The organism is Massilia niastensis DSM 21313, assembly GCF_000382345.1.
In the GTDB taxonomy this organism is placed as follows: domain Bacteria; phylum Pseudomonadota; class Gammaproteobacteria; order Burkholderiales; family Burkholderiaceae_D; genus Telluria; species Telluria niastensis.
The window spans coordinates 1-115,343 of sequence record NZ_KB908090.1 but is presented as its reverse complement, the minus strand read 5'-3'; the positions used below and the strand labels follow the sequence as shown (position 1 = coordinate 115,343).

95 protein-coding genes (1 of these 95 running past the window's edge) are annotated in these 115,343 nt (G+C 66.4%); 61 read left to right on the top strand and 34 right to left on the bottom strand.

Going from position 1 to position 115,343, the window contains the following annotated elements:
- From H162_RS30625 to H162_RS0111120, 3 genes are all read right to left on the bottom strand, one after another.
- Positions 1-134 carry the 5' end (the start) of a GNAT family N-acetyltransferase gene (locus H162_RS30625; RefSeq protein ID WP_020653546.1) on the bottom strand. It extends 316 nt beyond the left edge of the window, so the window shows 134 of its 450 coding nt (coding positions 1-134); its start codon is at positions 132-134; the stop codon falls past the left edge of the window.
- A 38-nt stretch (positions 135-172) separates the two neighbouring features.
- Entirely contained in the window at positions 173-1,537 is a 1,365-nt protein-coding gene (locus H162_RS0111125) for a serine hydrolase domain-containing protein (protein ID WP_229452021.1), read from the bottom strand.
- A gap of 114 nt (positions 1,538-1,651) precedes the next feature.
- Positions 1,652-2,395 carry an SDR family oxidoreductase gene (locus H162_RS0111120; protein ID WP_020653544.1) on the bottom strand — a complete coding sequence of 248 codons (744 nt, stop codon included), beginning with the start codon at positions 2,393-2,395 and terminating at the stop codon, positions 1,652-1,654.
- A 98-nt stretch (positions 2,396-2,493) separates the two neighbouring features.
- On the opposite strand from H162_RS0111120, the gene H162_RS0111115 reads away from it, so the two are divergent.
- The 16 genes from H162_RS0111115 to H162_RS0111040 all read left to right on the top strand — a co-directional run bounded on the left by H162_RS0111115 (position 2,494) and on the right by H162_RS0111040 (position 22,335).
- Entirely contained in the window at positions 2,494-3,444 is a 951-nt protein-coding gene (locus H162_RS0111115) for an AraC family transcriptional regulator (protein WP_020653543.1), read from the top strand.
- Between the two features lie 131 nt (positions 3,445-3,575).
- Positions 3,576-4,802 carry a glycosyltransferase gene (locus H162_RS0111110; protein WP_020653542.1) on the top strand — a complete coding sequence of 409 codons (1,227 nt, stop codon included), beginning with the start codon at positions 3,576-3,578 and terminating at the stop codon, positions 4,800-4,802.
- 6 nt (positions 4,803-4,808) lie between these two features.
- Positions 4,809-6,092, top strand: a complete 1,284-nt coding sequence (locus tag H162_RS0111105) for a phenylacetate--CoA ligase family protein (protein WP_020653541.1) — start codon at positions 4,809-4,811, stop codon at positions 6,090-6,092.
- A 112-nt stretch (positions 6,093-6,204) separates the two neighbouring features.
- Positions 6,205-7,278, top strand: coding sequence for a glycosyltransferase family 4 protein (locus H162_RS0111100; protein WP_156885561.1), 1,074 nt, complete (start codon positions 6,205-6,207; stop codon positions 7,276-7,278).
- Positions 7,275-9,245, top strand: a complete 1,971-nt coding sequence (locus H162_RS0111095; RefSeq protein WP_026354517.1) for a heparinase II/III family protein — start codon at positions 7,275-7,277, stop codon at positions 9,243-9,245. The genes H162_RS0111100 and H162_RS0111095 overlap by 4 nt, the downstream gene beginning before the upstream one ends.
- 14 nt (positions 9,246-9,259) lie before the next feature.
- On the top strand, positions 9,260-10,366 hold the full coding sequence (gene wecB, locus H162_RS0111090) for a non-hydrolyzing UDP-N-acetylglucosamine 2-epimerase (protein ID WP_020653538.1): 1,107 nt from the start codon (positions 9,260-9,262) through the stop codon (positions 10,364-10,366).
- Entirely contained in the window at positions 10,363-11,109 is a 747-nt protein-coding gene (locus H162_RS0111085) for a WecB/TagA/CpsF family glycosyltransferase (RefSeq protein ID WP_026354516.1), read from the top strand. The genes wecB and H162_RS0111085 overlap by 4 nt, the downstream gene beginning before the upstream one ends.
- A 330-nt stretch (positions 11,110-11,439) precedes the next feature.
- Positions 11,440-12,438, top strand: a complete 999-nt coding sequence (gene galE, locus H162_RS0111080; RefSeq protein WP_026354515.1) for a UDP-glucose 4-epimerase GalE — start codon at positions 11,440-11,442, stop codon at positions 12,436-12,438.
- 16 nt (positions 12,439-12,454) lie between these two features.
- Entirely contained in the window at positions 12,455-13,627 is a 1,173-nt protein-coding gene (locus H162_RS0111075; RefSeq protein WP_026354514.1) for a nucleotidyltransferase family protein, read from the top strand.
- Positions 13,624-15,042, top strand: coding sequence for a mannose-1-phosphate guanylyltransferase/mannose-6-phosphate isomerase (locus H162_RS0111070; protein WP_020653534.1), 1,419 nt, complete (start codon positions 13,624-13,626; stop codon positions 15,040-15,042). Before H162_RS0111075 ends, H162_RS0111070 begins: the two co-directional genes overlap by 4 nt.
- Positions 15,043-15,171: 129 nt before the next feature.
- Positions 15,172-15,879: a PEP_CTERM-anchored TLD domain-containing protein gene (locus H162_RS0111065; RefSeq protein ID WP_020653533.1), complete on the top strand. Its 708-nt coding sequence runs from the start codon at positions 15,172-15,174 to the stop codon at positions 15,877-15,879.
- Positions 15,880-15,952: 73 nt separating this feature from the next.
- On the top strand, positions 15,953-16,984 hold the full coding sequence (locus tag H162_RS0111060; protein WP_020653532.1) for a TIGR03790 family protein: 1,032 nt from the start codon (positions 15,953-15,955) through the stop codon (positions 16,982-16,984).
- Positions 16,985-17,131: 147 nt separating this feature from the next.
- Positions 17,132-20,107: an ExeM/NucH family extracellular endonuclease gene (locus H162_RS0111055; RefSeq protein ID WP_026354513.1), complete on the top strand. Its 2,976-nt coding sequence runs from the start codon at positions 17,132-17,134 to the stop codon at positions 20,105-20,107.
- Between the two features lie 10 nt (positions 20,108-20,117).
- Positions 20,118-20,708, top strand: coding sequence for an NF038129 family PEP-CTERM protein (locus H162_RS0111050; RefSeq protein ID WP_020653530.1), 591 nt, complete (start codon positions 20,118-20,120; stop codon positions 20,706-20,708).
- A gap of 167 nt (positions 20,709-20,875) precedes the next feature.
- Positions 20,876-21,613, top strand: a complete 738-nt coding sequence (locus H162_RS0111045; protein WP_020653529.1) for a winged helix-turn-helix domain-containing protein — start codon at positions 20,876-20,878, stop codon at positions 21,611-21,613.
- A complete protein-coding gene (locus tag H162_RS0111040; RefSeq protein ID WP_020653528.1) occupies positions 21,607-22,335 on the top strand; it encodes a LuxR C-terminal-related transcriptional regulator in 729 nt (242 codons plus the stop codon). Before H162_RS0111045 ends, H162_RS0111040 begins: the two co-directional genes overlap by 7 nt.
- Before the next feature lie 24 nt (positions 22,336-22,359).
- Here the strand turns inward: H162_RS0111040 and H162_RS30620 are convergent, their stop codons facing one another.
- Positions 22,360-22,701: a hypothetical protein gene (locus tag H162_RS30620; RefSeq protein ID WP_020653527.1), complete on the bottom strand. Its 342-nt coding sequence runs from the start codon at positions 22,699-22,701 to the stop codon at positions 22,360-22,362.
- Positions 22,702-23,014: 313 nt separating this feature from the next.
- On the opposite strand from H162_RS30620, the gene H162_RS0111030 reads away from it, so the two are divergent.
- Complete coding sequence (locus H162_RS0111030) at positions 23,015-23,434, top strand: hypothetical protein (RefSeq protein WP_156885560.1); 420 nt, start codon at positions 23,015-23,017, stop codon at positions 23,432-23,434.
- 96 nt (positions 23,435-23,530) lie between these two features.
- Here H162_RS0111030 and H162_RS0111025 read toward each other — a convergent pair whose 3' ends face one another.
- From H162_RS0111025 to H162_RS34715, 3 genes are all read right to left on the bottom strand, one after another.
- Positions 23,531-24,043 (bottom strand): hypothetical protein, encoded by a 513-nt coding sequence (locus H162_RS0111025; protein ID WP_020653525.1) that lies wholly within the window; start codon positions 24,041-24,043, stop codon positions 23,531-23,533.
- Between the two features lie 146 nt (positions 24,044-24,189).
- The gene (locus tag H162_RS35650; protein WP_040787113.1) at positions 24,190-27,333 is read right to left on the bottom strand and encodes a S8 family serine peptidase; all 3,144 of its coding nucleotides are present in this window, start codon (positions 27,331-27,333) and stop codon (positions 24,190-24,192) included.
- Between the two features lie 29 nt (positions 27,334-27,362).
- Positions 27,363-28,085, bottom strand: coding sequence for an NF038120 family PEP-CTERM protein (locus H162_RS34715; protein WP_020653523.1), 723 nt, complete (start codon positions 28,083-28,085; stop codon positions 27,363-27,365).
- A gap of 424 nt (positions 28,086-28,509) precedes the next feature.
- Between H162_RS34715 and gspG the strand changes: the two genes are divergently transcribed.
- Genes gspG through H162_RS0110960 form a run of 11 tightly spaced genes read left to right on the top strand, consistent with a single transcriptional unit; the run spans position 28,510 to position 38,046 of the window.
- On the top strand, positions 28,510-28,959 hold the full coding sequence (gene gspG / locus H162_RS0111010; protein ID WP_020653522.1) for a type II secretion system major pseudopilin GspG: 450 nt from the start codon (positions 28,510-28,512) through the stop codon (positions 28,957-28,959).
- A 40-nt stretch (positions 28,960-28,999) separates the two neighbouring features.
- Positions 29,000-30,187, top strand: a complete 1,188-nt coding sequence (locus H162_RS0111005) for a type II secretion system F family protein (RefSeq protein ID WP_020653521.1) — start codon at positions 29,000-29,002, stop codon at positions 30,185-30,187.
- A complete protein-coding gene (locus tag H162_RS0111000; protein ID WP_020653520.1) occupies positions 30,184-31,905 on the top strand; it encodes a GspE/PulE family protein in 1,722 nt (573 codons plus the stop codon). The genes H162_RS0111005 and H162_RS0111000 overlap by 4 nt, the downstream gene beginning before the upstream one ends.
- The gene (locus tag H162_RS0110995; protein WP_020653519.1) at positions 31,898-32,707 is read left to right on the top strand and encodes a hypothetical protein; all 810 of its coding nucleotides are present in this window, start codon (positions 31,898-31,900) and stop codon (positions 32,705-32,707) included. Before H162_RS0111000 ends, H162_RS0110995 begins: the two co-directional genes overlap by 8 nt.
- The gene (locus H162_RS0110990) at positions 32,704-33,249 is read left to right on the top strand and encodes a PilN domain-containing protein (protein ID WP_020653518.1); all 546 of its coding nucleotides are present in this window, start codon (positions 32,704-32,706) and stop codon (positions 33,247-33,249) included. Before H162_RS0110995 ends, H162_RS0110990 begins: the two co-directional genes overlap by 4 nt.
- The gene (locus tag H162_RS0110985; protein ID WP_040787096.1) at positions 33,246-33,824 is read left to right on the top strand and encodes a hypothetical protein; all 579 of its coding nucleotides are present in this window, start codon (positions 33,246-33,248) and stop codon (positions 33,822-33,824) included. Before H162_RS0110990 ends, H162_RS0110985 begins: the two co-directional genes overlap by 4 nt.
- The gene (locus H162_RS0110980) at positions 33,821-34,363 is read left to right on the top strand and encodes a hypothetical protein (protein ID WP_020653516.1); all 543 of its coding nucleotides are present in this window, start codon (positions 33,821-33,823) and stop codon (positions 34,361-34,363) included. Before H162_RS0110985 ends, H162_RS0110980 begins: the two co-directional genes overlap by 4 nt.
- The gene (locus H162_RS0110975) at positions 34,363-36,444 is read left to right on the top strand and encodes a secretin GspD/PilQ domain-containing protein (protein ID WP_020653515.1); all 2,082 of its coding nucleotides are present in this window, start codon (positions 34,363-34,365) and stop codon (positions 36,442-36,444) included. Before H162_RS0110980 ends, H162_RS0110975 begins: the two co-directional genes overlap by 1 nt.
- A complete protein-coding gene (locus H162_RS0110970) occupies positions 36,441-36,929 on the top strand; it encodes a type II secretion system protein (protein WP_020653514.1) in 489 nt (162 codons plus the stop codon). Before H162_RS0110975 ends, H162_RS0110970 begins: the two co-directional genes overlap by 4 nt.
- A 5-nt stretch (positions 36,930-36,934) precedes the next feature.
- Positions 36,935-37,339: a type II secretion system protein gene (locus H162_RS0110965; RefSeq protein ID WP_156885559.1), complete on the top strand. Its 405-nt coding sequence runs from the start codon at positions 36,935-36,937 to the stop codon at positions 37,337-37,339.
- On the top strand, positions 37,333-38,046 hold the full coding sequence (locus H162_RS0110960) for a type II secretion system protein (protein ID WP_020653512.1): 714 nt from the start codon (positions 37,333-37,335) through the stop codon (positions 38,044-38,046). The genes H162_RS0110965 and H162_RS0110960 overlap by 7 nt, the downstream gene beginning before the upstream one ends.
- Positions 38,047-38,069: 23 nt before the next feature.
- Here H162_RS0110960 and murJ read toward each other — a convergent pair whose 3' ends face one another.
- A complete protein-coding gene (gene murJ / locus H162_RS0110955) occupies positions 38,070-39,620 on the bottom strand; it encodes a murein biosynthesis integral membrane protein MurJ (RefSeq protein WP_020653511.1) in 1,551 nt (516 codons plus the stop codon).
- A 213-nt stretch (positions 39,621-39,833) separates the two neighbouring features.
- Here murJ and rpsT point away from each other — a divergent pair, with 213 nt between their 5' ends.
- The gene (rpsT, locus tag H162_RS0110950) at positions 39,834-40,100 is read left to right on the top strand and encodes a 30S ribosomal protein S20 (protein WP_020653510.1); all 267 of its coding nucleotides are present in this window, start codon (positions 39,834-39,836) and stop codon (positions 40,098-40,100) included.
- A gap of 449 nt (positions 40,101-40,549) precedes the next feature.
- Positions 40,550-42,784 carry an NADP-dependent isocitrate dehydrogenase gene (locus H162_RS0110945; protein WP_020653509.1) on the top strand — a complete coding sequence of 745 codons (2,235 nt, stop codon included), beginning with the start codon at positions 40,550-40,552 and terminating at the stop codon, positions 42,782-42,784.
- 110 nt (positions 42,785-42,894) lie between these two features.
- On the opposite strand, the gene H162_RS0110940 is transcribed toward H162_RS0110945, so the two are convergent.
- Entirely contained in the window at positions 42,895-43,461 is a 567-nt protein-coding gene (locus H162_RS0110940; protein ID WP_020653508.1) for a pseudouridine synthase, read from the bottom strand.
- A 216-nt stretch (positions 43,462-43,677) separates the two neighbouring features.
- Here H162_RS0110940 and icd point away from each other — a divergent pair, with 216 nt between their 5' ends.
- A complete protein-coding gene (gene icd / locus H162_RS0110935) occupies positions 43,678-44,931 on the top strand; it encodes an NADP-dependent isocitrate dehydrogenase (protein ID WP_020653507.1) in 1,254 nt (417 codons plus the stop codon).
- Between the two features lie 212 nt (positions 44,932-45,143).
- Here icd and cspE read toward each other — a convergent pair whose 3' ends face one another.
- On the bottom strand, positions 45,144-45,347 hold the full coding sequence (cspE, locus tag H162_RS0110930) for a transcription antiterminator/RNA stability regulator CspE (protein ID WP_020653506.1): 204 nt from the start codon (positions 45,345-45,347) through the stop codon (positions 45,144-45,146).
- 319 nt (positions 45,348-45,666) lie between these two features.
- On the opposite strand from cspE, the gene clpS reads away from it, so the two are divergent.
- From clpS to H162_RS0110915, 3 genes are all read left to right on the top strand, one after another.
- Positions 45,667-45,969 carry an ATP-dependent Clp protease adapter ClpS gene (gene clpS, locus H162_RS0110925; RefSeq protein WP_020653505.1) on the top strand — a complete coding sequence of 101 codons (303 nt, stop codon included), beginning with the start codon at positions 45,667-45,669 and terminating at the stop codon, positions 45,967-45,969.
- A complete protein-coding gene (gene clpA, locus H162_RS0110920; protein ID WP_026354509.1) occupies positions 45,966-48,266 on the top strand; it encodes an ATP-dependent Clp protease ATP-binding subunit ClpA in 2,301 nt (766 codons plus the stop codon). Before clpS ends, clpA begins: the two co-directional genes overlap by 4 nt.
- A gap of 195 nt (positions 48,267-48,461) precedes the next feature.
- On the top strand, positions 48,462-50,033 hold the full coding sequence (locus H162_RS0110915; protein ID WP_020653503.1) for a methyl-accepting chemotaxis protein: 1,572 nt from the start codon (positions 48,462-48,464) through the stop codon (positions 50,031-50,033).
- 35 nt (positions 50,034-50,068) lie between these two features.
- Here the strand turns inward: H162_RS0110915 and H162_RS0110910 are convergent, their stop codons facing one another.
- The 3 genes from H162_RS0110910 to prpR form a co-directional block, all read right to left on the bottom strand.
- Positions 50,069-51,241: a trans-sulfuration enzyme family protein gene (locus H162_RS0110910; protein ID WP_020653502.1), complete on the bottom strand. Its 1,173-nt coding sequence runs from the start codon at positions 51,239-51,241 to the stop codon at positions 50,069-50,071.
- Positions 51,238-52,617: a pyridoxal-phosphate dependent enzyme gene (locus H162_RS0110905; RefSeq protein WP_020653501.1), complete on the bottom strand. Its 1,380-nt coding sequence runs from the start codon at positions 52,615-52,617 to the stop codon at positions 51,238-51,240. Before H162_RS0110905 ends, H162_RS0110910 begins: the two co-directional genes overlap by 4 nt.
- 204 nt (positions 52,618-52,821) lie before the next feature.
- A complete protein-coding gene (gene prpR, locus H162_RS0110900) occupies positions 52,822-54,429 on the bottom strand; it encodes a propionate catabolism operon regulatory protein PrpR (protein WP_026354508.1) in 1,608 nt (535 codons plus the stop codon).
- Positions 54,430-54,586: 157 nt separating this feature from the next.
- Between prpR and H162_RS0110895 the strand changes: the two genes are divergently transcribed.
- From H162_RS0110895 to H162_RS0110860, 8 genes are all read left to right on the top strand, one after another.
- A complete protein-coding gene (locus H162_RS0110895) occupies positions 54,587-54,907 on the top strand; it encodes a DUF485 domain-containing protein (RefSeq protein WP_084676993.1) in 321 nt (106 codons plus the stop codon).
- Positions 54,904-56,565, top strand: a complete 1,662-nt coding sequence (locus H162_RS0110890; protein WP_020653498.1) for a cation acetate symporter — start codon at positions 54,904-54,906, stop codon at positions 56,563-56,565. Before H162_RS0110895 ends, H162_RS0110890 begins: the two co-directional genes overlap by 4 nt.
- Before the next feature lie 247 nt (positions 56,566-56,812).
- A complete protein-coding gene (locus tag H162_RS0110885) occupies positions 56,813-57,265 on the top strand; it encodes an Ohr family peroxiredoxin (RefSeq protein WP_020653497.1) in 453 nt (150 codons plus the stop codon).
- Between the two features lie 283 nt (positions 57,266-57,548).
- Complete coding sequence (gene prpB / locus H162_RS0110880; RefSeq protein WP_020653496.1) at positions 57,549-58,439, top strand: methylisocitrate lyase; 891 nt, start codon at positions 57,549-57,551, stop codon at positions 58,437-58,439.
- 16 nt (positions 58,440-58,455) lie between these two features.
- Positions 58,456-59,622, top strand: coding sequence for a bifunctional 2-methylcitrate synthase/citrate synthase (prpC, locus tag H162_RS0110875; RefSeq protein ID WP_020653495.1), 1,167 nt, complete (start codon positions 58,456-58,458; stop codon positions 59,620-59,622).
- A 9-nt stretch (positions 59,623-59,631) separates the two neighbouring features.
- Positions 59,632-62,238 (top strand): Fe/S-dependent 2-methylisocitrate dehydratase AcnD, encoded by a 2,607-nt coding sequence (gene acnD / locus H162_RS0110870; RefSeq protein ID WP_020653494.1) that lies wholly within the window; start codon positions 59,632-59,634, stop codon positions 62,236-62,238.
- Positions 62,239-62,343: 105 nt separating this feature from the next.
- A complete protein-coding gene (gene prpF, locus H162_RS0110865; protein WP_026354506.1) occupies positions 62,344-63,534 on the top strand; it encodes a 2-methylaconitate cis-trans isomerase PrpF in 1,191 nt (396 codons plus the stop codon).
- A 133-nt stretch (positions 63,535-63,667) separates the two neighbouring features.
- Entirely contained in the window at positions 63,668-66,277 is a 2,610-nt protein-coding gene (locus H162_RS0110860) for an EAL domain-containing protein (RefSeq protein WP_020653492.1), read from the top strand.
- A 7-nt stretch (positions 66,278-66,284) separates the two neighbouring features.
- Here the strand turns inward: H162_RS0110860 and xth are convergent, their stop codons facing one another.
- The 4 genes from xth to H162_RS0110840 form a co-directional block, all read right to left on the bottom strand.
- Entirely contained in the window at positions 66,285-67,052 is a 768-nt protein-coding gene (gene xth / locus H162_RS0110855; RefSeq protein ID WP_020653491.1) for an exodeoxyribonuclease III, read from the bottom strand.
- Between the two features lie 104 nt (positions 67,053-67,156).
- Positions 67,157-70,966 (bottom strand): carbamoyl-phosphate synthase large subunit, encoded by a 3,810-nt coding sequence (gene carB, locus H162_RS0110850; protein WP_020653490.1) that lies wholly within the window; start codon positions 70,964-70,966, stop codon positions 67,157-67,159.
- Positions 70,959-72,119, bottom strand: a complete 1,161-nt coding sequence (gene carA, locus H162_RS0110845; protein ID WP_020653489.1) for a glutamine-hydrolyzing carbamoyl-phosphate synthase small subunit — start codon at positions 72,117-72,119, stop codon at positions 70,959-70,961. Before carA ends, carB begins: the two co-directional genes overlap by 8 nt.
- A gap of 132 nt (positions 72,120-72,251) precedes the next feature.
- Positions 72,252-73,958 carry a methyl-accepting chemotaxis protein gene (locus tag H162_RS0110840; protein ID WP_020653488.1) on the bottom strand — a complete coding sequence of 569 codons (1,707 nt, stop codon included), beginning with the start codon at positions 73,956-73,958 and terminating at the stop codon, positions 72,252-72,254.
- Positions 73,959-74,843: 885 nt separating this feature from the next.
- On the opposite strand from H162_RS0110840, the gene H162_RS0110835 reads away from it, so the two are divergent.
- The 3 genes from H162_RS0110835 (at position 74,844) to H162_RS0110825 (ending at position 75,910) form a co-directional block, all read left to right on the top strand.
- On the top strand, positions 74,844-75,200 hold the full coding sequence (locus H162_RS0110835) for a phiTE_015 family protein (RefSeq protein ID WP_020653487.1): 357 nt from the start codon (positions 74,844-74,846) through the stop codon (positions 75,198-75,200).
- Positions 75,200-75,388, top strand: a complete 189-nt coding sequence (locus H162_RS0110830; RefSeq protein WP_020653486.1) for a DUF1653 domain-containing protein — start codon at positions 75,200-75,202, stop codon at positions 75,386-75,388. The genes H162_RS0110835 and H162_RS0110830 overlap by 1 nt, the downstream gene beginning before the upstream one ends.
- 72 nt (positions 75,389-75,460) lie before the next feature.
- On the top strand, positions 75,461-75,910 hold the full coding sequence (locus H162_RS0110825; RefSeq protein ID WP_020653485.1) for a hypothetical protein: 450 nt from the start codon (positions 75,461-75,463) through the stop codon (positions 75,908-75,910).
- 113 nt (positions 75,911-76,023) lie between these two features.
- Here H162_RS0110825 and H162_RS0110820 read toward each other — a convergent pair whose 3' ends face one another.
- Positions 76,024-77,517, bottom strand: a complete 1,494-nt coding sequence (locus H162_RS0110820) for a leucyl aminopeptidase (protein WP_026354504.1) — start codon at positions 77,515-77,517, stop codon at positions 76,024-76,026.
- A gap of 59 nt (positions 77,518-77,576) precedes the next feature.
- On the opposite strand from H162_RS0110820, the gene lptF reads away from it, so the two are divergent.
- From lptF to H162_RS32635, 4 genes are all read left to right on the top strand, one after another.
- Positions 77,577-78,752 (top strand): LPS export ABC transporter permease LptF, encoded by a 1,176-nt coding sequence (gene lptF, locus H162_RS0110815; protein ID WP_026354503.1) that lies wholly within the window; start codon positions 77,577-77,579, stop codon positions 78,750-78,752.
- Positions 78,749-79,933 carry an LPS export ABC transporter permease LptG gene (gene lptG / locus H162_RS0110810; protein WP_020653482.1) on the top strand — a complete coding sequence of 395 codons (1,185 nt, stop codon included), beginning with the start codon at positions 78,749-78,751 and terminating at the stop codon, positions 79,931-79,933. Before lptF ends, lptG begins: the two co-directional genes overlap by 4 nt.
- Positions 79,933-80,301 carry a sirohydrochlorin chelatase gene (locus H162_RS0110805; RefSeq protein WP_020653481.1) on the top strand — a complete coding sequence of 123 codons (369 nt, stop codon included), beginning with the start codon at positions 79,933-79,935 and terminating at the stop codon, positions 80,299-80,301. Before lptG ends, H162_RS0110805 begins: the two co-directional genes overlap by 1 nt.
- A gap of 209 nt (positions 80,302-80,510) precedes the next feature.
- The gene (locus H162_RS32635; RefSeq protein ID WP_020653480.1) at positions 80,511-82,886 is read left to right on the top strand and encodes a DUF4214 domain-containing protein; all 2,376 of its coding nucleotides are present in this window, start codon (positions 80,511-80,513) and stop codon (positions 82,884-82,886) included.
- A 17-nt stretch (positions 82,887-82,903) separates the two neighbouring features.
- Here the strand turns inward: H162_RS32635 and cobA are convergent, their stop codons facing one another.
- The 6 genes from cobA to H162_RS0110770 are packed head-to-tail and all read right to left on the bottom strand — an operon-like array spanning position 82,904 to position 88,893.
- Positions 82,904-83,638 carry a uroporphyrinogen-III C-methyltransferase gene (gene cobA, locus H162_RS0110795; RefSeq protein ID WP_020653479.1) on the bottom strand — a complete coding sequence of 245 codons (735 nt, stop codon included), beginning with the start codon at positions 83,636-83,638 and terminating at the stop codon, positions 82,904-82,906.
- Between the two features lie 17 nt (positions 83,639-83,655).
- Positions 83,656-84,966: a sulfate adenylyltransferase subunit 1 gene (locus H162_RS0110790; RefSeq protein WP_020653478.1), complete on the bottom strand. Its 1,311-nt coding sequence runs from the start codon at positions 84,964-84,966 to the stop codon at positions 83,656-83,658.
- The gene (gene cysD / locus H162_RS0110785) at positions 84,966-85,901 is read right to left on the bottom strand and encodes a sulfate adenylyltransferase subunit CysD (protein ID WP_026354502.1); all 936 of its coding nucleotides are present in this window, start codon (positions 85,899-85,901) and stop codon (positions 84,966-84,968) included. Before cysD ends, H162_RS0110790 begins: the two co-directional genes overlap by 1 nt.
- Before the next feature lie 27 nt (positions 85,902-85,928).
- Entirely contained in the window at positions 85,929-86,645 is a 717-nt protein-coding gene (locus tag H162_RS0110780; RefSeq protein WP_020653476.1) for a phosphoadenylyl-sulfate reductase, read from the bottom strand.
- A 9-nt stretch (positions 86,646-86,654) separates the two neighbouring features.
- The gene (locus H162_RS0110775; protein WP_020653475.1) at positions 86,655-87,212 is read right to left on the bottom strand and encodes a DUF934 domain-containing protein; all 558 of its coding nucleotides are present in this window, start codon (positions 87,210-87,212) and stop codon (positions 86,655-86,657) included.
- Entirely contained in the window at positions 87,205-88,893 is a 1,689-nt protein-coding gene (locus H162_RS0110770; protein WP_020653474.1) for a nitrite/sulfite reductase, read from the bottom strand. The genes H162_RS0110775 and H162_RS0110770 overlap by 8 nt, the downstream gene beginning before the upstream one ends.
- Positions 88,894-89,064: 171 nt before the next feature.
- On the opposite strand from H162_RS0110770, the gene H162_RS0110765 reads away from it, so the two are divergent.
- The 3 genes from H162_RS0110765 to H162_RS0110755 all read left to right on the top strand — a co-directional run bounded on the left by H162_RS0110765 (position 89,065) and on the right by H162_RS0110755 (position 92,056).
- Positions 89,065-90,003: a CysB family HTH-type transcriptional regulator gene (locus H162_RS0110765; protein ID WP_026354501.1), complete on the top strand. Its 939-nt coding sequence runs from the start codon at positions 89,065-89,067 to the stop codon at positions 90,001-90,003.
- A gap of 7 nt (positions 90,004-90,010) precedes the next feature.
- Entirely contained in the window at positions 90,011-90,667 is a 657-nt protein-coding gene (locus H162_RS0110760) for a class I SAM-dependent methyltransferase (protein WP_020653472.1), read from the top strand.
- Positions 90,668-90,838: 171 nt separating this feature from the next.
- Positions 90,839-92,056, top strand: a complete 1,218-nt coding sequence (locus tag H162_RS0110755) for a GGDEF domain-containing protein (RefSeq protein ID WP_020653471.1) — start codon at positions 90,839-90,841, stop codon at positions 92,054-92,056.
- Positions 92,057-92,059: 3 nt separating this feature from the next.
- On the opposite strand, the gene H162_RS30610 is transcribed toward H162_RS0110755, so the two are convergent.
- Together H162_RS30610 and H162_RS33970 are read right to left on the bottom strand one after the other, a co-directional pair.
- Positions 92,060-93,418, bottom strand: a complete 1,359-nt coding sequence (locus tag H162_RS30610) for a S41 family peptidase (RefSeq protein WP_020653470.1) — start codon at positions 93,416-93,418, stop codon at positions 92,060-92,062.
- 40 nt (positions 93,419-93,458) lie between these two features.
- Positions 93,459-94,028, bottom strand: a complete 570-nt coding sequence (locus H162_RS33970; RefSeq protein WP_156885558.1) for a hypothetical protein — start codon at positions 94,026-94,028, stop codon at positions 93,459-93,461.
- A 125-nt stretch (positions 94,029-94,153) separates the two neighbouring features.
- On the opposite strand from H162_RS33970, the gene H162_RS0110740 reads away from it, so the two are divergent.
- Both H162_RS0110740 and H162_RS0110735 read left to right on the top strand, forming a co-directional pair.
- A complete protein-coding gene (locus H162_RS0110740) occupies positions 94,154-94,375 on the top strand; it encodes a DUF7661 family protein (protein WP_020653468.1) in 222 nt (73 codons plus the stop codon).
- A 454-nt stretch (positions 94,376-94,829) separates the two neighbouring features.
- On the top strand, positions 94,830-95,036 hold the full coding sequence (locus H162_RS0110735) for a hypothetical protein (RefSeq protein WP_156885557.1): 207 nt from the start codon (positions 94,830-94,832) through the stop codon (positions 95,034-95,036).
- Between the two features lie 119 nt (positions 95,037-95,155).
- On the opposite strand, the gene H162_RS33175 is transcribed toward H162_RS0110735, so the two are convergent.
- Positions 95,156-96,304, bottom strand: a complete 1,149-nt coding sequence (locus H162_RS33175; protein WP_084676991.1) for a class I SAM-dependent methyltransferase — start codon at positions 96,302-96,304, stop codon at positions 95,156-95,158.
- Positions 96,305-96,447: 143 nt separating this feature from the next.
- Between H162_RS33175 and H162_RS0110725 the strand changes: the two genes are divergently transcribed.
- From H162_RS0110725 to H162_RS0110700, 6 genes are all read left to right on the top strand, one after another.
- Positions 96,448-98,772, top strand: a complete 2,325-nt coding sequence (locus tag H162_RS0110725) for a TonB-dependent receptor (RefSeq protein WP_229452018.1) — start codon at positions 96,448-96,450, stop codon at positions 98,770-98,772.
- Positions 98,773-99,089: 317 nt separating this feature from the next.
- On the top strand, positions 99,090-99,779 hold the full coding sequence (locus H162_RS0110720; RefSeq protein WP_020653463.1) for a response regulator transcription factor: 690 nt from the start codon (positions 99,090-99,092) through the stop codon (positions 99,777-99,779).
- Entirely contained in the window at positions 99,766-101,007 is a 1,242-nt protein-coding gene (locus tag H162_RS0110715; RefSeq protein WP_020653462.1) for an ATP-binding protein, read from the top strand. Before H162_RS0110720 ends, H162_RS0110715 begins: the two co-directional genes overlap by 14 nt.
- 90 nt (positions 101,008-101,097) lie before the next feature.
- Positions 101,098-102,738, top strand: coding sequence for a phosphoethanolamine transferase (locus H162_RS0110710; RefSeq protein WP_156885556.1), 1,641 nt, complete (start codon positions 101,098-101,100; stop codon positions 102,736-102,738).
- Positions 102,739-102,808: 70 nt separating this feature from the next.
- Positions 102,809-103,549, top strand: coding sequence for a phosphatase PAP2 family protein (locus H162_RS30600; protein WP_084676990.1), 741 nt, complete (start codon positions 102,809-102,811; stop codon positions 103,547-103,549).
- A gap of 51 nt (positions 103,550-103,600) precedes the next feature.
- Positions 103,601-103,999 carry a diacylglycerol kinase gene (locus H162_RS0110700; protein ID WP_020653460.1) on the top strand — a complete coding sequence of 133 codons (399 nt, stop codon included), beginning with the start codon at positions 103,601-103,603 and terminating at the stop codon, positions 103,997-103,999.
- Between the two features lie 36 nt (positions 104,000-104,035).
- Here H162_RS0110700 and H162_RS0110695 read toward each other — a convergent pair whose 3' ends face one another.
- From H162_RS0110695 to H162_RS0110675, 5 genes are all read right to left on the bottom strand, one after another.
- Positions 104,036-105,931 carry an LTA synthase family protein gene (locus H162_RS0110695; RefSeq protein ID WP_020653459.1) on the bottom strand — a complete coding sequence of 632 codons (1,896 nt, stop codon included), beginning with the start codon at positions 105,929-105,931 and terminating at the stop codon, positions 104,036-104,038.
- A 470-nt stretch (positions 105,932-106,401) separates the two neighbouring features.
- Positions 106,402-107,415, bottom strand: coding sequence for a porin (locus H162_RS0110690; RefSeq protein ID WP_020653458.1), 1,014 nt, complete (start codon positions 107,413-107,415; stop codon positions 106,402-106,404).
- A gap of 120 nt (positions 107,416-107,535) precedes the next feature.
- Positions 107,536-108,729 carry a PAS domain-containing sensor histidine kinase gene (locus H162_RS0110685; protein ID WP_020653457.1) on the bottom strand — a complete coding sequence of 398 codons (1,194 nt, stop codon included), beginning with the start codon at positions 108,727-108,729 and terminating at the stop codon, positions 107,536-107,538.
- Positions 108,730-108,857: 128 nt separating this feature from the next.
- Positions 108,858-109,619 carry a LytR/AlgR family response regulator transcription factor gene (locus tag H162_RS0110680; protein WP_026354497.1) on the bottom strand — a complete coding sequence of 254 codons (762 nt, stop codon included), beginning with the start codon at positions 109,617-109,619 and terminating at the stop codon, positions 108,858-108,860.
- A 125-nt stretch (positions 109,620-109,744) separates the two neighbouring features.
- Positions 109,745-111,034: a sensor histidine kinase gene (locus H162_RS0110675; protein WP_020653455.1), complete on the bottom strand. Its 1,290-nt coding sequence runs from the start codon at positions 111,032-111,034 to the stop codon at positions 109,745-109,747.
- 329 nt (positions 111,035-111,363) lie between these two features.
- Between H162_RS0110675 and H162_RS0110670 the strand changes: the two genes are divergently transcribed.
- Positions 111,364-112,302, top strand: coding sequence for a DHH family phosphoesterase (locus H162_RS0110670; RefSeq protein ID WP_020653454.1), 939 nt, complete (start codon positions 111,364-111,366; stop codon positions 112,300-112,302).
- 16 nt (positions 112,303-112,318) lie between these two features.
- Here the strand turns inward: H162_RS0110670 and H162_RS0110665 are convergent, their stop codons facing one another.
- Together H162_RS0110665 and H162_RS30595 are read right to left on the bottom strand one after the other, a co-directional pair.
- Positions 112,319-114,682 carry a putative bifunctional diguanylate cyclase/phosphodiesterase gene (locus H162_RS0110665; protein ID WP_229452014.1) on the bottom strand — a complete coding sequence of 788 codons (2,364 nt, stop codon included), beginning with the start codon at positions 114,680-114,682 and terminating at the stop codon, positions 112,319-112,321.
- A gap of 415 nt (positions 114,683-115,097) precedes the next feature.
- Positions 115,098-115,343, bottom strand: a 246-nt coding sequence (locus H162_RS30595) for a transposase (RefSeq protein WP_020653452.1), incomplete at its 5' end; no start/stop codon positions are given.

Sequence of the window (115,343 nt, the reverse complement as noted above, 5' to 3'; positions counted from 1 at the left end):
ACCGACACCACCAGGTAGCGCGGGGTGTCGCCGTCCGCCCGCGAGGCGTTGTAGTCGGTCAGGCCGGCGACGATGAAGTCCATGTCCTCGGGATTCACGTCGGATTCGACTGCGATGGCAAACTCGTCTTTCATGCGCGCTATCCTCAGGCAAGGCAATGAACCGGGCTGGTTCAGCGGGGGGATGTCCCTTCCACGATCGCGCCCCGGTACAGCGCGTCGGTGATGCGTTCCTGGAACCGGGCTTCGGACGAGAACCGGCCCGGCTGCAGGTCCGGATTGGCGCCGACCCCGCTGCTCACATAGATCATGCCATTCCTGGTGCGGGGATCGAAGGCGAACAGGGCGTTCAAGCCCCACGACCAGCCGAGATGGCCGACGCCCGTGAAGCCGCCGCCCTCGACCAGCCGGTCGCCGCTGGCGCGGCCGTTCCTGGTCGTGCTGGCGTCGAGGAAGTGCTGGTTGCCGAGTCCCCAGGCATGGTACAGGCCATGAAAGCTGTCGCTGTCGCCATTGCCGTTCTTCCGGTCCAGGGTCCACTGCCGGCTGAACATCGTGGCGATGGTTTCCGGCTCGAGGATCTGCCGGTTGCCGTGGCGGCCCTCGTTCATCAGCATCAGCATGATGCTGGCCAGCTCGCCCGTGGAAATGCGCAGGCTGCCCTGCGGCCCGAAGAGCGTGCCGTTGGTGCCGATGACGTAGTCGTCCAGGCCGTTTGGCGCGGCCGGCGCCTGGACGCCGAAATCGTCCGACTGCGCCACCCACGGGCCCTGCGGGTCCCAGGCTTCGTCGCCATCCTTTTCCCGCTTGCGGTACAGGGTGGCGACATCCTTGATGCTGGCCGGTGCGAAGTCAAGCAGGTAGAAGCCCGCCTTCAGTCCCATCGGATCGAAGACCAGGCGCCGCATCAGGCGGTCGAAGCGCTCGCCGCCGGCGCGCTCCATGATGGTGGCGATGATCCCCGAGTTGAAGTTCGCGTAGTCGAAGTAAGCCCCTGGCGGCGCCGTCTTCGACCACGCCTTGCCCTGGCCGTAGAAACGCCCGCCGGGCAGCAGCACCTCTTTCAGGTTGACCTGCGGCTCCCACTTGAAGCCGCCTTCGTCGCGCAGCGAGGAGGTATGGCTCAGCAGCATGCGCAGGCTGATCGGCTGCGCGGGGAAGTGCGGATTGCGCAGGCGGTAGCCGAGATAGTCGCTGACATCGGCATCGAGCGCCAGCCGTCCCTGTTCGACCAGCTTCATGGCGCCCAGGGTGGTGACCAGCTTGGAGATCGAGGCGACGCGGAACAGGGTGTCGGCGTCGAGCGGCTGGGCCGGCGCGTTGGCCGTCGCCAGCCGCTTGCTGCCCAGATGCCGGCTGTAGACGATCTCGCCGTGGCGCAGCGCGACCACCGACAGGCCGGGCAGCGGCATGGCGGGATCGTTGACGATGGCTTCCAGTTGCCGCGTGAGGGCCGCCGCCTGCTGTTCGGGCAAGGGGGCGGCACTCGGGTGGGTCGACAGCATGGACAGGGCGAGCAGGGCGGACAATGGTTTCATGGGATGTACGGATGAATTTGCACGATTATCCATCCTGGAAACGCGCTGCCGCAATTCCTGGCGGGTTTTTTCGCCTGTCCATGCGCGCCAGGCCGGCGCGGGGAGCTGCCCGCGTCATGCCGCCTGCGCCAGCGCCAGCGCGTCGGCGCCCGCCGGGAAGCGCAGCCGGGTCGTGGGCTCGGTCGCGGCCCGCCAGACGGCTTCGGCCACGTCGCGCTCGCGCGTCACCGCGGCCGGTTCGGCGAAGGCGGCCAGGACCGACTGCGCGTAGGCTGCATAGGCCTCGGGAATGCGTCCCTCCATGCGCGTTCCGCTATTGCTGGCGAAGCGCGTGGTCGGTCCATAACCCGGTTCGACCAGCTTGACGCGGATGCCGAAGGACGCGAGCTCGAAGGCGAGCGAGGCGCTGAATCCTTCGATCGCCGTCTTGCTGGCCGTGTACACGGCGACCAGCGGCATCGGCGCCAGGGTCGCGCTCGACGTGACGTTCACGATCACGCCCGCCTTGCGGGTGCGGAACTGGGGCAGGACCGCCTGCGTCATCGCCATGACGCCGAAGGTATTCGTGTCGAATACCTCGCGCACCAGGGCCATCGGCGTGGCCTCGAAGGCGCCCAGCAGCCCGATGCCGGCATTGTTGACGAGCACGTCGACCGGACCGCAGGCCTCGAGCAGGGCCGCGATGCTTTCCGGCCTGGTCACGTCGAGCGCCAGCACGCGCAGGCGCTCAGAACGGGGAAGGAGATCGTGGCGCGGCGTGCGCATGGTGGCGATCACTTGCCAGCCCCGGGCAAGAAAGTGGCGGGCGGTTTCCAGGCCATAGCCGGACGAGCAGCCGGTAATCAGTACGGTGTTCATTGCTTGCTTCCTCGTGGTGTCGATACCCGTCACGATAGCGCCAGACGGCAGGACGATCTATAATCAAGAATCCGGATTTCGTTTGCAATCGTCCAGCCATGATCGATCCCCTTTCGGAAGTCATCACGCTGCTGCGGCCGCGCACCGTGCTGTCGAAGGGCATCGGCGGGGCCGGCCGCTGGGGCGTGCGCTACGCCGCCTTCGGCCATCCGGGCTTTTGCACCATCCTCGAGGGCAGCTGCCGGCTGGAGGTCGAGGGCGAGGCGCCCCTGGTCCTCGGGACGGGCGACTTCGTCCTCCTGCCGACCACGCCCGGCTTCACCCTGAGCAGCCTCGAGCCGGGGATCCCCATCGACATCGATCCGGCATCGGCGCCCGAACCGGCGGACGAGGTCCGCCATGGCGGCCAGGAGGGGCCTCCCGAGGTGCGCCTGCTGGGCGGGTACTTCGTGTTCGGTTCTCCCGACGCCTCCCTGCTGGTGTCCTTGCTGCCGCAACTGGTCTGCGTGCGCAATGCGGCGCGGCTGGCGCTGCTCGTGGGGCTGGTGGACGAGGAAGCGCGCGCGCGCAAGGCGGGCCGCGAGCTCATGCTCGCGCGGCTGGTGGAGGTGCTGCTGATCGAAGCGCTGCGCACGACCTCCGGCGCCGGCGCGCCGCCGGGGCTGCTGCGCGGACTGGCCGACGCGCGCCTGGCGCTCGCGCTGCGCGCGATGCACGGCGACCCCGCGCGGGCCTGGACCATCACCCAGCTGGCGAAGGAGGCTGCGCTGTCGCGCTCGGCGTTTTTCGAGCGCTTCACCCGCGCCGTCGGCCTGGCGCCGATGGAATACCTGCTGGCCTGGCGGATGGCGATCGCGAAGGGCCTGCTGCGCCGCCAGGACAGCGCGCTCGGCGACATCGCCGAACGGGTCGGCTACAACTCGGCGAGCGCCTTCAGCACCGCGTTCAGCCGGCATGTGGGCCTGCCCCCCGGCCGCTACGCGCGCGCAGGAAGCGGCGACGAGGGCCACCGGGCCGTATTCGGAAACATCGAAGTGCCGGGCAAATAAGCCTGGGGATAGTGCTCCCCAGCTTTTTACGGCCGAGTGTGCTGCACCGCACACATGGCGCCAATTGCCGAATTGTGCGCGCCGGGCGCTGGGCTAGAATCGGCTGGCTTGACCCTTCGATACGAGGTTCCATGCACCGCAAGCCCTTATCCATCGCCTTCATCATCCGCGATCCCTTGCCGCCGATCCGCGCCGACGTACTCACCCTGTTTGGCGTGGAAATGCCGCGCTATGGCGTCGCCACCTCGCTGGTCGGCCAGTCCGGCAGCGACGCCCAGGCCCCCTGGCAGGCCGGCGGCATGTACCCCGTCGGCAGCCTGAAGAGCCGCTTCGCCAGCATCGCCTCGCCGCTGTGGGACCTGCTGGGGCTGGTGCGCGCCTGGCGCCGCGCGCGTCCCGACTGCATCCAGGTGCGCGACAAGATCGCTTCCGGCCTGGTCGGCAGGATGGCCGCCGCCGTCCTGGATGTGCCCTTCGTTTACTGGATGTCCTTCCCGATCGTCGAAGGCTTCGAGGTGCGGCGCGACGAGATCGGGCGGCGCGGCAAGGGGCTGAAGTGGCTGGCGCACGCCCTCCGCGCCGCCGCCTCGCGCTTCGTCATCTACCGCCTGGTGCTGCCCGGCGCGCGCCACATCTTCGTCCAGAGCGACGCCATGGCCGCCTGGCTCGCGGCCCAGGGTGTCGACCGCCAGCGCATGACCGCGGTGCCGATGGGCGTGGACGCCGAGCTGTTCGACCGCTCTCACATCGAGCCGGCCCGGGATGCGCGCCTCGACGGGCGCCGGGTGATCATCTACCTGGGCCGCATCGCGCAGTCGCGCAAATCCGGTTTCCTGCTCGATGTCGTCGAAGAGTTGCGTTCAAGCATGCCCGAGGTGCTGCTGGTGATCGCCGGCGACGCCCCGTCCAGGGATGAAATGGCCTGGATGCGCGCCGAGATCGCGCGCCGCGGCCTCGAGCGCCACGTGCTGCTGACCGGCTGGCTGCCCCAGCGCAGCGCGCTCGGCTATGCGGTGCGGGCCGAGGTCGGGCTGTCGCCGATTCCGCGCGGCACCTTGTTCGACGTGGCCTCGCCGACCAAACTGGTCGAATACCTGGCGCTTGGCATCCCCAGCGTGGCCAACGACATTCCCGACCAGCGCCTGGTCATCGACGAGAGCAGGGCAGGGCTGTGCGCCCCGATGGAGGCCGCGCCCTTCGCCGCCGCCGTGCGCCGCCTGCTGGATGAGCGCGGCCTGGCTGAAGAGTTCGCGCAACGTGGCCCAGCGTACGTAAAAAGCCACCGCACCTATGCTATTCTGGGTCGAATTGTTGCAGAAACATACACAAACATCCTGCATGACAAGTACAAGAAGTGATCGCCGATGTGGACCTACTCCCTGAAACTCTCGCTGCGCTCGCTGGCCCGTGAGCTGGCGCGCAACCTGTGGGGGCGGGTGCTGGTCTATCCGGTCCTTGCGCGCAACGAGCGCTCATCGGCCAGCCTGAATGCCTATATCGCCCGCCGCGCCCGCGCCTTGCGCGTCCCGGCGCCGCCGGACGGCACCCGGCTCTCGCATGTCGGTCCGGGCGCGCGGCTGCTGGCCAAGCAGGAGCTCAGGCAGCATCCGGAACGCTTCGTGCGCCCGCGCAAGCTGGGCTCGCTGATCCGGAATACCATCAAGACCAGCGGCACCTCGGGTTCGCCGCTGACCCTGGTGCAGACGCTCGGCGCCGTGATCCGCGAGGAGGGTTTCGTGTACCGCCAGCTGCGCTGGATCGGCTACCGCCACGGCCAGCGCCGCGCCTGGATCCGCGGCGACATCGTCTGCGACGAGCAGCCGCGCGATGGCCGCTACTGGTGCCGCGACTGGATCGGCAACATGCTCATGATGTCGTCCTACCACCTGTCGAGCGCCACCATCGGCGCCTATGTCGAGGCGCTGGAACGCTTCGACCCGGTCGTGATCCATGCCTATCCGTCCTCGATCGCCGCCATCGCCAACTGGCTCAACGCCGCCGGCCGCAGCTACCAGGGGCGGGCGCTGCGCGGGGTGATGACCTCCTCGGAAACCCTGGAACCCGATGTGCGCGCCGCCGTCAGCCGGGCCTTCGGGGTCACCGTGTTCGACTGGTACGGCCAGGCCGAGCGGGTCTCGGCGATCGGCACCTGCGAGCACGGCAACTACCACCTGCTGACCGATTACGCGGCCGTCGAACTGCTGGCCCGGGAAGAGGGCGCCTGCGAACTCGTGGGCACCAGCCTGAACAACCCGGCGATGCCGCTGTCGCGCTACCGCACCGGCGACACCGTGATTCCCGGCGCGCCCGAGCCTTGCCCCTGCGGCCGGGTGTTCCCGACGGTCAAGGCGATCGTCGGACGCCAGGAAAAGATCATCACCCTGCCCGACGGCCGCATCATCGCGCGCCTCGACCGCATCTTCCAGGGCCATGACCGCAACCTGGTCGAGGGGCAGGTGCTGTATCACCGGAATGGGCGCTTCACGCTCAGGGTGGTGACGACGGACGGCTTCGGGCCGGCCGACGAGGCCGCGCTGGCCGAGAAGTTCCTGTTGCGCGTTCCCGGCGTGCCGGTGGCGGTGCAGCGCGTGGCGGCCATACCACGCGGACCCAACGGAAAGTTCGAATTCATTGCACTAGATGCATAAAACATGCGCACAATCAGGGAATGCATGATGTATGATCGAAATATTGTCCCTTTTATAAGAGCGTTACTGCTATGAAAAGGAATCGGAGACACTTGACCAGTGGAGGCCGTGGATGAAGTCCACGGCGCCACGGGTACTCATGGTCGGCACTTCGCTCGGCGGCAAGGGCGGGGTCTCGGCGGTGGTATCCGTGCTGCGCGACGACGGCCTGTTCGAGCGCGAGGCGGTGCGCTATGTCGCCACCCATGTGGACGGCAGCCGTTTCGCCAAGGCGGGCGGCGCACTGCGCGGCTTCTGGCAGGCCGCCCGGGCCTGCTTCCCGAACCATCCCGCCATCGTCCACGTGCATGCGGCCTCGCATGCGAGTTTCCTGCGCAAGTCCTTCGTCCTGCTGCTGGCCCGCCTGGCCGGCTCGCACACCATCTTCCACCTGCACGGCGGCGGCTTCCGCCGGTTCGCCACGCAGGAAGCCGGCCCGCTGCTGCGGCGCTGGATCCGCCACACCCTGGAATCGAGCTCGGTCGTGATCGCGCTCTCGAGCGGCTGGGCCGAGTTCGTGCGCGAGTTCGCGCCGCGCGCCAGGGTCGAAGTGCTGCCGAACTCGGTGCCGCTGCCGCCCCCGCCCGCAGGCGAGGGTGAGCCGGGCCGCATCCTGTTCCTCGGCCGGCTCGAGGCCGCCAAGGGCATCGCCGAACTGCTCGAAGCGGGGGCGCTGCTGGCGCCGCGCTTTCCGGAGCTGCGCCTGGTGTTCGGCGGCGACGGCGACCTGGATGGCGTGCGCCGCCGCGCGGCCGAGCTCGGCATCCTGGAGCGTATCGAGCTGCTCGGCTGGGTCGATGCGCGCACCCGCGACGCCCAGCTGGCCCGCGCCTGGGTCTTCTGCCTGCCTTCGCATGCCGAAGGCGTGCCGATGGCGATGCTGGAAGCGATGGCGGCCGGCCTCCCGGTCGTGGTCAGCGCCGTCGGCGGCATTCCCGAAACGATCAGCGATAACGCCGACGGCCTGCTCGTGCCGCCGCGCGACCCGGCCGCCCTGGCGGCCGCCCTGACACGCGTGCTGGGCGATGCCGCCCTGCGCGCCCGGCTGGCGCATGCTGCGCGCGCCAGCATCGAACGACACTACTCGGCAGAAGTAGTATGCGGCCGCCTGGCCGCGCTGTATAACCAACTAGCGGGGGAGAGATGAACGGAACGGTACGCATGGTCTGGCTGGTCAACCGGCTGCGCTGCATGTCGGTGGCGGAGCTGGGTTACCGGGTACGGCAGGCGGCAGCCACCAAGCTGGGAAGGCGCATGACAGGACGGCAGGCGCCGCCCCCGCTACCGCGCGCCCTGACCCTGGCGGTGAAGGGGCTGCCCCGCCTGGACCCGCCCGAAGCCGAGGCCCTGCTGCTGGACGCGGAACGCATCTGCGCCGGCCATGTCGTGCTGTTCGCCGAACGCCGCTTCGATGTCGGCGTGCCCACCGTCTGGAACCGCGACCCCGAGACCGGCGTCACCGGCCCCTCCGTCTACGCCGGCGACCTGTCGATCACCAACCGCGACATGGTCGGCGACATCAAGCATGTATGGGAACTCAACCGCCACCTGCACCTGGTGCGCCTGGCCCAGGCCTGGGCCCTGACGCGCGAGGTGCGCTGGCTGCACGCGCTCGCGCAGCAGCTGCGCAGCTGGCTCGACCAGTGCCCGCCGCTGACCGGTCCCAACTGGACCAGCTCGCTCGAACTGGGGATCCGCCTGATCAACTGGAGCCTGGTCTGGCAGCTGGTCGGCGGTGAGTCGGGCAGCCTGTTCGCGGGCGAATCGGGGCAGAGGCTGCGCGCCGACTGGCTCGACAGCATCCACGCCCATTGCCGCACCATCGCGCGCCACCTGTCGCGCCATTCCTCCGCCAACAACCACCTGATCGGCGAACTGGCCGGGCTGTACGTGGGCGCCAGCACCTGGCCGTGCTGGAAGGAGTCGAGCGAGTGGCAGCAGCAGGCGCGTAGCGAGCTCGAGCACGAGGCCGTGGCCCAGTATTCGCGCGACGGCGTGAACCGCGAGCAAGCCTTTGCCTACCACATGTTCTCGGCCGAATTCCTGTTCGTCGCCGGCCTGCTGGGCCAGGCCAGCCGCCAGCCGTTCTCGCGCGGCTACTGGGCATCGATGCAGCGCGCGCTGCGCTTCCTGCGCTCGGTGCGCGACGCCGGCGGCCACGTGCCGATGGTCGGCGACGCCGACGACGGCTGCGTGTTCCGCCTCGACGCATCCGGCCTGGACCGCGCCGCCCAGCTGCTGGCGCTGGGCGACACCGTGTTCGGCGGCCAGGCCGCCCAGCATCCGGGCGTGAGCTGGCTGCTGCACGCGCTGCCGGGCGGACGGCCCGACTGCGATCCGCACGAAGCCGACACCGGCTGGGCCTTCCCGGACGGCGGCTACCTGCTGTTCGGCAACCACTTCGGCGAGTCGCGCGAGATCAAGGGCATGCTCGACTGCGGCCCGCTCGGCTACCTCGGCATCGCCGCCCACGGCCATGCCGACGCGCTCGCGCTGAGCCTGTCGGTGGCGGGCGAGGAATGCCTGGTCGATCCCGGTACCTTTTCCTATTGGCAGGAGCAGAAGTGGCGCGACTATTTCCGCGGCACCTCGGCCCACAACACGGTGCGCATCGACGACCTCGACCAGTCGGTCTCGGGCGGGCGCTTCATGTGGCTGCGCAAGGCGCGCGCCAGCATCGAGCGCATGCCCAGCTCGCCCCACGAATTCGATTTCCGCGGCTCGCACGACGGCTACCAGCGCCTGGCCGACCCGGTGCGCCACGTGCGCAGCGTGCGCTTCGACGGCGCCACCAATACCCTGGTGGTGCGCGACGAAGTGGCGGCGCGCAAGCCGCACAAGGTCGAACTGTTCTGGCATTTCGCGCCCGAGCTCGACGTGCGCCTGTCCAGCCAGGGGCTGTCGGTGCGCGGCAAGCGCTTCGTGCTGCAGATGCAGGCGTCCGGCGCCAACCTGCACCTGGAACTGGTGCGCGGGGCCGAGAATCCGCCGCTGGGCTGGTATTCGCGCACCTACGAATCGAAGCAGCCGTGCGAAGTTCTGCGCATCACGACCGTATCGTCCGCCGTCCCGGTCGAATGCAGGTTTACAATAACGTTTTTTAATGACAAATAATTAAGGGAAGTGCCATGCTGATTTACCTCGTTGCCGGTGCCCGTCCGAATTTCATGAAGATCGCGCCGATCGTCCGCGCCCTCCAGGCGCAGCAGGCGCTGTCCTTCAAGATCATCCACACGGGCCAGCACTACGACCGCGAGATGAACGACGTCTTCTTCGAAGAGCTCGGCATCCCGCAGCCGGACGTGTTCATGGCGGCCGGCGGCGGCAGCCATGCGCAGCAGACCGCCAAGATCATGGTCGCCTTCGAGGAGCTGTGCACGGCCGAGCGTCCGGCTGCGGTGCTGGTGGTGGGCGACGTCAACTCGACCCTGGCCTGCTCGATCGTGGCCAAGAAGCTCAATATCCCGGTGGCCCACGTCGAGGCCGGCCTGCGCAGCGGCGACATGGCCATGCCGGAAGAAATCAACCGCCTCGTCACCGACAGCATCTCGGACTGGTTCTTCGTCACCGAGCCGTCGGCGGTCGGGCACCTGCGCCGCGAAGGCAAGCCTGACTCCGCCGTGCACTATGTCGGCCACGTGATGGTCGACAACGTGCTGTACCAGGCCGACAAGCTGGGCCGCGCCGACAGCGCCGGCTTCGAGACCAGCGGCTACAAGCAGGAGCGCCAGGCCAGGGGCCAGCGCTACGGCGTGGTGACCCTGCACCGCCCGAGCAATGTCGACGATCCGGAAACCTTCACCCGTATCGCCGGCGCCCTCAAGGAGATCGCGGGCGAGCTGCCGCTGATCTTCCCGGTGCACCCGCGCACCCGCGCCAACATCGAGAAATTCGGCATCGACCTGGGCCCGAACGTGACCCTGGCCGGTCCCCAGGCCTACATGGCCTTCCTCAACCTGTGGAAGGACGCGGCCGTGGTGCTGACCGACAGCGGCGGCCTGCAGGAAGAAACCACCGCGCTGGGCGTGCCCTGCGTGACGATCCGCGAGAACACCGAACGCCCGGTGACGGTCGACGAGGGCTCGAATGTCCTGGCCGGCACCGATCCCGCCGCCATCGTGCGCGAAGCCCGCAAGGTGCTGCGCGGCGAAGGCAAGCAGGGCCGTCGTCCCCACCTGTGGGACGGGAAGGCGGCCGAGCGCATTGTCGCCATCTTGTCAAGGGAACTTGCATGAATGAACGTATCACGTTGATGGGCTGCCAGATCGACAACTTGTCGATGGAAGAGACCCTGGGAAAAATCGACGGCTTCATCCAGTCTGGACGACCCCACCAGCACGTGGTGGTGAATGTCGACAAGCTGGTGAAAGCCAGTCGCGATCCCGAGCTGCGCCGCATCATCAACGAATGCGCGCTCGTCAACGTGGACGGCATGCCGGTGGTGTGGGCCTCGCGCCTGCTCGGCCGGCCGCTGAAGGAAAGGGTGGCCGGCGTCGACCTGTTCGAGGCGCTGATGCGCCGCGCCGGCGAGAAGGGCTGGCGCGTGTTCCTGCTCGGCGCACGCGAGGAAGTGGTCGGCAAGGTGGCCGAGACCTACCAGCGCAAGTACCCGCGCCTGGCGCTGGCCGGCTACCGCAACGGCTACTGGAATGGCGAACACGAGGAAGCCGAGGTGGCGCGCCAGATCCGCGACAGCCGGGCCGACCTGCTGTTCGTGGCGATTTCCTCGCCCAAGAAAGAACAATTTCTCGGCAAGTACCAGGCCGAGATGAAGATCCCCTTCGCGATGGGGGTGGGCGGCACCTTCGACGTTGCCATCGGCAAGGTCAAGCGCGCCCCGGTCTGGATGCAGAAATCCGGACTCGAATGGTTTTACCGGTTCCTCCAGGAACCGCGTCGCATGTTCCGCCGCTATTTTATCGACGACATGGCATTCATCTGGCTGCTCATCAAGGAAGCCGCCAGGGGCAACAGATAAGACAGGGATGAGAGCGGCCGCAGAAGCCGCCTGACGAGAACAGCATGAACCGGACCGGTGCGGCATCGCCGCCTGCTCCGGCATGGGCCAGTTGTGGGGTGGGCGGCTTGACCGCCCACGCGGTGATGGTTGCAAGCGAGATCATCGAACCCGGTATCGGCGCCGATGGCGATCGACGCGTGGACAGCAGAGCCGCCTCGGCGGCCCCGTCCACCCTGCGCATTCCCACGTCGTGGCGAGAGGCCCGACGTACAACGCCAACGTGGCGACGCCAGCGCGTCCCACGCCGGCGGATCTATCCATTTTTCGAAAATACAGAGAGCGAAAGACATGAAAATTCTGGTTACTGGCGGAATGGGCTATATCGGTTCGCATACCGTCGTCGAACTGCAGAACGCCGGCTACGACGTGGTCGTGGTCGATAACCTGTCCAACGCCCACGCGTCGGTACGGGATCGGGTGCAGAAGATCACCGGCAAACCCTTCGAGCTGGTCGAAGCCGACATCCGCGACCGCGCCGCGATGGAAGCCGCGTTCGCGGCCCACAAGGTCGACGCGGTGATCCACTTCGCCGGCCTGAAGGCGGTCGGCGAATCGGTGGCGCAGCCGCTGCGCTACTACGACAACAACGTCAACGGCAGCGTCATCCTGTTCGAGACGATGGCCAAGTTCGGCGTGACATCGCTGGTGTTCTCGTCCTCGGCCACCGTGTACGGCGACCCGGCCTCGGTGCCGATCCGCGAAGACTTCCCCTTGTCGGCCACCAACCCCTACGGCCGCAGCAAGCTGATGATCGAGGACATCCTGCGCGACCTGTCGAAGGCGGAAGCCGGCTGGCGCATCGCGCTGCTGCGCTACTTCAACCCGGTCGGCGCCCATGCCAGCGGCCTGATCGGCGAAGAGCCGAGCGGCATCCCGAACAACCTCGTTCCCTACATCGCCCAGGTCGCCAACGGCCAGCGCGAGAAGCTGTCGGTCTTCGGCGGCGACTACGACACCCCGGATGGCACCGGGCTGCGCGACTACATCCACGTGGTCGACCTGGCGATCGGCCACGTCAAGACCCTGGACCGCCTGGCCAGGGGGCCGGGCCTCGTCACCTACAACCTCGGTACTGGCCACGGCAACAGCGTGCTGGAAATGGTGCGCGCCTTCGAGGCGGCCAGCGGCCGCAAGATCCCGTACCAGATCGTCGACCGCCGCCCGGGCGACGTGGCCAAGTGCTACGCCGACCCGGCCAAAGCCAGGGACGAGCTGGGCTGGGTCGCCGAGCGCGATGTCGCCCAGATGTGCGCCGACGTGTGGCGCTACCAAACCACAGCCAGATAAGCTAAAGGACGCTCGCATGAAAGCCATGATTCTCGCCGCAGGCAAGGGCACCCGGGTACGCCCGCTGACCTACGACCTGCCGAAACCGATGATTCCCCTGCTGGGCAAGCCGGTGATGGCTTACCTGGTGGAACACCTCAAGAAACACGGCGTGACCGAAATCATGGTCAACGTCAGTTGGCTGCATGACAAGATCGAAGAATATTTCGGCGAGGGCGAGCAGTTCGGCGTCCAGATCGGCTACTCCTTCGAGGGCTATACCAAGGACGACGGCGAAGTCGTTCCCGAGCCGATCGGTTCGGCCGGCGGCATGAAGAAGATCCAGGAATTCGGCGGCTTCTTCGACGACACCACGATCGTGCTGTGCGGCGACGCGCTGATCGACCTCGACCTCAAGGCGGCGCTGATGGAGCACCGCCGCAAGGGGGCGATGTGCACGGTCATCACCAAGGAAGTGCCGTGGGATAAAGTTTCCTCATATGGCGTGGTGGTGACCGACGCCCAGGGCCGGATCATCGAATTCCAGGAAAAGCCGGAGCAGGACGTGGCGAAATCGAACTTCATTTCGACCGGCATCTATATCTTCGAGCCGGAAGTGATCGACCTGATCCCGTCGGGCAAGCCGTTCGACATCGGTTCCGAACTGTTCCCGCTGCTGGCCGAGCGCGGCCTGCCGTTCTACGCCCAGGGCCGCCCGTTCAACTGGCTCGACATCGGTACAATGAGCGACTACTGGGAAGTGCTGCAGACCGTGCTGACCGGCGAGGTCAACCACATGGACGTGCCCGGCATCCAGATCCAGCCCGGCGTCTGGGTCGGCCTGAACACCAGCATCGACTGGGAAGGCACGATCATCGAAGGACCGGTCTACATCGGTTCCGGCGTGAAAGTCGAAGCCGGCGCCCGCATTGTCGGTCCGACCTGGATCGGCCACGGCAGCCATATCTGCGAAGGTGTGGAAATCGTACGCAGCGTGCTGTTCGAGTACACGCGGGTGTTGCACGATGTAACATTGCATGAAATGATAGTTTTTAAAGAGTACAGTGTCGACCGCAAGGGCGAAATGAAGCATGCCTCGGAGTACACGTCCGAAGAGTGGCTCAACGCACGCGACCGGCGCCGTTCCCGGCGCAAGGAAATCGCCAGTCAAAATAACTACGAGTTCGAGAAAGAGAAAGCAAGCGCATGAAAATCTATCCAGTCATCCTCTCCGGCGGCGCCGGCACCCGTCTCTGGCCGCTGTCGCGCGCGGTGCTGCCGAAGCAGTTGCTGCCGCTGGTGGCCGACAAGACCATGCTGCAGGAAACTGCGCTGCGCGTGGCCGGCTGGCCGGGGTTGATGGCGCCGCTGGTGGTGTGCGGCAACGATCACCGCTTCATGGTGGCCGAGCAGCTGCGCGAAGTCGGCATCACGCCGCTCGGCATCCTGCTCGAGCCGGTCGGCCGCAACACCGCGCCGGCGGTGGCGGCCGCCGCCCAGTACCTGAAGGCGATCGACCCGGAAGCGCTGATGCTGGTGCTGCCGGCCGACCACGTGATCGAGAACGGCGCGGCCTTCCGCGAAGCGGTCGAACGCGCCACCACCCTGGTTTCCCAGGGCGCGCTGGCGACCTTCGGCATCGTGCCGAAGACCCCGGAGACCGGCTACGGCTACATCCGCCGCGGCGAGCAGGTGGCCAACTGCGGCGATTGCTACAAGGTGGCGCGCTTCGTCGAGAAACCCGACCTGGCGACCGCCGAGGGCTTCCTGGCCGAGGGCGGCTACTACTGGAACAGCGGCATGTTCATGTTCCAGGCCGAGCGTTTCCTGGCCGAGCTGGAACAGCATGCGCCGGCGATCGCCGCTTCCGCCCAGGAAGCGATGAAGGCGGCCTACCGCGACCTCGATTTTTGCCGCCTGGACGAGGCCGCGTTCTCGGCCTGCCCGTCGGATTCGATCGACTATGCGGTGATGGAACACACCCGTGACGCGGCCGTGGTGCCGGCCGACATCGGCTGGAACGACGTCGGTTCCTGGTCGGCGCTGTGGGAAGTCCAGCCCAAGGATGGCGAAGGCAATGCCCGGCGCGGCGACGTCTACCTGGACGGCGTCAGGAATTCGCTGGTGCGCGCCGAAAGCCGCATCGTGGCCGTGGTCGGCGTCGAGGACCTGGTCGTGGTCGAGACCCAGGACGCGGTGCTGGTCACCCACAAGAACCAGGTGCAGCGCGTCAAGCAGGTGGTCGAACACCTGAAGTCGAAGGCGCGCACCGAACACCTGCACCACACCCGGGTCTACCGTCCGTGGGGCCACTACGAAGGCATCGATGCGGGCGACCGCTTCCAGGTCAAGCGCATCACGGTCAAGCCGGGCGAGAAACTCTCGCTGCAGATGCACCACCACCGCGCCGAGCACTGGGTCGTGGTCTCGGGCACCGCGCGCGTGACCTGCGGCGACAAGGTCAGCCTGCTGTCGGAAAACGAGTCGACCTACATTCCGATCGGCATGAACCACCGCCTGGAAAACCCGGGCAAGCTGCCGCTGCACATCATCGAAGTGCAGTCGGGCAGCTACCTCGGCGAGGACGACATCGTCCGCTTCGAGGATATCTACAAGCGCTCCTGAAAACGGCGCGGGGAAGGGGTGCGCAGCCCAGCGGCGGCTGCGCGGCCGTTCGCCCGGCTGCTTCAAGCGTGCGTGGCGCGCGGCGGGCAAGGCATACAATGATCGTCCCCTGAACCGAGCGAGGGATGCATGATGAAGACGATCATTGCGGCGGGCGCCATGGCGGCCGCCCTGGCAGGCTGGGCGCCGCCGGCACAGGCGCAGGGCACGCCCCTGCTGGACTTGACCCTGTACGGCCAGCTCGAACGCTGGCTCGGGGCTGGACCGCTATTTCTGGAAAACGTCTACACGCGGCAGGCGGGCGACGATTCGCTCGACTTCCACGCCGCGGCCGATCACCAGGGCAGCACCTTCACCTTGATGCGCGTCAGCGACAATGAAGGCGGAAGCTGGCTGGTCGGCGGTTACAACCCACGCAGCTGGACCTCGATCGGCGACTGGAACGTCAGCGAGCGCGACTGGCAGCGCACGGCCTTCATCTTCAACTACACCGATCCGGCGGTCTACCACCAGGTGCCGACCAGCTATATCCTGCCGAGCCAGGGCGCGCGCCAGACCTATAACGCGTCCGACCACGGCCCCGTCTTCGGCGCCGGCCCGGACCTGTACGTGAACGACCGGATGGATACGGCGATATCCTGGCAACTTACCTACGGCAACCCCGAGAATGTGGGCTTCAGCATCATCGACGGCAGTCAACAAGGCCAGTTCATGCACCTCGACGCGCTCGAGATCTACTCGATCGCGCTGATTCCCGAGCCGGGCGCGGCCGGGATGCTGGCGGCGGGCCTGGGCGTGCTGGGCTGGGTGGGCTGGCGCCGGCGCCGCCAGGCGTAACGGGGCGCTCGACCCGGCTGTGGCATGATGGACGGGAGCCTTGCGCTCCCGTTTTCATGAACCAGACCGATCCATGACCCTGAACCTCCGTGCCCGCATCCTGTCGTTCCTGGCGTTCCTCTGCATCGCCGGCGTTTTCCACTCCTCCGATGCCGCGGCCGCGCTGCGTCCCGAGCAACTGGCGATCGTCATCAACGACGAGGATCCGAACAGCGTGGCGGTGGGCGAGTACTACCGCAAGCGGCGCAATATCCCGGCCGCCAACGTGGTGCATGTGCGCATACCCGGCAAGCCCCAGCGCCTCAACCTGGCGCGCTTCCGCGAACTCAAGGAAGAGATCGACGGCCAGCTCGGTCCCGGGGTGCAGGCGGTGCTGATGGTCTGGACCGCGCCCTATGCGGTCGACTGCAATGCGATCACGGCCGCCTACAGCCTCGGCTTCGACGCCGGCCAGTGCGCCAGGACCTGCGCCGCCGGCCGGCCGAGCCCTTATTTCAATGCCAAATCGACGGCGCCGTTCGACGAGCACGGCATGCGCCTGTCGATGCTGCTGCCGACCGAGTCGGTGGAACAGGCCAAGGCCCTGGTCGACCGCGGCGCCGCCGCCGGTTTCCGCACCGTGCCGGCCACCGCCTATTACCTCAGCACCTCGGAAACGGCGCGCAACACGCGCACCGCCTTCTTCCCGCCGGCGGGCCGCATCAAGGCGCGCCGCCTGACCACCAGGGTGATGAAGGCCGACGTGCTGGAAGGCGCCAGGGATGTCATGATCTACCAGACCGGCATGGCCCAGGTCGCCAAGCTGGACACGCTCGCCTTCGTGCCGGGAGCGCTGGCCGACCACCTGACCTCGATGGGCGGCGACCTGCTCGGCACTTCCCAGATGAGCAGCCTGCGCTGGCTGGAAGCGGGCGCCACCGCCAGCTACGGCACGGTCAGCGAGCCCTGCAACCACTGGCAGAAATTCCCGAATCCGGCCGTCCTGCTGCGCCATTACCTCGGCGGCGACACCGCCATCGAAGCCTACTGGAAGAGCGTGGCCTGGCCCGCCCAGGGCTTGTTCATCGGCGAGCCGCTGGCCGCGCCTTATCGCAGCCGACGCTGATCCAGCTCAAACTTTCCTGCGTTTTTCGCGCACGATTGATCCGAACGGATCAATCGGTGGTCATCATGTTGTCAATTTGCGCATTTACTATGCATTTTGCTAACGATTCTGGCAAAACTTTCTACGCGCGATAACAACAGGAACCCCATGACCTCTCTCGCATCCACGCCATTCCCGCGTCGCAGCTTATTGGCCACCTCCCTGGCCACCCTGTTGGCCGGCCTTGCCGCGTCCGCCTGTGCGGCGCCCGGTCCCGTCGTCATCAGCCAGGTCTACGGCGCCGGTGGCAACGCCGGAGCGGCCTGGAACCGCGACTTCATCGAACTGTTCAACCGCAGCGGCGCGCCGGTCAGCCTGGGCGGGAAGAGCGTGCAGTACCAGTCCGCGACCGGCACCAGCTGGAACAGCACCGCGCTGCCGGCGGTGACCCTGCAGCCGGGCCAGTATTTCCTGGTGACGGGCGCCGGCGGCGCCAATGGCAGCGAGGTCGGCGCGGCGGACCAGACCGGCACCCTGAACCTGTCGGCCACGACCGGCAAAGTCGCGCTGGCCGGCATCGCGACCTCGATGACGACGGCGGAAGGCGAGGCGGTGATCGACATGGTCGGTTTCGGCACCGCGAACCGCTTCGAGACCGCGGTGGCGCCGGCGCCTTCGAACACCAACGCCATCCATCGCGCCGGCCTGGGCTGCGTCGACACCGACAACAATGCGCTCGACTTCAGCGCCGGCCCGGTGGCCGGTCCGCGCCGCGCCGCGTCCCCGCCGAACAGCTGCGGCGGCCCGGTGGTGCTGCCGATCGTCGCTTCCTGCCCGGCCGGCATCCAGACCGAGCAGGGCAGTGCGGGCCGGGCCGACATGTCGGCTATCGACGGTGACAGCATCGTCGACAAGGCCACGATCGTCGCCGGCGGCGTGCCGGGCATCGGACTGTCGAACTTCATCGGCGCCGCTGCGGTGGGCGGCAGGGCCGAGGCCAGCCTGGAGGTCGGCGCCGGACTGGCGGCCGGCAAGTATCCGGTCAGGATCGAGTTCGGCAACAACGATGGCCAGGTCGCGAGCTGCACGGTGAACGTGAGCGTGGCCGGCGCGCTGACGATTCCCCGGATCCAGGGGCCGAACCCGGCCAGCGCCTATCACGGCGCGGTCATGGCGACCGAAGGCGTGATCACCGCCAAGGTGGGCAGCGGCTTCTTCATCCAGGACCCGGACGGCGACGGCGATGTGACGACCTCGGACGCGATCTTCGTGTTCGGCGCTGCGACGGACGCCGTGGTGGGGGACCGGGTGCGGGTGGTCGGCACCGTGGACGAGTACCGCCCGAGCGGCGCGACCCGCACTTATACCGAACTGAAGGACGTCACCTCGGTGAGCAAAATCAGCGGCGGCCACCGCATCGCGCCGACCAACATCGGCCTGCCGGACGACCTGGCCCGCTACGAAGGCATGCTGGTGCGCTTCACCACGCCGCTGACCGTGAACCAGAACAAGTACCTGGGCGAACGCGGCGAACTGACCCTGGCCTACGGCCGCCGCGAGAACCCGACCAACCGCTACCCGGCCGGCTCGCCGGAAGCGGCCGCGCTCGCGCAGCAGAACGCCGCCAACGAAGTGGTGCTGGACGACGGCATCTTCACCACGCCGCCGACCATTCCCTTCCTGGCGGCGGACGGCACCGTGCGCGCCGGCGACACCGTCAGCGACCTGACCGGCGTGCTCGACTTCGGCGCGATCGGCGGCGGCGGCGCGGCCTTCAAGCTGCAGCCGACCGAGACCCCGGTGTTCTCGCGCACCAACGAGCGCAGCGCGCCGCCGCCGCTTGCCGCGGGCAACGTCAAGGTCGCCAGCGCCAACGTGCTGAACTTCTTCACCACCTTCACCGACGGCCGCGACGCCTGGGGCCGCAGCGGCCAGGGCTGCACCATCGGCAACCGCACCAGCGCCGCCGAATGCCGCGGCGCCGACAACACCGAGGAATTCATCCGCCAGCGCGACAAGATCGTGGCCTCGCTCAAGGCGCTGGACGCGGACGTGGTCGGCCTGATGGAAATCCAGAACAACGACGACATCGCCGCCGGCTACCTGGTCGAGCAGCTCAACAAGGCGATCGGCGCCCCGGCCTATGCGGTCGTGCCGAAGCCGGCCGCCACCGGTACCGACGCGATCCGCGTGGCCATGATCTACAAGCCGGCGGCCGTGAAACTGGTGGGCGGCGCGCTGTCCGACGGCGACGCGGTCAACAACCGTCCGCCGATGGCCCAGACCTTCAAGGCGAACAACGGCGCCAGGTTCTCGGTGATCGTCAACCACCTGAAGTCGAAAGCCAGCTGCGGCGGCGCCGGCGCCGGCGACACCGATCCGGGCAACGGCCAGGGCTGCTGGGACCTGGCCCGCACCAACCAGGCGAAGCGCCTGGCGACGTACTTCGTGCCGCAGGTGACGGCGGCGGCGGGCGACCCCGACGTGCTGGTGATCGGCGACCTGAATGCCTACGCCTTCGAGAACCCGATCAATTACCTGACCGGCGCCGGCTTCGTCAACCAGATCGAGCGCTACGTGCGCCCGCACGGCATGCCGTACTCCTACGTCTTCGACGGCCAGTCCGGCTACCTCGACCACGCGCTGGCCAGCAGCTCGCTGCATCCGCAGGTGGCGGGCGCGGCCGAATGGCACAACAACGCCGACGAGCCGGAAACCATCGACTACAACCTGGGCGACACCCCGACGGATCCGTTCGTGACCAATGCCTACCGCGCCTCCGACCATGACCCGGTCGTGATCAGCCTGAACCTGACGCCGACCTTCCTCGATGCCACCGGCTCGGTCAAGCTGACCGTGGGCGGCTTCAGCATCAACCGCCTCACCGGCAAATACACGGGCAGCGTCACCATCGCCAACACCAGCGGCAAGCCGCTCAGCGGCCCGCTGCACCTCGTCCTGCAGGGCCTGCCGGGCGGCGTCAGCCTGGACAACCGCAGCGGCGAGCAGGGCGGGGCGCCTTACCTCACCCTGCCGCAGGCCGCGATCGCGGCCGGCGCCTCGGTGACCGTCTCCACCACGTTCAGCAATCCGTCGAAAACCAGCATCGTCTACACGCCGAAGCTGATGTCCGGCACGTTCTAAGGAAACCGCCATGTTCAACATCCAAGCACTCTTCCTGCGCGCCCTGCTGGCGCTCGCCATCGCCAGCGGCGCTCCGGCCGCGCTGGCCGGTCCGATCTACCGCGTGTCGGTCGACACCTCAGCCTTCGCCGGCAGCACCGGCTTCCTCGACCTGGGCCTGAACGGGCGCGGCGACGTGGCCGGCTTCGCCCATGTCGACAACTTCACGGGCGACTTCCTGGCCGGCAGCCTCACCCTGGGCGGCGCCAGCGGCGATATCGTGAATGGCGTGAAGCTGCGCAATACCGAGGAATGGAACTTCTTCGACCAGCAGGTGAACTTCGGCGGCCTGTTCAGCTTCGACGTGCGCATCGAGGTTCCCGAAGGCGAGCATGGCCTGCTGTTCAGCGTGGCGCTGTTCAACGACGCCATGGACGCCTACCTGGGCGCCGCCGACAACCTGTTCACGATCGATGTGGCGCCGGGCCTGCCGGCCGTGGTCGAGGTCGTGGCCAGGGACCTGGTGAACCATACCGAGATTCCGGAACCGTCGGACTGGCTGCTGCTTGCCACCGGACTGCTGCTGATCGGCTCGACCCGCCGTTTCCAGCTGCGCCGCTGAGACGCCTCCACGGGTACTGATCCATGCCGAAAACACCTGCCTAAGGGCAGGTGTTTTCATTTGTATCATTTATTCACGAATTGTCTTAATTCTGAACAGAAATTGTATTGTTCAGCTGGCATGGCTTGCGGCATAGTCGGACCATTGTCATACAGACATAGTGTCCCATGTCAGCCCAAGTATTCGTGGTCGATCCCGATCTCTTCACCCAGCAGTTGCTGACGCAAAACCTGAGCAGTGCCGGCCACCGCGTGCGCTGCTGTGCGGACGCGGAATCGGCGCTGGTGCTGCTCGACGAGCAGTTGCCGGACATGCTGGTGCTGGAATGGGACCTCGACGGCCAGAGCGGGGAAACCCTGGTGCGGCGCCTGCGCGCCGCCGCCCGGACGCGCGAGCTGCCGCTCATCATGCTGAGCGCGCGCGCCGCCGAGCCGGACAAGGTGCTGGCGCTCGAATCCGGCGCCGACGACTATCTCACCAAGCCCTTCAGCCCGCGCGAACTGCTGGCGCGCATGGGGGCGGTGCTGCGCCGCCGCAGCGCGCAGGCGTCCAGCGACACGATCCAGCTGGCCGGCCTGCGGCTCGACCCGGGCACCCAGCGCGTCATGGCCGGGACGCGCCAGATCGCGCTCGGTCCCGTCGAATTCCGCCTGCTGAATTTCCTGATGCACCATCCGGAGCGCGTCCATACGCGCTCGCAGCTGCTGGACATGGTGTGGGGCCGCCACGCCGTACTCGACGAGCGCACCGTCGACACCCACGTGGGGCGGCTGCGCAACGCGCTCCAGGCCAGCGGCCACCAGCGCCATATCGAGACCGTGCGCGGCACCGGCTACCGCTTCGTCGCCTGGAACGCCCACGCGCGCCTCGGCTGGCCGTCGGCGGCCCCGGCGCCGGCATGGTGATTCTCAGCAAGCTGGAGCAGGAATACCTGCTGCGCACCATCGAATCCGGGGTGGAGCTGGCCGACCTGCGCCAGCTGTTCCTGTGGGCGCAGGGACCGCTGCAGGCCTTGCTGCCGCATGAAGTGCTGCTGTGCATGCAGCTCGACGGCTCCGGCCAGGTCCAGCGCAGCGAATGCCTGCACCGGGCGGTGCTGGACGGAACCTCGCTGGGCATGCTGCGCCAGGCCCTGGGGCCCTTGCTGGCCCAGGCCTGGCGCGCCGGCCGCGCCGAGCCCGCCACGCTCGAGGTCCAGGAAGGGGGAGGGCCGCTGGCATCCTGCCGCAGCCTGCTGCGCAGCAGCGGCTTCGAGAATGTGCTGGTGCATGGCAGCGCGGCGCGCGAGGGGGCCGCGACCGTGTTCGCGCTGTTCGGCCTGCCGTTCCGGCCGGGCGCGCGCCATGCGTATTTCCTGCAACTGCTGATGCCCTACCTGCACCTGGCGCTGCTGCGCATGCCCGCGGGCGGCCGCCTCGGCGGCGTCAGGCCGGCGCGTGCGCTCAGCGGCAGGGAAGTGGCGGTCCTGGAGCGGGTGCGCGAAGGATGCACCAACGAGGAAGTGGCGGAACTGCTGGGTATCAGCGCGCTGACGGTGAAGAACCACCTGCAGCGCGTGTATCGGGTGCTGGGCGTGGCCAACCGGGCCCACGCGGTGGCGCGCTGCCTGGAGCTGCGCCTGTTGTGACGGGACGCGCGGCGTCCCGGGAGATCAGGTATTCGCCAGGTCGCCTTCGCTGGCGCGGCGTTGCGCATCGATGCGGTAGGCTTCGGCATTGCCGTCGATGATGCGCAGGCTGCTGCAGCCTTCCGGCTCGCAATCCGCCACCGGCATGTTGGCGCTGGCGACGCTGGCGACAGGGGCGCTCGCGGCAGGGGCGGCGGCCGCGCTGGAGGCGCTGGCGGTGGGGCCGGCATCCCGGTTCGACGCGCTGCTGGACACTACCGTGGCCAGGCTGGCCGGCGCCTGGACATCTTGTTGGCCTGCGCCGCAAGCGGTCAGCAGGGCGGCAAGTGCGAGGGCGGAAACGGTGCGGAGGCTGGAGTAGGTCATGATGATTTAAAGCAAGCTCGTCGATAACGGGTCCTATTGTAGTGAGTAAATTTTTCCAGTGCACAATTTTTTTCGTTATCAGGGCGAAAATATTGTAACAATGAAATAAAAATAAACGAAGTTGCTGAGAATTAAGAACAATTAGATCGCCTGTCACCAGGGAAATAAAAGATTCTCTATGGAAAATTTAAGACACCCTGACGCGGCCGTAGCGCCGGCGCGACATTGGCGCAACAGGTGCTTGACGAAGCATGGACAGTCCGGCAAGTGTGATTCGCTTGACCACACCGGCGCGGGGCGCGAAGATGGCGGCATGCGAAAACTCCTGCTCATCCTTCTCATCGGCTGCGCCGCCTGCACGACCCAGGCGCAGGATCCCAAGCGCAAGGCCGAGGCCAGGCCGCCGGCAGCCGCACCAGCCGCGAGCGCGCCGGGCGACACGCTGGCCCAGATCCGCGCCCTGGCCAAGGACGCCAGCTGCAACGACAACGGCCAATGCCGCAGCCTGCCGCTGGGCGCGCTGGCCTGCGGCGGCCCGAGCGACTACCTGGCCTATTCGACCCTGCGTGCCAATGAAAAGCAGATGAACGAACTCGGCGAGCGCTACAAGGCCGATCGCCAGGCCGCGATCGCCAGGAGCGGCGAGATGTCGATCTGCCGCTACATGCCCGATCCGGGCGCGGTGTGCGTGGCCGGCACCTGCCAGCTGGGCGCCGCGGAGTCGGCCCGCTAAGGAAAACCCGGCTTGGCGCAAGCGCGAGTCGTGGCGCCATGACTCCTCAGTGGCGCCAGGCACTTCCGTACTGTTCCCGGGTTTTTCTTGCAGCGGCTAGCGCTCATACGACCATTCCAGAAACTCGTTCACGGCTTCCGGTGACGACATCTCGAGCAAGACTTCCGCAAGCTGAGGCTGCCCTTTGGCCGCAGCCGTCGCGGCCAGCGCGCATGCCGCAAACGCCGTGTCCCAGGGTCGGCCGGAAGCCTGCGCCAGCAAGCCGGGAAGGCGTGACATCGCATCGACGTAGGATTGCCGGAGGTCGGCAGGGATCTCGACCTGGTTCTTGTGCCGGCAGATGTCGACCCACGCCGGAAAATGGAAGTACACCTCGCCCGCGGTCTCCGGTGACCGGGACAAGGCATCGATCACATGCGGAACCGCCGCGAAGGACGCCGGGTAGACGTCGCCCTGGTGGGCCAGCGCACTCCAGAGGCTGAACCATGGCTCGGCATCGCCTTCGCCGTCCGGCAGGTCCTGCAACTGCGCCAGGAGTCCCGGAATATCGGTGGCCTTTCCATACGCATGCTGCAGTTCATGCCATCGTGGGCTGCTCAACTCGATCATCTACGCATCCTGGCTGGTCAAAACTTCATACTGGCATGAAGCGCCTGCTCAGGCAACAATGAGCTCCACGCCGCTCCAGCCCAAATAAAAACTGCGCGCAGAAGCGCGCAGTCGTCCACCTCAGCGGGGCTCGCGCCCCGCCCCGATTACTTGCCGGTATCCTTCGGCGCCGACTTGGCCACCGGTTCGCCCAGCGGAACCGGGTTGTTGGTCTCGACCTGGATAACGGTGGTCGAGGCGACAGCCTTGTTCGGATCCAGCAGCTGGAAGCCGCCGAGGTAGCGCTTGCCGCTTGCCAGGCCCGACCAGCTGGTGTTGATCGTCGCCGTGCTGCCTGCGTACACGTTGGCCGGCGCCAGCACCTTGAAGTTGCCGCCCTTGTCAGCCGAGGACACGACTGCCGACGACAGCGTGAAGTCGACGCTGCTGCCATTCGACGCCTTGTAGCCGACCGTGCACACCTTGTAGGTGCCGGCTGCCGGCGAGCTGAGCGAGATCAGCTCGTTCGACGTGCCGTTGCCGGAGTAGGCAACCAGGTTGCCGGCCGGGTTCAGCAGGGCCAGGTCGAGGTCGTCCTTGCCGTTGCCCGTGGTGTCGCGGTCGAACAGTTCGAACTGCGCCACCACGGTGCCGGCCGGCACCGTGACCGGCACGATGTGCACGCCGGTCGCGGCGGCGCGGCAGGCGGCCTGCACCAGTGCGGTGCTGTCGACCGAGCCGGACGGCGCCTGGACCACGCTGTAGGCGTTGCGCGAGATCTCCTTCAGGCCGCCGATCACCGACACCAGCTTGCCGCTGAAGCCGGTCGAAATGCTGATCGGCTTGCTGCTCGACGCGCGGTCGCTCTGCAGGAAGGTCGGGGCGATGATCGGCTTGCCCGAACGCGCCACCACCGGGCTGCGCACGACGTGGGTGCCATCCTTCCAGGTCAGCGAACCGTACTGCCAGGTGTTTTCCGGCGCGCCATTGCGGGTCAGGGTGACCGTGAACGGCTTGGTCTGGCCCGGTGCGAGCGCCAGGGTGGCCGGGGTGACGACGGCGGTGTAGCCCGGGACCGAGATGGTCGCGTTGTAGGTCGAGGCCACGCTGCTGACGTTGGTGACCGAGCGGTTGACCGTCACCGAGCCGAGCACGTTGCCGACGGCGATGGACGGCAGGTTCAGGTTGTAGCCGGCCATGGTGCCGCCGGCGCATTGGGCGGCGACGCCGGCGCCGCACATGTACTTGCGGTAGTCGGCTTCGGTGGCGTTGTAGACCAGGCCCGGATCGGCCGCGCCGTTCGGGTTGACGTGGCCCGCGCCCTGGCCGAACGGCAGGATGCCGCGGGTGTCGCCCGAGGCGATCGCATCCGGGAAGGTGTCGGTGCCGCTGGTCATCATGGCCGACTTGATCATCGCCGGGGTCCAGGTCGGGTGCAACTGGCGCAGCAGCGCGGCGATGCCGGCCACGTGCGGCGCCGCCATCGAGGTGCCCTGGTAGGCGGCCCAGGCGGCCGGCGGGGTCAGGGTGCCGTTGATGACGTCGGCGCGCTGGGCCGCGGTCAGTTCCGGGGTCACGCCGGCGATCACGTCCACGCCCGGCGCAGCCAGGTCCGGCTTGAGCACGTTGGCGTCGTAGCGGTTCGGGCCGCGCGACGAGAAGCTGGCCACCACCGGCGCCTTGGCGGCCGAGATGCCGTTGACGAACTTGGTCATCGCGGCGTTGGCGCCCGCGGTCGCGGCGTAGGCCTTGATCAGGGCGCCGTCGGCGGCGTTCACGTGCACGGTCGGGACCGAGTGCACCTCGGCCACCAGGCCGACGCCGGTATCGATCTGGACCATGCCGACGCCGCCGGCTTCCTTCACCGCCAGGCTCTTGTCGACGCGCGCGGTCACGCCGCGGGTGCAGACCACGATCTTGCCGGCCACCTTGGCCGGATCCAGCACCGCCACGCCGCCGTTGTCGTTGGCGCGGTAGCACAGCGAGACCTTGGCCGGGTCGGCGCCCGGCAGGCCGGCGTCCTCGGCGCGGATCATCGGGGCGTTCGGCAGCGGCGCGGCGTTCATCGAGGCGCCGGTGTACTTCTGGCCGTTGCCCAGGATGACGTCGGCCTGCAGTTCGCGGTTGTGGGTCGAGGCCGCGACGGTCGCCTGCCACGGGCTGATGTGGGCCACGGTGTTGCCCGGGCCTTCGTTGCCGGCCGAAGCCGAGACGAACACGCCGGCGTTCGAGGCGTTGAAGAAGGCCTGTTCGACCGGGTCGGTGATCGAGGCGCCGCCGCTGATCGAGAAGTTGATCACGTGGACGCCGTCGGCCACGGCCTTCTCGATCGCCGCCACGCTGTCGCCGACGAAGCAGGAATTCTTGGCGCCGTTCGGTTCGGCCGGCTCGTCGTAGGTCCAGCACACCTTGTAGGACGCGAGGCGCGCGCGCGGCGCCATGCCCGACATCGGGCCAAGGGCGATGCCGCCGATGGTCACGTCGGCGCCGGCATTGCCGCCGGCGGTGGTCGAGGTGTGGGTGCCGTGGCCGCCTTCGCCCACCGCGCCGCCGATGGAGTCGCGCGGCGAGGACTGGAATTCGGTCCAGTGGTGGGTGCGGCCCGACTGGCGGAAAGTGGTGTCGAAGTAGCGCGCGCCGACCAGCTTGTTGTTGCAGTTGGCGGTGGTGAAGCCTTCGCCGCTCTCGCAGGCGCCTTTCCAGCGCGACGGCGGGGCGTTGTAGGCGAGGGTGGCGCTGTTGTCGAAGGTCGGCTTGCCGTTGCTGTCGACGCGGTCGGCGTAGGACAGGTGCTCAGGCCAGACGCCGCCGTCGACGATGCCGATGATGATGTCTTCGCCGGCGTTGGTCTTGCCCTGCAGCTTGCTCCACAGGCCGCCTTCCTTGTCGAGGCCCAGGAAGCCCGGGGTGAAGGTGGTGGTCAGCTGGCGCGGCGTGTCCAGCGTGACGGCCGAGACGTCGCTGCGCGCCATCAGCTGGCGCACTTCGGCGTCGGTCAGCATGGCGGCGAAGCCGTTCAGCACCACGCTGTAGTTGTGCAGCACCGGGGCGTCGGCCACGGTGGCGCGCACCAGCGCCTGCTTCTGGTCCAGGTAGCCGTTGTACAGCTGGACGTTGGCCGAGTCGATGTCGAGGCGGTGGCCCGGCGCCGGCTGGGTCGCCGGCATGCCGCTGATGTCGCCGGTGTAGGAGGCGATCGGCTTGTCGGCCAGTTGGACGATATACGGACGGCGAACGTCGTCGGCCTGCACCGAGGCGGCCATGCCGGCCAGGACGAACAGTACCGCTGCGGAAAGTGGACGGAGTTTCATGTTGTTGTTTTCCTTGTTCGGGTCACTGTTCAAGCGGCTTTGCGGCGGCGGGCGGTGGCGATCAGGCCCATCAGGCCGAGACCGAGGATCGGGAGGCTGCCCGGTTCAGGCACCGCGGTGATGTCCAGGTTGTCGATGCCGAACTGGCCCTGGTTGGTCTGGAACGCGAAGCAATTGCCGCTCGTATTGCAAGTGAAGCCGAACACCAGGGCCTCGACGAATTCCGCATTCGCGAAGGCGCCGCTGGTGTTGAAGTGGCCGAACTGGAAGCCGGCCGCGGTCGGGCCGTTCAGCTGGTAGGTCTGGATCACCGAGGCGCCGCTGGCGAGGATGCCCTGGATGCGCAGCAGGCCGGCGACGGCCGGGTAGCCGCCGAGCGACGGATTGGCGCCGATGAAGCTGGCGTCGAAGCCCTTGATCTTGAATTTCTGGTCGTTGGTGCGCGAGACGATGTCGATGTAGCTGTCGTTCAGTGCCGCGTAGTAGTTGCCGGGATTGTTGACCGGGCAGGCCATGCCCACGCAATAGCTGGGATCCGCGCCGTTGACGAATTCACCCACATAGCTCCCGATGCCGCCGTCCGCCGTGTTGGCGAAGAAGCCGAGGCTGAAGCCGCCTTCGTTCCAGGCTTCGCCGCCGCCTACCGGGCCGTTATAGCCTTCGAAGCCGATCTTGGCGGCCTGGGCCGGGGCCGCGATGGCCGCCGCGCCGAGCAGGGCGCAGCACAGTTTCTTGAAAGAGCCGTTGGACATCACGGACGGTAAGACGTTTTGCGTTTTCCGAGTCATGTTTCTGCCTTTATTGGTTGGGTCTTATTCGCGCCTGGTAAGGCGGGGCGAGCTTCGCTCTGGCACCTGAACGATTTCAGGTTGTCAATTAATATATCAACGGCAACAACAAATTTGTAATAAATTTTAACAACGGAAATTTTCTTTTTGAAATGGTTGCCAAAATGAAGTTTGGTTTCTCCTATGAAAATGCCGTTTGATATGTCATATGCACTTACGCAACATGACAGAAATTACAACAATGTTACTTGTCATAAACGCCAGAAAAGCGTTAATGTTGGGCTGAATCAGCTGTTGATTTCATTACAAAGAAAAGTTGTCGAGACATTCAGCGTCGTGGTAGCCTCATCGCCGGAGCTTTCCAGACGTGCAATTTAGGAGTTGGTCGATGTATCTGATGCAAAAACAGGGCCCCGCTGTGCGAGCACGCGCACCTCATTCCGGGTTCACGCTGCTCGAGCTGCTGGTGGTGATCGTGATCATCGGCCTGCTGGCGGCCTACGTCGGACCGAAGTATTTCTCCCAGCTGGGCAAGTCCGAAGTCACCGTGGCGAAGGCCCAGATCGAAGCCTTCGACAAGTCGCTCGACACCTACCGCCTGGACGTCGGCAAGTACCCGAGCGCCGAGGAAGGCCTGGGCGCCCTGATGACCGCGCCGCCGAGCGCCGGCGCCAAGTGGAACGGTCCCTACCTGAAGAAGGGCGTGCCGCAGGATCCCTGGGGCAACGTCTACCAGTACCGTTCGCCCGGCAGCAAGGGCGAGTACGAGATCGTCTCGCTGGGCAAGGACGGCCAGCCGGGCGGCAGCGGCGACAATGCCGACATCTCCTCGCAATAAGCCCGCGTTCGCAGCCTCCTGACCCAGCCGGGCACGCCTCATGCAGTTCGCCGTCCGCACCCTTGCGCCCGACATGTCGATTTCCAGCGTGGTCGTCGACGCTGCCGACGCGCTCGACGCGCGCCGCCAGGTCGAGGCGCGCGGCCTGTTCGTCAGCGCCGTCGAGCCGGCCCGCGGCGCGCGCCTGGCGCGCCGGCGCGCCGGCAAGCTCTCGCTGGTGCTGTTCAGCCAGGAACTGCTGGCCCTCCTGAACGCCGGCCTGGGCATCGTCGAAGGCCTGGAAGCGCTGCTCGAAAAGGAAAGCAATCCGGCCGCGCGCGCCGTGCTCGAACGCCTGCTGGGCGGCCTGCGCGAAGGCAAGCGCTTCTCCGCCGTGCTGGCGGCCCAGCCCGACCTGTTCCCGCCGCTGTACGTCGGCATCGTGCGCGCCGCCGAAGGCACCAGCGACCTGCCGCGCGCGCTGGCGCGCTACATCGATTACCAGCAGCGCATCGACACCGTGCGCGCCAAGATCGTCAGCGCCTCGATCTATCCCGTGATCCTCCTGATGGTGGGCGGCGGCGTGAGCGCCTTCCTGATCGGCTACGTGGTGCCCAAGTTCGCCGAGGTCTACCACGGCGCCGGCCGCAACCTGCCGTGGATGTCGCAGCTGCTGCTCGACTGGGGCCAGTTCGCCGCCGGCCATGGCAGCGCGATCGGCATCGGCGCGCTGCTGCTGGCGGCCGCCGCCTGGATCGGGGTGCGCCGGCTGCTGGCGAATGGCGGCATGGCGCGCCTGCTGGGCCGCCTGCCCGGCATCGGCGAGCGCGCCCGCATCTATGAACTGTCGCGCCTGTACCTGACGCTGGGCATGCTGACCGAGGGCGGGATCACCATCGTCAACGCGATCGAGACCGTGCAGCCGATGGTGTCCGGCAGCGTCGGCAGGAACCTGGGCGCGGCGCGCGCCGCGATCGAATCGGGCCAGCCGCTGTCGAACGCCTTCGAGGCCAACGGCCTGACCACGCCGATCTCGCTGCGCATGCTGCGCGTGGGCGAGCGCACCGGCGAGATGGGCCCCATGCTGACCCAGTCGGCCGCGTTCTACGACGGCGAGATCGGGCGCTGGATCGACCGCTTCACCCGCACCTTCGAACCGCTCCTGATGGCGGCCATCGGCCTGGTGGTGGGCGCCATCGTGGTGCTGCTGTATATGCCGATCTTTGACCTTGCCGGAGACATGTCGTGAATATCCCAGTCGATAGCGCGAAGATCGCCCGCGTCGGCGCCGGCGAGCCGCTCGACGCCGCGCTGCTGGCCCGCGCCCGCGCCCAGTCGCTGCAGTCGCGCCGCGGCCTGGTGGCCGAGCTGGAGACACTGACCGGCCTGGAGCCGCGCCAGCTGGTGCGCGAACTGGCCGCGCCGTTCGCGCTGCCGGTGATGGAGACCGCCGCCATGCTGGCGCTGGCCCCGGCCTTCGACCTGCTGCCGCTGGCCCAGGCGCTGTCGCGCCACTGCGTGCTGCTGCGCGCCCCGAACGGGCGCCTGACCGGGGTGCTGGCCGATCCCTTCGACCTCGACCTGCAGACCTGGCTGGGCGCGCAGGCGCGCGCCACCGCCGGCCATCCGCTCGACCTGTGCCTGGCGCTGCAGTCCGACATCCAGGCCTACCTGTCCAAGCAGGAAGAGTCGGCGCGCGCCGTCGATTCGCTGGTGGGCGGCGCCGCCGACGCGCGCCACGGCAAGACCGCCGCCGTGCTGTCCTTCGCCTCGGTGTCCGAGACCGGCAGCCCGGCAGTCAAGCTGGTCAACTCGACCCTGTACGACGCGCTGAAGGCGGGCGCCTCCGACATCCACCTCGAGAGCACGGCCGGCGGCCTGGCGGTCAAGTACCGCGTCGACGGGGTGCTCGACCATGCCGCCACGGTGGGCGGCATCGAGCTGGCCGAGCACATCATCTCGCGCCTGAAGGTGCTGGCCGAACTCGACATCGCCGAGCGCCGCATTCCCCAGGACGGCAGCTTCCGGGTCGAGGCGGGCGGGCGCGACATCGACCTGCGGGTCTCGATCATGCCCAGCATCCACGGCGAGGACGCGGTCATCCGTATCCTCGACAAGCGCGCCATGATCGAGGCCTACGGCTCGCTCACCCTGGAAGCGCTGGGCTTCGACGCGCCCTCGCTGGCCACCCTGCGCAGCCTGGCCCAGGAAGCCTACGGCATGCTGCTGGTGACCGGTCCGACCGGCTCGGGCAAGACCACGACGCTGTACGCGGCGCTGACCGAGATCCACAACGGGCGCGAGAAGATCATCACCATCGAGGACCCGGTCGAGTACCAGCTGCCGGGCATCCTGCAGATCCCGGTCAACGAAAAGAAGGGGCTGACCTTCGCCAAGGGCCTGCGCTCGATCCTGCGCCACGACCCGGACAAGATCATGGTCGGCGAGATCCGCGACCGCGAGACCGCCGAGATCGCGGTGCAGTCGGCGCTGACCGGCCACCTGGTCCTGACCACGGTACACGCGAATAACGTGTTCGACGTGTTCGGGCGCTTCACCCACATGGGCATCGACCCGTATGCCTTCGTGTCGGCGCTGAACGGCATCTGGGCCCAGCGCCTGATCCGCATGAACTGCCCGCACTGCGGCGAGCGCTACCAGCCGGGCGAGGCCGAACTGGCCTCGGTCCACCTGGCCCGCGACGAGGTCGCCGACTACGTCTTCATGCGCGGCAAGGGCTGCGGCGACTGCCGCGGCACCGGCTACCGCGGGCGCCGCTCGATCGCCGAGATCCTGACCCTGAACGACGAGATCCGCGAGCTGATCGTCGACAAGCAGCCGATCCGCCGCATCAAGGCCGCCGCCCACGCCAACGGCACCCGCAGCCTGCGCCTGGCCGCGCTCGACCTGGTCAAGCGCGGCGCCACCACCATCGACGAAATCAAACGGGTGACCCTGCATGCGTAAGCGCCCTGGACAAGCCCTGCGGATCGGCCTGGCGGCCAACGGACTGGCCCTGGTCAAGACCAGCCGCCTGTTCGGCGGCGTCCCGCTGGCGCTCGGCGAGCAGCCCCTCGACCCGCTCCAGCCCGAAGGCATGGCGAATGGCCTGCGCGGCCTGTTCGCGCAACTGTCCCCGGGCGGCTGGCCGGTGACCGTGGTCCTGGCCGACGACCTGGTGCGCCTGTGGCAGGTGCCGCCGCCGCCCGGCGCCACCCGTCCGGGCGACCTCGAGGCCGCCGCCGCGCTGCGCTTCCAGCACCTGTTCGGCGCCTCGGCCGCCGACTGGCGCATCAGCGCCGACTGGGATGCGGCCCATCCCTTCCTGGCCGCCGCCGCGCCCGTACCGCTGCTCGCGCTGCTGGAGGAGGCCGCGCGCGAACACCGCTTCCACCTGGTCGAGGTCGTGCCGCACTTCGTCGCCGCCCTGAACGAATGGCGCCGCGAGCGCCGTCCCGGCGCCTGGTTCGGCCTGGTGCACGCGGGCGTGCTGTCGCTCGCGGCCTATGAGGGACCTGGCCTGGCGGCGGTGCGCACCGCCGTGATTCCCGACGGCGCCGACCGCGACTGGCTCGAGGCGCACGTGGCGCGCGAGGCGCTGCGGGTCGGGGTAGGGCGGCCGGAGCGCCTGCAATTGTGCGGCGCGGCGCCAGCCCACTGGGGCAGCAGCGCCGGCCGCCTGAAGTTCGCCTGCTCGCTGCTCGAAGCCGGGGCGGATGACGGCTGGTCGCCGCTGGCGCGCTTGGCCCGCACCGGGGGCGCGGCATGAGGCGCACCCGCATCGATTTCGCGCCGCGCAGCCTGCGCCGCACCCTGTTCATGACCCCGCCGCGGCTCCTGGGCCTGTGGCTCGCCGCTGCCGGTGTCTGCGTGCCGGCGGTGTTCCAGGGCATGCACTACCTCGAGCAGCAGCGCGAGGTCGAGGCCCTGCGCGCCGCGCTGGCCGCGCGCGTGGCCGCGCCCGCGCCGACACGGGTCGCCGTGCGCCGCCCGCCGGTGCCGGAGGCGCAGGCGAACGCCGTCAACGACATCGTCATGCAGCTCAACCTGCCGTGGCGCGACCTGGCCGAAGCGGTGCGCGACGCCACCCCGGCCTCGGTGGCGCTGCTGGCGCTGGAGCCGGACGCGAAGCGCCGCACCCTGCGCATCAGCGCCGAGGCGCGCACCAGCGACGACATGTTCGCCTACGTCGCCCGGATGCAGGCCCAGGACTGGTTCAGCAGCGTGGTCCTGACCCGTCACGAAGTGGTGGAGCAGGATCCGAACCGGCCGCTGCGCTTCCAGGTCAGCGCCCAGTGGGGTGGCCAATGAAGCCGTCTTCCTTCCTGTTGCGGGCGCGGCTGGCGCTGGGCCGCGTGAACCCGCTGGCGGCCGGCGCGCTGGTCCTGGTCGCCGCCGGCGCCTTCACCCAGGCCTGGCTGCTGCCGGCGCGCGAGCGGCTGGCCCTGGAGTACGAAGAGGCGCGCCGCGCGGCGCGCGCGCCGCTGCCCGCCGCGCCGCCGGCGCCGCCGCCGCCGGACAGCGACCAGAACCTGGCCGACTTCTACGCCGCGCTGGGCGAGCGCGCCAGGGTCGAGCGCCAGCTGAAGGACGTGTTCGCGCTGGCCGCGAAGAATGGCCTGGCCCTGCAGCAGGGCGAGTACCGCAGCAGCTACGACCGCAATGCGAAGGTGTTTGCCTACCAGGCGAATTTGCCGGTCAAGGGCGGCTTTGCAGCGATCTGGCAGTTCGCGCTCGACATCCTGCGCGCGCTGCCGCATGCCTCGCTGGACGACGTCAGCTTCCGGCGCGACACCATCGGCGACGCCAACGTCGAGGCGCGCCTGCGCCTGACCCTGTACCTGTCGCCCCGCAGCGATGCCGCGCCGGCCGGAGGACAGCCATGAAGCCGCGCCACATCGCCATGGGCGCGGCCCTGCTGGCCGCCGCCGGGCTGCTCGTGTTCGGCGACAGCGCGCCCGAGGCCGGGGTGGCCGAAGCGGTGGAGCGCGCCGCCCCGGCGCCGGGCGCGCCGGCGACACCCGCGCCGCGCGCCGCCGGCAAGGACGCGGGCAAGGACGGCCCTGCGGTCCAGCGCCTGGTGCCGCGCGAGACCCTGATCGGCTCGGGCGAGGACCGTTTCGGCGCCGGCGACAACCCGCTGTTCGGGCGCCAGGACTGGACCCCGCCGCCACCGCCGCCGGCGCCTCCGCCGCCGCCGCCGCCGCCTTCCGCGCCGCCGCTGCCGTTCACCTATATCGGCAAGTCGCTGCAGGACGGCAACTGGGAGGTGTACCTGGCGCGCGGCGACCGCGCCTACCTGGTGCGCGACCAGGCGGTGATCGACGGAAGCTACCGGGTGGACGCGATCAAGCCGCCGGTCCTGACCCTGACCTACCTGCCGCTGAACCAGGTTCAGCAGCTTAATATTGGAGTATTCGAGTGATGGTTCGTTCCGGGATTCACGGGGTCGCCGCCGGCATGCTGGCGCTGCTGCTCACGGGCTGCGCGGCGCAGCGCGCCTACCAGGAAGGCAATGCGCTGGTCGCCCAGGACCAGGTCGCGGCCGGCCTGGCCAAGTACCAGGAAGCGGTGGCGGCCGATCCCGGCAATCCGCTCTACAAGACGGCCTGGCTGCGCGCGCGCGACACCGCGGTGGCGCGCCTGGTGGAGCAGGCCGACCGCGCGCTGGCCGACGGCCAGCCCGAGCTGGCGAACCAGGACTACCGCCGTGCGCTGGCGGTCGATCCGGGCAACGACCGCGCGCGCGCCGGCCTGCGCCAGGTCGAGGCCGACCGCCGCCACACGGCGGCGATCGACGCGGCCCGCGCCGCGCTCGACAAGAACGACTTCGACGCCGCGCGCCAGAAGCTGGGCGCGCTGCTGACCGAGCGCCCGTCCCACGAGCCGGCGCGCAAGCTGCTGCTGGAAGTGAACGAGAAGGCGGCCGAGACCCCGGGCGCCGAAGCGGCCCTGAACGCGGCCTTCCGCAAGCCGATCAGCCTCGAATTCCGCGAAGCCCCGCTCAAGCAGGTGTTCGAGATCATCTCGCGCCACTCGGGCCTGAACTTCATCTTCGACAAGGACGTCAAGGCCGACCAGCGCACCTCGATCTTCCTGAAGAACAGCACGGTCGAGGCGGCGGTGTACTACCTCCTGATGACCAACCAGCTCGAGCGCCAGGTCATGGACGGCAACACCATCCTGATCTACCCGAACGTGGCGGCCAAGCTGAAGGAATACCAGGAGATGACGGTCAAGACCTTCTACCTGGCCAACGCCGAGGCGAAGAGCATCGCCAACACCTTCAAGACCATCCTCAAGTCGCGCGACGTGGTGGTGGACGAGAAGCTGAACCTGGTGATCCTGCGCGACAACCCGGAAGCGGTCCGCATCGCGACCCAGCTGGTGGCGCTGCAGGACCTGCCGGAGCCGGAAGTGATGCTCGACGTCGAGGTGCTGGAGATCAAGCGCAGCCGGATCATGGACCTGGGCATCAGCTGGCCGGCCGCGGTGTCGTTCACGCCGCTGGCCTTCGCCGACGGCGTGCCGCTGACCATCGACGACCTGCGCGGCCTGAACCGCGGCCGGATCGGCGTCAGCGACCTGAGCGCCAAGCTCAACGTCAACAAGACCGACGGCGACTCGAACACCCTGGCCCATCCGCGCATCCGCGTGCGCAACAAGGAAAAGGCCAAGGTCGTCATCGGCGACAAGGTCCCCAACATCACCACCACGATCTCGCAGGGCATCGGCGGCTTTGCCTCCGAGTCGGTCAACTACGTGGACGTCGGCCTGACCCTGAACGTCGAGCCGACCATCTACCTGAACAACGAGGTCGCGATCCGCATCTCGCTCGAGGTGAGCAACCTGGTCGATTCGCAGACCACGCGCTCGGGCACGGTCGCCTACCGCATCGGCACCCGCTCGGCCACCACCCTGCTGCAGCTGAAGGATGGCGAGAACCAGGTGCTGGCTGGCCTGATCAGCAACGAGGACCGCACCAGCGGCAGCAAGGTGCCGGGCGTGGGCGACCTGCCGATCGTCGGCCGCCTGTTCGGCAGCACCCGCGATTCCAGCGACCGCACCGAGATCGTGCTGTCGATCACGCCGCGCCTGGTGCGCAACATCCAGCGCCCGGCGGCCACCGCTTCCGAGTTCGGGGCCGGCACCGAAGCCAGCTTCCGCCGCCGCCCGGACAGCGTGGCCCGGGCCCCGGTCCAGCTGCCGTCGCCGAACGCGGCGCCGGCAGCGCGCCCTGTGCCCGTGGGCGCCGTGCCGGCGAACGCGCCCGCCATCCAGTCCCCCGCGCCGCAGCCGGGCGCCACCACGGTGCCGGGTGCGCCCGCCGCGCCGCTCTCGGTGCCGCCCTCGCAGCTGCCGATGACGCCGCAGGGCGGCTCTCCGCAATCCGGCCCGCCGCCGGCGGCAGGCAGCCCGGCGGCCGGCGCTCCGGTGCAGATCACGCCGGTGGAGTCGCCGCCGCCGACGCAGCCGCAGCCGCAATCCCAGCCGACCCAGCAATGAAGATCCGGCCTGGCGCCGCTGCCCGCGGGTTCACCCTGATCGAGCTGCTGGTCACGCTCGCGATCCTGGCGCTGCTCGGCACCCTGGTGGTGCCGGTGGCCCAGGTGACGACCCAGCGCCGCGACGAGCAGGAGCTGCGCCGCGCGCTGCGCGAGATCCGCCAGGGGCTCGACGCCTACAAGAAGGCCAGCGACGAGGGCCGCGTGGCCAGGGCGGCCGGCGCCACCGGCTACCCGGCGCGCCTGGAACTGCTGGTCGAGGGCGTGCCCGACCTGCGCAGCCCGAAGCAGGCGAAGATCTATTTTCTGCGGCGCCTGCCGCGCGACCCCTTCAACCACGACCCCGAGGCGGCGCCCGCGGCCAGCTGGGGCAAGCGCAGCTACGCCAGCGAACCCGAGGAACCGAGGGAAGGCGACGACGTGTACGACGTCTATTCGACCTCCGAGAAAGAGGGGTTGAACGGCGTGCCCTACAACAAATGGTGAGCTTCATGGACAGGCTGGCATGGCATGCGCACAGGCGCGACCGCAAGCGGGGATTCACGCTGATCGAGCTGCTGGTCGTGCTGGGCATCGTCGCGCTGCTGCTGACGCTGGCGGTGCCGCGCTTCTTCCCCAGCATCGACCGCACCAAAGAGACGATCCTGGCCGACAACCTGCGCAACACGCGCACCGTGATCGACCAGTTCCGTTCCGACACCGGGCGCTATCCGGAAACGCTGGAGCAGCTGGTCGAGAAAAAATACCTGCGCGAGCTGCCGCTCGACCCGCTCACGGAAAGCCGCGAGACCTGGACCGTGGTGCCGCCCGAGGACGGCGACCAGGGCGGCGTGGCCGACCTGCGCAGCGGCGCGCCCGGCAACGACCGCAGCGGGCGCCCCTACGCCGAATGGTAGGCGCGCGCGCCAGGCAGGCCGGGTTCACCTACCTGGGCCTGATCATCCTCGTGGCGATCATCGGGATGGTCGGCGCGGCCACGCTCAAGATCGGCTCGCTCCTGCAGCGCGTCGCGGCCGAGGAAGAGCTGCTGGAGACCGGCGCCGCCTTCAGCGCCGCGCTGGAGAGCTATGCCGCGGCGACGCCGCGCGGCCAGCCGCCGCAGCCGCCGACGCTCGATGTACTGCTGAAGGACCCGCGTTTTCCCGGCGTGCGCCGGCACCTGCGCAAGATCTTCGTTGATCCGATGACCGGCAAGGCCGAGTGGGGCGTGGTCTACCTGGGCGGCGGCGACAAGGGCGTGGTGGCGGTGTACAGCCTGTCGGAGGCGAAACCGCTGAAGATCGCGAATTTCGACAGCCGCTTCCGCAACTTCGAGAACAAGGAAAAGATATCGGAGTGGCGCTTCACGGCCAACAGCCAGGAACTGGTCAACACGCCGCGGCCGCCGAAACCAGCGGCGCCTGCGCCGGACGGCGCCCAGCCGCCTGCCGCGCCGCCGGTCGACACGCCGCCTGCCGGCGCGCCTGTGGAACCGGAGCCGCCCGCCCAGGAGCCGGAACCGCAGGAAGCGCCGGCATCGGAACCGGCGCCCCAGGAGCCGCCGGCCCGGGAAGCGGCGGAAGAAACGCCCGAGCCGCCGCCGAACGTCCAGTTCGGACGCTAGTACTCTTTCCCGGCGCCGCAGCCTCAGGCCGCGCGGCGCTTGAAGTCGCGCGGGCGGAAACCGAGCACGGCCAGCACGCCGAAATAGGCGAAGGCCGATACCACGATGATGGCCAGCAGGGCGCCCAGGCGCAGCAGCGGGGTGGCCTGCATCGCCACCCAGTCGAATCGGGCCTGCGCGAACCACGACACCGCGCCCAGCGCCGCCACGCCGACCAGCAGCTTGCAGAAGAAGGCCAGCCAGCCCGGCTGCGGCGTGAAGATGCCGCGCCGGCGCAGCCCGGCATACAGGAACACGGCGTTGATGCAGGCGCCCAGGCCGATCGACAGCGCCAGCCCCGCCACGCCCAGCAGCGGCACGAAGACCAGGTTCATCAGCTGGGTGGCCACCAGCACCCCGACGGCGATGCGCACCGGGGTGCGCACGTCCTGGCGCGCATAGAAGGCCGGCGCCAGGATCTTGACCATGATGATGCCGAGCAGGCCGGCGCTGTAGGCCATCAGCGGCATGGCCGAGCCGGCGATGTCCCTGGCGTCGAACTTCCCGTAATGGAAGAGGGCGGCGATCATCGGCTCGGCCAGGGTGGCCATGCCGACCGCGGCCGGCAGGGCCAGCAGGAAGGTCAGGCGCATGCCCCAGTTCAGCAGGGCGGTGTACTCGTCGGCATTGCCTTCGTTGTTGGCCTTCGACAGGCTGGGCAGCAGGATGGTGCCCAGCGCGACGCCCAGCATGGCGGTCGGGAATTCCATCAGGCGGTCGGCATACTGCAGGGCCGAGACGGCGCCGGCCGCCAGGCCGGCGGCGATGCTGGTGTTGATCAGGAGGCTGATCTGGGCCGCCGAGACGGCGAACACGGCCGGGCCCATCTTCTTCAGCATGCGGCGCACGCCGCTGTCGCGCAATCCCGAGATGGGATTCAGCGAAATGCGCGGCAGCATGCCGATGCGGACCAGGGACGGGACCTGGATCGCGACCTGGAGCAGGCCGCCGACGCAGACCGCGACCGCCATCGCATAGATCGGCTGCTCGAAGAACTCGACCAGCACCAGCGAGGCGAAGATGAAGGACAGGTTCAGCAGCACCGGCGTGAAGGCCGGGATCTTGAACTGGCGCCAGGTGTTGAGCACGCCGCCGGCCAGGGCCACGAAGGACATGCAGGCGATGTAGGGGAACATCATGCGGGTCATGACGACCGAGGCGTCGAAGGCGCCCTGGTCGCGCTCGAGGCCGCCCGCGATCATGGTGATCAGGAAGGGCGCGCCGACGATGCCGACCAGGCTGGTGAGCACGGTGGCCCAGACCAGCGAGGTGGCGACATGGTCGACCAGGCTCTTGGTGGCGGCGTCGCCGTGCTGGGTCTTGTATTCGGACAGGATGGGCACGAAGGCCTGCGAGAAGGCGCCCTCGGCGAACAGGCGGCGCAGCAGGTTGGGCAGGCGGAACGCGACGATGAAGGCATCGGTATAGGCCGAGGCGCCGAAGGCGCGCGCGAACAGGCTTTCGCGCAGCAGGCCGGTGACGCGGGACAGCATGGTCATGCTGGAGATGGCGGCGAGGGTCTTGAGCAGGTTCATGGCCCGGGATTATACTTGGGCAACAACCCGCGCACGGGCGAAAACGGCGGCATTATTGAATTATGAATTGCCCTTGGAGGAATCCTTCGCTATAATCGTGGGCTGTACTGAATTCTGTTGGCAGACAAGAATCGTTGGGCAGGCACCTGAAAGGGCCGGTTTGACACACGCTAATGTTTGCAAACGCAACTTGACCCCGATTTAGGAAATCCCATGGCAAATACCGCACAAGCGCGCAAGCGCGCTCGTCAAGCAGTGAAGCAAAACGCGCACAACTCGGCACAGCGTTCGACCCTGCGCACCGCAATCAAGGCAGTTCGCAAGGCCATCCTGGCTGGCGACAAGGCCGCAGCGGCCACCATCTTCCAGCAGTCCGTGTCGACCATCGACAGCATCGCTGACAAGAAGATCATCCACAAGAACAAGGCAGCGCGCCACAAGAGCCGCCTGGCTGCAGCCATCAAGGCACTGTCGGCCTAACAGCCGCGTGCGCGCGGCCGAGGCCGCGCTGGCAAGTTCTGTGCAGTAGAAAGACCCGCCCGACTTCGGTCCTGGCGGGTTTTTTTGCTTGGCCCATGCCTTTCTCCGGGCCCGGCGCGCCGCACCCTTCGCGTGGCCGCGCCGGCCTGCGCCGTCGTTTCACGAAGTGGTTGTGCCATCCATCATGCGGGAAAACTGGTGTCCCGCCCAAAGCTGAGGCATAATATGTCGCCTGTCTTATGTCTTATAGAAGACTTGGGGCGCAGCAAGGCGTCAAGCCGTCCGGGCCGAACGGCGCGGGAACAGGCTGGGACCTTGGCGATCTGTCCATCACGCCCTGGAGCGGGGTAGAATGATCGGTGTGCTGCGTCGCGCGTGTGCGCGGACGGGCAATTATTGAGCAAGTTTCACCACTCGCGACCTGTTCGCGAAAACCGAGGAAAAAGTGCATGAGCAGTGATCCGACCATCATCTACACCCTGACCGACGAGGCGCCCCTGCTGGCGACCCACGCCTTCCTGCCTGTCGTCAGCACCTTCACCAAGCCGGCTGGTATCCGGGTCGAAGCGAGCGACATCTCGGTCGCCGCGCGTATCCTGGCCAATTTCCCGGAAAACCTCACGCCGGAACAGCGCGTGCCGGACGCACTGGCCGAGCTGGGCAAGAAGACGCTCGAGCCGGACGCGAACATCATCAAGCTGCCGAACATCAGCGCCTCGGTGGCCCAGCTGGAAGCCGCCATCAAGGAACTGCAGGAAAAGGGCTACAACATCCCCGACTACCCGGCGGACGCGAAGACCGACGAAGAAAAATCCATCAAGGCACGCTACAACAAGTGCATCGGCTCGGCCGTCAACCCGGTCCTGCGCGAAGGTAACTCCGACCGCCGCGCCCCGCGCGCCGTGAAAGAGTACGCCCGCAAGAACCCGCACGCGATGCAGCCATGGTCGGCGGCCTCGCGCACCCACGTGTCGCACATGACCGGCGGCGACTTCTACCACGGCGAAAAGTCGATGACCCTCGACCGCGCCCGCGAAGTCAAGATGGAGCTGGTCACCAAGGGCGGCCAGACCATCGTGCTGAAGCCGAAGGTCGCGCTGCAGGCTGGCGAGATCATCGATTCGATGTTCATGAGCCGCAAGGCCCTGCTGGCCTTCTACGAAGCCCAGATCGAAGACGCGCACAAGACCGGCATGCTGTTCTCGCTGCACGTCAAGGCGACCATGATGAAGGTCTCGCACCCGATCGTGTTCGGCCACTGCGTGCGCATGTTCTACAAGGAAGCCTTCGAGAAGCACGGCGCCCTGTTCGACAGCCTGAAGATCAACGTCAACAACGGCATGGCCGATCTGTACAACAAGATCGCCGACCTGCCGGCCTCGCAGCGCGAAGAAATCATCCGTGACCTGCACGCCTGCCAGGAGCACCGTCCGGAACTGGCCATGGTCGACTCGGCCAAGGGCATCACCAACTTCCACTCGCCGAACGACGTGATCGTCGACGCCTCCATGCCGGCCATGATCCGCGCCGGCGGCAAGATGTACGGCGCCGACGGCCGCCTGAAGGAAGTCAAGGCCGTGATCCCGGAGAGCACCTTCGCGCGCATCTACCAGGAGATCATCAACTTCTGCAAATGGCATGGCGCCTTCGATCCGCGCACCATGGGCACCGTGCCGAACGTGGGCCTGATGGCCCAGCAGGCCGAGGAATACGGTTCGCACGACAAGACCTTCGAGGTCCCGGAAGACGGCGTGGCGAACATCACCGACCTGGCGACCGGCGAAGTGCTGATGTCGCAGAACGTCGAGCAGGGCGATATCTGGCGCATGTGCCAGGTCAAGGACGCGCCGATCCGTGACTGGGTCAAGCTGGCCGTCACCCGCGCCCGCAACTCGGGCATGCCGGCCGTGTTCTGGCTCGACCCGTACCGTCCGCACGAAAACGAGCTGATCAAGAAGGTCAAGACCTACCTGAAAGAGCACGACACGAGCGGCCTGGACATCCAGATCATGTCGCAGGTGCGTGCGATGCGCTACACGCTGGAGCGCGTGAAGCGCGGCCTGGACACCATCTCGGTCACCGGCAACATCCTGCGCGACTACCTGACCGACCTGTTCCCGATCATGGAACTGGGCACCAGCGCCAAGATGCTGTCGATCGTTCCGCTGATGGCCGGCGGCGGCATGTACGAAACCGGCGCCGGCGGTTCGGCGCCGAAGCACGTGCAGCAGCTGGTGGAAGAAAACCACCTGCGCTGGGACTCGCTGGGTGAATTCCTGGCGCTGGCCGTGAGCCTGGAAGACCTGGGTATCAAGACCGGCAACAACAAGGCCAAGGTCCTGGCCAGGACCCTCGACGCCGCGACCGGCAAGCTGCTGGACAACCGCAAGTCGCCGTCGCCGAAGACCGGCGAGCTCGACAACCGCGGCAGCCAGTTCTACCTGTCGCTGTACTGGGCCCAGGAACTGGCCGCGCAGACCGAGGACGCCGAGCTGGCTGCCCAGTTCGCGCCGCTGGCCAGGACCCTGGCCGAGAACGAGCAGAAGATCGTTGCCGAGCTGCTGGAAGTGCAGGGCAAGCCGGTCGACATCGGCGGCTACTACAAGGCCGACGACGCGAAGGTGAAGGCCGTGATGCGTCCTAGCGCGACCTTCAACAGCGCACTGGAAGCAGTGGGCGCCTAAGCAGGCGGCGCGCGGCTTGCCGCGCGCGTACCAGGCAAACAAAAAGCCCGCCAGACCATCGGTCTGGCGGGCTTTTTGTTTGCGTTGTTTGTTTGCGTGCGTGACGGCGCTTACTTCCCCGTCCGCAAGGCCTCCGCCGGCACCTCGACGAACTCCCCCGGCATCAAGGGATGGGTCGCCAGCGAAAACGGCCCGATACTGCTGCGCACCAGGCGCAGGGTGGGCAGCCCCACCGCCGCCGTCATGCGCCTCACCTGGCGGTTCTTGCCTTCCTCCAGCGTGATCGCGATCCAGCTGGTGGGCTTGTCCTGGCGCGTGCGGATCGGCGGATTGCGCGGCCACAGCCATTCCGGCTCGGCGATGCGCACGGCGCGGCAGGGTCTGGTGACGAAGTCGCCCAGGTCGAGCGGGGCCTGCAGGCGCGCCAGCAGGGCGGCGTCGGCGATCCCGTCCACCTGCACCAGGTAGGTCTTGGCTTCCTTGTGGTCCGGATGCGCGATCTTGTGCTGCAGCTTGCCGTCGTCGGTCAGCAGCATCAGGCCTTCGCTGTCGGCGTCGAGCCGGCCGGCCGGGTAGATGCCCGGGATGTCCAGGTAATCGGCCAGCGACTCGCGTCCCGGCTGGGGCGAAAACTGGCACAGGACCTGGAAGGGTTTGTTGAAGAGGATCAGAGGCATGGTACGGAGTTGGGCAATGTCGGGGCCGCCGGCGGCGGCGCATGGGGGGCTAACCGTAGCGCCTGCCAGGATACTGGTGCATAATGCAAGACGCTAGACCGAGGTCTTATAGAGGACTAACCGCTGTTATCGACATTGTAATTCAGATCGCAGACCATGCCGACTGCATGGCGCTGCGACATCGCAGCCCGCCGTGCGACAACCAGGGAGAACACGATGTACCAACATATCAAAGTACCTGCCGACGGCCAGAAAATCACCGTCAACGCCGATTGTTCGCTGAATGTACCCGATACCCCGGTCATTCCGTTCATCGAAGGCGATGGTACCGGCGTCGATATCACCCCGGTCATGATCAAGGTGGTCGACGCGGCGGTGGCGAAGGCCTATGGCGGCAAGCGCAGGATCAGCTGGATGGAAATCTACGCCGGCGAGAAGTCGACCAATGTGTATGGCCCGGACGTCTGGCTGCCGGCCGAAACCCTGGACGTGCTGAAGGAGTACGTGGTCTCGATCAAGGGCCCGCTGACCACCCCGGTCGGCGGCGGCATCCGTTCGCTGAACGTCGCGCTGCGCCAGGATCTCGACCTCTACGTCTGCCTGCGCCCGGTGCGCTACTTCACCGGCGTGCCCTCGCCGCTGAAGCAGCCCGAGAAGACCGACATGGTCATCTTCCGCGAAAACTCGGAAGACATCTACGCCGGCATCGAATGGGCCGAAGGCTCGGACGGCGCGAAGAAGGTCATCGACTTCCTGACCCGGGAAATGGGCGTCAAGAAGATCCGCTTCCCCGACACCTCGGGCATCGGCGTCAAGCCGGTCTCGCGCGAAGGCACCGAGCGCCTGGTGCGCAGGGCGATCCAGTACGCGATCGACAACGACAAGACCTCGGTCACCATCGTCCACAAGGGCAACATCATGAAGTACACCGAAGGTGGCTTCCGCGACTGGGGCTATGCGCTGGCGCAGAAGGAATTCGGCGCCGAGATGATCGACGGCGGCCCATGGTGCAAGTTCAGGAATCCGAAGTCCGGCCGCGAGATCGTCGTCAAGGATTCGATCGCCGACGCCTTCCTGCAGCAGATCCTGCTGCGTCCGGCGGAGTACAGCGTGATCGCCACCCTGAACCTGAACGGCGACTACATCTCGGACGCGCTGGCGGCCCAGGTCGGCGGCATCGGCATCGCGCCGGGCGCCAACATGTCGAATTCGGTCGCGATGTTCGAGGCGACCCACGGCACCGCGCCGAAGTACGCCGGCAAGGACTACGTGAACCCGGGTTCCCTGATCCTGTCGGCCGAGATGATGCTGCGCCACATGGGCTGGACCGAGGCGGCCGACCTGATCATCAGGTCGATGGAAAAGGCGATCGCCTCGAAGCGCGTCACCTACGACTTCGCGCGCCTGATGGAAGGCGCGACCCAGGTCTCGTGCTCGGGCTTCGGCGAAGTGATGATCGAACAGATGTAATCCGCGCGCCCGTCGCCGGGCGCCTGCGGCAGCATGCAGTCCCGACCCCGGCGGAGGCGGGACTTTTTTCATTGCGGGAAGGGGCGGCGCGCACGCGGCAGGACGGCGCGCAGGCGGGCGCGGGAGATTGCGGATCGGTGCTAGGGTAGGCGTAAAAAAGCCCGAAAAAAAACCCCGCAAGGGCGGGGCTTTTCGCTTCCGGGGGCGGAGAATTACATGCCCTGGATGTTGGAAGCTTGCTTGCCTTTAGGGCCTTGCGTGACTTCGAATTGGACTTTTTGACCTTCTTTGAGGGTCTTAAAACCGTTCATATTGATTGCGGAGAAGTGCGCGAACAGATCCTCGCCGCCGTCATCGGGAGTGATGAAGCCAAAACCTTTGGAATCATTGAACCACTTAACAGTACCAGTTGCCATAAAAGAACTTTCAAATTTAAACAAATCACACGAGCCATAAAAGCAAGAAGCTTCTTGCCCCCTCCTCAGCCTGCTCACTTCTTATCAACAAGTACATAAGTACAATGTCAATAGCTGCATTGTTGGTGGAATAATCATTGAAGTCAAGGGGTTTTGGCCCTGTGTTGCTAAATTTTCCACACCGGGACCGGATGGGCTCTTGATTTCTTCAATTGAAGCGCCATCTGCGCAAAGATTGGAAACCGCGTAACATGGAAGCACATGAAAACGAGCTGATGTTTACGCTTTGCACCAACCCCGAAAGCTTTAGAATACCCACATGGCAACGAAGCACGATACCGAACAACTGCTGGAGCGGCAGACAGTGAAACCGCCGCCACTCTACCAGGTGGCGCTGCTGAATGATGACTACACGCCGATGGAGTTTGTTGTCGCTGTCATTCAGGAGTACTTCAACAAGGATCGCGAAACGGCGACACAGATCATGCTTTCCGTGCATCGTCATGGCAAAGGGGTGTGCGGTGTGTTTTCCAAAGATATAGCGTGTACCAAAGTGGAGTTTGTCTTAACGCATGCGCGTAAGGCGGGGCATCCCCTGCAATGCGTGATGGAGGAAGTATGATTGCGCAGGAACTTGAAGTATCCCTACACATGGCCTTTGTCGAAGCGCGGCAGGCACGGCACGAGTTTATTACCGTGGAGCATCTGCTGCTGGCGCTTCTCGACAATCCCTCGGCCGCCGAAGTCCTGCGTGCGTGCGCGGTCAATATCGAAGACTTGCGCAAGACCTTGACTAACTTTATCGGTGACAACACCCCGACCGTGCCCGGCACGGGCGAGGTCGACACCCAGCCCACGCTCGGCTTCCAGCGCGTGATCCAGAGGGCGATCATGCACGTGCAGTCGGCCTCGAACGGCAAGAAGGAAGTCACCGGCGCGAACGTGCTGGTGGCGATCTTCGGCGAGAAGGATTCGCATGCCGTCTACTACCTGCACCAGCAGGGCGTGACGCGCCTGGACGTGGTCAACTTCATCTCGCACGGCGTGCGCAAGGACCAGCAGATGGACACCCAGAAGGCGTCCGAAGGCGTGGAAGAAGCGCAGGTCGAAGGGCAGACCAAGGAAAGCCCGCTCGACCAGTTCACGCAGAACCTGAACAAGGCTGCCGCCGACGGCAAGATCGATCCGCTGATCGGCCGCGAGGAAGAAGTCGACCGCGTGATCCAGATCCTGTGCCGCCGCCGCAAGAACAATCCGCTGCTGGTGGGCGAGGCCGGTGTCGGCAAGACCGCCATCGCGGAAGGCCTGGCATGGCGCATCGTCCAGGAAGACGTGCCCGAGATCCTGCAGAACGCCGTCGTGTATTCGCTCGACATGGGCGCGCTGCTGGCCGGCACCAAGTACCGCGGCGATTTCGAGCAGCGCCTGAAGGCCGTGCTCAAGCAGATCAAGGACACCCCGAACGGCATCCTGTTCATCGACGAGATCCACACGATCATCGGCGCCGGTTCGGCCTCGGGCGGCACGCTGGATGCGTCGAACCTGCTCAAGCCGGCCCTGGCGAACGGCCAGCTCAAGTGCATCGGCGCGACCACGTTCACGGAATTCCGCGGCGTGTTCGAGAAGGACCACGCCCTGAGCCGCCGCTTCCAGAAGGTGGATGTCAACGAGCCCTCGGTCGAGCAGACCGTGGCGATCCTGCGTGGCCTGAAGTCGCGCTTCGAAGAGCACCACGGCGTCAAGTATTCCGCCTCGGCGCTGTCGACCGCGGCCGAGCTGGCGGCGCGCTTCATCAATGACCGCCACCTGCCGGACAAGGCGATCGACGTGATCGACGAAGCCGGCGCGGCCCAGCGCATCCTGCCGAAGTCGAAGCAGAAGAAGACCATCGGCAAGACCGAGATCGAGGACATCATCGCCAAGATCGCGCGCATCCCGCCGCAGACCGTCAACCAGGACGACCGCAGCAAGCTGCAGACCATCGACCGCGACCTGCGCAACGTGGTGTTCGGCCAGGACCCGGCGATCGACGCGCTGGCTTCCGCCATCAAGATGGCGCGCGCCGGCCTGGGCAAGACCGACAAGCCGATCGGCTCCTTCCTGTTCTCGGGTCCGACCGGCGTCGGCAAGACCGAGGTCGCCAAGCAGCTGGCCTTCATCCTGGGCATCGAGCTGGTGCGCTTCGACATGTCCGAGTACATGGAGCGCCATGCCGTGTCGCGCCTGATCGGTGCGCCGCCGGGCTACGTCGGCTTCGACCAGGGCGGCCTGCTGACCGAGGCCATCACCAAGAAGCCGCATGCGGTGCTGCTGCTGGACGAGATTGAAAAAGCCCATCCGGACATTTTCAACATCCTGCTGCAGGTGATGGACCACGGCACCTTGACCGACAACAACGGCCGCAAGGCGGACTTCCGCAACGTGATCATCATCATGACCACCAACGCGGGCGCCGAGAGCCTGACCAAGCGCTCGGTGGGCTTCCTCGATGCACGCGAGGCCGGCGACGAGATGGCCGACATCAAGCGCATGTTCACGCCGGAGTTCCGCAACCGCCTGGATTCGATCATCAGCTTCCGCGCGCTGGACGAGGACATCATCCTGCGCGTCGTGGACAAGTTCCTGATGCAGCTCGAAGAGCAGCTGCACGAGAAGAAGGTGGAGGCCATCTTCACCGAGAAACTGCGCAAGTTCCTCGGCAAGAAAGGCTTCGATCCGCAGATGGGCGCGCGTCCGATGTCGCGCCTGATCCAGGACATGATCCGCAAGGCGCTGGCCGACGAGCTGCTGTTCGGCCGCCTGGTCAACGGCGGGCGCGTGACGGTGGACCTGAACGAGAAGGACGATGTGGTCCTCGAGTTCCCGGAAGGCGACGTCCTGCCGCCGCCGACCGCGGCGGAAACGGTCGAGATCGAATAAACGCTCCGGCGTTTTATTACCAAAGCCCGCGCACGCAAGTGCCGCGGGCTTTTTTCATTGGGCCATTCCAGGGTGGGCTTTATCCAGGATGGGTATTACATATTTATGTGGTTTATGACACCGAAGTAATAAAAATTCATAATCCGGTCATATTGGGTTTCTAAACTGCAAGCACTTCAGCAACCCACTATCGCAATGCGACTCGCCAAGCTCAATACCGCCACCAAAATCCTCGGCGCCTTCGGCATCGTTTCCCTGGTTATCATCCTCATTTGCTGTGTTGCGCTGTGGCGCATGCATGCGGCTGACGCGATCACTTCCGATCTCGTCAACGACAAGCTCGCCAAACAGCAGCTCAGTTCCGACCTGCTCGGTATCGAGCGCCTGAATGCCTCGCGTGCGATTTCGATCGCGCGCAGCGACAGCCTGGAGCTGGCCGACTATTTCCTGGCCCAGCTCGCGCAGGGCAGGAAGAGCGCCGCCGCGATCGACGCCAGGCTGGCCGGGTTGCCGGCCTCGGAACGCGAGCGCACCCTGATCCAGGTCGCGGCCGGGCACAAGGCGGCGCTGGACAAGATCCAGGCCGAGCTGTTCCGCGCCAAGGACACGGGCCAGACCCAGCTGGTGGAGCAGCTCGTCACCGGGAGCTGGGAGCAGGCCCACAAGGCCCATATCGGCGCGCTGGAAGCCTTGCTGGCCCATGAAGCCGCCGAAGCGCATCGCCTGGCCGACGAATCGGCCACCGCCTCGCGTTTCAGCAAGGCGCTGCTGCTCCTGCTGGGCGCCGGGTCGCTGGCCGTGGGCGGGGCGGTGGCCTTCATGCTGACCCGGAACATCGTCGGTCCGCTGCAGCAGGCCGTGGCGCTGGCCGAGCAGGTGGCCCAGGGCGACCTGCGCCCGGTCATCCGGCATGCCCGCGGCGACGAGATCGGCCGCCTGTTCGACGCCCTGAACGGCATGACGCGCGGCGTGTCCTCGACGGTGTCGCAGGTGCTGCGGGGCGCCCAGGCGATCGACTGCGCATCGGGCGAGATCGCCGACGGCAACCAGGACCTGTCGCAGCGCACCGAGCGCCAGGCCGACGCGCTGCGCCAGACGGTGGCGGCGATGGACGAGCTGACCGGGACCATCGCCCAGAACAACGCCAGCGCGCAGCAGGCCAATGCGCTGGCCCAGAACGCCTCCAGCGTCGCCATCGAGGGCGCGCAGGCGGTGGAGCAGCTGGTGGCCCGCATGGCGGCGATCAAGGCCTCGGCCAAGCGCATCGTGGACATCACGGGCATGATCGACAGCATCGCGTTCCAGACCAATATCCTGGCGCTGAACGCGGCGGTGGAAGCGGCGCGCGCCGGCAGCGAAGGGCGCGGCTTCGCGGTGGTGGCGGCCGAGGTGCGCAACCTGGCGCAGCACTCGGCGGGCGCGGCCAGGGAGATCAAGAAGCTGATCGGCGAGTCGGCCGGCGAGATCGAGGCCGGCACCGGCATCGCCGCGGCGGCCGGGTCGACCATGCGCGACCTGCTGCGCCATGTGCAGGAGGTGGCGGGGATCCTCGGGGCCATCCATACCGCCAGCGCGGAGCAGGCCGGCGGCGTGGAGCAGGTCAGCCGCGCGATCGTGGAGATGGACCTGTCGACCCAGCAGAATGCGGCGATGGTGGAGCAGGCGGCCGCGGCGGCGGCGTCGATGCGGCAGCAGGCGGCGGAGCTGTCGCAGCTGGTGGGAACGTTCAAGGTGCGCGAGGGCGGACGTGCCCTGGCACGCGTCTAGGCAGCGCGGGCGGATGCTCCGCCCACGCTGCAGCGCTAGATCGCCGCCAGCGCCCGCCGCAGATCTTCCCGCTGGTCCTCCAGGTGCTCGATCCCCACCGACAAGCGGATCAGCCCGTCGCCGATCCCCAGCTCGGCGCGCCGGTCCGCCGGTATGCTCGCATGGGTCATCAGGGCCGGATGCTCGATCAGGCTCTCGACCCCGCCCAGGCTCTCGGCCAGGGTGAACACCTCGCAACGCTCGAGGAAGCGCCGCGCGCCCGCCAGGTCGGTATCGAGGTCGATCGACACGATGCCCCCGAAGCCGTTCATCTGGCGCCGCGCCAGCGCATGCTGGGGATGCGATTCCAGCCCCGGATAATGCACCTTGCGCACCTTCGGCTCCCGTTCCAGCCACTGCGCCAGCGCGAGCGCGTTGTCGCCGCTGCGCTCGATCCGCAGGGCCAGCGTCTTGATCCCGCGTAGCACCAGGAAGCTGTCGAACGGCCCCTGGATCGCGCCGACCGCGTTCTGGATGAAGCCGAGCTGCTCGCGCAGTTCGGCATGCCGGTCTTCGTTGCCGACCACCGCCACGCCGCCGATCACGTCGGAGTGCCCGTTCATGTACTTGGTGGTCGAATGCACGACGATGTCGAAGCCGCATTCGAGCGGGCGCTGCACGATCGGGCTGGCGAAGGTGTTGTCGCACACGGTCAGGATGCCGCGCGCGCGGCACAGCGCGGCGATGGCGCGCAGGTCGGCCAGCTTGAGCATCGGGTTGGTCGGCGTCTCGACCCACACCATGCGCGTCTCGGGACGCAGCGCGTCGGCGAGCGCGTCCGGGTCGGCCAGGTCGACATAGGCGAAATCATGGCCGGCGCTCTTGCGGCGCACGCGCTCGAACAGGCGGTAGGTGCCGCCGTACATGTCGTCGCCGGCGACGATGTGGGAGCCGGACGGCAGCAGCTCCAGCACCGCCGCGATCGCGGCCAGGCCGGATGCGAAGGCGAAGGCCGCGCCGCCGCCTTCGATGTCGGCCACGCAGCGCTCCAGCGCCCAGCGCGTCGGGTTGTGCGAGCGCCCGTAGTCCAGGCCCTTGTGCACGCCCGGGCTCTCCTGGCGGAAGGTGGAGGTGGCGAAGATCGGCGGCATCACGGCGCCGGTCGCAGGCTCGGGCGCCTGGCCGCCGTGGATGACGCGGGTGGCCAGGTGTTGTTTCGTGTCGCTCACGATAGGGTCCTTCGGAGATGATTGAGCAGGTCGAAGCGCGTGATCAGGCCGTAGAAGTGCGGGCCGTCCTGGACCACCGCGGTCAGGCCGCGGTCGAGGATCTCGCGCAGCTGCTGCATGCTGGCCGCCGGGTGCAGCGTCTGCAGCTGGGCGGTCATGGTGCTCGATACCGGCGCGCCGAAACGGCCGGGCTCGACCGTGACGTGGTGCAGCAGGTCGGATTCGTCGATCAGTCCCGCCAGCCGGCCCTCGCTGTCGATCACCGGCAGCTGCTGCAGGTCGGCGCTGCGCATGCGGTTGAAGGCGGTGAGGAGGGTGTCGGTCGGCGACACGGTGACCACCTCGCCGTCGTCGTAGCGGCGCCCGATCAGGTCGCGCAGGTCGCCCAGCCTGGGCCGCGTGAGCAGGCCCTGGTCGACCATCCAGCCGTCGCTGTAGACCTTGGTCAGGTAGCGCGTGCCGGTGTCGCACACGAAGGTGACGACCCGCTTGGGCCGGGTCTGTTCGCGGCAGTAGCGCAGCGCGGCCGCCAGCAGGGTGCCGGTGGACGAGCCGCCCAGGATGCCTTCCTGCTGCAGCAGCAGGCGCGCCGTGTTGAAGCTCTCCTCGTCGGGAATCGTGTAGGCCTTGGTGACGCGCGACAGGTCGGCGATGCCGGGAATGAAATCCTCGCCGATGCCCTCGACCGCCCACGAACCGGCCTCCTTGGACACCTTGCCGGTGTTCACGTATTCCGCCAGGATCGAGCCCTTGGGGTCGGCCAGGATGAATTCGAGGTGGGGCTGGGTCTTGCGGAAGAAGCGCGACAGGCCGGTGAGGGTGCCGGACGAGCCGACGCCGACCACGATCGCGTCGAGCTTGTGGTTGGTCTGGTCCCAGATTTCCGGGCCGGTCGTGTGCTCGTGGGCGCGCGGATTGGCCGGGTTGTTGAACTGGTCGGCGAACCAGGCGCCCGGGATTTCCTTCGCCAGGCGCGCCGCGTAGTCCTGGTAGTACTCGGGGTGGCCCTTGCCGACGTCGGAGCGGGTCAGGTGGATCTCGGCGCCGAGCGCCTTCAGGTGCAGCACCTTCTCGGCCGCCATCTTGTCGGGCACCACCAGGACCACGCGGTAGCCCTTGATGCGGGCCACCAGGGCCAGGCCGAGGCCGGTATTGCCGGCCGTGGCCTCGACCACGGTGCCGCCGGGCTGGAGATGGCCGTCATGCTCGGCCTGCTCGATCATGGTCTTGCCGATGCGGTCCTTGATGGAGCCGCCGGGATTCTGCGATTCCAGTTTGAGGAACAGCTGGCAGAGGCCGGTGTCGATCCGGGTGACTTCCACCAGCGGGGTATCGCCGATCAGCGAAAACAGTGCAGCTTGCGACGCATGTTGCATATTGCCTCCGATAGGCCAAACCGCGAGGGTCTGGAGGCGCCTCGTGGGACGCCGTGCTACGACGAACTGGCGCTGGTACGCGCCAGGCCATGGTAAAGAAACATGATACGGCTTTTTGTCAGGGCTGACAGTGGAGTGTATTAAAGTTTTGCCAATGGTGGCAAGGGGGCGGATCAAGCAGGACAGGTTGGCGCTGCCGGAAAATCAGCCCCCCGCCTTCAGCCTGCGCCACAAGGTCGTCCGGCTGATCCCGAGGTGCCGCGCCGCCAGGTCGCGCTGGCCGCCGAAGCGCGCCAGCACGTCGGCCAGCGACTCGGCCGGCGCCGGGGAGGGCAGGGCGAACACCGCCGCCGGCTCGCGCTGCGCCAGCTCCGGCGCCACCGACAGCACGAAGCCCGGCGTCAGCGCCTGCAGCGGTTCCGCCGCCAGGAACAGCGCCAGGCGTTCCGTCAGGTTGCGCAGCTCGCGCACGTTCCCCGGCCAGGAATACGCTTCCAGCAGCGGCGCGCAGGCCGTGATCTCGGCATGCAGGTTCGGATGCGGCCGCGCGCCCAGCGCGGCCAGCGCATTCTTCAGCGACCATTCGGCCAGCGCCGCGATGTCCTGGGGGCGCGCGCGCAGCGCCGGCAGGGTCAGGCGCAGCACCGCCAGCCGGTAGAACAGGTCGGCGCGGAAGCGTCCCTCGCGCACCCGCGCCTCCAGGTCGCAATGGGTCGCGCTCACCACCCGCACCTCGATCGGCACCGGCCGCGTGCCGCCCACCCGCACCACCTCGCGCTCCTCCAGCACGCGCAACAGGCGCGTCTGCAGGGCCAGCGGCATCTCGCCGATCTCGTCGAGGAACAGGGTGCCGCCGTTGGCCGCCTCGAACAGCCCCGCGTGCCCGCCGCGCCGCGCGCCGGTGAACGCGCCTTCCTCGTGCCCGAACAGTTCCGATTCCAGCAGCGACTCGGCGATGGCGCCGCAGTTCACCGCCACGAACGGCCGGTTGGCGGCGCGCCGCGGTCCCTCGCGGTGGATCGCCTGCGCCACCAGTTCCTTGCCGCTGCCGGTCTCGCCCTGGATCAGCACCGTGGCCGGCGAGCGCGCGTACAGCACCACGGTCTGGCGCAGCCGCTCCATCGCGCCCGAATCGCCGCGCAGGTCGTTCAGGCCGCGCCGCGCGCGCCGGGTGTCGGTGGCGGGCGTGCGCCGCACCCGGCTCGATTCCAGGTGGGTCAGGCGCGCCATCTCCAGCGCGTCGTCGAAGGCTTGCCGGATCGAGGCCGCCGAGTACAGGAACACGCCCGTCAGTCCCGCTTCCTCGGCCAGGTCGGTGATCAGGCCGGCGCCGACGATCACCTGGACCCCGGCCGCCTTCAGCTCGTTGATGCCGGCGCGCGCATCCTCTTCGGTCACGTAGGTGCGCTGGGCGATGTCGACGCCGAAGGTGGAGGCGAACTCGGCCAGTTCGGGGAGCTGCGCCTGGTAGCTGATCACGCCGATCCGCTGCGACACCCGGCGCGCCCGCGCCAGCGCCTGCATGACATCGAAACCGCTGGCTTTCGCGACCACCACCGGCGCCGATACCCGGCCTTTCAGGTAGGCGGCGTTCGAGCCGGCCGCGATCACCACGTCGCAGCGCTCGCTCGCCATGCGTTCGCGGATATGGCGCGCGGCCTCGTCGAAGCCCAGGTGCAGCGGTTCGATCGCGGCCAGGTGGTCGTACTCAAGGGTAATGTCGCGAAACAAATCGGACAAACGAGACACGGACACCGTCCATATCACGGGCTTGTCGCCTGCATCCGCAGGGGGGCGCGTAGAATGATTCATGTTTCAAGTGTAGTTCATTTTCTCACGCAATGTTTCATTCTGAAACATGTCTCACCTTGGGAAGACCTCGTGTCAGCCGTAAGAATCCGGTAAGGGCCCACCCGTAGGATGCATATCAGCCTTGAAAGGCAATACACCAAGAAATAAGGAGACACAAATGGATCTGCAAGTGGATCGAACCATGCTGGAACGGGTCAAGAGCGACCCTGACTACCGCAAGCTGGTAGGAATGCGTTCCAGGTTCGGCTGGACTCTCACCTGGTGCATGATGATCGTCTATTACGGCTTCATCCTGCTCGTCGCATTCAACAAGGAATTCATGGGCACCCGCCTGGGTGACGGCGTCATGACCTGGGGCATCCCCCTTGGCCTCTTCGTCATCCTCTTTACCATCGCCATTACCGGCATCTATGTACACCGGGCCAACAGCCAGTACGATGAACTGAGCGATTCGATCAAGAAGAAGGTGAAAGCATGAAATCCCTGACCCGTACTTCCGCCGCGCTGGCCTTGCTGGCTGCGGCGGGCGCCGCGCTGGCGGCTCCCGACCTTGGCCAGGCGACCAAGCAGGCCACCAACTGGACCGCGATCAGCATGTTCTCGGCGTTCGTGGTCATGACCCTGTTCATCACCAAATGGGCGGCCGGCAAGACCCGTTCGGCCTCCGACTTCTACACCGCCGGCGGCGGCATCACCGGCTTCCAGAACGGCCTGGCGATCGCGGGCGACTACATGTCGGCCGCTTCCTTCCTGGGCATTTCCGCGGCGGTGTTCCTGGACGGCTACGATGGCCTGATCTATGCGATCGGCTTCCTGGTCGGCTGGCCGGTCATCACCTTCCTGATGGCCGAACGCCTGCGCAACCTGGGCCGCTTCACCTTCGCCGACGTCGCCGCCTACCGTTTCCACCAGAAGCCGATCCGCGTGTTCGCGGCCTCGGGCACCCTGGTCGTGGTCGCGTTCTACCTGATCGCGCAGATGGTCGGCGCCGGCCAGCTGATCAAGCTGCTGTTCGGCCTGGAATACTGGATCGCCGTGGTGCTGGTCGGCGTGCTGATGATGGTCTACGTGCTGTTCGGCGGCATGACCGCCACCACCTGGGTGCAGATCATCAAGGCCGTGCTGCTGCTGTCGGGCGCGTCCTTCATGGCCTTCGTGGTGCTGTCGCAGTACAACTTCAGCCCCGAAGCGCTGTTCGCCCGCGCCACCGAAGTGCACGCCAAGGGCGACGCGATCATGGGTCCGGGCAGCTTCATCAAGGATCCGATCTCGGCGATCTCGTTCGGCATGGCGCTGATGTTCGGCACCGCCGGCCTGCCGCACATCCTGATGCGCTTCTTCACCGTCCCGAGCGCCAAGGAAGCGCGCAAGTCGGTGCTGTGGGCCACCACCTGGATCGGCTACTTCTACATCCTGACCTTCATCATCGGCTTCGGCGCGATCGTGCTGGTCGGCACCAATCCGGACTTCAAGGATGCTGCCGGCAAGCTGCTGGGCGGTAACAACATGGCGGCGGTGCACCTGGCCAAGGCGGTGGGCGGCGACGTCTTCCTCGGCTTCATCTCGGCGGTGGCCTTCGCGACCATCCTGGCGGTGGTGGCGGGCCTGACCCTGTCGGGCGCCTCGGCCGTGTCGCACGACCTGTACGCGACCGTGTTCAAGAAGGGCAAGGCGACCAGCGCCAACGAGCTGAAGGTCTCGAAGATCACCACCATCGCGCTGGGCTTCATCGCGGTGCTCCTCGGCATCGCGTTCGAGAAGCAGAACGTGGCCTTCATGGTGTCGCTGGCCTTCGCGATCGCCGCCTCGGCCAACTTCCCGGTGCTGTTCATGTCGGTGCTGTGGAAGGACTGCACCACCCGCGGCGCCACCGTCGGCGGTTTCCTGGGCCTGGCCACCGCCGTGGTGCTGACCGTGGTATCGAAGTCGGTGTGGGTGGACGTGCTCGGCAACGCCGAAGCGATCTTCCCGTACGCCTCGCCGGCCATCTTCTCGATGGCCGTCGGCTTCTTCGGCATCTGGTTCTTCTCGGTCACCGACAAGAGCCCGCGCGCCGCGATCGACAGGGCAGGCTACGAAGCGCAGGAAATGCGTTCGGAAACCGGCATCGGCGCCGCAGCCGCCTCCGCGCACTGATCCCTCGTCAGTGTGCTTGTCCAGACCCCGCCTCGGCGGGGTTTTTTCATAAGGCTCTGTGCGCGTTGGCTGTGGATTCGGCCTTGTCATGGCCCGGTCACCGGCGCGCGTGCGTACATCTAAACAGGCGGGCCCAGACGGAAGGGTCATTGACTTCGCGATCTGCGCGCCTACACTAAATTTATCGCATGCGATTGAAGTGCGAGGACAAGAACAAGGAGACCCATTCCATTACAGGGAGCGCATCATGAACAAGATCACGAAAGTGCTGGCCACCGGACGAACCCGTACCACCTCGAGCGACGGGCGGCTCCTTGCCGGCCATCATGACGGTAAGGTCAGCATCAATACGAGCGCCGGAGGCCCGGGCGCCCGCGAGCATGCCTTCGAGGCCGTCTTGCCGCACCCGACTGCGGAGCAGCTGTTCGCCGGCGCCTGGTCGGCCTGCTACCTGGCCGCCGTCAGTGTCGTGGCCAAGGAAAAGAAAATCACGCTGCCACCGGATACCGCGGTGGAAATCGACGTGGACCTGGGAACGGCCGGCGCCGAGTACCTCATCCGGGCGCGCCTGAACCTCGTCCTGCCGGGCTTCGACCCGGACGCGGCGGCCACGATCGCACACGCCGCTGACCAGTTGTGCCCTTACTCGAAAGCCACGCGCGGCAATATCGATGTCGCGCTGGGTGTCATCACCACCTGAAGTGCCAGTGCCGGTCCGCCCTGACGTGCGTACAGGGCTGGCCGGCACTCTCTCTCCGGCGGCATCTGCGCGTTTCCATTTTGTTCAACGTGTTTCATAATGAAACACGCGTGAAACATTGCATCCCCATGCTCCGCAAGCCTGGGGTAGGGGCTTGCCGTAACTCATTGAAAATACAGGAATTTTAAGCTCGGCGCGCCTGCGTGCGCACGCGCAAACAGGCTGGCATGGCCTTTGCATTAACGTAGCCATCTCACCCACGCATCATTCGAAAGGTAACAGCATGAGCCAATACTCCGCAGGCGCCGCATTCCGCAAGGCCGTCCAGGAAGAATCCCCGCTGCAAGTGGTCGGCGCGATCAACGCCAACCATGCCCTGCTGGCCAAGCGCGCCGGCTTCAAGGCGATCTACCTGTCCGGCGGCGGCGTGGCCGCGGGCTCGCTGGGCCTGCCCGACTTGGGCATCTCGAACCTCGACGACGTGCTGACCGACGTGCGCCGCATCACCGACGTGTGCGACCTGCCGCTGCTGGTCGACGTCGACACCGGCTTCGGCGCCTCGGCCTTCAACGTCGCGCGCACCGTGCGTTCGCTGATCAAGTTCGGCGCGGCGGCCTGCCACATCGAAGACCAGGTCGGCGCCAAGCGCTGCGGCCACCGCCCGGGCAAGGAAATCGTCGGCAAGGACGAGATGGTCGACCGCATCAAGGCCGCCACCGACGCCCGTACCGACGAGAACTTCGTGATCATGGCGCGCACCGACGCGCTGGCCGTGGAGGGCCTGGACGCCGCCATCGAGCGCGCCGTGGCCTGCGTGGAGGCGGGCGCCGACATGATCTTCCCGGAAGCGATGACCAGCCTCGACATGTACAAGCAATTCGCCGACGCCGTGAAGGTGCCGGTGCTGGCCAACATCACCGAATTCGGTTCGACCCCGCTGTTCACGGTCGAGGAACTGGCAAGCGCCCACGTCGGTCTGGTGCTGTACCCGCTGTCGGCCTTCCGCGCCATGAACAAGGCGGCCGAGAACGTCTACAACGCGATCCGCCGCGACGGCACCCAGCAGAACGTGGTCGACACCATGCAGACCCGCGCCGAACTGTACGAACGCATCGACTATCACAGCTACGAACAGAAGCTCGACGCCCTGTTCGCCCAAAGCAAAGCCAAGTAATCAGGAGACTACCCAGATGAGCATCCAGAACACCGCAACCGACCTCCCGACCTTCAAGCCGAAGAAATCCGTGGCGCTGTCCGGCGTCGCCGCCGGCAACACCGCACTGTGCTCGGTGGGCAAGACGGGCAACGACCTGCACTACCGCGGCTATGACATCCTCGACGTCGCCGACTCCTGCGAATTCGAAGAGATCGCCTACCTGCTGGTGCACGGCAAGCTGCCGACGGTGGCGGAACTGAAGGGCTACAAGGCCAGGCTGAAATCGCTGCGCGGCCTGCCGCAGGCGGTCAAGAGCGCGCTGGAGGCGCTGCCGGCCGGTGCCCACCCGATGGACGTGATGCGCACCGGGGTGTCGGCCCTGGGCTGCGCCCTGCCGGAAAAGGACGACCACAACATGCCGGGCGCGCGCGATATCGCCGACCGCCTGATGGCTTCGTTCGGCTCGATGCTGCTGTACTGGTACCACTTCAGCCACAACGGCAAGCGCATCGAGGTGGAAACCGACGACGACTCGATCGGCGGCCACTTCCTGCACCTGCTGCACGGCGAAAAGCCGTCGGCATCCTGGGTCAAGGCGATGCATACCTCGCTGATCCTGTACGCCGAGCATGAGTTCAACGCCTCGACCTTCACCGCCCGCGTGATCGCCGGCACCGGTTCCGACATCCACTCGGCGATCACCGGCGCGATCGGCGCGCTGCGCGGTCCGAAGCACGGCGGCGCCAACGAAGTGGCGCTGGAGATCCAGAAGCGCTACGAGAACGCCGACGAAGCCGAAGCCGATATCCGCAACCGCGTGGCGAACAAGGAAGTCGTGATCGGCTTCGGCCATCCGGTTTACACGATCTCGGACCCGCGCAACAAGGTGATCAAGGAAGTCGCGCGCAGCCTGTCGCAGGAAGCCGGCTCGATGAAGATGTTCGACATCGCCGAGCGCCTGGAATCGGTCATGTGGGAAGTCAAGAAGATGTTCCCGAACCTGGACTGGTTCTCGGCCGTGTCGTACCACATGATGGGCGTGCCGACCGCCATGTTCACCCCGCTGTTCGTCATCTCGCGCACCTCCGGCTGGGCCGCGCACGTCATCGAACAGCGCATCGACAACAAGATCATCCGCCCGAGCGCGAACTATGTGGGTCCGGAAGACCTGAAGTTCGTGCCGATCGCGGATCGCAAATAACGCACCGCCATGAACACCAACCACCGCAAACCCCTTCCTGGCACCAGCCTGGACTACTTCGACACCCGCTCCGCGGTCGACGCCATCCAGCCCGGCGCCTACGACACGCTGCCGTACACCTCGCGCGTGCTGGCCGAGAACCTGGTGCGCCGCTGCGAGCCGAGCGCCATGACCGACGCGCTGAAGCAGATCATCGAGCGCAAGCGCGACCTCGACTTCCCGTGGTTCCCGGCGCGCGTCGTCTGCCACGACATCCTCGGCCAGACCGCCCTGGTCGACCTGGCCGGCCTGCGCGACGCCATCGCGGCGCAGGGCGGCGACCCGGCCCTGGTCAACCCGGTGGTGCCGACCCAGCTGGTGGTCGACCACTCGCTGGCCGTCGAGTGCGGCGGCTTCGATCCGGATGCCTTCGCCAAGAACCGCGCGATCGAAGACCGCCGCAACGAAGACCGCTTCCACTTCATCGACTGGACCAAGAAAGCCTTCCGGAACGTCGACGTGATCCCGCCGGGCAACGGCATCCTGCACCAGATCAACCTCGAGCGCATGTCGCCGGTGATCCAGTCCGAGCACGGCGTCGCCTATCCGGACACCCTGGTCGGCACCGACTCCCACACCCCGATGGTCGACGCGCTCGGCGTGATCGCGATCGGCGTGGGCGGCCTGGAAGCCGAAAGCGTCATGCTGGGCCGCGCCTCCTGGATGCGCCTGCCCGACATCGTCGGCGTCGAGCTGACCGGCAAGGCGCAGCCGGGCATCAGCGCCACCGACATCGTGCTGGCGCTGACCGAGTTTTTGCGCAAGTCGAAAGTGGTCTCGGCCTACCTCGAGTTCTACGGCGAGGGCGCAGCCAGCCTGACCCTGGGCGACCGCGCCACGATCGCCAACATGGCCCCGGAATTCGGCGCCACCGCCGCGATGTTCTACATCGACGAGCAGACCATCAAGTACCTGCGCCTGACCGGCCGCGACGAGGAAACGGTCGAGCTGGTCGAGACCTATGCGAAGGAAGCCGGCCTGTGGGCCGACAGCCTGAAGAACGCCCGGTACGAGCGCGTGCTGTCCTTCGACCTGTCGACCGTGGTGCGCAACATCGCCGGCCCGTCCAACCCGCACAGCCGCGTGCCGACCTCGGAGCTGGCGGCGCGCGGCATCAGCGGCGTGGTCGAGAACGAACCTGGCCTGATGCCGGACGGCGCCGTCATCATCGCGGCCATCACCAGCTGCACCAACACCAACAACCCGCGCAACATGATCGCGGCCGGCCTGCTGGCGCGTAACGCGAACAAGCTGGGCCTGGTGCGCAAGCCCTGGGTCAAGAGCTCGCTCGCGCCGGGTTCGAAGGCCGTCGCCCTGTACCTGGAAGAAGCGGGCCTGATGCCGGAACTGGAAAAGCTCGGCTTCGGCGTGGTCGCCTTCGCCTGCACCACCTGCAACGGCATGAGCGGCGCGCTGGAGCCAAGCATCCAGCAGGAGATCATCGAACGCGACCTGTACGCGACCGCCGTCCTGTCGGGCAACCGCAACTTCGACGGCCGCATCCACCCCTACGCCAAGCAGGCCTTCCTGGCCTCGCCGGCGCTGGTGGTGGCCTACGCGATCGCCGGCACCATCCGCTTCGACATCGAGAAGGACGTGCTGGGACTGGATGCCCAGGGCAGGGAAGTGCGCCTGGCCGACCTCTGGCCCTCGGACGAGGAGATCGACGCCATCGTCGAGTCCAGCGTCAAGCCGGAACAGTTCCGCAAGGTCTACACGCCGATGTTCGCGCGCGTGGCCGACGACGGCAGCAAGGTCGATCCGCTGTACGACTGGCGCCCGACGAGCACCTACATCCGCCGTCCGCCGTACTGGGAAGGCGCGCTGGCCGGCGAGCGCACGCTGTCCGGCATGCGTCCGCTGGCGGTCCTGGGCGACAACATCACCACCGACCACCTGTCGCCGTCGAACGCGATCATGCTCGACAGCGCGGCCGGCGAGTACCTGGCGAAGATGGGCCTGCCGGAAGAGGACTTCAACTCCTACGCCACCCACCGCGGCGACCACCTGACGGCGCAGCGCGCGACCTTCGCCAATCCGACCCTGAAGAACGAGATGGTGCGCGACGCCATGGGCAACGTGAAGGCCGGTTCGCTGGCGCGTATCGAGCCGGAAGGGCAGGTGACCCGCATGTGGGAAGCGATCGAGACCTACATGGAGCGCAAGCAGCCGCTGATCGTGATCGCCGGCGCCGACTACGGCCAGGGCTCGTCGCGCGACTGGGCGGCCAAGGGCGTGCGCCTGGCGGGCGTGGAAGCGATCGTGGCCGAAGGCTTCGAGCGCATCCACCGCACCAACCTGGTGGGCATGGGCGTGCTGCCGCTGGAGTTCAAGCCGGGCGTGAACCGCCGGAGCCTGGGCATCGACGGCACCGAGACCTTCGACGTGGTCGGCGAGCGCACCCCGCGCACCGACCTGCTTCTCGTCATCCATCGCAGGAACGGCGAAACGGTCGAGGTGACGGTGACCTGCCGTCTCGACACCGCCGAGGAAGTGGCGATCTACGAGGCGGGCGGCGTGCTGCAGCGCTTCGCGCAGGACTTCCTCGAGTCGAGCGCATCGAAGGCGGCAGCATAATACGTCGAGGTCGTTTCGGCTTGCGTTGAACGCGTGGACGGCTCCGCCGTCCACGCGTTCCACCAGCGTCACCCCGACCGCAATCCCCATATCAAGGACAAGCACATGCCCCACGTACCACAAATCAGGATTCCCGCCACCTACATGCGTGGCGGCACCAGCAAAGGCGTGTTCTTCCGCCTGGACGACCTGCCCGAAGCCGCGCGCGTGCCCGGCGCGGCGCGCGACGCGCTGCTGCTGCGCGTGATCGGCAGCCCCGATGTCTACGGCAAGCAGATCGACGGCATGGGGGCCGCCACCTCGAGCACCAGCAAGGCCGTGATCGTCGCGAAGAGCAGCCGCCCGGAGCACGATGTCGACTACCTGTTCGGCCAGGTCGCGATCGACAAGCCCTTCGTCGACTGGAGCGGCAACTGCGGCAACCTGTCCTCGGCGGTCGGTTCCTTCGCCATCGCCAGCGGCCTGCTCGACCCGGAGCGCGTCCCGCGCGACGGCGTCGCCACCGTGCGCATCTGGCAGGCCAACATCGGCAAGACCATCGTCGCCCACGTGCCGGTGGCGGACGGCCAGGTCCAGGAAACCGGCGACTTCGAGCTCGACGGCGTGACCTTCCCGGCGGCCGAAGTGCAGCTCGAATTCATGGATCCGGCCGCGGAAGAAGAGGGCGCCGGCGGCGCCATGTTCCCGACCGGGAACCTGGTCGACGAGCTGGAGGTGCCGGGCGTCGGCACGCTCAAGGCGACCATGATCAACGCCGGCATCCCCACCATCTTCTTGAACGCCGAGGCGCTCGGCTATACCGGCACTGAGCTGCAGGAAGCCATCAACGGCGATCCGCGCGCACTGGCCATGTTCGAGACCATCCGCGCCCACGGCGCGCTGCGCATGGGCCTGATCGCGGGCATCGAGGACGCCGCCAAGCGCCAGCACACGCCCAAGGTCGCCTTCGTGGCCGCGCCGGCCGACTATGTCGCCTCGAGCGGCAGGCAGGTGGCCAGCGGCGACGTCGACCTGCTGGTGCGCGCCCTCTCGATGGGCAAGCTGCACCATGCAATGATGGGCACCGCGGCGGTCGCCATCGGCACCGCCGCCGCCATTCCGGGCACCCTGGTCAACCTCGCCGCCGGCGGCGGCGCCCGCACCGCGGTGCGCTTCGGCCACCCGTCCGGCACCCTGCGCGTGGGCGCCGAAGCGGTGCAGGTCGACGGCGAATGGAGCGTCAGCAAGGCCATCATGAGCCGCAGCGCGCGCGTGCTGATGGAAGGCTGGGTGCGGGTTCCGGGCGACAGCTTCTGATCGCCCCGGGGAAAGGGCCAGTGTGGCGTTTTCCCCGCATCATGCTTGCTAGTAGCACAACTCCCTTCATTTCTGGTTTATGATTTGCAATCTAGCAATTCATCGGGCATAAGGGCGTTACCAGCAAGTATCGATGGACCGACTATTCAAACAACCCGAGATCGACCCTGCAGCGGCGCCGCTGGACGCCGCCTGCGACAATGAGCAGCCCGACCCGGAGGCGGCGGCCCTGTGCCGCATGGTGCTCGAACAGCGCGCCATCCTCGAGAACGCGCCGGTGGGCATCGTGTTTACGCAGCCGGGCCAGATCAAGTCCTTCAACCCGCGCATCTGCGAGATGTTCCGCTACACGCGCGAGCAGCTCACGGGCGCCAGTCCGGTCCATGTGTTCACCTCGCCCGAGGCCTACCAGGCGCTGGCCGCCGAGGCCTATGGCGTGCTCGGGACGGGCCGGCTGTTCGAGAAGTGCGAGTACCAGTTCCGGCGCGGCGACGGCAGCCTGTTCTGGGCGCGGCTGCGCGCCCGCGCCATCGATCCGGCCCAGCGCGATGCGGGCACGATCTGGATCATCGAGGACGTGACCGAGGCGCGCCAGGCCTCGATCGAGGGGCAGGCGATCATGACCAACGCCACGATCGGCATCATGTTCACCCGCGACCGCCTGATCCGGCGCACCAACCCGGCCTTCCTGTCCATGTTCGGTTTCGACGAGGGCGAGCCGATCGGCATGAGCACGCGCGTGCTGTACCCGGACGACGAGTCCTATGAGGACCTGGGCGTGAGCGCCTATCCGCAGCTCGCGCGCGGGATTTCCTTCCGTACCGAAAAGACCCTGGTGCGCAAGGACGGCGCCCGCGTCTGGGTGCAGATGATCGGCTACCAGGTCGACCCGGAGGATCCGCACAAGGGCACGATCTGGATGCTGGAAGACCGCACCCGCGAGAAGAACGACGAGCAGTCGCTGCGCGAGGCGCTGATGGAGAACCGCGCGATCCTCGACAGCGCGGTGCTGGGCATCGCGGTGATCGAGGACGGCCGCACGCTCCACTGCAACCGCAAGATGGAAGAGCTGTTCGGCTGCAGGCCGGGCGGCATCCTCGGCGCCGAGGTGCGCACCCTGTATCCCGACGACGGCAGCTGGCTCGCCGCGCGCGAGCTGACGGCGCGCGATTTCGCCGCCGGCCGGGTCCACATGGCCGAGTACCAGCTCGAGCGCTGCGACGGCACCCGTTTCTGGGCGCGCCTGTCGGGCCGCCTGTTCGACCCGTCCCAGCAGCGCGGCCGCAGCGTCTGGCTGGTCGACGACGTCACCGCCCAGCGCGAGGCGGCCGACGCGGTGCGCCGCGCGCGCGACGAGCTGGAGATCCGGGTGGCCGAACGCACCGCGGAACTGGCCGGCGCCAACGCCCTGCTGCAGGAAGAGATCGTCGAGCGGCGCCAGGCCGAGGCGCGGGTGCACCACATGGCCTACCACGACAGCCTGACCGGCCTGCCGAACCGCGCGCTGCTGTCTGACCGGCTGGACTGCGCGATCCGCGCCGCCACCCGCAGCGGCGGCAAGCTGGCCCTGATGTTCCTCGACCTCGACCGCTTCAAGACCATCAACGATTCGCTCGGCCACCAGACCGGCGACCACCTGCTGCGCGAAGTCGCCAAGCGGCTGGTGGTGGCGGTGCGCGCCAGCGACACCGTGGCGCGCCTGGGCGGCGACGAGTTCGTGGTGCTGCTGCCCGAGATCGAATCGGGCGAGGAGTGCCGCCATGTCGGCGACAAGATCATCGAGGCGCTGGCATCGCCCTTCCCGTACGAGGGCCACAAGCTGCATATCTCGCCGTCGATCGGCATCTGCGTCTATCCCGACGACGGTCCCGACGTCGAGACCCTGATGCGGCACGCGGACGCCGCGATGTACCACGCCAAGGCGGCCGGCCGCAACAACTACCAGTTCTTCACCGAGCGCATGAACCAGGCCGCGGCGCGCCATTTCGACCTCGAGTCGAGCCTGCGCGGCGCCCTGGCGCGCGAGGAGTTCGAGCTGTATTACCAGCCGGTCATGGATACCGCCACGCGCCGCCCGTGCGCGCTCGAGGTCCTGCTGCGCTGGCGCCGCAACGGCAGCGAACTGGTGGGGCCGGAGGAGTTCATCCCGATCCTGGAAGAGAACGGCATGATCGTGGCGGTGGGGGAGTGGGTGATCCGCACCGCCTGCGCCCAGAACATGGCGTGGCAGCGCGAAGGGCTGGACGTGGTGCCGCTGGCGATCAACCTGTCGGCGCGCCAGTTCACCCACCATGGGCTGGTCGAGTCGATCCGCCGCATCGTCGCGGAGACCGGGATCGCCCCCAGCCTGGTGGAATTCGAGATCACCGAGACCGCGCTGATGCAGCACGGCGGGCAGACGCTCGACATCCTGCGCCAGATCAACGCGATGGACATGTGCCTGTCGATCGACGACTTCGGGACCGGCTATTCGAGCCTGGCCTACCTGAAGCGTTTCCCGGTGCGCAAGATCAAGATCGACCGCGTCTTCGTGCGCGAGCTGGACGTCAGCTCGGAAGACCGGGCGATCGTCGCGGCGGTGATGGCCCTGGCCAACAGCCTGCAGCTGGAGGTCGTGGCCGAGGGCGTCGAGACCGAATTGCAGTATGCGCTGCTGCGCAGCTTCGGCTGCCAGTACGCGCAGGGCTACCTGTTCGCGCGTCCCTTGCCGGCCGCGCTGGTCGGCGCGTTCCTGGTCGGGTAGGGCCCTCTTAATCGGCCAGCGTCGCCACCACCGGCGCGTGATCCGACGGCTGTTCCCACTTGCGCGGCTCGCGGTCGATGGTGCATGCGGTGCAGCGCTTCGCCAGTTTTTCCGACAGCAGGATATGGTCGATGCGCAGGCCGCGGTTGCGGCGGAACGCGAGCTGGCGGTAATCCCACCAGCTGTACTGCTTTTCCGGCTGCTCGAACAGGCGGAACGCATCCGACAGCCCGAGGCCGAGCAGCTCGTTCAGCGCCGCGTGTTCGGGCTCGGAGAAATGGATGCGGCCTTCCCATTCGGCCGGGTCGTGCACGTCGCGCGCGTCCGGTGCGATGTTGTAGTCGCCCAGGATCGCGAACTGCTCGTGCTGGCGCATCTCGGCGGCCACCCATTCGCGCAGCGAAGCGAGCCAGGCCAGCTTGTAGACGTACTTGTCGGAGCCGACTTCCTGGCCGTTCGGCACATAGGCGCAGATGAAGCGCATGCCCCCGATGGTGGCGGCGAGCAGGCGCTGCTGCGGGTCCTCGAAGCGCGGGTTGTTCCGCACCACGTCCTCGATCGGCAGCTTCGACAGGATGGCGACGCCGTTGTAGGTCTTCTGCCCGCTGTAGGTCACCTGGTAGCCGGCCGCGTTGATGTCCGCCAGCGGGAATTTGTCGTCGGTGAGCTTGGTCTCCTGGATGCACAGGACGTCCACCGGATTGGCTTCGAGCCATTGAAGCAGGTGGGGGAGGCGGACTTTCAGGGAGTTGACGTTCCAGGTGGCGATCTTCATGTTTGCGTTGGGGCTGAGTGGGTATGCGGGGGTGGCGGCCATGTCGTGCAATGACATGGCCGCCCGCATGATACCCGATCGGCCCCCGGGCCTGCCGCGCCGCGCTAGGGCCGGCGGGCCCCGATCGACGCGAAGAACGCGTGGATATCCTGCCGCAGTTCGTCCACGTGCTCGAACTCCAGGTAGGTCACGTCGCACAACTCGTCCAGCTCGCGCAGCAGGGTGGTCTTGATCGGCGCATGCTTCCACACCAGGAACAGGATCGGCGTGCGCCTGCCCTTGAATACGTGGTAGCCGAGCTCGAACGCGCTGCTCTCGCTCATGCCGACCCGGATGTTCACGAACACGTCCGCATCGGCCAGCCTGGCCAGCCGGTGCGCGCGGAAGTTCTTCGGCGTGAACGGCAGGCCCTGCTCCTGCTCGAACGAGCGCTTGAAGGTGGCCGCGCTCTCGGCGCGGATGCCGGTCAGGTAGTCGAACGCGTAGCGCTTGCCGTTGGCGCTGTCGATCAGGAGCAGGATGTCCGCGACCATCTGCTGCTGGCCGGCATCCGCTTCGGTGAAGGGCTGGCGGATGAACACCTTGAGCGGCGGCGCGTCCGGGCTGCGCGGCGCGCGCTCGTGGGCGCGCCGCTCCAGCGCGGCCCGGCTGGCGGCCAGGTCCTCGTCCCGGACGGCGAGGCGGCCAGGCTGCGCCGCCACGCCTTCGCCCTCGTGCAGCTCGCGCAAGGTGTACAGGCCGAAGCTGTCGCGGTGGCGCATGGCTTCGGCCGCCGCGTCGGCGCCCGCGATGGTGGTGAATACCGGCGTGCCGGCCTTGAGCGCGGCCACGCGCAGCGGCCGCGAGGCGGCGGCCGCGCTGCGCTTCTCGTCCACCGTCAGCACCATCATCGCGATCTGCCGCTCGGCCAGCGCGGCCAGCGCCGCGGCGTCGTCGAGCCGGGTCGCCGGCAGCCCGGCCGCATCGAGGACGCTCGCGGTGACCTCGTCCGCATACAAGCCGAAGCCCATCCCGGCCAGCACGCGCGCGACGGTCACGGCGCGCGCCTGGTCGGCGCGCTTGACGCGCATGAACACGCGGCCCGATTGCGGCAGGTGCACGCCGGCCGCGAGCTGCGCCTTGTAGAAGGCTTCGCCGAAGGTGCGGCCGACTCCCATCACCTCGCCGGTCGATTTCATCTCCGGGCCGAGCAGGGTGTCCGCGCCGGCGAACTTCCCGAACGGGAACACCGACTCCTTCACGCTGAAGTGCGATGGCGCGGCCTCGGCGCTGATGCCCTGGGCTTCGAGCGTCTGCCCGGCCATGCAGCGCGCCGCGATCTTCGCCAGCGGCAGCCCGGTCGCCTTGGACACGAAGGGCACCGTGCGCGAGGCGCGCGGGTTCACTTCGAGCACGTAGATGACGTCGTGCATGCGCCCGTCCACGCGCTTCTGCTGGATCGCGAACTGGACGTTCATCAGGCCGACCACGTTCAGGCCCCTGGCCATCAGCGCGGTCTGGCGCTTCAGCTCGCGCACGGTCTCGGAAGATATCGAGTAGGGCGGCAGCGCGCAGGCCGAATCGCCCGAGTGCACGCCGGCCTGCTCGACGTGCTCCATCACGCCGCCGATGAAGGTGCGGTGCCCGTCCGACAGGCAGTCGACGTCGACCTCGATGGCGTCGTTCAGGAAGCGGTCGAGCAGCACCGGCGAATCGGGCGACACCTCGACCGCCTCGCGCATGTAGCGTTCCAGCTCGAGCGGCTCGTCGACGATCTCCATCGCGCGCCCGCCCAGCACATAGGAGGGGCGCACCACCAGCGGATAGCCGATCTCGCCGGCCAGGCGGCGCGCCTCCTCCTCGGTGCGGGCCGTGCGGTTCTCCGGCTGGCGCAGGCCGAGCTGGTGCAGCAGCCGCTGGAAGCGCTCGCGGTCCTCGGCGGCGTCGATCATGTCGGGCGAGGTGCCGATGATCGGCACCCCCGCGTCGGCCAGCGCCAGCGCCAGCTTGAGCGGCGTCTGCCCGCCGTACTGGACGATCACGCCCTCGGGCTGCTCGAGGTGGACGATCTCCAGCACGTCCTCCAGCGTGAGCGGCTCGAAGTAGAGGCGGTCGGAGGTGTCGTAGTCGGTCGAGACGGTCTCGGGGTTGCAGTTGACCATGATGGTCTCGTAGCCGTCCTCGCGCATCGCCATCGCCGCGTGCACGCAGCAGTAATCGAATTCGATGCCCTGGCCGATGCGGTTCGGGCCGCCGCCCAGCACCATGATCTTCTTCCTGGCGCTCGGGTTGGATTCGCACTCCTCGTCGTAGGTCGAGTACAGGTAGGCGGTGCTGGTGGAGAACTCGCCGGCGCAGGTGTCCACCCGCTTGTACACCGGGCGCACGCCCAGGTCCTGGCGGCGCGCGCGCACGGCCCGCTCGTCGGCGCCGAGCAGCGTGGCCAGGCGCCGGTCCGAGAAGCCCTGCTGCTTCAGCGCGAACAGGGCGCGCCGGTCGAGCAGGTCGAGCCGGGTGCCGGCCAGGGCGGCCCCGGTGTGCACCAGGTCCTCGATCTGCGCCAGGAACCAGGGGTCGATGCCGCTCAGGCGCTGCACATCGAGCAGCGAGTAGCCGCGGGCGAAGGCGTCGGCCAGGTAGCACAGGCGGCGCGGCCCCGGACGGCGCAGCTCTTCCTCGATCACGTCGGCGCCGGCGCCGGTCCCGGCCAGGCCGTCGAGCCCGACCTCCAGGCCGCGCAGCGCCTTCTGGAACGACTCCTGGAAGCTGCGCCCGATCGCCATCACCTCGCCGACCGACTTCATCTGGGTGGTGAGGCGATCGTCCGCCTGCGGGAATTTCTCGAACGCGAAGCGCGGGATCTTGGTCACCACGTAGTCGATCGACGGCTCGAACGAGGCCGGGGTGGCGCCGCCGGTGATCTCGTTGCGCAGCTCATCGAGAGTAAAACCGACCGCCAGCTTGGCCGCCACCTTCGCGATCGGGAAGCCGGTGGCCTTCGAGGCCAGGGCGGAGGAGCGCGACACGCGCGGGTTCATCTCGATGACGATCATGCGTCCGTCGGCCGGGTTGATCGCGAACTGCACGTTCGAGCCGCCGGTCTCCACGCCGATCTCGCGCAGCACGGCGATCGACGCGTTGCGCATGATCTGGTATTCGCGGTCGGTCAGGGTCTGCGCCGGCGCCACCGTGATCGAGTCGCCGGTATGCACGCCCATCGGGTCCAGGTTCTCGATCGAGCAGACGATGATGCAGTTGTCCTTGCGGTCGCGCACCACCTCCATCTCGTATTCCTTCCAGCCGATCAGCGATTCCTCGATCAGCAGTTCGGAGGTCGGCGAGGCTTCCAGTCCGCGCTGGCAGATGGCGCTGAATTCCCCGGCGTCGTGCGCGATGCCGCCGCCGCTGCCGCCCATCGTGAACGAGGGACGGATGATGACCGGGAAGCCCAGTTCCTTCTGCGCCGCCCAGGCCTCGGCCATGTCGTGGGCGATGCCCGAGCGCGCCGAGCCGAGCCCGATCTTCGTCATCGCCTCCTTGAAGCGCGAGCGGTCCTCGGCCTTGTCGATGGCGTCCGGCGAGGCGCCGATCAGCTCGACCCCGTACTGTTCCAGCACGCCGTTGCGGTGCAGGTCGAGCGCGCAGTTGAGCGCGGTCTGGCCGCCCATGGTCGGCAGGATCGCGTCGGGCCGCTCGCGCCCGATGATGCGCGCCACCACCTGCCAGGTGATCGGCTCGATGTAGGTGGCGTCGGCCATGTCGGGGTCGGTCATGATGGTCGCCGGGTTGCTGTTGACCAGGATGACCCGGTAACTCTCCTCGCGCAGCGCCTTGCAGGCCTGGGCCCCGGAGTAGTCGAACTCGCAGGCCTGGCCGATGACGATCGGCCCGGCGCCGATGATCAGGATGCTGCGGATGTCGGTGCGCTTAGCCATGTTTGTATTCCTCCATCATCGCGGTGAAACGGTCGAACAGCACGCCGATGTCGTGCGGGCCCGGGGAGGCTTCCGGGTGGCCCTGGAAGCAGAATGCCGGACGGTCGGTGCGGGCGAAGCCCTGCAGCGAACCGTCGAACAGCGAGACGTGGGTGACGCGGCAGTTGGCCGGAAGCGAGGCCGGATCGACGGCGAAGCCGTGGTTCTGCGAGGTGATCATCACCTGTCCGCTGTCGAGGTCCTTGACCGGGTGGTTGGCGCCGTGGTGGCCGAACTTCATCTTGACGGTGCGGGCGCCGGAGGCGAGCGCCATGATCTGGTGGCCGAGGCAGATGCCGAAGGTGGGCAGGCCTCCCTCGATCAGTTCGCGGCTGGCCTTGACGGCGTACTCGCACGGAGCGGGATCGCCCGGGCCGTTCGACAGGAAGATGCCGTCCGGGCGCAGCGCGAGGGCGTCGAGGGCGCTGGAGCGGGCCGGGATGACGGTGATCCGGCAGCCGCGCTGCGCCAGCATGCGCAGGATGTTGTGCTTGACGCCGAAGTCGAAGGCGACCACATGGTAGCGCCGGCCGGCGGGGCGCTCGAAGCCGTGGCCGAGGCGCCATTCGCCCTCGCGCCATTCGTAGGGCTGCGCGGTGCTCACGGTCCGGGCCAGGTCCATGCCGTCCAGGCCGGGAAAGGCGCGCGCCAGGGCGAGCGCCTGTTCGTCGGACCCGGGGGCGGCGACGATCGCGCCGTTCTGGGCGCCGCGTTCGCGCAGGACGCGGGTCAGCCTGCGCGTATCGATGCCCGCGATCGCGACCACGTCCTGGCTGGCCAGGTAATCCGACAGCGACTGGACGCTGCGGAAGTTCGAGGCCAGCAGGGGCAGGTTCCTGATCACCAGGCCCGCCGCGTGCACCCGGGTCGATTCGACGTCCTCGGGGTTGACCCCGGTGTTGCCGATATGCGGATAGGTGAGGGTGACGATCTGGCGGCTGTAGCTCGGGTCGGTCAGGATTTCCTGGTACCCGGTCATGGACGTGTTGAACACGACTTCGCCGCTGGCATGGCCGGTGGCGCCGATCGAGACGCCACGGAACACCGTGCCGTCTGCAAGCGCCAGGATGGCCGGGACGCCCTGCGGGCGGGTTGGACGGATTGAACTGCTCATGTCATCTCCAAATGGTGGACGCTCCCCCGCCGGAGAAGGGGAGTCCTTCTCCGGACTGGAGACCTGGCGTCGCTATTGTTGTGAGTGCAAACCGAGCGGTGCGCTTGCGCCGCGAAAGGGACGGCTAGGCGGTCATGCTTGCCTTGCCAGGCGTTGGGGCGCCGTCTGCCGCGCTGGCGGACGGCCGGGGGCGGAAATGGCGGCAGGGGCGGGAGCGGCGGCGCCGGCCGCGAGGCTGAGCGCCGGGCGCTGCTGGCCGCCGGCGTGGGCCTCGGCCACCTGGAACACGCTGACCAGCTGCACCAGGCTGCTGGCCTGCTGTTCCAGCGACACGGCGGCCGCCGCGGCCTCCTCGACCAGCGCCGCGTTCTGCTGGGTGGCGTCGTCCATCCGGCCGATGGCGACGTTGACCTGGTCGATGCCTTCGCTCTGCTCGTGGCTGGCGGCGGCGATCTCGCTCATGATGTCGGTGACGCGGTTGACGCTGACGACGATCTCTCCCATCGTCGCGCCGGCCTGGTCCACCAGCTGGGTGCCCAGCTGCACCTTGTCGACCGAGTCGTCGATCAGGGCCTTGATCTCCTTGGCCGCGCTGGCCGAGCGCTGGGCCAGGCTGCGCACCTCGCCGGCGACCACCGCGAACCCGCGGCCTTCCTCGCCGGCGCGCGCCGCTTCCACCGCGGCGTTCAGCGCGAGGATATTGGTCTGGAACGCGATGCCGTCGATGACGCCGATGATGTCGACGATCTTGCGCGCCGACGCGTTGATCGAGCCCATCGTGTCCACCACCTGCGACACCACCTGGCCGCCCTTGCCGGCCACCTCGGCCGCCGACAGGGCGAGCTGGTTCGCCTGGCGCGCGTTGTCGCCGTTGCGGCGCACGGTTCCGGTGATCTGCTCCATCGAGGCCGCGGTTTCCACCAGGGCGCTGGCTTGCGACTCGGTGCGGCGGGCCAGGTCGTCGTTGCCGGCCGCGATCTGGTGCGCCGCCGACGCGATGGTGCCGGTACCGTCGCGCACGTCCTTCACGATGTGCGCCAGGCTGCTGTCCATGTCGGCCAGCGCCTTGAGCAGCTGGCCGATCTCGTTGTTCGACGCGATCTCGATGCGGCGCCCGATATCGCCCTCGGCGACGCGGCGTGCGATCCCGATCGCCTGCAGCAGCGGTGTGGAGATGCCGCGCACCAGCACGACGCCGGCGGCGACCGCCAGCAGCGCGGCGACCGCCATCGCCGCGCCGATGACCAGGGTGGTCGAGCGGATGGTGGCGGCGACCGCGGTGTCGTCGGCCTTCTGGCGTGCGTTGAGCAGCTCGGTGAGGGCGCGCAGCGCATCGTCGGACACGCGGTAGGGCGGGTTGATGCGCTTGATCAGGATGTCCTCGGCGACATCCCATTCCTCGCGCTGGATGGCCTGGCTGGCGGCGCCGACCGCATCCACACCCAGGCTGCCGCTGCTCTTGAACCAGGCATCGGCCAGCTTGCGCTCTTCCGGCGAGGCGATGGCGGCGGAGTAGGCGTTCCACAGCCTGTTGATCTCGGCCGTGGTGTCGTCGATGATCTTGAAATGCACGGACATCGGATGGTCGTGCAGCTTGTGCCATTCCATCGCCGGGTTGTGCTGGAGGACCTGCAGGATCTGGCTGCGGTTGACCTCCATCTTGAAGCGGATGCGCTCGGCCTCGGCGCGGATCCGCATGTCCTCCATGGAGGTGGTCTGCAGGGCCTTCGTGGCCTTGTGCACGCTGAACAGTCCGATACTGCCGATACCGATCAGCACGACGACCAGAAAACCGAGCGTCAGCACGATGAGCGTTCTTACATTGATGTTCTTTAACATTGGGGCGAGTCCTTCCTGGTGAACCGGGTAACACTGGGTAGTGCGTGGGGCGGATTACATGCTAGAAACGAACAACGGAAAACATTGTATGCACAACTGTTTCTTTGATTCAAGATATTTTTCCACAAAGAAACACGCGGCGCTTGTTACCCGCAGTCGACCAAGCCCTCGGCCCCGACCTTGAAAAGACCGTCGCGAGTACCAGGACCGACCTTCCTTGTCCGATTCCATGACGGCGCCCGGGGCTTGCCTGGCTGAGGGAAGTCGCGTAGAGTCATTCGCCCGTTTATGCGACCGGGATGCGGAGCAGGATATTGACCGGCTCTGCCGAAAGAGGAGGGAGCCGGGACCCGGCTCGCCTTCGAGGGCGAGGGCGCCATGCCGCCCGCTGCCGATGCCGATGCCAATGTTGTTGTCGTATTACCTACACAACAAATAGTTCATTTTTGACAATTAATCGAAAATCAATGAGAATGGCATATCCCATCAGGATCCGTTTGGACTAGTGGACAATAAACCACTAGTTGCTAAGACCGTGTAACAAATATGTAGAAATATTGTACGTTTGTTGGTAGAATCATAACGCTTGATATAAAAAAATATTGATAAACTTACAAAGTTTGTTACTGAAAGAAGGCATCGGCGCTAAACTTTGTTACGTGAAGAGCAGTGGACCGGACGCTATGTCAGCGGAAGTATTTCCTCAGGGTAATGATATAAGTTGCACTGTGGAAACTAAAGTTGTACCATTGGCGTATTGAGAAACATGTTCGGTCGGCTAAGCTACACGGCTGTCGCAGAACCAACGATGCTCGGTAGTGGTACTATTGTGAAATATTCGGTTTCCATAGTTAATAATCCGAACGCAGATTGAAAAGGACAGAGATGCGCACTGCATTTGAAGCGTGGGCCCAGCGTGAGGGCCACATCGTTCGCCGCCGCGAAGACAAGCCCGAGGAATACCTCGTTTATGAAACCCAACGCCGCTGGGTCATCTGGCAGGCGGCCCTGGCGCATGGCGCCAGGACGGCGGCGGAAACGCCGTCAAAGTTCGCCAGGGATCCGGGTATCGAACCCAAACCGGGCATCATGGCCCCGGACGAGGCGAGCGTACGCAATCGCGTGCTCAACGAAGTGCTCGACGCTTTCAGCGAGCTCGACGAGAGTGCCGGCCTGGAAGGCGTGTTCAAGGTCATCCAGGGCTTGAAAAAGAAACAGAAAGCCCTGGCCGAAAAGGCCTGATGCGTTACCGGCATTACAAGGGCGGTATCTACGAGCTCGTCTGCGAAGCTGTCCTGGAAGCGGACCACACCCCTGTCGTGGTGTACCGCGGCCAGGACGGCCAGGTCTGGGTGCGCCCGAAAACCGCCTTCTTCGAGACTGTCGAGATCGACGGCGCGGCGCTCCCGCGCTTCGCTCCGCTGGGCTGAACAGTACCGGCGCCTTCAGGTTTGCCTCATGCTGCCGTTAAGCAATACATGAGGCAAATCCAGGTACCTTTCATGTTCTCCCTGTCCCGTTCGTGCGCCCTCGCGGCGCTCGCCCTGCTGGGCGCTTGCGCGACCATTTCCGATTCCCCACAGCAGCAGCTCGAACTGCACGCCATCCTCGATTACCGGGAGATCGGCGGGGTAGGTTGCATCCTGAGCAATGACGCCGGCCGCTGGTACGTGGTCGCGCCGGGGCGCGTCACCGTCACGCGCAGCAGCAAGCCGCTGCAGGTCAGCTGCAAGAAGGCAGGCAAGGGCACGGCCGCCGAGCTGGTGGCGTCGCGCGCCGATACGGCCAATTTGATCGGCAACGTCGTGATCAGCGCGGGGCTGGGGCAGTTCGTGGACCGGTATTCGGGGGCGGGGTATGCCTATCCCGGCACGCTGACGGTGCTGATGCAGCCGCCGGCCGGGCGGGAAGGGGCGGCCGGCGAGGCGCCGGTCGAGACCCGCATGTTCTGAAAATGATGCCGTAAACGATCACAGCCCCGCATGCGGGGCTGTTTTTTTGTAAAACTTTATTTCACCGCCGGGCGCGGCCGGGCATGGCGACAGCCAGCCCGGCCGACCAACAATTACACGCGATTCAGCAGGAAGGTGGTCAGCAGCGGCACCGGACGACCGGTCGCGCCCTTCTGCGCACCCGATTTCCACGCGGTGCCGGCGATATCCAGGTGCGCCCAGGTGTACTTGCGGGTGAAGTTCTCCAGGAAGCAGGCCGCGGTGATCGAGGCTGCGCCCGGGGTGCCGATGTTGGCCAGGTCGGCGAAGTTCGACTTGAGCTGCTCGTTGTAGTTCTCGCCCAGCGGGAAGCGCCATGCGACGTCGCCCGCCTGCTTGCCGGCGTCGACCAGTTCCTCGGCCAGCGCGTCGTGCGCCGCGTCGTGGCGGGTGAACAGGCCGCTGGTGTGGTGGCCCAGCGCGACGATGCAGGCGCCGGTCAGGGTCGCGATGTCGACCACGGCGGCCGGCTTGAAGCGCTCGGCATAGGTCAGCGCGTCGCACAGGATCAGGCGGCCTTCGGCGTCGGTGTTGAGGATCTCGATGGTGGTGCCGCTCATCGCGGTCACGATGTCGCCCGGCTTGGTGGCGCGGCCCGAGGGCATGTTCTCGCAGGCCGCCACGATGCCGACCACGTTCAGCTTCAGGCCCATCTCGCCGATGGCGCGGAAGGTGCCCAGCACCGAACCGGCGCCGCACATGTCGTACTTCATCTCGTCCATGTTCGGACCCGGCTTGAGCGAGATGCCGCCGGTGTCGAAGGTGATGCCCTTGCCGACCAGGACCACCGGCGCATCCTTCGCCTTGCCGCCGTTGTGCTTGAGGACGATGAACTTCGGCGCCTCGTCGCTGCCCTTGGCGACCGACAGGAAGCTGCCCATCTTCAGGGCTTCGAGCTGCTTGCGCTCCAGGACTTCGATGTCGAAGCCATGGTCTTCGGCCAGCTTGCGCGCGGTGTTGGCCAGGTAGGTCGGGGTGCAGACGTTCGGCGACAGGTTGCCCAGTTCCTTGGTCAGGTTCATGCCGTTGGCGATCGCGATCGACTGCGCCAGCGTGCCTTTCAGCTGGTTGGCTTCGGTCGCCGCGATGGTGATCTTGCGCACGCCCGTCGGCGCCGGCTCTTTCTTGCTCTTCTGGGCGTCGCTGCGGAATTCGGCTTCGTTGGCGCCGATCACGATCGCGCGCAGCGCCCAATTCAGGTCGCGCTCTTTCACATCACCCAGCGGGAATGCGATAATGGCATCCTGGGCGCCGATGGTGCCGAACACCTTGAGCGTGGCGCCGATGGCGCTGGAGAAGTTTTTCTCGGTGAGGACCTCGTCCGCTCCCATGCCGACCAGCAGCACGCGCGCCGCGGCCACGCCGGCCACGCCGCGCAGCAGCAGGGTCGAACCGGCCTTGCCGCTGATGTCGCCGGACTTGAGCGCCGCGGTGATGTCACCGTTGACGTCGAGGGCTTTCGCTGCCGTCGACAGTTTCTTGTTCTCGAACACCGCCACTGCCACGCAGCCGGATTTCGCGGCTGCGAGGGTGTTTTTTGTGTCGAATGCTTTTATGCTAAAGTCCATTTGATTCTCCGTTTCGTTTTTTGGCGGCGGACTGCCTAACCTGCAATTATAACTATTGAATGATCTTCCGACGCGCCCTGCAACGTGAATTGGCCAGTTCTGCCGGCGCCACCTTCACGGTGCTGTTTACCGTACTCGTTACCTGGACCCTCATTGCGATCCTCGGCAAGGCCGCGGGCGGCAAGGTCGCGTCCGGCGACGTGCTGGCGCTGATCGCATTCCGCGGCGCCGAACTACTGCCGACCATCCTGATCCTCACCAGCTTCATCGCCGTCGTGGCCACGGTCACGCGCAGCTACCGCGATTCCGAGATGGTGGTCTGGTTCGCCTCCGGCCAGTCGCTGCTGGGCTGGATCCGTCCCGTGCTCATCCTCGGCCTGCCGATGGTGGCGCTGGTGGCGACCCTGTCGCTGGTGGTGACCCCGTGGGCCAAGATGAAGAGCGCCGAATTCGTCGAGCGCTTCCAGAAGCGCGAAGACCTCAAGCGGGTCGCGCCCGGCCAGTTCCGCGAATCGAGCTCCAGCGACCGCGTGTTCTTCGTCGAGCGCAGCACCGAAGGCGCGACCGTGGTGCAGAACGTGTTCGTCAACAGCGTGGACGGCAACGGCCATGCGATCGTGGTGGCCAAGGAAGGCGTGATCCAGTCCGACGGCAAGGGCGGCCAGTTCATCGTCCTGAGCAACGGCCGCCGCTACCAGGGCACGCCGGGACAGGCCGATTTCCAGACCATGGAGTTCGAACGCTACAGCATGCGGGTGGCGACCCAGATGCCGGTGCTGGGCGCCGACGTGCCGGTCAACGCGCTGTCCACGCCGGCGCTGCTGGCGCTGCCGAACCGGTTCACCATGTCGGAGCTGCTGTCGCGCGTGTCCGCGCCGATCGTGTGCCTCGTGCTGATGCTCCTGGCCATCCCGCTCGGCTTCGTCAACCCGCGCGCCGGTTCCTCGGCCAACCTGATCCTGGCGCTGCTGATCTTCTTCACCTATAACAACCTGGTCAGGCTGGTCGAGGCCAGCGTCAAGCAGGGCAAGGTCTCCTTCGGCATGGCCTGGTGGCCGCTGCACCTGGCCGCGGTGCTGGTGGTGGTCGGGCTGTTCGCCTGGCGCCTGAACGTCAACCACCACTACCATCCGCTGGTCCTGATCAACGCCTGGAAGCGCCACCGCCTGTTCAAGCGCCAGGCCAAGGGCAAGGACCAGGCCGCCACGCCGCGCGAGGAGGCCAAGGCCGAATGAAGATTTTGCAGAGATACTTCGCGATCAACATCGCACAGGCGGTCGCCTTCGTGCTGGTGGCCTTCCTGGCCCTGATCGCCTTCATGGACCTGACCAGCATCCTGCCGTCGGTGGGCAAGAACGACTACGGCATCCAGCACGCCTTCCTGTACGTGCTGCTGCTGGTGCCGGGCCACGTGTACGAGGTGATGCCGGTGGCGGCGCTGATCGGCACCATCTACACGATGGCGCAGTTCGCCTCGAGCTCCGAATTCACGATCATGCGCGCCTCGTCGATGTCGACCCAGATGGCGGGCTGGATGCTGGCCAAGATCGGCATCGTGTTCGTCGTGATCACCTTCATCTTCGGCGAACTGATCACGCCGCGCACGGCGCCGCTGGCCGAACGCCTGCGCCTGTCGGCCAAGGGCGGCTCGGTGTCGGGCGAATTCCGCTCCGGCGTCTGGACCAAGGACAGCGTGCACGAGGGCGGCGTCAAGGGCAAGGTCACCGGCTCGCGCTTCTTCAACGTGCGCCAGATCCGCTCGGACGGCCAGCTCGAAGACGTGCGCCTGTACGAGTTCGACAACAACCTGCGGATGCGCTCGCTGATCACGGCGAAGAGCGGCAGCTACAGCGGCAACAACAGCTGGCGCCTGAACGAGGTGACCGAGACCATGTTCACCAACAGCCGCGAGCTGCCCGCGCCCGGCGCGCCGCTGCCCAACGGCCAGACCAGGCTGAGCACCTATGGCCAGGAGACGGCCGCGATCGCGACCCGCAAGCTGGCCACCCTCGACCTGGCCTCCGAGATCACGCCCAAGATCCTGCTGGTGTCGCGTTCCGACCCGGAGCGCATGTCGGCCACCGAGCTGGCGGTCTACACGCGCCACCTGGCCGACAACCGCCAGGAAACCGACCGCTTCAAGGTCGCGTTCTGGAAGAAGCTGATCGACCCGCTGTCGATCTTCGTCCTGATGGCGCTGGCGCTGCCGTTCGGCTACCTGCACACGCGCAGCGGCGGGGTGAGCCTGAAGATCTTCATCGGCATCATGATCGGGGTCAGCTTCATCCTGATCAATGCGCTGTTCTCGCACCTGGGCGTGCTGACCACCTGGCCGGCCTTCATCACGGCGGCCGCGCCCAGCCTGCTGTTCCTGCTGCTGGCGGTCGGCGCCCTGCGCTGGGTGGAGCGGCACTGATGGCGCGCGGACTGATCCTGTTCGCCCACGGCGCGCGCGCCGCGTCCTGGGCCGCGCCCTTCGAGCGCCTGCGCGACCAGACCCAGGCCCGCCTGCCCGACTGCGAGGTGGTGCTGGCTTTCCTCGAACTGATGACGCCCAGCCTGCCCGACGCCGCCGCCGCGCTGATGGCGCGCGGGGTCGACGAGCTGACCGTGGTGCCGGTGTTCCTGGGGCAGGGCGGCCACCTGCTGCGCGACCTGCCGGCGCTGGCCGACGGCTTGCGCGCAGCCCACCCAAGCCTGCGGCTGAAAGTGGTCGGGCCGATCGGCGAGGATCCGGGCGTGCAGCAAGCCATGGCAAATTATTGCGTCGGCGCGCTATCCTGAGCGAATCCTTGCCGACTTATCTTTTCTTTTTGAAAGATCTGCTGGTTTTTCGCTAACTCAACTGCATTTTCGCCAACACATCTGTTGGATTTGTGTCGTATTGCCGTACGGAATTTTGCTTTCCCACTTTTAATAAAAGTTGGCCTACGGCATTATTGTTCCTGACCTTTCCGCGTTTCACTTCGCGGCAACCCTTCAGGAACAAGCCCATGAGCACCGATACCAGCCTCGACTACGCCCCGGTAGGCATCGTCGACAACCGCGATACGCTTTTCACGACCTTGCGCAATGGCGATGTCGCCGCCGTGCTCACCCCGATCGACACCGGCCTGCCGACGGGCGGGCGCTGGATCATCGACGCGCAGTCGGTTCCGGGCCTGTTCAGCATCTCCTACAATCCGGCGGTCGACACCGAGGCGCGCCTGGTGGTCGCCAATGCCTCCCTGATGCCGGCGGCCGGCCAGTCGCTCAGCGTCACCGCCCACTACTACGACCGCTACCAGATCGACAGCAGCGGCAATCCGCTGCCCGGCCGCGGCATCGCCGAGACGCTGGTGTACACGGTGGAGGCGGGCACGACCCGGGACCTGGCGGGCTTCGGCAGCGACCTCGCGCTCGGCGCCGGATCCCATGCCGCCAATCCGGCCCTGGCCACGCTGTCGGACGGCGGCTTCGTCTCGGTCTGGCAGGCCAGCGGCGTCGACGGCGGCGCGCTCTGGGCCCAGGTGCGCGACGCCGGCGGCGCCGCGCGCGGCGCGGCCTTCGCCGTCAGCCCGGCCGCCGACGGCGCGGCCGAAGGCGAGCCAGCGGTCGCCGCGCTGGCCGGAGGGCGCTTCGTGGTGGCCTACACCACCAGCGTGAATGGCGCATCGCGCATCGCCTACCAGATCGTCGAAGCCAACGGCAGCATCGGTCCGCAGCGGCTGATTGACGCGGCGGCGGGCGCCGACACCGCGATGCCGGACGTGGCCGCGCTCGGCGACGGCTCGTTCGCCATCGCCTGGCGCGCGGACGGCCAGGTGCACGTGCGCCAGGTCGGCGCGGATGGCAGCCCGCTGGGCGCCGAGCAGCTGTACGGCGCGCTCGGCAGCGCCTACAGCCCGAGCATCGCCGCCACCGGCGCCGGCTATACCGTCGCCTGGGGCGAGATCGGCGACGGCAACGTGTACGCCGCGCGCGCCGGCGGCGCCGCCACCATCGTCAGCGGCGACGGCCTGGCCGCCAGCATCACGACCGCCGCACCGCTGCCGAGCGTGACCGCGCTGGCCGGCGGCGGCCATGTCGTGGCATGGGACAGCTATGCGAATTCGCCGCTGGGCTTCGGCGTCAGCGACATCTTCTTCCAGCGCTACGACGCCGCCGGCAATCCGGTCGGCGCGATGACCCAGGCGAACGTCGATAGCGGCGGCGGCCGCTATGGCGCCGAGGTGTCGGCCATGAGCAATGGCGGCTTCATGATCGCGTGGCAATCGCAGTCGGGCGACTTCGACGGCAACGGCATCTTCGGCCGCCGCTTCGGCGCCGACGGCAACGCGCTCGACCTGCAGGAGTTCCAGATCAACGAAGTGCGCCAGGGCGACCAGTCGGGGGCGGCCCTGACCGCGCTGGCCAATGGCGGCTTCGCCAGCGCCTGGGTCGATAGCGATGGCGGCAACGTGCAGGTCGAGGCGCGGGTGCTGGCCGGCGCCGCGCCGGTCACCGTGCCGGCGGTGACCGAACCGCCGGCGAGCACCGTCACGACGGAACCGGAAGTCCCCGCGGCGCCGGTCGTCGTCGCGCCCGCACCGGTGGTGACGGCTCCTGCGCCGGTAGTGACCGCGCCTGCGCCGGTAGTGACCGCGCCTGCGCCAGTGGTCACCGCCCCTGCGCCGGTGGTCACCGCCCCTGCGCCCGTGGTCACCACGCCGAAGCCGGCTCCTTCGACCGCCAGCGGCGGCAGCACGGGCAGCGCGGGCGGCGTGTCGGCCATGGTGAACGGCAGCGACGGCGCCAACCTGCTGCGCGCGGCGGCCGGCAGCGAGCGCATCGATGGCATGGGCGGCGTGGATACCGTCAGCTACGGCGCGCTACGCAAGAATTTCTCGATCTCGATCGGGAGCACGGGCGCCACCACGGTGGTCGACAAGGTCGGCAAGGGGGGCAACGACACCCTGGTCAATGTCGAGCGCATCGCGTTTTCCGATGTATCGGTGGGCCTCGACATCCAGGGCAATGCCGGCGAGGCATACCGGCTGTACGCCGCAGCCTTCGATCGCGCGCCGGACAAGGGTGGACTGGGCTACTGGATCAAGACCCTCGACAGCGGCAAGTCGCTGGAGGACATCGCGGCCGGGTTCATTGGCAGCAAGGAGTTTGCCGACCTGTATGGCAGCAAGCCGAACGATGCGCAGTTCGTCGACCTGCTGTACCACAATGTGCTGCACCGCGAGGCGGAGGCGGCTGGACGCCAGTTCTGGATCGATTCGCTGGCCGTGCACCATGCACCGCGCGAGCAGATCCTCGCCGCCTTCAGCGAAAGCGCGGAAAACCAGGCGCAGGTGATTGGCGCGATCCAGAACGGGATCGAGTTCATCCCGTTTGCGTGAGCGCTGCGGGTGGCCGGTCAGCCAGCCCGGCTATCGTCCCGCTGATGTTCGCGCATCGCCAGCGCCTCGCCCATCATGACCAGCACCGGCCCGTGCCCGGGTTCCAGCCCGCGCGCCAGGTCGGTCAAGGTCAGGCGCAGGATGCGCTCGTCCTCGCGGGTGCAGTTTTCCACCACCACCACCGGCAGGTCCGGCCGCCGGCCTTCGGCCAGCAGGCGCTCGGCGGTGGCGGCGGCTTCGCGGCCGCCCATGTACTGGACCAGGGTATCGGTCTCGGGCAGGGCGGGGTGGTCGGGCTCGTCGGGAGCGGTGCTGGACGTGAAGAAGGCGACGCTGCGCGCCAGGCCGCGCTTGGTCAGCGGTTGCCGGGTCGCGGCGGCGGCCGCCACCGCGGTGGTGATGCCGGGAACGACTTCGACCTCGATCCCCTCGGCTTCCAGGGCGCGCAATTCCTCGTCGGCGCGGCCGAACAGCATCGGGTCGCCGCCTTTCAGGCGCACCACCAGCTGGTACTTGCGGGCGCAGTCGACCAGCTGCTGGTTGATCAGGGCCTGGGCCGTGGAGCGCTGGCCGGAGCGCTTGCCGACCGAGATCTTCTCGGCCCGCGCGCACAGCGCCAGCATGGCGGGAGTGACCAGGGCGTCGTAGAGCACGACGTCGGCCTGCTCCAGCAGGCGCGCGCCGCGGACGGTGATCAGGTCAGCCGCGCCGGGGCCAGCTCCTACAAGATAGACTTTCCCCAGCACGGACATGCGGCCCCTTTCGTGATTTATTGCTGTTCCAGCCTGATCATACCTGCTGCGACGGTCTGGTGGGTCACCTCGTCGATCAGGATGAAGGCGCCGGTCGCACGGTTGTCGTCGTAGGCGTCGGCCGCCAGCGGCTGCTGCACGGTCAGGTGCACGCGCGCGATGTCGTTCAGCTTCAGCCCGTCGGCGGCGTGGCGCTGCTGGGTGTTGACATCGAGGATGGTATCGACCTTGGTCAGCTTGGCGGCGGTCTGGCGGGTGCCGTGCTTGATCCAGTACTTGCGGCGCACGTCGAGCGGCTCGTCGGCCATCCAGCACACGTCCGCCACCACCTGTTTCAGCAGGGTCGCCGGCTGCTCGCTGCCCGACAGCATGTCGCCGCGCGAGACATCCACGTATTCGTTCAGCACCAGGGTCACCGACTGGCCGGCCTTGGCCGACTGCAGGGGACCGTCGAAGGTGACGATGTCCTTGACCGTGGCGGTCTTGCCGGAAGGCTGGACCACCAGGGTGTCGCCCACGGAAACCTGGCCCGATTCGATGCGGCCCATGTAGCCGCGGAAGTCGTTCGCCTCGTGGCCGCCGTGGCGCGCCACCAGCTGCACCGGGAAGCGGAAGGGCGCGGCGTGCGCTTCGTCGTACACCGAGAGCGCTTCCAGCAGCTCGATCAGGGTCGGGCCTTCGTACCACGGCATGTTGGCGGAGGCGTCCACCACGTTGTCGCCGGTCAGCGCCGACAGCGGGATCGCGGTCACGTCCTTCAGGCCCAGCGACTGCGCGAACTCGCCGTAGGCGGCGACGATGCGCTCGTAGACGCTGCGGTCGTAGTTCACCAGGTCCATCTTGTTGACGGCGACGATCACGTGCTCGATCTGCAGCAGTTTCGCGATGGTCGAGTGGCGCTTGGTCTGGGTCAGCAGCTCGACGCTGCCGTCCTCGCCCAGCTTCACCTTCGAGACGTCGACCAGGATGATGACGGCGTCCGCGGTCGAGGCGCCGGTGACCATGTTGCGGGTGTACTGCTCGTGGCCCGGGGTGTCGGCGATGATGAACTTGCGCTTCGGCGTGGCGAAGTAGCGGTAGGCCACGTCGATCGTGATGCCCTGTTCGCGCTCGGCTTCCAGGCCGTCGGTCAGCAGCGACAGGTCGATGGTGTCGCCCACGGTGCGCTTGTGCTTGGCGCGCGACACGGCGGCCAGCTGGTCGGCGAAGATGCCCTTGCTGTCGAACAGCAGGCGGCCGATCAGGGTGCTCTTGCCGTCATCCACGGAGCCGGCGGTAATGAAGCGGAGCAAGCCGCTCTGGGTCAAGTTGTCGGTCATGGCGTTCATCAGAAGTATCCAGCTTTCTTGCGTTTTTCCATCGAGGCTTCGGAGGTCTGGTCGTCCATCCGGGTCGCGCCGCGCTCGGTCACTTCGGTGACGGCGGTTTCGGCGATGATGCCCTCGACCGTATCCGCATCGGAGGCCACCGGGCAGGTGCAGGAGATGTCGCCCACGGTGCGGAAGCGCACCACGCGGGTTTCGACGGTCTCGCCTTCGCGCGCCGGGGTCAGCGGGGTGAGCGGCACCAGCAGGCCGTTACGCGGGATCACCTGGCGCTCGTGCGCGAAGTAGATATTCGGCAGGGCCAGCTTTTCGCGGGCAATGTATTGCCACACGTCCAGTTCGGTCCAGTTCGAGATCGGGAACACGCGCATGTTCTCGCCCGGGTGCACGCGGGTGTTATACAGGTCCCACAGCTCGGGGCGCTGGGCCTTCGGGTCCCACTGGCCGAATTCGTCGCGGAACGAGAAGATGCGTTCCTTGGCGCGCGCCTTCTCTTCGTCGCGGCGGGCGCCGCCGATGCAGGCGTCGAAGCCGTATTCGGCGATGGTTTCCAGCAGGGTGACGGCCTGGGCGGCATTGCGCGAATCGCTTGCCGGGTTGCGCAGGCGCACCGTGCCGCGCTTGATCGAATCCTCGACGCTGCCGACGATCAGGCGCTCGCCCAGTTCGGCGGCGCGCGCGTCGCGGAAGGCGATCACTTCGTCGAAGTTGTGGCCGGTGTCGATGTGCACCAGCGGGAACGGGAATTTACCCGGACGGAAGGCCTTCTCGGCCAGGCGCAGCAGCACGACCGAGTCCTTGCCGCCCGAGAACAGCAGGGCAGGGTTGGAACATTCGGCGGCCACTTCGCGCAGGATGTGGATGGCTTCCGATTCGAGGGCGTCGAGATGGCGCGCGTTGACGTCGGTCAAAAGCGCTTGTTCAGTAACTGTAGTCATGTCAGCTGTGCCTGTGCTTGTCGTGGCTTATGCGGCCACGGATTTGATGCGAATGAGTTTGCCGTCGACCACGTGCAGGCCGCATTCCTTGGATTCGGGGTTTTCCCACCACCAGCGGCCGGCGCGTACGTCCTCGCCCGGCTGGACTGCGCGGGTGCAGGGTTCGCAGCCGATCGAGGGGTAGCCGCGGTCGTGCAGGGCGTTGTAGGGCACGCCGTTGCCGCGCAGGTAATCCCAGATGTCCTGCTCGGACCAGTCGGCCAGCGGGTTGAATTTCTGCATGCCGTGCGCGGCGTCGTCTTCCTGCACCGCCAGTTCGGCGCGCGTGCTCGACTGCGAACGGCGCTGGCCGGTGATCCAGGCCTTGTTGCCGCTGAGGGCGCGGCCGAGCGGCTCGACCTTGCGGATGCGGCAGCATTCCTTGCGCATCTCGACGCTGTCGTAGAAGGCGTTCAGGCCGTTCTGCTCGACATAGGCCTGCACCGCTTCCGCTTGCGGGCGGTACAGGGCGATCTCGTAGCCGTACACTTCCTTGACCTTGTCCAGCATGGCCAGGGTCTCGGCATGCAGGCGGCCGGTCTCGAGCGAGAAGATCGCGATCGGCAGCCTGTTCTTGAGGATCAGGTCGGTCAGGACCATGTCTTCGGCCGCCAGGCTCGAAGCGAACACGGCCGGCGAGAAATCGCGCGCAATACGCTCCAGGATCGCGCGGGATTCTTCCACGCGATGGTGCAGGTCGCTCATGGCCGGCTCCTAGATGCCGGCGCCGGCGTCGCGATGCTCGGCCGGCACGTCGCGGTGGGCGCGGCGGAACAGCGGCAGCGGCTGGTCGATCGAGGCCTGGTAGGTTTCCGAGAACACCGACAGGCCTTTCAGGGCGTCATGGATGTTGCGGTCCTGGCGGGTCGCGAAAGCGTCGAAGCCGCAGCGGTGCATCTGGAACAGCTGGTCGCGCAGCACGTCGCCGATCGCGCGCAGTTCGCCCGCGTAGCCGAGGCGCTTGCGCAGGTTGAAGGCGGTGGAATAGCCGCGGCCATCGGTGAATTTCGGGAAGTCGACCGCGATCACCTGGAAGCGGTGCAGGTCGTCCTTGATGCTCTCGGCGCGCTCGTCCGGGGCCAGCCATACGCCCAGCAGCGGGCGGTCGGACAGGGTGTTGCGCTGGGCCAGCCAGACGCCCAGCGGCACGATGACCTTGCCCGCCGGAACCTCGGCCGTTTCCGCGGCCTGTCCCTCGTCGAGGCGCAGCACGCTCCAGTCGTCCTCGACGACTTCGCGGTGCTTGATGATCTGTTTGTGCGCGTTAAGCATAGTGGTCTTCCCCAACCAGTTCGCCACCCTTGATCGGCGTGGCATAGACGTGTTCCTTGAACGGCGCGATACCGAGGCGTTGCACGGTGTCGACGAAGCGTTCGCCTTCGATGCGGTCGCGCACATAGACTTCGAGCAGGCGGCCGACGACTTCCGGCATCTGCACCGCCGAGAACGACGGGCCGATGATCTTGCCGATGGCCGAGGCGTTGCCCTGGGCGCCGCCGATCGACACCTGGTACCACTCGGCGCCGTCCTTGTCCACGCCCAGCACGCCGATGTTGCCGACGTGGTGGTGGCCGCAGGCGTTGATGCAGCCCGAGATGTTCAGTTCGATGTCGCCGATATCGTGCTGGAAATCCAGGTCGTCGAAACGCTCGGCGATGGCGGCCGCGATCGGGATCGACTTGGCGTTCGCCAGCGAGCAGTAGTCGCCGCCCGGGCAGGCGATGATGTCGGTCAGCAGGCCGATGTTCGGCGTCGCCATGCCCTTGGACTTGATCTGCTGCCAGATCTCGAACAGCTTGCCCTGCTCGACGTCGGCCAGCACCAGGTTCTGCTCGTGCGTCACGCGCACTTCGCCGAAGCTGTAGCGGTCGGCCAGGTCGGCCACGAAATCCATCTGCTCGGCGGTGGCGTCGCCCGGCGGCACGCCGGTTTTCTTCAGCGACAGCACCACGGCGGCGTAGCCCGGCACCTTGTGCGGCTTCACGTTACGGTTGAGCCAGTTGGCGAAGGCGCGGTTGTCCGCGTGCGCGCCGGCGGCGTCGATGTCGTCCAGCTGCGCGTAGGCGTGCGGCTGGAACCACTTGGCGACGCGGTCGAATTCTTCCTGGGTCAGGGTTTCCGGACCGTCCTTCAGGTCGGCCCACTCGGCCTCGACCTGGCGTGCGAATTCCTCGACGCCCAGGGCCTTCAGCAGGATCTTGATGCGGGCCTTGTACTTGTTGTCGCGGCGGCCATACTGGTTGTACACGCGCATCACGGCTTCGGTATAGGTCAGCAGGTGCTGCCACGGCAGGAAATCGCGGATCACGCTGCCCAGGATCGGGGTGCGGCCCATGCCGCCGCCGGCCATGAACTTGAAGCCGACTTCGCCGGCGTCGTTGCGCACCACGGTCAGGCCGATGTCGTGCACGGCGATCGCGGCGCGGTCTTCGACGGCGCCGTTGATCGCGACCTTGAACTTGCGCGGCAGGGCGGCGAATTCAGGGTGGAAGGTGCTCCATTGACGCAGGATCTCGGCGAACGGGCGCGGATCGATGATCTCGTCGGCCGCCACGCCCGCGAACTCGTCGGTCGTGATGTTACGGATGCAATTGCCCGAGGTCTGGATGGCGTGCATTTCCACCGAAGCCAGGTCGGTCAGGATGTCCGGGGTCTGCTCCAGCTCGATCCAGTTGTACTGGATGTTCTGGCGCGTGGTGAAGTGGCCGTAGCCGCGGTCGTACTTGCGTGCGATGTGCGCGAACATGCGCACCTGGGCCGAGGACAGCAGGCCGTAGGGCACGGCGACGCGCAGCATGTAGGCGTGACGCTGCATGTACAGGCCATTCTGGAGACGCAGCGGCAGGAATTCTTCTTCGGTCAGCTCATTGTTCAGGCGGCGCGCGACCTGGTCGCGGTATTGCGCAATCCGTTCACGGACGATGAGGTGGTCGTATTGATCGTAGCGGTACATTAGTCTCTTCCTGGACGATGGATAAATTGTCCACCCGTTAAAGTATTCCCGATCATACGTAGATGAGTCTATATTCCAAACTACTGAGAATTTATTTGCTTATATGCGTAACTTGAATAAGCATCTTAAAATGTCGACTAAAGCCAACCAAATCCAACAAATCAAACGGGAATGAATCTTCATCAACTACGCTTCGTGCGCGAAGCCGTGCGCCAGAACTACAACCTGACCGACGCGGCCAAGGCCCTGTTCACCTCGCAACCCGGGGTGTCGAAGGCGATCATCGAGCTCGAGGAAGAGCTCGGGGTCGACATCTTCACCCGCCACGGCAAGCGCATTCGCGGGCTGACCGAGCCCGGCCGGCTGGTGCTGCAGTCGGTCGAGCTGATCATGCAGGAAATCGACAGCCTGAAGCGGATCGGCAAGGAATACGCGGCCCATGACAGCGGCAGCTTCACCATCGCCACCACCCATACCCAGGCGCGCTACATGCTGCCCAAGGTGGTGCAGGCCTTCATGCAGAAGTTCCCGAAAGTGCGGCTGTCGTTGCTCCAGGGCAATCCGAAGCAGATCGCCGACATGGTCAAGAACGACCAGGCCGACCTGGCGATCGCGACCGAGTCGATCGCGGCCGTCGACGGCCTGATCACCTTGCCGTGCTACCAGTGGGAACACGTGCTGGTGACGCCGCCCGAGCATCCGCTGCTGAAGTCGCGCGCCGTGTCGCTGGAAGAGATTGCCACTTATCCGGTAATCACCTACGATGCCGCGTTTGCCGGCCGCAGCAAGATCGACCATGCATTCTCGCTGCGCAACCTGAAGCCGGACGTGCTGCTGGAAGCGATCGACGCCGACGTCATCAAGACCTATGTCGAGCTGGGCATGGGCGTGGGCATCATCGCGGGCATCGCCTTCGATCCGGAGCGCGACCGCGGCCTGCGCGCGCTGCCGATGGGGCACCTGTTCGGCATGAACACCTCGCGGGTGGCGATCAAGCAGGGCGCCTACCTGCGCAGCTACATCTATACCTTTATCGAACTGCTGGCGCCGACGCTGAACCGGAAGATGGTCGAAGCGGCGATGCGCGGCGGTGAAAACTACGAATTGTGAGCATTACATGAATGTTGAGAACGATCCGGTCGCGGGTTATTACGAACGCAACGCGGCCCGCTACGACAAGGGCTACGACCGTCCCGAGCGCCAGGACGACCTGGCCGGGGTGCGCGCCCAGGTCAAGGCGCTGCTGGGCGGCCATGCCGTGCTGGAGCTGGGCTGCGGAACCGGTTACTGGACCGCCCTGCTGGACGAGGTGGCCGCGTCGGTGGTGGCGGTCGACGCCAGCCCGGCCATGGTCGCGCTGGCGCGCGAGCGCGGGCGGGGCTTGTCGAAGGTGGACTACCGGGTCGCCGACGCCTTCGACCTGCCGCAGGACCTGGAACGCTTCAGCGCCGTGTTCGTCGGTTTCCTGTGGTCGCACCTGGTGCGCGAGCGCCAGGAAGTCCTGCTGGCCCACCTGCGCATGCGGCTCGGCAAGGACGTGCTGCTGGTGCTGCTCGACGACGAATACGTCGAGGGCAGCAGCCTCACGATCGCCCGTACCGACCTGCAGGGCAATACCTTCGAGATCCAGGCGGATGCGGACGGCACGCGGCACGAGCTGCCCAAGGGATATCCGACCGACAGCCAGTTGCGCAAGCGGCTGGGGCCGGTGGTGCGCGAGATCAGGATCATGCGCTGGGACCATTACTGGATGCTGAGCGCGCGGCTCAAATAAATCCGGTGCGCCCGCTTGCGGGCGCCATACCGGCCAGCCAGGACCGGTGTGGCAAATCCGTCACCTCCGCAAGGAAACGCTCGGCGCTCGCCGGCATGCGCGCCATAATATAGCCTTGGAGCAACCTACCAGCCCGCCGCACCGCCCCTCGTTCGACTCGCCCGCCACCGAATGCTCGCCACCCAGCAGATATTCCTGATCGCCTCGCTGCTCTGCTTCCTGAGCTTCCTCGCGCTCCTGTCGGTCTCGTCCGAAGGCGTGCGCGGGATGCGCGAGCTGCTGCTGGCCTCGCTGCTGGGGATGGCGGGCAACGCGTTGTACGCGTTCGGACGCGAGCTGCCGCCCTTGCTGGCCTACGAAGCCGCCAACGTGACCTATGCCGGCGCCGGCGCCGCGCTGGTGGCCGGCTACCGGCGGCTGGCCGGCCAGCCGGCCGGCGCCTGGCCGCTGGCGGCCCAGGTCGCGCTGCTGGGCGTGCTGGTGGCGCTGTTCCACTACCGTTTCGATTCCTTCGCCGCGCGCAGCGCCGTGGTGTCGCTGTTCCAGGCGCTGGTGTGCGCGGAGATCGCCCGCGCCGTGCTGGCCAGCCGCCAGGCCTGGCGCCGCCCGTTCTACATCTACTATTTTGTGCTGGCGATGTGCGCCCTGGTCGCCCTCGGCCATGGCGGGCGCATGCTGTGGGTGGCGCTCGCGGACCAGGCGCCGACCTCGCTGCTGCAGCCGAGCGCATGGAGCGTGTTCTTCCTGACCGCGGTGTCGCTGGCCTTGCCGGCCCTGGCGACGGGCGGACTCCTGATCGCGCACCGGCAGGTCGTGGTGCGCGCCGAACATGCGGCGAACCACGATTACCTGACCGGCGCGCAGTCGCGCAAGGCCTTCCACGAGATCGCCGTCCGCGAGGTCGCGCGCGCCGCGCGCACCGGCAGGCCGCTGGCGCTGCTGCTGATCGACCTGGATCACTTCAAGGCGATCAACGACAGGCACGGCCACGAATCCGGCGACGCGGCGCTGAAGCTGGTGGCCGACAGCGCCAGGCAGTCGCTGCGCGGCGTCGACTGCCTGGCGCGCCATGGCGGGGACGAGTTCGTGCTGCTGCTGCCGGATACCAACCTGGGCGGCGCGGTCGGCGTGGGCGACAAGCTGCGCCATGCGGTGCGCGACGCGATCGCGCGCCATCCGCAAGCGGACGAGCTGCGGGTGCTGACCCTGAGCGTCGGCGTCACCGTGTTCGCGCCGGGCGAGGAGCTGCGGTTGGCGCTGGCGCGCGCCGACGCCGCCATGTACGACGCCAAGACGGCCGGACGCGACCGCGTCGCGGCCCACGCGCCCGAGCCGCATGTGGCGCAGGCGGCGGCATCGCCGCGGCGCGCCGGGGCGCGCGCGTCGTAAGGACTACCGGATGCGCAGCTTGCGCAGCAGGGCGCCGGCATCCGACACCAGGCCCTTGCCGGGCGTGAGCAGCCTGACCGCGGCCGCCAGCGCGCGGTCGTCGCCGGTGCCGAAGCTGCGCGTGCTTTCCAGCGTCCCGCGCCTTGCCCTGGCGCCGGCAGGGGACGTGGCGTCCTGGGTGGCTTCGAGGTGGCGCGCCAGGTCCGCCTCGCGCAGCAGGGGCATGTCGGCGTCCTTCGCGCCGCGATTGGGCGCGACCGGCAGGTCGGGCGTGATGCCCTTCGCCTGGATCTCGTGGCCGTTCGGCGTGAAGTAGCGCGCCACCGTCATCTTGATCGCGCTGTCGTGCGGCAGCGGGAACACGGTCTGGATCGAACCCTTGCCGAAGGTCTGGCTGCCCACGACCCTGGCGCGGCCATGGTCCTGCAGCGCGCCCGCCACCAGCTCGGCGGAGGAGACCGAGCTGCCGTTCACCAGCACCGCCAGCGGCACCGTGCGGGTCCAGGCGGGCAGGGCGGCGAGGATGTCGGGTTCGCCGGCGGCGCGGTGGAAGCGCGGGTTGACCGTGACGGTGCTGGTGGTGGCGCCGGTCGCGCCGCGCGCCGAGAACACCACGGCGTCCGGTGGCAGGAAGACGCCGGCGACGCCGACCGCGGCCGATACCAGGCCGCCCGGATCGTTGCGCAGGTCGAGCACGATGGCGCGCGGCGCGCCCTGTCCATCGAGCTGGTGCAGCAGCGCCACCAGGTCGGCGGCGGTCTTTTCCTCGAACTGGGAGACCCGGATCCAGGCAACGCCCGGCGCGGCCTCGCGCATCCTGACCGTTTCGGCCTGCACGGTGGCGCGCGTCAGGCCGATGCTGCGCAGCGCGCCCTTGGCGCCGCGGCGCACGCCGAGCGCCAGCCGGCTGCCGGCGGTGCTGCGCATGCGCTTCGCCACCTGCCTGGAACGCAGGCCGGCGACCGGCTCGCCATCGACGTTGACGATGACGTCGCCCGGTTCGATGCCGGCCAGGTCGGCCGGGCCGCCTTCGCTGACGGAGACCACGACCATGTCGGGACCATCGAATTCGGCCTCGATGCCGATGCCGGCGTATTCGCCCCGGTGGCCCTGTTCCAGTTCCGCCAGTTCGTCCTTGTCGAGGTATTGCGAGTGCGGGTCGAGCGAGGCCAGCATGCCGTCGATCGCCGCGCCCAGGAGCTTCCGGTCGTCGACCGGCTCGACATAGCGCGCCTTGACCAGGGCGTAGGCGGACAGCAGCTGTTCGATGTCCGCGTCGGGAATCGTCACGGGCCGGTCTGCGGCGTGGACCAGGGTGTTCAGGCACAGGCAGAGGGCTGCGGCCAGGGGAAGTCGGCGCATGGGTGCGTCCTTTCGTTGGTGAATACTGTCGGGACCGGGCCTAGAAGCCGTTGCGGTTGCCCGCGCCGCCGCCGACGCCGCCGCCGATTTCCAGGGACCCGTGTCCCTGGCGCGCGCCGCCTTCCGGCCTGCCGCCCGGCCGGCCCTGCGGCCGCTCGTGCTCCGCGCCGGCGCCCGGCGGCCGCTCCTGGCGCTCGAGCTGGCTGCGCAACTGCTCCAGCACCAGCCGGCGCTGACGGTCGTCGAGCGCATCGTTGACGGTCAGCCAGATCTCGCGCAGCTGGCGGTCTTCGGCCACGGTCGCCGCCGCATCCTCGTCCATCGGGCGGGCGAGGGCGCGCAGGTCGGCGTCGGGATGGGCGGCGGCTTTCTTCAGCTGCGCTTCCAGGGCTTCGCGCCGGCCGGCGCGGGCACGCAGGATGGCGCGCGCGTTGCGGGTGCTCTGGTCCCAGAGGGTGGCCTGGTTCGGGTTCAGGCCCAGGCTCTTCTTCATTTCCACGGCCTGGGCCATCAGGTCGTCGGCGCGCCATTCGCCGACCGGAATCGCCCAGCTGGAGCGCGCCAGGCCAAGCAGCAGGGTGGCCGCGACGGCCACGCGTAATGGTTTCATCGTCATGTATCCCGCATTGCAATGATGCGCAGGGCTTGTTTATGATGAAATCATTGTCCGTTAGGCAGCGGTAAATCGCCGTTGCTCGACTGTAAGCAGATGTATCCGACGAAAGGAGCCGGCAGATGAAGGAATTCCGCTTTCGCGTGTTCGGGACGCCGGTGGCCGTCGCCGGCGCGGCAGGTGCGTGGCAGGCCTACTACCTCGGCGCCGACGGCAAGCGCAGGCCGGCCGACTTCATCGTGCCGGCCGATGTCGCCGAGCACGAACTGGCCGAATACCTTGGCGACCTGTTTCATGAAAACGCCACCCCCAGGAATGGCAAGGTCGAACAGATCAACGAGTGACCTGCTTGAGCAGCAGTAGCAGGAGTGACATCGTTCGCCGGGCGACATGCTTTCGATTTTAGAAAAATATGGAAAGAACGACGCAGTTGGCGAGGGGCGATTTTTGGCTGCCGGACGATAACATGGGGGGGAGTTTGCACAAGATTTTCTTTTTGACATCTCCCTCATCACCAGGGCCCTTGCCGATGAGCTGATGAGTTTGCTGATTCGAGGTACCTCGGCTGTAGCTTCCATGCCCTGTACTGAATCGCCTCATGATCGATGCATGAATTTTTAAAAAGAAACAATTCGTGACTTAGTTGGATGATGTTGTCAGTACAATGATTTTTTCCTTACAGCGGATTTCATTGTGCGCGTATTCATATCGCCTTGCGGCAGGCGGAAGGAAATCGTCAGCGGCGCTTCCCCCGTTCTCACGCTTGTCGGCGGCATGTTGTACCTGGCGTACAAACGGATGTGGTTCCATGCCCTGATGGCGGGCGTCATCGTCTTCGTTCCGGCACTGCTGGCAGGCGCCTGGGTGCTGATATTCACCCTGCCCATGGTGCGGGCCGCCTATGCCATGGGAATCCAGGACATCCTGGCCTTGCACTACCTTGATCGTGGCTGGACCGAGATCCCGGTCGAGCATCATGCGGCCAGGAAGCCAGTGCGCGACTGACCGGGGTCGACCGATCCGGACTGGGCCGGACTCGTCGAAATACCGGCGCGGACCCGCCTGCCGGATGGTGTGAAAGGGGAGCGCGCGCCGGACGCCCCTATCCCGATCGCATGCCGCCGTCAGCGCCGGCGCGCCACCGCATACATATTGTCGCTCAGGGGATTTCGGTCGAGCACTGTCATGCGGACGATTTCCAGGCCTGCCTTCTCCAGCATCGCCTGCAAGGTAACCGGCGTGAAGTAATTGACGTGATCGGGCCAGCGAAAGCCGCACCACTTGGCGCCGCGCAACTTGCGGTTGAGACATGCGAAATTGGGGACCTTGATCAGAATGCTCCCATCGGATTTCAGGCGATCCCGGCAACCTTCCAGGACTGGCAAGGGGTTCGCTTCGTGTTCCAGGTACGAGGCCATGACAATCACATCGAAATAGCGATCATTGAATTCCCGGATCCCGTCCTGTGCCGAGGCATGGATGCAGCGGCCGCGGAGCCGGCGCAGTTTCGCATCCGACAGGCCGGCCAGCTTGCGCGAGATTTCGATCCCGTGTGGAATGCAGCGGCCGGCAACACGGGCGGGCAGGGAGTGCAGCAGGTTTTCGAGCAATTCCCCCCATCCGCAGCCGATGTCAAGCACGTTGATGCTCCCCGACTCCGAGGCCTCGATCAGTCCACGTAACAGATGCAGGGTCTTGTTGCGCTTGAGTACACGCCCACGAAGGCGCTTCAGCGCGGTGCTGAAGGCATAACGGACCGGTTCGGCCTGCTTGCGGGCTGCCGACTCTTTCTTGAACGTCAGCTCATAAGCAAAGTCTTCGCTCAACGCCTCATAAGCAGGCGGATTGGCCAGAAAGACGATCCCCGTTCGTGCGCATTGTTTCAATACCCAAGGCGCGGGCGCATAGGGCAATTCCAGCTCGTCTCCAGGGGTGTCGAGCAGCGGAGAAATTCGGCAGGCGGTCTGCACGTTGGTTGACTCTTCATGTCGGCAATCGGATCCGGTCCCCGCGGCGCGCGACGAATCGGCACTCCAGCCACTGTAGCAAGAGCGTTGTGAAGGAAATGTTAAGAACGCGTCAAGAACCGGCCTCGGCAACCAGATGCCGCTGCCGGCGCGACTGACAATGGGGGAGCGTCCGATCGGGAGCCCGATCGGTGACGCCAATGCGCTTTCCGCTGCCGAATACGCCGGCAGGAAGAAGCTGACGCGGCGCGACCGGTTCCCGGTCGGGATCGAAGCGCTGACGCGGCAGATGTGTAATTGCAACAATCAATTGAAGCCTCAAACCTTATAGTTCTTGTCAAAGGGCTATACACAAAGCATAATAAGAATCATTCTCATTCCTGTTTCCCCGGGCTTGCTCGACTCGAGGGCTCCGATTTCCCGAATTTCGCTCAATAAGAAACTTCAACATGACCAAGATTGCAATGCAGGCAGGCCGCACCTTCATCAAGAGTCAAGCTCATTCCCGTAGTCCCGTGTTGTCGGCGCCTGCGCTCGCCGTTCTCGCGACGCTGGCTATCCCGTTTGCGGCCCAAGCCGAGGCGCCGGAACCGGCTGATGGCGCGAACATGCCGAAGGTCCACATCAACGCGAACGGAGATCGCGCCATCCAGGGGCCGGTACGCTCGGCTTCCGACAAGTTCACCGCACCGCTGCTGGACACCCCGAAATCGGTCACGGTCGTCACGTCGGACGTGATCTCGCAGACCGGCGCCGTGTCGCTGACCGACGCGCTGCGCACCGTGCCCGGCATCACCATCGGCGCGGCCGAGGGCGGCAACCCGGTGGGCGACAACCTGTTCATCCGCGGCTACAACGCCCAGACCGACACCTATATCGACGGCGTGCGCGATTCCGGTTCGCAGTCGCGCGAGATCTTCGCGATCGAGCAGATCGAAGTCACCAAGGGACCGAACTCGGCCATGGGCGGCCGTTCGTCGGCCGGCGGCGGCATCAACATCGTCACCAAGAGCGCCAAGGAATACGACTTCAACAACGCCACCGTGGGCCTGGGCACCGACAAGTACCGCCGCGTGACCGCCGACGTCAACCGCGTCCTGGGCGGCAATGCCGCGTTCCGCCTGAACGCCATGGCCCATGAGGCCGACGTCGCCGGCCGCGATGTCGTCGGCGGCGACCGCTGGGGCATCGCGCCGACCGTCACCCTGGGCCTGACCGGCCCGACCCGCGCGATCCTGAGCTACTACCACATGGAAAGCAGCGAGATCCCGGATACCGGCATCCCGTTCGACAACCCGATCACGACCGGCGCCAACGTGTCGAAGAACGGCGGCGGCACCCCGTTCACGGTCGACCGCGAAGCCTTCTACGGCCTGGCCAACCGCGATTTCCGCGATACCGAAACCGATGTCGCCACCGTCGACGTGCGCCATGAGTTCGGCAGCGGCCTGGCGCTGCGCAACGTGACGCGCTACGGCAAGAGCAGCCAGGACTACGTCTGGACCCAGCCCGACGACTCGAAGGGCAACACCGTCCTGTACGGCACCGTCTGGCGCCGCGCCAACACCCGTGTCGTCGACACCGAAACCGTGGCCAACGCGACCAGCCTGAGCGGCACCGCGCTGACCGGCGGCATCAAGCACAGCTTCAACGTGGGCGTCGAGTTCAGCCGCGAGGACACCGACCGCGGCAGCTATGTGTTCAGCCCGGGCACCAACAACCCGCTGACCGGCACCTTCACCTGCCCGACCTCGGGCGCCGCCACGCTGTACAACTGCACCACCCTGGTCAACCCGAATCCGTACGAGCCGTGGGCCTATGCCCGCAGCCAGTCGCCGACCCTGACCAGCGTGAAGACCACGACCCGCGCCGTGTATGGCTTCAATACCATCGAGTTCAGCCCGCAGTGGCAACTCAACCTGGGCGCGCGCTGGGATGACTTCCAGAGCGTGCTGGATACCCCGGCGGTCGGCAGCACCGCCGCCACCCGTGCCGAGGTCCACAGCTACTTCGACACCTACCAGGCCGGCCTGGTGTACAAGCCGAAGGCGAACGGCAGCATCTACCTGTCGTGGGCGACCTCGGCGACGCCGCCGGGCAACGACGGCGGCGACGGCCTGGATGCGCTGACCGTGCAGATCCAGAACCTGCAACCGCAGAAGAGCCGCAACATCGAACTGGGCACCAAGTGGGAAGTGCTGCCGGGCGGCCGCCTGTCGCTGTCCGCGGCCTACTTCGAAAGCGACATGGACAATGCCCGCGTCACCGCGCCGGACGGCACCACCCAGAACGTGGGCCGCAAGGAACTGAAAGGCGTCGAGCTGGGCTTCTCGGGCAAGCTCACCAATGCCTGGACCGTGTTCGGCGGTTACACCTGGCTGGACGGCATCATCGCCGACAACGGTTTCGTGAACACCGGCACCACCGCGCGTCCGGTCTGGACCCCGTCCCCGTTCAACGGCAACGCCTTCCCGACCACGCCGAAGCATAGCGCCTCGCTGTGGACGAGCTATGCGCTGAACAAGAGCTTCACGATCGGCGGCGGCATGAACTTCGTGGATCGCCAGTTCGCCAACATCAACAACACCAAGTACTCGCCGGCGTACACCCGCTGGGATGCGATGGCGAGCTATGTATTGAATCCGAACGTGTCGTTCCAGCTGAACATCCAGAACCTGACCGACAAGCTGTACTTCGACCGTGTCTCGTCTCCGCACTATGCCGGCGTCGGCGCGGGACGTTCGGCGACCCTGACCGCGAACCTCAAGTTCTAAGCCGTCGGCAGCGTAGCGAACGCTGATCGCAGTCTCGTCGCTGGCGGGCGAGCGTCACCCTCCTGGCTAGGCCAGGAGGGTTTTTTTCATTGGGAAGGAAGACCTCGTCCGCGCTCGATGCCCCTGGACGCTGCGGGGCGGCGCATGGAGGGGCAGAGGCGGGCACGGGATTGACGGGGCACTGTCACACCCGGCTGCGAAGGTGGGTGGAGATGTCGTTGGTGGCAACAGGATGCAGCTGCGGCAGGCTTTGCCAGCCTGAACCAGGCTGTGCTTTTTGTCCCTGTGCCTGAGAAATTTCGACTTACAATAGCTGGATGCGTATCCTCATCGTAGAAGACAACCCCGACATTCTGGCCAATCTGTATGGCTTCCTGGAGCCGAAAGGCTACACGGTTGATTCCGCCCGAAACGGATATGGCGGACTTGCCCTTGCTTCCGAAAACAAGTATGACGTCATCATCCTCGATGTCATGCTGCCAGGTTTGAACGGGCTGGAGCTGTGCCATAAGCTTCGTTCGGAGCTGCGCACCCCGACACCTGTCCTCATGTTGACGGCACGCGACAGCCTTCCCGACAAGGTTGCCGGTTTCGAAAGCGGCGCAGACGATTACCTGATCAAACCCTACTCGCTGGTCGAACTGGACGTACGCTTGAGGGCCCTGGTGCGCCGGGCCGGGGGGCAGCATGTCATCGGCCGGGGGTTGCGCTTTGGCGGGCTCACCTTCGATCCTGAACTGCAGGATGCTGCGCGCGACGGGGTCAAGATCGTTCTAACCAAGACGGGCTACGTGCTGCTGCGTTGCCTGATGGCCGCTGCCCCGCGTATCGTTCCGCGCGAAGTCCTGGAGGAAGCGGTATGGGGCGAAAACCGGCCTGAAAGCGACGCCTTGCGCACGCACATCCATGCGCTGCGCCAGGCAATCGATAAACCTTTTCCTTTCGCCATGGTCCATACCGTTCCTGGGGTTGGCTACCGACTCGCTCTACCTGATGCGCCCGGCTGATTCCCTGAGCCGGCCGATTGTCGCCGCCTTCATTCTGTTTGGCTTCGTGCTGTCGGTATTCTTTGCCGTGCTTGCAGCACTCGCTGTCGAAGGTATTGAAGTCTACCTGGTCGATAACCGGCTGACGGAAGTCGAGAAATGGGCACGCCCTCGCGAAGCGGCGGGCTTCAATGCGGACCTGCCTGCCGGCCTGCGCTTTCACCGGGGCGGGGATATACCACTATCGCTACGCGGGCTGCCTGCCGGCGTTTCGGACAAGGAGGTCGATGGCATTGGCCTGCACGTGCTGTCGGGTGCTGACCAACGTGGACCGTATGTCGTCGTCGATCATGAAAGCGACTACGAGAAGGTCGAGCTGCTTGTGTATTCGATGTTTGCCGCTTTCTTTACCGGTTTCGTGTTGCTGGCATTTTTTCTTGGCCGGTTTGTCGGACGCAGGATCGTGGCGCCGGTGCGTCAACTCGTCGACGCTGTCGAGCATGGCGCGTCGTCACTGCCGCTGAAGGAGCGTAAGGACGAGTTGGGCGTTCTTGCGCGCGTTCTCGATGCACATACGTCCGAACTGCGCGAATTTCTCGATCGGGAGCGTTTTTTTACAGGCGATGTCAGCCACGAACTTCGCACTCCGCTCACCGTGATCATGGGAGCTGCTGAAATCCTGCTCGAAAGAGGAGGGAATAACGAGGACCGTGCGCCTGCCGAACGCATCTACCGGGCCGCACAGGAAGCGACGGAGTGCGTCACCGTCTTGCTCTTGCTGGCCCGCTCGCCAGAGGTCAGCCTGTTTGCGCCTGTGTCGGTGAGCGATATTGCGCAGCGTGAAACCGAGCGTTATCAATATATGGTTGCACGTAAACCGGTGAGCTTGCGTTGTGCAGGCCATGCATCCGTCAGCGTACGCGCTCCCGCCGAACTATGCACCTCGGCGATCGCCAATCTTGTTCGTAATGCCTGCCAGTACACGGACCAGGGGACGGTGACGGTCCTGCTGGAACCGGGACGGATCGTCGTCGAAGACACCGGACCGGGCTTGCCGCTGTCCGTACGACAAACGCTCGGCGAGGGCGCTGCCGTCATCCCGTCCAGTGGCTCGGCTGGAACAGGACTGGGACTGTCCTTGGTAAAGCGCATTTGCGAATACCTGGGCGCTTCGCTCGCCCATGAGAATCGCGAAGGAGGCGGCAGCCGTTTCACGATCACATTTCCATCGGAGTTCACGCAAACCTAACGCGCATTTGACGAGGGCCTAATCCGTCCATCTCTATCCTTTGAGCAATGCGGTCCAGTTCGGACTGCAGTGTTTGAACAGGGTCCCGGAGTGGATAAATTGTTGGTAAGACGTGTTGATGCGCCGGTACTCACCTTGGTGGTAGCGCTTCTGCTGGCGAGTGCCGGTAACGTCAAGTTCTGGTCGATATTCACGCATGCAGCCGGTGGCTTTTCGCTGGCCAATCTGCCCCTGCTGGCGGGCGCCTTCCTTATCGTCGTACTTTTTTTCAACGCCTGCCTGACCATGGCAAGCTTCCGCTATGTCGCCAAACCAGTCTTGATCGCACTGGTACTGACGGCTTCTGCGGCAAGCTATTTCATTGCCGCCTATGGAATTGTCATCGACAAGGCCATGATCCAGAATGTGTTTGAAACCGATGCGCGGGAAGCAACTGAACTGATCAGCTGGAATTTGGCTGCCAAGCTTGGCCTTCTAGGCGTGCTGCCGTCACTGTTGATCGCGCGCGCCGATATTCGATTTCCGCCCGGCGCGCGGGGACTTCTGAAGCGTACTGGTATCGCGGGGGGCTCGCTGTTGCTGGCAACCTTGCTTCTGGTTTTGTTCTTCAAGAGCCTTGCGCCGGCGCTGCGCGAGCATCGCGAACTGCGCTTCCTCCTCACGCCCACCAATTTCATTCAGGCCATGCACGGCTACCTGCGCAATCGGTGGAGTACTGGCATCGTGGTTGCGCCGCTTGGACGCGATGCCGTGAAGGGCAGGGCATGGGCAGGGCAACATCGCAAGACGCTGACAGTCATCGTCGTTGGTGAAACGGCGCGCGCTGCAAGTTTCTCGCTCAACGGTTATTCCCGCCTTACCAATCCACTCCTGGAACGGCAAGCTGGACTGATCAATTTTTCGCATGTGAGTTCGTGTGGGACAGCGACAGCGATTTCCGTACCATGCGTTTTCTCCGCGCTGGGCCGGGATGGCTACAGCCAGTCCAAAGCGTCGAGCCAGGAAGGTTTGCTCGACGTGCTCACGCACGCCGGCTTCGCGGTGGTGTGGCGCGATAACAATTCCGGATGCAAGGGCGTGTGCGATCGCGTGAAGTATGAGGACGTGTCACGGCCGACTGGGCACGACAGCCACTGCGCCGGCGACGAATGCTACGACGAGCGACTGCTTGAAGGGCTGCCGGAACTGCTTCGCAACAGCAGCAGGGATCTTGTAGTCGTGCTGCACCAGAAAGGCAGCCATGGTCCTGTTTACGCAAGCCGTTATCCGCGCGAGTTTGCCCGATTCGGACCGGTATGCGCCACCAACCAGTTCGAAAAGTGTACGCGCGAGTCCATCCAGGCTGCGTATGACAACACGATCGTCTACACCGACTACTTCCTGAGCAAGACCATCGATTTGCTGCGCGAGACTGCCGAAGGAGAGGGTGTCGATACGGCGATGCTGTACTTCTCCGACCACGGAGAATCGCTGGGGGAGAATAATGTGTACCTCCACGGCGCGCCCTATTTCTTTGCGCCGCGGGAGCAAACCGAGGTGCCCATGATGTTGTGGATGTCGGAAGGCTTTGGCGAACGCTTCCACATCGATCGCCGCTGCCTGGACGAGCGACGCAACCAGCCGCTTTCGCACGACAACATCTTCCATTCCGTGCTCGGGATGCTGGACGTGAATACTGCGGTACTCAATCCGCGGCTCGACCTGTTTCACTCATGCATTAGGGCGGCTTGAGGTGCGGCCTGGCCACGCCGCTCACCCGACCCTGCTGGGCCCAGGAACGATATGGCGGATCTCCGCCGCGATGATCGCGGGGGCGCTGCTCACCCTTTGGCTGGGGCGCTACACGGACACCGATCTGGTGCTGGCCGACGCGCTGTTCGACGTCGCAAGCAAGGCCTTCCCTTGGCAACACGCATGGCTCACCGAAACCTTCAGCCACGTCATCCTGAAATGGCTCTTGATGCTGGTGGCCCTGGGGTTCATCGGATGCGCGCTGGTCGATGCGATCAGGCCCATGGCGCGATTCGGCGCGCTTGGCCGCCTGCGCATCCGCATCGTTGCACTATCAGCGCTGCTGGTGCCGATCGTGACCAGTTCGCTGAAGCAGGTCAGCTCGTCGCACTGCCCATGGGACCTGGCGCGTTACGGCGGCAACCAGGACTACGTGCGCATCTTCGATGCCTTGCCGGTCGGCGCCATTCCAGGACACTGCCTGCCGGCGGGGCACGCATCGAGTGCACTGTGGCTTCTGTCGCTGGGGGTCTACTGGCCTCCATGCCATCCACGCGCGGCGCGGACGGCGGCCTTCGCGGGAATCACGCTGGGCGGGATGCTCGGCTTCCTGCAACAGCTACGCGGGGCACACTTCCTGACGCATACGCTCTGGTCGATCTGGATTGCGTGCGCGATTGTACTGGTTGCGATCATCGCCTTACAGCCAAAGAGAACCCGGTCGAGCGTTGCGGCCGTCCCCACGCTTGCGCCGGTGACAGACCAGCGCAGGCCGACACATGAGACGGACATTTCCGAATCAATTCTTTAACAAGCGTCGTCCTCACCCGGATACGCCAACAGACATACAGGACACTCGTCAATGTTGCAGAACGAACATCAAATCAGTGAATTCAAGAGCAAAAGTGGATTTGCCCGCATCGTCGCCGCGTCCCGCTATTCGGTCCAAGGTCTCAGGTTTGCATGGAAGTCGGAACATGCGTTCCGGCAGGAGTTACTGGTAGCGATGCCGGCGATGGCCATCGCCGCCCTGCTGCCGGTTTCCGACATCAGGAAACTGGCGCTCGTGGCGGTGCTCGCGCTGGTGTTGATCGTTGAATTGCTCAATTCCGCGATCGAGGCGGCCGTGGACCGGATTTCGTTGGAACGGCACCCCTTATCCAAAAACGCCAAGGATCTGGGAAGCGCGGCTGTCTTCCTGGCGGTGCTTGTCGCCACGATAACGTGGGGTGTGATCGTGGGACCGCTCTTCCTGGGCTAGGGGATCGCTGCCGGGCGTGGCGGCCAAACCTGTCGGCTATTCGGGCAACCTGTACCTTTGCTCCCGATAGAGCAGCGAGGGCAGGATCACATGCGCCATGGCCTTGTCGACCTGTGCCTTGTCCGGAGTGCCCGCATGCGCATCCATCTCACCGGTTGAAGCCTTGTAGCGACCCAGCAGGGGAGGCTGGCCAGGACGCAGGATCGTCGCCGATTGGCCTTCCAGCCACGCAAAGTAGTTGTTGAACTGGATCAGTGCACGGCCGGGTGCGGTGCTGTCGCGGGCAAGATCCCTGCCAATCATCGGGTGTGCACTCGAGACGCCCATCAGCGAGAGCAGGGTCGGGCCAAGATCGATCTGGCTGGCGATGGTGTCAATCCGTTTCGGCTTGATGTCGGCGCCAAGGATGAGTCCAGGGATATGGAATTTCTTGATCGGCACCAGGCTGTTACCGTAGACCCGGTTGTCGTGGTCGGCCACGATGAGGAACAGGGTGTCCTTCCAGTAAGCCTGTTTCTTTGCTTCGGTCATGAATTTGCCAAGCGCGTAATCTGCGTATTTGACCGCGTTGTTCACTGTTTGCTTGACCGGATCATGAAGCGCAATTTTCCCGTCAGGGAATTCAAAGGGCTCATGGTTCGACGACGTGAAGATCAGGCTGAAGAAGGGTTTGCCCTGTGCATGCAATTGCGCCAGGCGTTCCAGCGATTTGTTGAACAGGTCCTCGTCCGAGGCGCCCCAGCTGCCGGTAAAGGCCGGACGCATTTCTCGAATGTCGACTACCCGTTGAAATCCATTGCCGGTGAAGAAGCTGCGCATATTGTCGAAATGGGCTTCGCCGCCGTAGACAAACTCGGTGTGGTAACCCTGTTGGCCTAGTCCGGCAGCAAGCGTGTAAAAATCCTGCTGGGCGAGCGAGAGTTTGACCACGCTGCGCGCGGGCGTCGGGGCATAGCCGGCCACGACAGCCTCGATGCCGCGTACCGAACGGGTGCCGGTCGCATATAACTGTTCAAACCACCATCCTTCGGCCTTCAGCTTTTCGAGTTCCGGAGTGACAGGCAGCCCTCCCAGGGACTTCACGAACGTCGCGCCCAGGCTTTCTTCAAGCACAATTACCAGGTTCAGAGGCTTGTCCCGCTGGATAGCGGCTTGCTGGAAATGAAGTGTAGGGATATCAGGATGGGTGAACGCATAGTCGCGCAGCCAGGCTGCCGACTTCACTTCAGGGAGAACTTTTTCTCGAGGAAACTTTCCATAAATTTCTGAAGAGACTGCCTCTTTTCGTATGGAACTAATTGCATCCAAGACTGACCATGATGAATTGATGATCAGCGAATTGACCATGGAGTCGCCCGTCAGTGCGAACAACGCGGGATTGGCTGGCCGGTGTCCCGTCGTGGACCGTATTTGCATGAACACGATAAGACATAACAAGGGCCATACCAGTAACAACTTCCTGGCTGGCCACATTGTCGTGCCGTCGGAGGCATGTTTCAGCAAGTAAAAGATCAACAGACCCAGCCCGATCGTCAGGCCGATGCCGGCTAACAGCGCGAAGCGAAAACCGTTCCACAGTGTGGAGAAGACTTCCTGCGGATAGGCGAGATACTCGACGAAAAGACGGTTCGGTCTGACATCGTATTGCATGATGAACTGCGGCGACGACAATTCCATGAACAGGATGAAGACGAGGGCGATGGTCGCCCAGGAAACCGCGGCCAGCTTCCAGAAGCGGGCAAAATAGGAGTAGGCGAACAGGGGGGCCGACACGAGGGGAATTGCCAGGGCATAACCAAGCAGGACCAAGTCTGCGCGTACGCCCTGAACCAGCACCGTGATGGGAATGCCCGTGGCCTGCACCCGGTCCCACTGCCACGCGACCAGGGCAAGCCGGGAGAGGGAGAGAACAATCAGTCCGATGAGCAACATGTGAATAATGCTGCTGAAAGGGCCTGCCCACTGGCTGAGCTGTGCGAACCGAGCCGCAAAGCCATGAAGTCTTGTTCTATTACTTGATACTACACTGCTCATAGGTATTGGATTGAATGCCTGTTGCTTGGTGAAGAGCATGGTCGACCGGATCCGGCTGTGCCGGCAGTGATTGCCGGCTTGCTCATTCAGCAATATAGTCCATGGCTGGGATGAGGAAGCGACATTTTGGCCAACAGGATACCCGCCCATTGGAAAGGCGTAACGGCCCATGCTAGGTTATCGGGCGTTAAACAGGTGTTAGCCTGGTGTTAAGAAACCGTTAAGGCCGGAGGCTGTGCACTGCAAGGAGGTTCACTGACAGCGCAAAAAAAATGCCGGCGTAGCCGGCATCAGTTGCCCCTGCGGACGCGGGGGCGGAGGGAAGCCGTGGCACGCAGCGTGCTGCGTGCCCGGCGCACCGTTCTTTCTTAGAAGCTGTGGCGCACACCCACGCTGAACACCGACGGATCGGCGCCCAGGGCGGTTGCCGGCGGAGCGACGCTGGTCGACGACGAGTTGATCGCGAACACGGCCTGGCCGTTGTTGCGCAGTTGGGCGTAGCTGCCGTACAGGTTGGTGCGCTTCGACAGCGCGTAGCTGTAGGCGACCGACACGGTATTGCCCTTGGCGCCGTTTTCCAGCTTCTGCTGCTGGAAGTTCAGGAACACCTTGTTCGGGCCGGAGGTGTAGGCAGCGCCGAGGTTGGCGTTCTTGTACTCGTTGTTGGCGCCGGTCGGGTCGGCTTCCAGGTAGTTACCCTTGATTTCGAATGCGCCGAAGCTGTAGCCGGCGCCGAAGGCGATTTCCTTGTCGTCGCCGGTCGCCACGCGCTCGAAGTTGTGGTAGCCGGCGCCCAGGTACAGGCCGCCGATCTTGTATTCCAGCGCCACGCCCATCAGGTCGCCCGACGGATCGACGGTGCGCTCGCCAGCCGAGTAGGCGGCCAGCACGGTGAGGCCGGACAGGTCGTTGCTCTTGTAGTTGACCGAGTTCGACAGGCGGCGGGTCATGCGGTTGGTGCCGAAGGCCGACAGGTTGCTGCCGTAGAAGCCCTGGCCCAGGACGTCGGTCGCGGCGGCGACGGCGGCGATCGGGCTGTACTCGCGGCCCACGGTCAGGGTGCCGAAGTTGCCTTGCAGGCCGACCACGGCGCGGCGGCCCCACAGTGCGGCATCGGTCGCGCCGGTGTCCAGCGACACGGTGGACTCGATGTTGAACAGCGCCTTCAGGCCGTTGCCGAGATCTTCGGTACCGCGGAAGCCCAGGCGGCTGCTCGACTGGTTACCCGAGTTGATGACGGTGCGACGGTCTTCACCCGGTGCGTCGGTGTCCTCGACCGCGATGGCCGCGTCCAGCACACCGTAGACCTGGACGTTGGTCTGGGCGTGAGCGAACAGCGGGAGGGACGACAGCAGTGCGGCAGCCAGGCATTTGAACTTCATGAAAATCTCCTTTGGTTTCGACAAGATGTTGAGTTGATAAGTGAACTCAGATCGACGGCGATCTTACCCAGAGAATATGTCGAGTTCATGACAAACTTGCTATGTTGCAAGTTTTTAACCTCAGGTGGCGTGGCCTGCGAGGGGGAGCACGATGTCGATGCGGGTGCCGGGCGCGTCGTCGCTGCCGATGGTGATCTCGCCGCCCATGTTCCAGACCCGCTCGCGCATGCCCACCAGGCCCAGGGACTGGGCCTTTTCCATGTCCTGGGCGCGGATGCCGCAGCCGTCGTCGCGGATCGTCACCAGCAGTTCGCCGTCGATCCGGTCGAGCTTGAGCAGGACGCTGCTGGCCCGGGCATGGCGGGCCACGTTCGTCAGCGCTTCCTGCACGATGCGGAACACGGCGGTGCTGGCGGCATCGTCGAGGCGCAGTTCGGCTTCCTCGGCCAGCAGGGTGACGGCAATGCCGTGGCGCTCGACGAATTCGTCGCGCAGGCCCTGCAGCGCGAAATACAGGCCGCCTTCGTCGAGCGCGCGCGGGCGCAGGTTGGTGGCGATGCGGCGCAAGGAGGTGATCGCGGTGAGCAGGTTGGCTTCCATGCCCTGGATCAGGCGGCGGCTCGCGTCGTGCAGCGGGTCGGAGCGCGCCAGCAGGGTGAGGTCCATGCGCAGCGAGGCCAGCAGTTGGCCAAGGTCGTCGTGCAGCTCGCGCGCGATGTGGGTGCGTTCCTCTTCGCGGATGGTCTGCAGGGCCGAGGACAGCTGGCGCAGCTGGTCGTGCGAGCGCGCCAGGGTCTGCTGGACCAGGTGGCGTTCGGAGACGTCGCGCAGGATCACCGTCCAGATCTCGCGGCCGTCGTGGTGGACGCTGGACATCGAGCCTTCGATCGGGAACAGGTGGCCGTTGGCGTGGATGCCGGTGACCGCATAGTCGGTGGCGCGCCGCCCGGCGCGGCCGCCGCCGGCCGGGAAGTAGTCGAGCGGGGTGCCGGCCGCCGCGCCGGCCGGCTGGATGTAGCGCGCCAGCAGGCTGCCCTGCATGGCGGCGACGCTGGTGCCGAACATGTGGGCCGCGGCCGGATTGGCCAGCAGGATGGTGGTCTGGCGGTCGACCGACAGGATGGCGTCGCTGGCGTTGTGGACGATGCGGCGGCCGTCCAGGTCGCGGGCAGGGCGGCGCTGGGCGCGCGCGCGGCGCAGGGCGGCGGCGAGATGGCCGGCGCAGTAGCCGCCCAGGAACCCGGCGACGAGCGCCGCCGGGGGCGGGATCCTCCGGCGGAAGCGGCGCTGTGGGGTGATGCGGGACCTGCCCATGCGAAATTGGCGACGTGGGGGTGAGGCTCTACATTACGCCGCCTCGCAACAGGAAGCTTGAGGGGGGATAAACGGCCGCTTGCGCTGGTCGTGGCAGGCGCGCTCGTGACGAGCGCAGCGCCGCCCGATCACATCTGCTTGAACAAGTGCAGGAAACTCCTGCTGACCTCGAGCTTTTCCGGCCTTCCCTTGATCTGCACCAGGTGCCGCCCGCGGATATCGCGCGTCACCCCTTCGATCGCATTGACATTGACCAGGGTCGCGCGGTGGATCTGCCAGAACAGCTGCGGATCGAGTTCCTCGGCCAGGTCGCGCACCGGCTTGCGGATCAGCGCCTCGAACGACGCGGTCTGCACGCAGGTGTATTTCTCGTCCGAGCGGAAGAACAGGATATCTTCGACCGGAATCATGCGCAGGTCCTGGCCGATGCTGGCCTGGATCCATTGCAGGTGCTTGGGCTTGGGCGAGGCGATCTTCTCGGCCAGCTGCGACAGCATCGCCGTCACGCTCTGGTTGACGTTCTCGTGCGGGCGCTCCAGGCGCTGCTTGAGGCGGTCGACCGTGATCTGCAGGCGGTCCGGCTCGGTCGGCTTGAGCACGTAGTCGATCGCGCCGCGCTCGAACGCCTCCACCGCGTACTGGTCGTAGGCCGTCACGAACACGATCTGGCTGCGGTCGCCGATATCGCGCGCCGCCTCCATGCCGGTCTTGCCCGGCATGCGGATGTCGAGGAAGGTCAGGTCGGGCTTGAGCTGGCTCACCAGCTCGACCGCTTCCTCGCCATTCTTGGCTTCGCCCAGGATCTGCAGTTCCGGCCACACCTCGGACAGGCGCATGCGCAGCTGGTCACGCATCAGTCTTTCGTCATCGGCAATAATCGCGGTAGGCATGGTGATCTCGTCGCTAGGAAAAGGGTATCAATTATTCAACGAATCCGGGCTGGAGGCAAGCTGCCCGCGGCTGGCCGCCCGCGGCTGGTCGCCCGCGGCTGGTCGCCCACAGCTAGCCGCCCGCCTCATTTCGACAGCTGGTAGGGCACTTCGATCGTCGCGATCACGCCGCTGGGGCTGTTGGCGCCGATATGCAGGCTGGCGGCGTCGCCGTGCAGCAGCTTGAGGCGCTCGCGGATCGTCGATAGGCCCAGGCCGGTGCCGTCGCTCGGCACCACCCCGAACCCGACGCCGTCGTCGGTCACGGTCACGCGCAGCTTGCTGTCGGCCACCTCGGCGACGATCTTCAGGGTGCCGCCCTCGGGCTTGCACTCGAGGCCGTGCTTGATCGCGTTCTCGACCATCGACTGCAGCATCATGGGCGGGAAGGCGGCGCTGCGCAGCCCGTCCGGAATCTGCAGGTCGACCGTCAGGCGCTCTTCCATCCGCATCTTGAGCAGGTTCAGGTAGGCCTTGACCATGTCCACCTCGCGCCCGAGGCCGGTGACCACGGCGTTGTCGCGCATCTGCGGCAGCACGGCGCGCAGGTACTGGATCAGGCTGCGCTGCATGGCCGAGGCGCGCGGCGGATCGACCTGGATCAGGTGCTCGACCGATGCCAGGGTATTGAACAGGAAGTGGGGCTCGACCTGGGCCTGCATCATCTGCATCTTCGTTTCCGACAACTGGCGCTGCATCGCCTCGCGCTCGGCGGCGGCATTGGCCACCTGGGCCTCGGCGTCGGCGCGCTTCTTGCCGCCCACCAGGGCCTTGGTCCCGAACAGGGCCAGCACCAGCAGCAGCACGAAGTTCATGAACCAGGTCGAAGCCTGCTTGTGGTAGCGCGACACCTTTTGCTCGGCGGCGTCCTCGACCGCCGCCTCGATCGCATTCGACAGCTCTTCGCCGATCTGCGGCGGCAGCTCGATGTGGACCGAGTCGCCGTTCGGGTGCACCCCCGGCGTCGCGGGAGAAGCGGGAGAAGCGGGAGAAGCGGGAGAAGCAGGTGACGAGGGCGATGCGGGCGGCGCGGGCGGCGCGGGCGGTGCGTCCGGCGGGACCGGCGGCTCGGGCGTAGCCGGGGTTGCGCCGGGGCGCGGCTTGCGCGGGTTGAAATGGATGCCGCTCTCGTCGATCAGGATGCTGGCGTCGCTGCGGCGGCCGGCGTCGCGCTCGGCGCGGGCGATCTCTTCCTCGGCCGGGGCATTGAACAGCTCTTCCTGCAGGATGGCGCCGGCGGTCAGGGTCAGGATGGCGAACAGGAAGAATTTCCACCACGACAGCTGGGTGACCCAGGTCGCCACGGCATCGAAGCAGCGGTATAGCCAGGACAGGAGGCTCGAAAAATAATGCTGGGTTGTGCTCCGTGCTTGCATGTCGTCGTCGTATTCCCTGATTCTGATCCAATGGTGCTGCCAGCGGCGAGTGTAACGCCTGGCGCCCCCCGGGAGGGTTTCCCCCTTTCCCTGACAGTTTGGCTGTTGGGATGTTGCAACTTTAACCTGTGGCGGGCAGGGCGGCCAGTGCGCTGCGACAGCCTGCAGGAATCGCGGCATAGCCTGCGCCTTACCCGGCCGGAATGAGCTTGCGCAAAAGCTATTTTTTGAAAACATAGCAAGGTATGATGGATTCTTGCCTGGCAACGAACCGCCGGACCGGCGCCCGCCGGCCCAATCCCGCAATCCGACGCTGAAAGGATGTGCCGATGTCTGCAGTTCCCAGCAAATTCCGCCTTGTCACCCGCAGCGACTTCGACGGCCTGGTCTGCGCCGTGCTGCTCAAGCACCTCGACCTGATCGACGACATCCTGTTCGTCCACCCGAAGGACATGCAGGACGGGAAGATCGCGATCACGAGCCGCGATATCACGACCAACCTGCCCTATGTCGCGGCCGCCTACCTGTCCTTCGACCACCACCTGTCGGAAACCATCCGCCATACCGGCCAGCACGACAACCATGTGATCGACCCGGATGCCCCCTCGGCCGCGCGCGTGGTATACGACCACTACGGCGGCGCCTCCACCTTCCCTGGCGCCTGGGACGACATGATGCGGGCGGTCGACAAGGGCGACGCGGCGCGTTTCTCGCGCGCGGAAGTGCTCGACCCGCAGGGCTGGGACCTGCTGAACTTCCTGATGGATGCGCGCACCGGCCTGGGCCGCTTCCATGACTTCCGGATCTCGAACTACCAGCTGATGATGGACCTGATCGACCACTGCGCCACGCACCCGATCAGGGAGATCATGGCGCTGCCCGACGTGGGCGAGCGCATCGCGCTGTACCTCGAACACAGCGAGCGCTGCAAGGAACAGATCCGGCGCTGCGCGCGCGTGCACCGCAACCTGGTGGTGCTGGACCTGCGCCAGGAACCGGTGATCTATGCCGGCAACCGCTTCATCATCTATGCGCTGTTCCCGGACACGAATATCTCGATCCACGTGCTGTGGGGCGTGAAGCAGCAGAACATCGTGTTCGCCACCGGCAAATCGATCCTGAACCGGAGCTCAAAGACGAATGTCGGCGCCCTGATGCTCGAATACGGCGGCGGCGGGCACGAGAACGCCGGCACCTGCCAGGTGTCGAGCGACATGGCGGAAGACGTGCTGGACGCCCTGGTCAAGCGCATCACCGACGAAGGCTGACAGCGCGCTTGACGTCTCAGGCGTGCTGGGGCTGGGCCAGCAGCCGCGCGGCGGCGTCGGCCTCGAGCGGTTCGCTGAACCAGACGCCCTGCAGCTGGTCGCAGCCGTGCGAGGTCAGGAACTCGACCTGGGCCTGGGTTTCGACCGCCTCGCCGAACACGGCCATGTCGAGGTTGTGGCCGATGTCGATCAGCGCCTTGGCCAGCGAGGAGCCGTTGTCATCCTTGGCGATGCCGTGCACCGCGGACTTCGACAGCTTGACCTGGCGCACCGACAGCTGCTGCAGGAAGGGCAGGTCGGACAGGCCGCGCCCGAAATCGTCCACCGAGAGCACCGCGCCGACCTCGCGCAGCTGGGTGGCCAGGTCGCGTCCGAGGCCCGGGCAGCGGATCAGGTCGGATTCCGAGATCTCGATTTCCAGGCAGCCCGGCGGCAGGCCATGTTGCTGCAGGCGCGCGGCGATGCCGGCGCTGAAGTCGGGCCGGCTGTATTCGCGGTGCGAGACATTCACCGCCACCGGCAGGTCGTCATGGCCGGCATCGCGCAGCTGGCGCAGGAAAGCGCAGGCCTGGTCCTGCACCCAGGCGCCGATCTCGACGATCAGCCCGCTTTCCTCGGCTTCGGCCAGGAAGGCGGCGGGCAGCATCACGCCGTGCTCGGGATGGCGCCAGCGCAGCAGGGATTCGAAGCCGCGTACCTTGCGGCTGCGCGCATCGATGCGCGGCTGGAACAGCAGGAACAGTTCGTCATGCTCGAGCGCGGAGCGCATGCGGCCGGCCAGGGCGGCGCGCGCCTCGCTGGCCGAGCGCAGCTCGGCCGAAAAGAAATGGACGCCGCCGCCGCAGCTCTTGGCGCGGTACATCGCCATGTCGGCGGCGCGCACCAGTTCGGCCGGGGTGCGGCCGTCGTGCGGGTAGCTGGCCACGCCGAGGCTGGCGCCGACCGGGATCTCGTTGCCGTCGAAGGCGACCGGCATCACCATGGTGCGCCGCAGGCGCTCGACCATGCGCAGGGTGAAGCGCAGCGAGGGCTGGTCGACCAGCACCAGCACGAACTCGTCGCCGGACATGCGCGCCACCGTGTCGCTGTCGCGCACCGCCGACTGCAGGCGCCGCGCCACCACCTTCAGCACCACGTCGCCGGCGGCGTGGCCGAAGGTGTCGTTGATGGCCTTGAAGTTGTCCAGGTCGACCAGCACGGCCGCCACCATCGAATGGTGGCGGTGCGCCAGGTGCAGCGCGTTGCCGAGGCGGTCCCACAGCAGGTTGCGGTTGGCCAGGCCGGTGAGGGCGTCGTGGTTGACTTCGTGCTCGAGGTGGGCGGTGCGCTGCTTGGTGGCGGTGACGTCGACCACGATGCCGATGAAATGCGTGACCTCGCCGTGCTCGTCGTGCACGGGCGTGATGCTCAGGTCGTTCCAGAACACTTCGCCGCTCTTGCGCAGGTTGCGCATCGTGACCTGGACCGGGCGCCGCTCCTGCAGCGCCAGCCGCACCTGGGCCCGTTCATTGACATCCAGCTTGGGCGCGGCCATGAAGCGCGAATCGCGGCCCAGCACCTCGGCGGCGCGGTAGCCGGTGATGTGCTCGAAGGCCGGGTTGACGTACTCGATCGGGTTGTCGCGGCCGGCGCAGCCGGTGATCACGATGCCGTTGCTGGCCGCGTGCAGGGCCCGTTCGTACAGGATCATCCGGTTCTCGCGCTCGCGCCGCACCGAGATGTCGATCCCCATGCCGAACAGGTAGTCCTTGCCGTCGCAGGCGATGCGCGCGCCGCCCAGCAGCATCGGGGTCTCGCGCCCGCTGCGCGACACGTAGTTGGCTTCCATCGAGACCTCGACGCCTTCCTCGAACACGAGGCGGATGTTCTCGGTGGCCTGCGGGCGTTCGCGCAGCTCGAACATGTCGATCACATGGGCCGCGGCGACTTCGTCGGGCATCATTTCGCACAGGCGCTCGAGGTTGTGGTTCCACAGCACGAAGCGGCCCTCACGGTTGATCGCGTAGAAGGTGCCGGGCAGCAGGTCGACGATCTCGGCCAGCGGCGTGTGTCCCACGCAGTCGGATTCCGTTGCAGCGCCATCCAGGCCCAGCGCCGCGGTCACGCTCCAGGCGCGCGGCGCCTCGCTCGCGCCGAGCTGCGCGACCAGCGCCAGGGAGGCGCGCTGCTGGCGCCCGTGGGCCGTGCGCAGGCGCACGCGGCCGCCGCCGGCCGCGGCCAGGCTCGGCCAGTCCGGGCCGTCGGCGAGCAGGCGGCCGAGCGGCTGGCCCACGCTATCGGCCGCTTCCAGGCCGAACAGGGCCGCGCATGCAGGGTTCCATGCGGCGATCGTGCCCTTGTCATCGGTCAGGAATGTCACCTGTTCGGAAGGATCTTTCATGGCCATCTGCCCCTCTCGCGGCGTACCGGTCCCGGTGAGATTACACCTGTTCCGGCACGCGCGTCGCGGGCATGCGCAGCGTGATCTCGGGCATACATGGGTCCGCCACGCCAGAGCAAACCCGGCAATTCAATAGCCGCCACCCAGGCCTGTCGTGGCATTCGGGGTCAGGTCTGTCATTCGGACATGGGCGCACAACCCTTGCGGAATCTCAGAACGTTTTTAAGTATGCTGGCACCTTTTTCGACTTCCGACATTGTCCGTGATGCGCGGGTTTCGGAGCCAAAGGTGAGCCGAGCATGGACGAGTTTGGGATAAACACGTCAGCATTTTGAGATAGAGCAAAGGTGCCCGCTCGGTGTCCGAATGACAGACCTGACCCTGAATGCCTTGATGGGCCATAAAAAAAGGTTCATCACGGATTTCCGGGAAACGCGGCTTTGATCTTGAGGAAAAAGAAGTCGCTATCCCGGTAGCCATAGGCCATCCGCTTCATCACCTTGATACGGTTGTTGATGCCCTCGAGCTGGCCGGTATGCATCGGCCAGCGCAGCCGCGCTGCGATGCCTCGCCAGTAGGGTTTTAACTTGGTGGCGAATTTCCTTAGCGGCTCGATCCCGCTGTCGTTTGCCATCTTCAGCCAGCTTCGCCAGGCGCGCAG

What these genes read in the sequence shown, in the direction of transcription:
- H162_RS0111125 (WP_229452021.1), bottom strand. Translation starts at nt 1,537, where the DNA reads ATGAAACCATTGTCCGCCCTGCTCGCCCTGTCCATGCTGTCGACCCAC.
- H162_RS0111120 (WP_020653544.1), bottom strand. Translation starts at nt 2,395, where the DNA reads ATGAACACCGTACTGATTACCGGCTGCTCGTCCGGCTATGGCCTGGAA.
- H162_RS0111115 (WP_020653543.1), top strand. Translation starts at nt 2,494, where the DNA reads ATGATCGATCCCCTTTCGGAAGTCATCACGCTGCTGCGGCCGCGCACC.
- H162_RS0111110 (WP_020653542.1), top strand. Translation starts at nt 3,576, where the DNA reads ATGCACCGCAAGCCCTTATCCATCGCCTTCATCATCCGCGATCCCTTG.
- H162_RS0111105 (WP_020653541.1), top strand. Translation starts at nt 4,809, where the DNA reads ATGTGGACCTACTCCCTGAAACTCTCGCTGCGCTCGCTGGCCCGTGAG.
- H162_RS0111100 (WP_156885561.1), top strand. Translation starts at nt 6,205, where the DNA reads ATGAAGTCCACGGCGCCACGGGTACTCATGGTCGGCACTTCGCTCGGC.
- H162_RS0111095 (WP_026354517.1), top strand. Translation starts at nt 7,275, where the DNA reads ATGAACGGAACGGTACGCATGGTCTGGCTGGTCAACCGGCTGCGCTGC.
- wecB (WP_020653538.1), top strand. Translation starts at nt 9,260, where the DNA reads ATGCTGATTTACCTCGTTGCCGGTGCCCGTCCGAATTTCATGAAGATC.
- H162_RS0111085 (WP_026354516.1), top strand. Translation starts at nt 10,363, where the DNA reads ATGAATGAACGTATCACGTTGATGGGCTGCCAGATCGACAACTTGTCG.
- galE (WP_026354515.1), top strand. Translation starts at nt 11,440, where the DNA reads ATGAAAATTCTGGTTACTGGCGGAATGGGCTATATCGGTTCGCATACC.
- H162_RS0111075 (WP_026354514.1), top strand. Translation starts at nt 12,455, where the DNA reads ATGAAAGCCATGATTCTCGCCGCAGGCAAGGGCACCCGGGTACGCCCG.
- H162_RS0111070 (WP_020653534.1), top strand. Translation starts at nt 13,624, where the DNA reads ATGAAAATCTATCCAGTCATCCTCTCCGGCGGCGCCGGCACCCGTCTC.
- H162_RS0111065 (WP_020653533.1), top strand. Translation starts at nt 15,172, where the DNA reads ATGATGAAGACGATCATTGCGGCGGGCGCCATGGCGGCCGCCCTGGCA.
- H162_RS0111060 (WP_020653532.1), top strand. Translation starts at nt 15,953, where the DNA reads ATGACCCTGAACCTCCGTGCCCGCATCCTGTCGTTCCTGGCGTTCCTC.
- H162_RS0111055 (WP_026354513.1), top strand. Translation starts at nt 17,132, where the DNA reads ATGACCTCTCTCGCATCCACGCCATTCCCGCGTCGCAGCTTATTGGCC.
- H162_RS0111050 (WP_020653530.1), top strand. Translation starts at nt 20,118, where the DNA reads ATGTTCAACATCCAAGCACTCTTCCTGCGCGCCCTGCTGGCGCTCGCC.
- H162_RS0111045 (WP_020653529.1), top strand. Translation starts at nt 20,876, where the DNA reads ATGTCAGCCCAAGTATTCGTGGTCGATCCCGATCTCTTCACCCAGCAG.
- H162_RS0111040 (WP_020653528.1), top strand. Translation starts at nt 21,607, where the DNA reads ATGGTGATTCTCAGCAAGCTGGAGCAGGAATACCTGCTGCGCACCATC.
- H162_RS30620 (WP_020653527.1), bottom strand. Translation starts at nt 22,701, where the DNA reads ATGACCTACTCCAGCCTCCGCACCGTTTCCGCCCTCGCACTTGCCGCC.
- H162_RS0111030 (WP_156885560.1), top strand. Translation starts at nt 23,015, where the DNA reads ATGCGAAAACTCCTGCTCATCCTTCTCATCGGCTGCGCCGCCTGCACG.
- H162_RS0111025 (WP_020653525.1), bottom strand. Translation starts at nt 24,043, where the DNA reads ATGATCGAGTTGAGCAGCCCACGATGGCATGAACTGCAGCATGCGTAT.
- H162_RS35650 (WP_040787113.1), bottom strand. Translation starts at nt 27,333, where the DNA reads ATGAAACTCCGTCCACTTTCCGCAGCGGTACTGTTCGTCCTGGCCGGC.
- H162_RS34715 (WP_020653523.1), bottom strand. Translation starts at nt 28,085, where the DNA reads ATGTCCAACGGCTCTTTCAAGAAACTGTGCTGCGCCCTGCTCGGCGCG.
- gspG (WP_020653522.1), top strand. Translation starts at nt 28,510, where the DNA reads ATGTATCTGATGCAAAAACAGGGCCCCGCTGTGCGAGCACGCGCACCT.
- H162_RS0111005 (WP_020653521.1), top strand. Translation starts at nt 29,000, where the DNA reads ATGCAGTTCGCCGTCCGCACCCTTGCGCCCGACATGTCGATTTCCAGC.
- H162_RS0110995 (WP_020653519.1), top strand. Translation starts at nt 31,898, where the DNA reads ATGCGTAAGCGCCCTGGACAAGCCCTGCGGATCGGCCTGGCGGCCAAC.
- H162_RS0110990 (WP_020653518.1), top strand. Translation starts at nt 32,704, where the DNA reads ATGAGGCGCACCCGCATCGATTTCGCGCCGCGCAGCCTGCGCCGCACC.
- H162_RS0110985 (WP_040787096.1), top strand. Translation starts at nt 33,246, where the DNA reads ATGAAGCCGTCTTCCTTCCTGTTGCGGGCGCGGCTGGCGCTGGGCCGC.
- H162_RS0110980 (WP_020653516.1), top strand. Translation starts at nt 33,821, where the DNA reads ATGAAGCCGCGCCACATCGCCATGGGCGCGGCCCTGCTGGCCGCCGCC.
- H162_RS0110975 (WP_020653515.1), top strand. Translation starts at nt 34,363, where the DNA reads ATGGTTCGTTCCGGGATTCACGGGGTCGCCGCCGGCATGCTGGCGCTG.
- H162_RS0110970 (WP_020653514.1), top strand. Translation starts at nt 36,441, where the DNA reads ATGAAGATCCGGCCTGGCGCCGCTGCCCGCGGGTTCACCCTGATCGAG.
- H162_RS0110965 (WP_156885559.1), top strand. Translation starts at nt 36,935, where the DNA reads ATGGACAGGCTGGCATGGCATGCGCACAGGCGCGACCGCAAGCGGGGA.
- H162_RS0110960 (WP_020653512.1), top strand. Translation starts at nt 37,333, where the DNA reads ATGGTAGGCGCGCGCGCCAGGCAGGCCGGGTTCACCTACCTGGGCCTG.
- murJ (WP_020653511.1), bottom strand. Translation starts at nt 39,620, where the DNA reads ATGAACCTGCTCAAGACCCTCGCCGCCATCTCCAGCATGACCATGCTG.
- rpsT (WP_020653510.1), top strand. Translation starts at nt 39,834, where the DNA reads ATGGCAAATACCGCACAAGCGCGCAAGCGCGCTCGTCAAGCAGTGAAG.
- H162_RS0110945 (WP_020653509.1), top strand. Translation starts at nt 40,550, where the DNA reads ATGAGCAGTGATCCGACCATCATCTACACCCTGACCGACGAGGCGCCC.
- H162_RS0110940 (WP_020653508.1), bottom strand. Translation starts at nt 43,461, where the DNA reads ATGCCTCTGATCCTCTTCAACAAACCCTTCCAGGTCCTGTGCCAGTTT.
- icd (WP_020653507.1), top strand. Translation starts at nt 43,678, where the DNA reads ATGTACCAACATATCAAAGTACCTGCCGACGGCCAGAAAATCACCGTC.
- cspE (WP_020653506.1), bottom strand. Translation starts at nt 45,347, where the DNA reads ATGGCAACTGGTACTGTTAAGTGGTTCAATGATTCCAAAGGTTTTGGC.
- clpS (WP_020653505.1), top strand. Translation starts at nt 45,667, where the DNA reads ATGGCAACGAAGCACGATACCGAACAACTGCTGGAGCGGCAGACAGTG.
- clpA (WP_026354509.1), top strand. Translation starts at nt 45,966, where the DNA reads ATGATTGCGCAGGAACTTGAAGTATCCCTACACATGGCCTTTGTCGAA.
- H162_RS0110915 (WP_020653503.1), top strand. Translation starts at nt 48,462, where the DNA reads ATGCGACTCGCCAAGCTCAATACCGCCACCAAAATCCTCGGCGCCTTC.
- H162_RS0110905 (WP_020653501.1), bottom strand. Translation starts at nt 52,617, where the DNA reads ATGCAACATGCGTCGCAAGCTGCACTGTTTTCGCTGATCGGCGATACC.
- prpR (WP_026354508.1), bottom strand. Translation starts at nt 54,429, where the DNA reads ATGAATCATTCTACGCGCCCCCCTGCGGATGCAGGCGACAAGCCCGTG.
- H162_RS0110895 (WP_084676993.1), top strand. Translation starts at nt 54,587, where the DNA reads ATGGATCTGCAAGTGGATCGAACCATGCTGGAACGGGTCAAGAGCGAC.
- H162_RS0110890 (WP_020653498.1), top strand. Translation starts at nt 54,904, where the DNA reads ATGAAATCCCTGACCCGTACTTCCGCCGCGCTGGCCTTGCTGGCTGCG.
- H162_RS0110885 (WP_020653497.1), top strand. Translation starts at nt 56,813, where the DNA reads ATGAACAAGATCACGAAAGTGCTGGCCACCGGACGAACCCGTACCACC.
- prpB (WP_020653496.1), top strand. Translation starts at nt 57,549, where the DNA reads ATGAGCCAATACTCCGCAGGCGCCGCATTCCGCAAGGCCGTCCAGGAA.
- prpC (WP_020653495.1), top strand. Translation starts at nt 58,456, where the DNA reads ATGAGCATCCAGAACACCGCAACCGACCTCCCGACCTTCAAGCCGAAG.
- acnD (WP_020653494.1), top strand. Translation starts at nt 59,632, where the DNA reads ATGAACACCAACCACCGCAAACCCCTTCCTGGCACCAGCCTGGACTAC.
- prpF (WP_026354506.1), top strand. Translation starts at nt 62,344, where the DNA reads ATGCCCCACGTACCACAAATCAGGATTCCCGCCACCTACATGCGTGGC.
- H162_RS0110860 (WP_020653492.1), top strand. Translation starts at nt 63,668, where the DNA reads ATGGACCGACTATTCAAACAACCCGAGATCGACCCTGCAGCGGCGCCG.
- xth (WP_020653491.1), bottom strand. Translation starts at nt 67,052, where the DNA reads ATGAAGATCGCCACCTGGAACGTCAACTCCCTGAAAGTCCGCCTCCCC.
- carB (WP_020653490.1), bottom strand. Translation starts at nt 70,966, where the DNA reads ATGGCTAAGCGCACCGACATCCGCAGCATCCTGATCATCGGCGCCGGG.
- carA (WP_020653489.1), bottom strand. Translation starts at nt 72,119, where the DNA reads ATGAGCAGTTCAATCCGTCCAACCCGCCCGCAGGGCGTCCCGGCCATC.
- H162_RS0110840 (WP_020653488.1), bottom strand. Translation starts at nt 73,958, where the DNA reads ATGTTAAAGAACATCAATGTAAGAACGCTCATCGTGCTGACGCTCGGT.
- H162_RS0110835 (WP_020653487.1), top strand. Translation starts at nt 74,844, where the DNA reads ATGCGCACTGCATTTGAAGCGTGGGCCCAGCGTGAGGGCCACATCGTT.
- H162_RS0110830 (WP_020653486.1), top strand. Translation starts at nt 75,200, where the DNA reads ATGCGTTACCGGCATTACAAGGGCGGTATCTACGAGCTCGTCTGCGAA.
- H162_RS0110825 (WP_020653485.1), top strand. Translation starts at nt 75,461, where the DNA reads ATGTTCTCCCTGTCCCGTTCGTGCGCCCTCGCGGCGCTCGCCCTGCTG.
- H162_RS0110820 (WP_026354504.1), bottom strand. Translation starts at nt 77,517, where the DNA reads ATGGACTTTAGCATAAAAGCATTCGACACAAAAAACACCCTCGCAGCC.
- lptF (WP_026354503.1), top strand. Translation starts at nt 77,577, where the DNA reads ATGATCTTCCGACGCGCCCTGCAACGTGAATTGGCCAGTTCTGCCGGC.
- lptG (WP_020653482.1), top strand. Translation starts at nt 78,749, where the DNA reads ATGAAGATTTTGCAGAGATACTTCGCGATCAACATCGCACAGGCGGTC.
- H162_RS0110805 (WP_020653481.1), top strand. Translation starts at nt 79,933, where the DNA reads ATGGCGCGCGGACTGATCCTGTTCGCCCACGGCGCGCGCGCCGCGTCC.
- H162_RS32635 (WP_020653480.1), top strand. Translation starts at nt 80,511, where the DNA reads ATGAGCACCGATACCAGCCTCGACTACGCCCCGGTAGGCATCGTCGAC.
- cobA (WP_020653479.1), bottom strand. Translation starts at nt 83,638, where the DNA reads ATGTCCGTGCTGGGGAAAGTCTATCTTGTAGGAGCTGGCCCCGGCGCG.
- H162_RS0110790 (WP_020653478.1), bottom strand. Translation starts at nt 84,966, where the DNA reads ATGAACGCCATGACCGACAACTTGACCCAGAGCGGCTTGCTCCGCTTC.
- cysD (WP_026354502.1), bottom strand. Translation starts at nt 85,901, where the DNA reads ATGACTACAGTTACTGAACAAGCGCTTTTGACCGACGTCAACGCGCGC.
- H162_RS0110780 (WP_020653476.1), bottom strand. Translation starts at nt 86,645, where the DNA reads ATGAGCGACCTGCACCATCGCGTGGAAGAATCCCGCGCGATCCTGGAG.
- H162_RS0110775 (WP_020653475.1), bottom strand. Translation starts at nt 87,212, where the DNA reads ATGCTTAACGCGCACAAACAGATCATCAAGCACCGCGAAGTCGTCGAG.
- H162_RS0110770 (WP_020653474.1), bottom strand. Translation starts at nt 88,893, where the DNA reads ATGTACCGCTACGATCAATACGACCACCTCATCGTCCGTGAACGGATT.
- H162_RS0110765 (WP_026354501.1), top strand. Translation starts at nt 89,065, where the DNA reads ATGAATCTTCATCAACTACGCTTCGTGCGCGAAGCCGTGCGCCAGAAC.
- H162_RS0110760 (WP_020653472.1), top strand. Translation starts at nt 90,011, where the DNA reads ATGAATGTTGAGAACGATCCGGTCGCGGGTTATTACGAACGCAACGCG.
- H162_RS0110755 (WP_020653471.1), top strand. Translation starts at nt 90,839, where the DNA reads ATGCTCGCCACCCAGCAGATATTCCTGATCGCCTCGCTGCTCTGCTTC.
- H162_RS30610 (WP_020653470.1), bottom strand. Translation starts at nt 93,418, where the DNA reads ATGCGCCGACTTCCCCTGGCCGCAGCCCTCTGCCTGTGCCTGAACACC.
- H162_RS33970 (WP_156885558.1), bottom strand. Translation starts at nt 94,028, where the DNA reads ATGAAACCATTACGCGTGGCCGTCGCGGCCACCCTGCTGCTTGGCCTG.
- H162_RS0110740 (WP_020653468.1), top strand. Translation starts at nt 94,154, where the DNA reads ATGAAGGAATTCCGCTTTCGCGTGTTCGGGACGCCGGTGGCCGTCGCC.
- H162_RS0110735 (WP_156885557.1), top strand. Translation starts at nt 94,830, where the DNA reads ATGTGGTTCCATGCCCTGATGGCGGGCGTCATCGTCTTCGTTCCGGCA.
- H162_RS0110725 (WP_229452018.1), top strand. Translation starts at nt 96,448, where the DNA reads ATGACCAAGATTGCAATGCAGGCAGGCCGCACCTTCATCAAGAGTCAA.
- H162_RS0110720 (WP_020653463.1), top strand. Translation starts at nt 99,090, where the DNA reads ATGCGTATCCTCATCGTAGAAGACAACCCCGACATTCTGGCCAATCTG.
- H162_RS0110715 (WP_020653462.1), top strand. Translation starts at nt 99,766, where the DNA reads ATGCGCCCGGCTGATTCCCTGAGCCGGCCGATTGTCGCCGCCTTCATT.
- H162_RS30600 (WP_084676990.1), top strand. Translation starts at nt 102,809, where the DNA reads ATGATCGCGGGGGCGCTGCTCACCCTTTGGCTGGGGCGCTACACGGAC.
- H162_RS0110700 (WP_020653460.1), top strand. Translation starts at nt 103,601, where the DNA reads ATGTTGCAGAACGAACATCAAATCAGTGAATTCAAGAGCAAAAGTGGA.
- H162_RS0110695 (WP_020653459.1), bottom strand. Translation starts at nt 105,931, where the DNA reads ATGTTGCTCATCGGACTGATTGTTCTCTCCCTCTCCCGGCTTGCCCTG.
- H162_RS0110690 (WP_020653458.1), bottom strand. Translation starts at nt 107,415, where the DNA reads ATGAAGTTCAAATGCCTGGCTGCCGCACTGCTGTCGTCCCTCCCGCTG.
- H162_RS0110685 (WP_020653457.1), bottom strand. Translation starts at nt 108,729, where the DNA reads ATGGGCAGGTCCCGCATCACCCCACAGCGCCGCTTCCGCCGGAGGATC.
- H162_RS0110680 (WP_026354497.1), bottom strand. Translation starts at nt 109,619, where the DNA reads ATGCCTACCGCGATTATTGCCGATGACGAAAGACTGATGCGTGACCAG.
- H162_RS0110675 (WP_020653455.1), bottom strand. Translation starts at nt 111,034, where the DNA reads ATGCAAGCACGGAGCACAACCCAGCATTATTTTTCGAGCCTCCTGTCC.
- H162_RS0110670 (WP_020653454.1), top strand. Translation starts at nt 111,364, where the DNA reads ATGTCTGCAGTTCCCAGCAAATTCCGCCTTGTCACCCGCAGCGACTTC.
- H162_RS0110665 (WP_229452014.1), bottom strand. Translation starts at nt 114,682, where the DNA reads ATGAAAGATCCTTCCGAACAGGTGACATTCCTGACCGATGACAAGGGC.